The sequence below is a fragment of the Saccharopolyspora hirsuta genome (assembly GCF_008630535.1).
Classification (GTDB): Bacteria; Actinomycetota; Actinomycetes; order Mycobacteriales; family Pseudonocardiaceae; genus Saccharopolyspora; species Saccharopolyspora hirsuta.
The window spans coordinates 399921-515263 of the sequence record NZ_VWPH01000002.1 but is presented as its reverse complement, the minus strand read 5'-3'; the positions used below and the strand labels follow the sequence as shown (position 1 = coordinate 515263).

The 115343-nt window shown below is 70.6% G+C and carries 104 protein-coding genes, 5 tRNA genes and 1 other RNA gene (2 of these 110 cut by a window edge); 36 read left to right on the top strand and 74 right to left on the bottom strand.

The genetic code is table 11. The features are described from left to right. Positions 1 to 415, bottom strand: the 5' portion of a protein-coding gene (locus F1721_RS05490) for a TIGR03086 family metal-binding protein (RefSeq protein WP_150065412.1). Its footprint begins 170 nt before the window's first position; the window shows 415 of its 585 coding nt (coding positions 1–415); it begins with the start codon at positions 413 to 415; its stop codon lies off the left edge, out of view. A 230-nt stretch (positions 416 to 645) separates the two neighbouring features. Here F1721_RS05490 and F1721_RS05485 point away from each other — a divergent pair, with 230 nt between their 5' ends. Both F1721_RS05485 and F1721_RS05480 read left to right on the top strand, forming a co-directional pair. Then, positions 646 to 6228, top strand: coding sequence for a hypothetical protein (locus F1721_RS05485; RefSeq protein WP_150065411.1), 5583 nt, complete (start codon positions 646 to 648; stop codon positions 6226 to 6228). After that, positions 6225 to 7610, top strand: a complete 1386-nt coding sequence (locus F1721_RS05480; RefSeq protein WP_150065410.1) for a hypothetical protein — start codon at positions 6225 to 6227, stop codon at positions 7608 to 7610. The genes F1721_RS05485 and F1721_RS05480 overlap by 4 nt, the downstream gene beginning before the upstream one ends. Before the next feature lie 11 nt (positions 7611 to 7621). On the opposite strand, the gene F1721_RS05475 is transcribed toward F1721_RS05480, so the two are convergent. The 5 genes from F1721_RS05475 to F1721_RS05455 form a co-directional block, all read right to left on the bottom strand. Further along, complete coding sequence (locus F1721_RS05475) at positions 7622 to 8365, bottom strand: succinate dehydrogenase/fumarate reductase iron-sulfur subunit (RefSeq protein WP_150065409.1); 744 nt, start codon at positions 8363 to 8365, stop codon at positions 7622 to 7624. Next, on the bottom strand, positions 8365 to 10263 hold the full coding sequence (locus tag F1721_RS05470; RefSeq protein WP_150065408.1) for a fumarate reductase/succinate dehydrogenase flavoprotein subunit: 1899 nt from the start codon (positions 10261 to 10263) through the stop codon (positions 8365 to 8367). The genes F1721_RS05475 and F1721_RS05470 overlap by 1 nt, the downstream gene beginning before the upstream one ends. A 191-nt stretch (positions 10264 to 10454) precedes the next feature. Continuing rightward, entirely contained in the window at positions 10455 to 11255 is an 801-nt protein-coding gene (locus F1721_RS05465) for a hypothetical protein (RefSeq protein WP_150065407.1), read from the bottom strand. A 118-nt stretch (positions 11256 to 11373) separates the two neighbouring features. After that, positions 11374 to 11658: a hypothetical protein gene (locus tag F1721_RS05460; protein ID WP_150065406.1), complete on the bottom strand. Its 285-nt coding sequence runs from the start codon at positions 11656 to 11658 to the stop codon at positions 11374 to 11376. Positions 11659 to 11812: 154 nt separating this feature from the next. Further along, positions 11813 to 12451, bottom strand: a complete 639-nt coding sequence (locus tag F1721_RS05455; protein ID WP_150065405.1) for a TetR/AcrR family transcriptional regulator — start codon at positions 12449 to 12451, stop codon at positions 11813 to 11815. 81 nt (positions 12452 to 12532) lie between these two features. On the opposite strand from F1721_RS05455, the gene F1721_RS05450 reads away from it, so the two are divergent. From F1721_RS05450 to F1721_RS05435, 4 genes are all read left to right on the top strand, one after another. Then, positions 12533 to 13534, top strand: coding sequence for an LLM class flavin-dependent oxidoreductase (locus F1721_RS05450; RefSeq protein ID WP_150065404.1), 1002 nt, complete (start codon positions 12533 to 12535; stop codon positions 13532 to 13534). 117 nt (positions 13535 to 13651) lie between these two features. Then, positions 13652 to 15913 carry a xanthine dehydrogenase family protein molybdopterin-binding subunit gene (locus tag F1721_RS05445; protein WP_150065403.1) on the top strand — a complete coding sequence of 754 codons (2262 nt, stop codon included), beginning with the start codon at positions 13652 to 13654 and terminating at the stop codon, positions 15911 to 15913. 60 nt (positions 15914 to 15973) lie between these two features. Further along, a complete protein-coding gene (locus F1721_RS05440) occupies positions 15974 to 16447 on the top strand; it encodes a (2Fe-2S)-binding protein (RefSeq protein ID WP_150065402.1) in 474 nt (157 codons plus the stop codon). After that, positions 16444 to 17265: an FAD binding domain-containing protein gene (locus tag F1721_RS05435; protein WP_150065401.1), complete on the top strand. Its 822-nt coding sequence runs from the start codon at positions 16444 to 16446 to the stop codon at positions 17263 to 17265. The genes F1721_RS05440 and F1721_RS05435 overlap by 4 nt, the downstream gene beginning before the upstream one ends. Before the next feature lie 461 nt (positions 17266 to 17726). Here the strand turns inward: F1721_RS05435 and F1721_RS05430 are convergent, their stop codons facing one another. The 10 genes from F1721_RS05430 to F1721_RS05385 all read right to left on the bottom strand — a co-directional run bounded on the left by F1721_RS05430 (position 17727) and on the right by F1721_RS05385 (position 27001). Then, positions 17727 to 18059 carry a hypothetical protein gene (locus F1721_RS05430; RefSeq protein ID WP_211840336.1) on the bottom strand — a complete coding sequence of 111 codons (333 nt, stop codon included), beginning with the start codon at positions 18057 to 18059 and terminating at the stop codon, positions 17727 to 17729. A 203-nt stretch (positions 18060 to 18262) separates the two neighbouring features. Then, positions 18263 to 19096 (bottom strand): inositol monophosphatase family protein, encoded by an 834-nt coding sequence (locus F1721_RS05425; protein WP_246154281.1) that lies wholly within the window; start codon positions 19094 to 19096, stop codon positions 18263 to 18265. Further along, positions 19093 to 20244 (bottom strand): alpha-D-ribose 1-methylphosphonate 5-triphosphate diphosphatase, encoded by a 1152-nt coding sequence (locus tag F1721_RS05420; protein WP_246154279.1) that lies wholly within the window; start codon positions 20242 to 20244, stop codon positions 19093 to 19095. The genes F1721_RS05425 and F1721_RS05420 overlap by 4 nt, the downstream gene beginning before the upstream one ends. 221 nt (positions 20245 to 20465) lie before the next feature. Beyond that, positions 20466 to 21194 carry an ATP-binding cassette domain-containing protein gene (locus F1721_RS05415; protein ID WP_150065400.1) on the bottom strand — a complete coding sequence of 243 codons (729 nt, stop codon included), beginning with the start codon at positions 21192 to 21194 and terminating at the stop codon, positions 20466 to 20468. Positions 21195 to 21201: 7 nt separating this feature from the next. Beyond that, a complete protein-coding gene (locus F1721_RS05410; protein WP_150065399.1) occupies positions 21202 to 22980 on the bottom strand; it encodes an alpha-D-ribose 1-methylphosphonate 5-phosphate C-P-lyase PhnJ in 1779 nt (592 codons plus the stop codon). Next, positions 22977 to 24101, bottom strand: a complete 1125-nt coding sequence (locus F1721_RS05405) for a carbon-phosphorus lyase complex subunit PhnI (RefSeq protein WP_150065398.1) — start codon at positions 24099 to 24101, stop codon at positions 22977 to 22979. The genes F1721_RS05410 and F1721_RS05405 overlap by 4 nt, the downstream gene beginning before the upstream one ends. Then, positions 24101 to 24679 (bottom strand): phosphonate C-P lyase system protein PhnH, encoded by a 579-nt coding sequence (gene phnH / locus F1721_RS05400; RefSeq protein WP_150065397.1) that lies wholly within the window; start codon positions 24677 to 24679, stop codon positions 24101 to 24103. Before phnH ends, F1721_RS05405 begins: the two co-directional genes overlap by 1 nt. Next, positions 24679 to 25095 (bottom strand): phosphonate C-P lyase system protein PhnG, encoded by a 417-nt coding sequence (locus F1721_RS05395; RefSeq protein WP_150065396.1) that lies wholly within the window; start codon positions 25093 to 25095, stop codon positions 24679 to 24681. Before F1721_RS05395 ends, phnH begins: the two co-directional genes overlap by 1 nt. Beyond that, positions 25092 to 25799: a GntR family transcriptional regulator gene (locus F1721_RS05390; protein WP_246154320.1), complete on the bottom strand. Its 708-nt coding sequence runs from the start codon at positions 25797 to 25799 to the stop codon at positions 25092 to 25094. Before F1721_RS05390 ends, F1721_RS05395 begins: the two co-directional genes overlap by 4 nt. A gap of 266 nt (positions 25800 to 26065) precedes the next feature. Beyond that, entirely contained in the window at positions 26066 to 27001 is a 936-nt protein-coding gene (locus F1721_RS05385; protein WP_150065395.1) for a phosphate/phosphite/phosphonate ABC transporter substrate-binding protein, read from the bottom strand. Positions 27002 to 27141: 140 nt separating this feature from the next. Here F1721_RS05385 and F1721_RS05380 point away from each other — a divergent pair, with 140 nt between their 5' ends. Next, a complete protein-coding gene (locus tag F1721_RS05380) occupies positions 27142 to 28299 on the top strand; it encodes a cytochrome P450 family protein (RefSeq protein WP_150065394.1) in 1158 nt (385 codons plus the stop codon). An 80-nt stretch (positions 28300 to 28379) separates the two neighbouring features. Next, positions 28380 to 29261, top strand: coding sequence for a DUF72 domain-containing protein (locus F1721_RS05375; RefSeq protein WP_150065576.1), 882 nt, complete (start codon positions 28380 to 28382; stop codon positions 29259 to 29261). Here the strand turns inward: F1721_RS05375 and F1721_RS05370 are convergent. The 4 genes from F1721_RS05370 to F1721_RS05355 all read right to left on the bottom strand — a co-directional run bounded on the left by F1721_RS05370 (position 29235) and on the right by F1721_RS05355 (position 31994). Next, positions 29235 to 30260, bottom strand: a complete 1026-nt coding sequence (locus tag F1721_RS05370) for a hypothetical protein (RefSeq protein WP_150065393.1) — start codon at positions 30258 to 30260, stop codon at positions 29235 to 29237. The two genes, F1721_RS05375 and F1721_RS05370, sit on opposite strands and share 27 nt — an antisense overlap. 98 nt (positions 30261 to 30358) lie before the next feature. Next, positions 30359 to 31039 (bottom strand): protein phosphatase 2C domain-containing protein, encoded by a 681-nt coding sequence (locus tag F1721_RS05365; RefSeq protein ID WP_246154277.1) that lies wholly within the window; start codon positions 31037 to 31039, stop codon positions 30359 to 30361. 41 nt (positions 31040 to 31080) lie between these two features. Then, positions 31081 to 31527: a MarR family winged helix-turn-helix transcriptional regulator gene (locus F1721_RS05360; RefSeq protein ID WP_150065391.1), complete on the bottom strand. Its 447-nt coding sequence runs from the start codon at positions 31525 to 31527 to the stop codon at positions 31081 to 31083. A gap of 59 nt (positions 31528 to 31586) precedes the next feature. Beyond that, the gene (locus tag F1721_RS05355) at positions 31587 to 31994 is read right to left on the bottom strand and encodes a MerR family transcriptional regulator (RefSeq protein ID WP_150065390.1); all 408 of its coding nucleotides are present in this window, start codon (positions 31992 to 31994) and stop codon (positions 31587 to 31589) included. 55 nt (positions 31995 to 32049) lie between these two features. Here F1721_RS05355 and F1721_RS05350 point away from each other — a divergent pair, with 55 nt between their 5' ends. After that, on the top strand, positions 32050 to 33009 hold the full coding sequence (locus F1721_RS05350) for an SDR family NAD(P)-dependent oxidoreductase (protein WP_150065389.1): 960 nt from the start codon (positions 32050 to 32052) through the stop codon (positions 33007 to 33009). A 9-nt stretch (positions 33010 to 33018) separates the two neighbouring features. Here F1721_RS05350 and F1721_RS05345 read toward each other — a convergent pair whose 3' ends face one another. From F1721_RS05345 to F1721_RS05335, 3 genes are all read right to left on the bottom strand, one after another. After that, positions 33019 to 33393: a hypothetical protein gene (locus tag F1721_RS05345; protein WP_150065388.1), complete on the bottom strand. Its 375-nt coding sequence runs from the start codon at positions 33391 to 33393 to the stop codon at positions 33019 to 33021. A gap of 38 nt (positions 33394 to 33431) precedes the next feature. Further along, positions 33432 to 33860: a hypothetical protein gene (locus F1721_RS05340; RefSeq protein WP_246154275.1), complete on the bottom strand. Its 429-nt coding sequence runs from the start codon at positions 33858 to 33860 to the stop codon at positions 33432 to 33434. A 102-nt stretch (positions 33861 to 33962) separates the two neighbouring features. Continuing rightward, a complete protein-coding gene (locus tag F1721_RS05335) occupies positions 33963 to 34205 on the bottom strand; it encodes a hypothetical protein (RefSeq protein WP_150065387.1) in 243 nt (80 codons plus the stop codon). A gap of 154 nt (positions 34206 to 34359) precedes the next feature. Here F1721_RS05335 and F1721_RS05330 point away from each other — a divergent pair, with 154 nt between their 5' ends. Continuing rightward, positions 34360 to 35277 (top strand): AurF N-oxygenase family protein, encoded by a 918-nt coding sequence (locus F1721_RS05330; protein WP_150065386.1) that lies wholly within the window; start codon positions 34360 to 34362, stop codon positions 35275 to 35277. Positions 35278 to 35501: 224 nt separating this feature from the next. Further along, positions 35502 to 36950 (top strand): FAD-dependent oxidoreductase, encoded by a 1449-nt coding sequence (locus F1721_RS05325; protein ID WP_150065385.1) that lies wholly within the window; start codon positions 35502 to 35504, stop codon positions 36948 to 36950. A 30-nt stretch (positions 36951 to 36980) separates the two neighbouring features. Here F1721_RS05325 and F1721_RS05320 read toward each other — a convergent pair whose 3' ends face one another. Both F1721_RS05320 and F1721_RS05315 read right to left on the bottom strand, forming a co-directional pair. Beyond that, on the bottom strand, positions 36981 to 37313 hold the full coding sequence (locus F1721_RS05320) for a glyoxalase superfamily protein (RefSeq protein WP_150065384.1): 333 nt from the start codon (positions 37311 to 37313) through the stop codon (positions 36981 to 36983). Positions 37314 to 37323: 10 nt separating this feature from the next. Beyond that, positions 37324 to 37902 carry an AAA family ATPase gene (locus F1721_RS05315; RefSeq protein WP_150065383.1) on the bottom strand — a complete coding sequence of 193 codons (579 nt, stop codon included), beginning with the start codon at positions 37900 to 37902 and terminating at the stop codon, positions 37324 to 37326. 204 nt (positions 37903 to 38106) lie between these two features. Here F1721_RS05315 and F1721_RS05310 point away from each other — a divergent pair, with 204 nt between their 5' ends. Further along, the gene (locus tag F1721_RS05310; protein ID WP_150065382.1) at positions 38107 to 38922 is read left to right on the top strand and encodes an SAM-dependent methyltransferase; all 816 of its coding nucleotides are present in this window, start codon (positions 38107 to 38109) and stop codon (positions 38920 to 38922) included. A gap of 598 nt (positions 38923 to 39520) precedes the next feature. After that, positions 39521 to 39937 (top strand): hypothetical protein, encoded by a 417-nt coding sequence (locus tag F1721_RS05305; protein ID WP_150065381.1) that lies wholly within the window; start codon positions 39521 to 39523, stop codon positions 39935 to 39937. Positions 39938 to 40019: 82 nt separating this feature from the next. Here F1721_RS05305 and F1721_RS05300 read toward each other — a convergent pair whose 3' ends face one another. The 5 genes from F1721_RS05300 to F1721_RS05280 all read right to left on the bottom strand — a co-directional run bounded on the left by F1721_RS05300 (position 40020) and on the right by F1721_RS05280 (position 44598). Beyond that, positions 40020 to 41114, bottom strand: coding sequence for a DUF4037 domain-containing protein (locus F1721_RS05300; RefSeq protein WP_170301357.1), 1095 nt, complete (start codon positions 41112 to 41114; stop codon positions 40020 to 40022). A 335-nt stretch (positions 41115 to 41449) separates the two neighbouring features. Beyond that, positions 41450 to 42004, bottom strand: a complete 555-nt coding sequence (locus F1721_RS05295) for a DUF305 domain-containing protein (protein WP_170301356.1) — start codon at positions 42002 to 42004, stop codon at positions 41450 to 41452. Positions 42005 to 42063: 59 nt separating this feature from the next. Further along, on the bottom strand, positions 42064 to 43446 hold the full coding sequence (locus F1721_RS05290; protein ID WP_150065378.1) for an LVIVD repeat-containing protein: 1383 nt from the start codon (positions 43444 to 43446) through the stop codon (positions 42064 to 42066). A 214-nt stretch (positions 43447 to 43660) separates the two neighbouring features. Next, positions 43661 to 44215, bottom strand: coding sequence for a hypothetical protein (locus F1721_RS05285; protein WP_150065377.1), 555 nt, complete (start codon positions 44213 to 44215; stop codon positions 43661 to 43663). Between the two features lie 310 nt (positions 44216 to 44525). Continuing rightward, positions 44526 to 44598, bottom strand: a tRNA-Ala gene (locus tag F1721_RS05280). Positions 44599 to 44748: 150 nt separating this feature from the next. Here F1721_RS05280 and F1721_RS05275 point away from each other — a divergent pair. Then, a complete protein-coding gene (locus F1721_RS05275) occupies positions 44749 to 46089 on the top strand; it encodes a phenylacetate--CoA ligase family protein (protein ID WP_150065376.1) in 1341 nt (446 codons plus the stop codon). A 51-nt stretch (positions 46090 to 46140) separates the two neighbouring features. Here F1721_RS05275 and F1721_RS05270 read toward each other — a convergent pair whose 3' ends face one another. The 4 genes from F1721_RS05270 to F1721_RS05255 all read right to left on the bottom strand — a co-directional run bounded on the left by F1721_RS05270 (position 46141) and on the right by F1721_RS05255 (position 50157). Next, complete coding sequence (locus F1721_RS05270) at positions 46141 to 47481, bottom strand: NAD(P)/FAD-dependent oxidoreductase (RefSeq protein ID WP_150065375.1); 1341 nt, start codon at positions 47479 to 47481, stop codon at positions 46141 to 46143. Then, complete coding sequence (locus F1721_RS05265) at positions 47474 to 47764, bottom strand: DUF6158 family protein (RefSeq protein ID WP_246154273.1); 291 nt, start codon at positions 47762 to 47764, stop codon at positions 47474 to 47476. Before F1721_RS05265 ends, F1721_RS05270 begins: the two co-directional genes overlap by 8 nt. Positions 47765 to 47860: 96 nt before the next feature. Next, positions 47861 to 49117 (bottom strand): MFS transporter, encoded by a 1257-nt coding sequence (locus F1721_RS05260; protein WP_211840335.1) that lies wholly within the window; start codon positions 49115 to 49117, stop codon positions 47861 to 47863. 218 nt (positions 49118 to 49335) lie between these two features. Beyond that, positions 49336 to 50157 carry a GNAT family N-acetyltransferase gene (locus F1721_RS05255; RefSeq protein WP_150065373.1) on the bottom strand — a complete coding sequence of 274 codons (822 nt, stop codon included), beginning with the start codon at positions 50155 to 50157 and terminating at the stop codon, positions 49336 to 49338. Between the two features lie 111 nt (positions 50158 to 50268). On the opposite strand from F1721_RS05255, the gene F1721_RS05250 reads away from it, so the two are divergent. Next, a complete protein-coding gene (locus tag F1721_RS05250) occupies positions 50269 to 51930 on the top strand; it encodes a DUF885 domain-containing protein (RefSeq protein ID WP_150065372.1) in 1662 nt (553 codons plus the stop codon). Between the two features lie 163 nt (positions 51931 to 52093). After that, complete coding sequence (locus F1721_RS05245; protein ID WP_150065371.1) at positions 52094 to 54049, top strand: UvrD-helicase domain-containing protein; 1956 nt, start codon at positions 52094 to 52096, stop codon at positions 54047 to 54049. On the opposite strand, the gene F1721_RS05240 is transcribed toward F1721_RS05245, so the two are convergent. Continuing rightward, positions 54039 to 54692 carry a TetR/AcrR family transcriptional regulator C-terminal domain-containing protein gene (locus F1721_RS05240; protein WP_150065370.1) on the bottom strand — a complete coding sequence of 218 codons (654 nt, stop codon included), beginning with the start codon at positions 54690 to 54692 and terminating at the stop codon, positions 54039 to 54041. The genes F1721_RS05245 and F1721_RS05240 overlap by 11 nt on opposite strands. A 90-nt stretch (positions 54693 to 54782) precedes the next feature. Here F1721_RS05240 and F1721_RS05235 point away from each other — a divergent pair, with 90 nt between their 5' ends. Next, a complete protein-coding gene (locus F1721_RS05235; protein ID WP_150065369.1) occupies positions 54783 to 55226 on the top strand; it encodes a hypothetical protein in 444 nt (147 codons plus the stop codon). On the opposite strand, the gene F1721_RS05230 is transcribed toward F1721_RS05235, so the two are convergent. Further along, entirely contained in the window at positions 55185 to 55616 is a 432-nt protein-coding gene (locus F1721_RS05230) for a MarR family winged helix-turn-helix transcriptional regulator (RefSeq protein ID WP_150065368.1), read from the bottom strand. The genes F1721_RS05235 and F1721_RS05230 overlap by 42 nt on opposite strands. 87 nt (positions 55617 to 55703) lie before the next feature. Here F1721_RS05230 and F1721_RS05225 point away from each other — a divergent pair, with 87 nt between their 5' ends. Both F1721_RS05225 and F1721_RS05220 read left to right on the top strand, forming a co-directional pair. After that, positions 55704 to 56432: an SDR family oxidoreductase gene (locus F1721_RS05225; RefSeq protein WP_246154271.1), complete on the top strand. Its 729-nt coding sequence runs from the start codon at positions 55704 to 55706 to the stop codon at positions 56430 to 56432. A 77-nt stretch (positions 56433 to 56509) separates the two neighbouring features. Next, positions 56510 to 57154 (top strand): hypothetical protein, encoded by a 645-nt coding sequence (locus F1721_RS05220; protein WP_246154269.1) that lies wholly within the window; start codon positions 56510 to 56512, stop codon positions 57152 to 57154. A gap of 3 nt (positions 57155 to 57157) precedes the next feature. Here F1721_RS05220 and F1721_RS05215 read toward each other — a convergent pair whose 3' ends face one another. Continuing rightward, positions 57158 to 57883 (bottom strand): DUF899 family protein, encoded by a 726-nt coding sequence (locus F1721_RS05215; protein ID WP_150065365.1) that lies wholly within the window; start codon positions 57881 to 57883, stop codon positions 57158 to 57160. A 117-nt stretch (positions 57884 to 58000) separates the two neighbouring features. Between F1721_RS05215 and F1721_RS05210 the strand changes: the two genes are divergently transcribed. From F1721_RS05210 to F1721_RS35595, 6 genes are all read left to right on the top strand, one after another. Next, positions 58001 to 58432, top strand: a complete 432-nt coding sequence (locus F1721_RS05210) for an SRPBCC domain-containing protein (protein ID WP_150065364.1) — start codon at positions 58001 to 58003, stop codon at positions 58430 to 58432. Continuing rightward, complete coding sequence (locus F1721_RS05205) at positions 58422 to 58763, top strand: ArsR/SmtB family transcription factor (RefSeq protein WP_150065363.1); 342 nt, start codon at positions 58422 to 58424, stop codon at positions 58761 to 58763. Before F1721_RS05210 ends, F1721_RS05205 begins: the two co-directional genes overlap by 11 nt. Before the next feature lie 92 nt (positions 58764 to 58855). Then, positions 58856 to 59722 carry an AAA family ATPase gene (locus F1721_RS05200; protein WP_211840334.1) on the top strand — a complete coding sequence of 289 codons (867 nt, stop codon included), beginning with the start codon at positions 58856 to 58858 and terminating at the stop codon, positions 59720 to 59722. Continuing rightward, positions 59719 to 61110 carry a vWA domain-containing protein gene (locus F1721_RS05195; RefSeq protein WP_150065361.1) on the top strand — a complete coding sequence of 464 codons (1392 nt, stop codon included), beginning with the start codon at positions 59719 to 59721 and terminating at the stop codon, positions 61108 to 61110. Before F1721_RS05200 ends, F1721_RS05195 begins: the two co-directional genes overlap by 4 nt. A gap of 367 nt (positions 61111 to 61477) precedes the next feature. Then, the gene (locus tag F1721_RS05190) at positions 61478 to 64519 is read left to right on the top strand and encodes a P-loop NTPase family protein (RefSeq protein WP_150065360.1); all 3042 of its coding nucleotides are present in this window, start codon (positions 61478 to 61480) and stop codon (positions 64517 to 64519) included. Continuing rightward, positions 64509 to 64817 carry an AMP-binding protein gene (locus F1721_RS35595; protein ID WP_425474395.1) on the top strand — a complete coding sequence of 103 codons (309 nt, stop codon included), beginning with the start codon at positions 64509 to 64511 and terminating at the stop codon, positions 64815 to 64817. Before F1721_RS05190 ends, F1721_RS35595 begins: the two co-directional genes overlap by 11 nt. A 426-nt stretch (positions 64818 to 65243) precedes the next feature. Here F1721_RS35595 and ssrA read toward each other — a convergent pair. The 7 genes from ssrA to F1721_RS05150 form a co-directional block, all read right to left on the bottom strand. Continuing rightward, positions 65244 to 65614: a transfer-messenger RNA gene (gene ssrA / locus F1721_RS05180) on the bottom strand. 83 nt (positions 65615 to 65697) lie between these two features. Then, positions 65698 to 66600 (bottom strand): amidohydrolase family protein, encoded by a 903-nt coding sequence (locus F1721_RS05175; protein WP_150065359.1) that lies wholly within the window; start codon positions 66598 to 66600, stop codon positions 65698 to 65700. Beyond that, positions 66597 to 67073 (bottom strand): SsrA-binding protein SmpB, encoded by a 477-nt coding sequence (smpB, locus tag F1721_RS05170; RefSeq protein ID WP_150065358.1) that lies wholly within the window; start codon positions 67071 to 67073, stop codon positions 66597 to 66599. The genes F1721_RS05175 and smpB overlap by 4 nt, the downstream gene beginning before the upstream one ends. A gap of 74 nt (positions 67074 to 67147) precedes the next feature. Continuing rightward, positions 67148 to 68050 (bottom strand): permease-like cell division protein FtsX, encoded by a 903-nt coding sequence (ftsX, locus tag F1721_RS05165; RefSeq protein WP_150065357.1) that lies wholly within the window; start codon positions 68048 to 68050, stop codon positions 67148 to 67150. A 61-nt stretch (positions 68051 to 68111) separates the two neighbouring features. Next, positions 68112 to 68801: a cell division ATP-binding protein FtsE gene (gene ftsE, locus F1721_RS05160; protein ID WP_150065356.1), complete on the bottom strand. Its 690-nt coding sequence runs from the start codon at positions 68799 to 68801 to the stop codon at positions 68112 to 68114. A 105-nt stretch (positions 68802 to 68906) separates the two neighbouring features. Next, entirely contained in the window at positions 68907 to 70013 is a 1107-nt protein-coding gene (gene prfB / locus F1721_RS05155; RefSeq protein WP_150065355.1) for a peptide chain release factor 2, read from the bottom strand. 106 nt (positions 70014 to 70119) lie between these two features. Next, on the bottom strand, positions 70120 to 70617 hold the full coding sequence (locus F1721_RS05150; RefSeq protein ID WP_170301355.1) for a PadR family transcriptional regulator: 498 nt from the start codon (positions 70615 to 70617) through the stop codon (positions 70120 to 70122). A 392-nt stretch (positions 70618 to 71009) separates the two neighbouring features. On the opposite strand from F1721_RS05150, the gene F1721_RS05145 reads away from it, so the two are divergent. Further along, positions 71010 to 71180, top strand: coding sequence for a hypothetical protein (locus F1721_RS05145; protein WP_246154267.1), 171 nt, complete (start codon positions 71010 to 71012; stop codon positions 71178 to 71180). Positions 71181 to 71265: 85 nt separating this feature from the next. Here F1721_RS05145 and F1721_RS05140 read toward each other — a convergent pair. The 3 genes from F1721_RS05140 to F1721_RS05130 form a co-directional block, all read right to left on the bottom strand. Continuing rightward, positions 71266 to 71339, bottom strand: a tRNA-Met gene (locus tag F1721_RS05140). Between the two features lie 413 nt (positions 71340 to 71752). Beyond that, positions 71753 to 71829 (bottom strand) — tRNA-Met (locus F1721_RS05135). 153 nt (positions 71830 to 71982) lie between these two features. Beyond that, the gene (locus F1721_RS05130) at positions 71983 to 74883 is read right to left on the bottom strand and encodes a UPF0182 family protein (RefSeq protein WP_150065353.1); all 2901 of its coding nucleotides are present in this window, start codon (positions 74881 to 74883) and stop codon (positions 71983 to 71985) included. A 195-nt stretch (positions 74884 to 75078) separates the two neighbouring features. On the opposite strand from F1721_RS05130, the gene F1721_RS05125 reads away from it, so the two are divergent. Then, positions 75079 to 75606 (top strand): PPA1309 family protein, encoded by a 528-nt coding sequence (locus F1721_RS05125; RefSeq protein ID WP_150065352.1) that lies wholly within the window; start codon positions 75079 to 75081, stop codon positions 75604 to 75606. Between the two features lie 83 nt (positions 75607 to 75689). Here F1721_RS05125 and F1721_RS05120 read toward each other — a convergent pair whose 3' ends face one another. After that, the gene (locus F1721_RS05120) at positions 75690 to 76715 is read right to left on the bottom strand and encodes a YlbL family protein (RefSeq protein WP_150065351.1); all 1026 of its coding nucleotides are present in this window, start codon (positions 76713 to 76715) and stop codon (positions 75690 to 75692) included. A gap of 105 nt (positions 76716 to 76820) precedes the next feature. On the opposite strand from F1721_RS05120, the gene F1721_RS05115 reads away from it, so the two are divergent. Then, complete coding sequence (locus F1721_RS05115; RefSeq protein WP_150065350.1) at positions 76821 to 78233, top strand: zinc-dependent metalloprotease; 1413 nt, start codon at positions 76821 to 76823, stop codon at positions 78231 to 78233. Between the two features lie 288 nt (positions 78234 to 78521). Here the strand turns inward: F1721_RS05115 and F1721_RS05110 are convergent, their stop codons facing one another. Continuing rightward, complete coding sequence (locus F1721_RS05110) at positions 78522 to 79064, bottom strand: M48 metallopeptidase family protein (RefSeq protein WP_150065349.1); 543 nt, start codon at positions 79062 to 79064, stop codon at positions 78522 to 78524. A 227-nt stretch (positions 79065 to 79291) separates the two neighbouring features. On the opposite strand from F1721_RS05110, the gene F1721_RS34315 reads away from it, so the two are divergent. After that, a complete protein-coding gene (locus tag F1721_RS34315; protein ID WP_010693945.1) occupies positions 79292 to 79441 on the top strand; it encodes a DUF5679 domain-containing protein in 150 nt (49 codons plus the stop codon). 406 nt (positions 79442 to 79847) lie between these two features. Next, positions 79848 to 81158: an ABC1 kinase family protein gene (locus F1721_RS05105; protein ID WP_150065348.1), complete on the top strand. Its 1311-nt coding sequence runs from the start codon at positions 79848 to 79850 to the stop codon at positions 81156 to 81158. Between the two features lie 10 nt (positions 81159 to 81168). Here F1721_RS05105 and F1721_RS05100 read toward each other — a convergent pair whose 3' ends face one another. The 4 genes from F1721_RS05100 to F1721_RS05085 form a co-directional block, all read right to left on the bottom strand. Next, positions 81169 to 82038: a class I SAM-dependent methyltransferase gene (locus tag F1721_RS05100; RefSeq protein ID WP_246154316.1), complete on the bottom strand. Its 870-nt coding sequence runs from the start codon at positions 82036 to 82038 to the stop codon at positions 81169 to 81171. Positions 82039 to 82169: 131 nt separating this feature from the next. After that, complete coding sequence (locus F1721_RS05095; protein ID WP_150065346.1) at positions 82170 to 82361, bottom strand: hypothetical protein; 192 nt, start codon at positions 82359 to 82361, stop codon at positions 82170 to 82172. Positions 82362 to 82383: 22 nt separating this feature from the next. Continuing rightward, positions 82384 to 82761 (bottom strand): WhiB family transcriptional regulator, encoded by a 378-nt coding sequence (locus tag F1721_RS05090; protein ID WP_150065345.1) that lies wholly within the window; start codon positions 82759 to 82761, stop codon positions 82384 to 82386. Between the two features lie 485 nt (positions 82762 to 83246). Continuing rightward, positions 83247 to 85334: an ATP-dependent DNA helicase UvrD2 gene (locus F1721_RS05085; protein ID WP_150065344.1), complete on the bottom strand. Its 2088-nt coding sequence runs from the start codon at positions 85332 to 85334 to the stop codon at positions 83247 to 83249. 161 nt (positions 85335 to 85495) lie between these two features. On the opposite strand from F1721_RS05085, the gene F1721_RS05080 reads away from it, so the two are divergent. Continuing rightward, positions 85496 to 85861, top strand: coding sequence for a type II toxin-antitoxin system RelE/ParE family toxin (locus F1721_RS05080; protein WP_342782917.1), 366 nt, complete (start codon positions 85496 to 85498; stop codon positions 85859 to 85861). Further along, a complete protein-coding gene (locus tag F1721_RS05075) occupies positions 85858 to 86208 on the top strand; it encodes a helix-turn-helix domain-containing protein (RefSeq protein WP_150065343.1) in 351 nt (116 codons plus the stop codon). Before F1721_RS05080 ends, F1721_RS05075 begins: the two co-directional genes overlap by 4 nt. A gap of 36 nt (positions 86209 to 86244) precedes the next feature. Here F1721_RS05075 and nudC read toward each other — a convergent pair whose 3' ends face one another. The 8 genes from nudC to F1721_RS05035 form a co-directional block, all read right to left on the bottom strand. Further along, positions 86245 to 87171, bottom strand: coding sequence for an NAD(+) diphosphatase (nudC, locus tag F1721_RS05070; protein WP_150065342.1), 927 nt, complete (start codon positions 87169 to 87171; stop codon positions 86245 to 86247). A 25-nt stretch (positions 87172 to 87196) separates the two neighbouring features. Continuing rightward, positions 87197 to 88564, bottom strand: a complete 1368-nt coding sequence (locus F1721_RS05065) for a M16 family metallopeptidase (RefSeq protein ID WP_150065341.1) — start codon at positions 88562 to 88564, stop codon at positions 87197 to 87199. Beyond that, entirely contained in the window at positions 88561 to 89880 is a 1320-nt protein-coding gene (locus F1721_RS05060) for a M16 family metallopeptidase (protein WP_150065340.1), read from the bottom strand. The genes F1721_RS05065 and F1721_RS05060 overlap by 4 nt, the downstream gene beginning before the upstream one ends. A gap of 80 nt (positions 89881 to 89960) precedes the next feature. Next, complete coding sequence (locus tag F1721_RS05055) at positions 89961 to 90776, bottom strand: ESX secretion-associated protein EspG (protein WP_150065339.1); 816 nt, start codon at positions 90774 to 90776, stop codon at positions 89961 to 89963. 86 nt (positions 90777 to 90862) lie between these two features. After that, the gene (locus F1721_RS05050; RefSeq protein WP_150065338.1) at positions 90863 to 92278 is read right to left on the bottom strand and encodes a PPE domain-containing protein; all 1416 of its coding nucleotides are present in this window, start codon (positions 92276 to 92278) and stop codon (positions 90863 to 90865) included. Positions 92279 to 92291: 13 nt separating this feature from the next. Next, the gene (locus F1721_RS05045; protein WP_246154262.1) at positions 92292 to 92831 is read right to left on the bottom strand and encodes a DUF3558 family protein; all 540 of its coding nucleotides are present in this window, start codon (positions 92829 to 92831) and stop codon (positions 92292 to 92294) included. Further along, positions 92828 to 93241: a hypothetical protein gene (locus F1721_RS05040; RefSeq protein ID WP_150065337.1), complete on the bottom strand. Its 414-nt coding sequence runs from the start codon at positions 93239 to 93241 to the stop codon at positions 92828 to 92830. The genes F1721_RS05045 and F1721_RS05040 overlap by 4 nt, the downstream gene beginning before the upstream one ends. A 164-nt stretch (positions 93242 to 93405) precedes the next feature. Beyond that, the gene (locus F1721_RS05035) at positions 93406 to 95028 is read right to left on the bottom strand and encodes a DUF2207 domain-containing protein (protein ID WP_150065336.1); all 1623 of its coding nucleotides are present in this window, start codon (positions 95026 to 95028) and stop codon (positions 93406 to 93408) included. A 144-nt stretch (positions 95029 to 95172) separates the two neighbouring features. On the opposite strand from F1721_RS05035, the gene F1721_RS05030 reads away from it, so the two are divergent. Further along, positions 95173 to 96360, top strand: a complete 1188-nt coding sequence (locus tag F1721_RS05030) for a neutral zinc metallopeptidase (protein WP_246154261.1) — start codon at positions 95173 to 95175, stop codon at positions 96358 to 96360. Position 96361: 1 nt separating this feature from the next. Here the strand turns inward: F1721_RS05030 and F1721_RS05025 are convergent, their stop codons facing one another. Together F1721_RS05025 and F1721_RS05020 are read right to left on the bottom strand one after the other, a co-directional pair. Further along, positions 96362 to 96790: a hypothetical protein gene (locus F1721_RS05025; protein ID WP_150065335.1), complete on the bottom strand. Its 429-nt coding sequence runs from the start codon at positions 96788 to 96790 to the stop codon at positions 96362 to 96364. A gap of 70 nt (positions 96791 to 96860) precedes the next feature. Next, positions 96861 to 97853 carry a potassium channel family protein gene (locus F1721_RS05020; RefSeq protein ID WP_246154314.1) on the bottom strand — a complete coding sequence of 331 codons (993 nt, stop codon included), beginning with the start codon at positions 97851 to 97853 and terminating at the stop codon, positions 96861 to 96863. Between the two features lie 268 nt (positions 97854 to 98121). Between F1721_RS05020 and F1721_RS05015 the strand changes: the two genes are divergently transcribed. After that, complete coding sequence (locus F1721_RS05015) at positions 98122 to 98649, top strand: hypothetical protein (RefSeq protein ID WP_150065334.1); 528 nt, start codon at positions 98122 to 98124, stop codon at positions 98647 to 98649. A gap of 332 nt (positions 98650 to 98981) precedes the next feature. On the opposite strand, the gene F1721_RS05010 is transcribed toward F1721_RS05015, so the two are convergent. The 3 genes from F1721_RS05010 to F1721_RS05000 form a co-directional block, all read right to left on the bottom strand. Continuing rightward, positions 98982 to 99590: a hypothetical protein gene (locus F1721_RS05010; protein WP_170301354.1), complete on the bottom strand. Its 609-nt coding sequence runs from the start codon at positions 99588 to 99590 to the stop codon at positions 98982 to 98984. Between the two features lie 73 nt (positions 99591 to 99663). Continuing rightward, entirely contained in the window at positions 99664 to 102921 is a 3258-nt protein-coding gene (locus F1721_RS05005; RefSeq protein ID WP_150065332.1) for an ATP-dependent helicase, read from the bottom strand. Between the two features lie 349 nt (positions 102922 to 103270). Beyond that, the gene (locus F1721_RS05000) at positions 103271 to 106441 is read right to left on the bottom strand and encodes an ATP-dependent helicase (RefSeq protein ID WP_246154259.1); all 3171 of its coding nucleotides are present in this window, start codon (positions 106439 to 106441) and stop codon (positions 103271 to 103273) included. A 338-nt stretch (positions 106442 to 106779) separates the two neighbouring features. Here F1721_RS05000 and F1721_RS04995 point away from each other — a divergent pair, with 338 nt between their 5' ends. Further along, a complete protein-coding gene (locus tag F1721_RS04995; RefSeq protein WP_150065330.1) occupies positions 106780 to 107766 on the top strand; it encodes a chitinase in 987 nt (328 codons plus the stop codon). Positions 107767 to 107949: 183 nt separating this feature from the next. Then, a complete protein-coding gene (locus tag F1721_RS04990) occupies positions 107950 to 108243 on the top strand; it encodes an MGMT family protein (protein WP_150065329.1) in 294 nt (97 codons plus the stop codon). Positions 108244 to 108295: 52 nt separating this feature from the next. Here F1721_RS04990 and F1721_RS04985 read toward each other — a convergent pair whose 3' ends face one another. From F1721_RS04985 to F1721_RS04950, 8 genes are all read right to left on the bottom strand, one after another. Then, a complete protein-coding gene (locus tag F1721_RS04985) occupies positions 108296 to 110620 on the bottom strand; it encodes a hypothetical protein (protein ID WP_150065328.1) in 2325 nt (774 codons plus the stop codon). 26 nt (positions 110621 to 110646) lie between these two features. Continuing rightward, a tRNA-Lys gene (locus tag F1721_RS04980) sits at positions 110647 to 110718 on the bottom strand. Between the two features lie 22 nt (positions 110719 to 110740). Beyond that, positions 110741 to 110812: transfer RNA gene (locus F1721_RS04975), tRNA-Pro, on the bottom strand. A gap of 77 nt (positions 110813 to 110889) precedes the next feature. Next, complete coding sequence (locus tag F1721_RS04970) at positions 110890 to 111720, bottom strand: uroporphyrinogen-III synthase (protein ID WP_150065327.1); 831 nt, start codon at positions 111718 to 111720, stop codon at positions 110890 to 110892. A 41-nt stretch (positions 111721 to 111761) separates the two neighbouring features. After that, positions 111762 to 112559, bottom strand: a complete 798-nt coding sequence (locus tag F1721_RS04965; RefSeq protein ID WP_150065326.1) for a TIGR02569 family protein — start codon at positions 112557 to 112559, stop codon at positions 111762 to 111764. Between the two features lie 128 nt (positions 112560 to 112687). Beyond that, positions 112688 to 113860 (bottom strand): adenylyltransferase/sulfurtransferase MoeZ, encoded by a 1173-nt coding sequence (gene moeZ, locus F1721_RS04960; protein WP_150065325.1) that lies wholly within the window; start codon positions 113858 to 113860, stop codon positions 112688 to 112690. A gap of 162 nt (positions 113861 to 114022) precedes the next feature. After that, complete coding sequence (locus F1721_RS04955) at positions 114023 to 115063, bottom strand: DUF3152 domain-containing protein (protein WP_150065324.1); 1041 nt, start codon at positions 115061 to 115063, stop codon at positions 114023 to 114025. Positions 115064 to 115159: 96 nt separating this feature from the next. After that, positions 115160 to 115343, bottom strand: the end of a protein-coding gene (locus tag F1721_RS04950) for an alpha/beta fold hydrolase (RefSeq protein ID WP_246154257.1). The gene runs 836 nt beyond the window's last position; 184 of the gene's 1020 nt are visible here — the last part of the coding sequence; its start codon lies beyond the right edge, outside the window; it ends in the stop codon at positions 115160 to 115162.

The window sequence follows — 115343 nt, the reverse complement described above, 5'->3', positions numbered from 1 at the left end:
TTTGGTTCGTGGCTCGGGCGAGGTCCCAGCCGTGGACCAGTTCTTCGACCGCTCGGAGGTGGACCGCCGCTATGCCGGGGACTTCTCCGGCCGGGACTCGGAAGGACTTCTCCAGGACTCCTGGTCGGCGGAATGCGGCGAGGAGGTCTTCAGCCGCGCTCCGGTAGGACGCCGCCGGGTTGTTGCCGAGGACGTCGCTGTTGGTCGGGTCCAGCGCTCCGGGGGCGAGGGCCACTTCGCCGCGCAGGATGCCGCTGAAGAGCCGGTGTCCGATGACCATGTGGTTGACCAGCTCGCGGACGTTCCAGTCGGTGCACGGCGTCGCGGAGTCCCACTGGTCCGGCCGCACTCCGGCGACCAGCTCGCCGGTGGCGCAGAGGACGAGCGCCAGGTCGTCGACGGGCGAAACGGTCATGGGATCCCTCCGCGCTGGCCGGTGGCTCGCCCGAACAGTACTGGAGTTCCGCCAGCTCAGTCCTTCTTGCGGCGGAAGAGGCGGAGGATCGGGTCGTAGCGGCGGTCCGCCACCCGCTCCTTCAGGGGGGATCAGAGGCAAACCGGTTTACTACTCCACTCGAGCGAACTTCAGATGAACTCGATCAAGTGATTCGAAGCGGGAGTCACCCGCTGGCAAACTCACGATGCGTGACGGGACTGACGCATCAGGTACGAAAGTGGCTGGCTTCGCTCAACGAAAGTGAGTTGGGCATCGTGCTCACCGTGTGCGATCGCCTGCGTGCCGCTGCGAAGCTACCTCAAGTACCCAAACGTGCTTCGGCCACGCCACGAGACCAAGCTGCGTGCCGCATATGGTCGCAGAAGGCGTCCGGGCAGAAGCTCGAGCTGGTCGTCACAAGCGCGTTGCCCGCCATCGCCAACCTGCTCATCGATCACCACGGATGGCCTTCCGAGCAGGTCGAGGAACCAGACCTCGAACAGCTCACGGAGATGCTGACCATGCTGGGGCGCCCCATCGGACAGCTCGCGCTCTACGCCCTGCTTCTGACGGATCAGCCGGCAAGCAGATTGGCCAGGGAACATCACGGGAGGCTGGAGAAAGCTCTGCAGGCAACGGGCTTGAAGAGGGCTCCCGAGCCGAACGAGAAGCACAACGGTCCGCCGCCAGCTGGCCAGACCTCTATCGACGAGACCGATGAGGCAGCTGAAACTTCCGACGAAAAAGCGGATTTCGGATCTGCTCGGCTCGATGCTGCAGCGCTCGACCATATGGCAGAAAGCCTTTCCAGGCTCCAAGAACTCGCTGCCTCCCTCGCGGAACTTCTGCGCACGACCGCTATCGAGGTTGAAGCAGGACGCCGTGTCACCTCGGGACTGAACCCACTGCTGACCAGCTATGACCAACGTCATGAGAGTCTGGTTGCGGAAATGACGGAGTACGACCCTAAATGCGTCACCGCAAGCTTCGAAACCATCGAGAACCAGCTCGCAACATGGCGCACCGACCTCGCTGACAGGGAACGCAAGTGGCGACAAGGGGTGGCTGACCAGATCGCTGATCTCGAGAGGACCATATCCGAGATCGACGCCATGATCGCGAACAATCCTGTTCCCGCATTGTCAGATGCTCGAGCGCAGTACCAGCAGCGGTTGCAAGACCTGCAGAAATCCATCGCTGAAGATGCCACCGCCTCCGCTGCGGTAGGCGCGGACAGCGAGGAGCCGAACGTCCGGAGCAACCACTCCTCAGCAACCAACGAGGAAGATTCGCTGGTTGCTGAGCACGAAGAGGCGCCAGAAAACCCACACGCTGCTGCCACCTCACACGTGCCCGCCGCGGATGCTGTCGCGGCACCTCAGCCGCAGCCCGAACCAGAACCGGCCGCAAACGCTGAGGCCGCCGAAGCGGAGGAGAAGACCGGCTCTGCGGAGGATTCGCCGCTCGACTCCCCGTGGGAAGAAGGGACGCCGCCGGTTGCCGTTGCACTCGTGGAATCCGGCCGCCTCGCGGAGGCGTACTGGGTTACCGCGATGTCAGCCGAGCCGGACCGGCGCAGCGCCGTCTTGAGCTTCGCTGCCAGCGCCTACAGTGCCTACAACAGCGAGGATGCAACTGCTGTGCTGGGTACGCTCACACTTGACGCCCAGGAACTCAGCAGGGACGCCGACGCGGCGGTGCTCGCCACCACTGGCCTTCTGCGCGCAGGCCTCGTTGCGGGCTGGGGGCCTCAGATGCTCCCTCAATTGGAACCAGCACTCAGCGTCCTGCCCGACCCCTGGCAAGACCTGCTCAAGACCGCTATCCGCGCAACACGACTCCAGTACAGGATCGAACCGGCGGTAGGGGTTCGCTCCACGGCCGATACCGACGAGATCCGCGCGGAGTTGGGCAGGCGCGCCGAGAGCCTTGCCGCTGACCTGCCGCTTCGGAAGAACCTCTACCAGCGTGGCACCCGAGTGCTGCAGCGCTTGGCTCGCGAGGGCCAGCCCCTGGACAATGGCCTCCAAGCTGTGATCGCCTGGTCGAACGGGACTGGTAGCAGTGAACAGCTCGCTTCCGCGGTGGAGAAGTTCACTGGACAAAACGCGGCCGACGAGCTGATCGATGAAGCCGATGCTGCGGTCCGCACCCCCAAACAGACACGAGAGCCCATCATTGCCGGAGCGAGACGTGGGCTGCAGCGAGCCGTCGAAGAAGTGGCCACCCTCGTTCGGGAAGCCCACGCTGTCAGCGTCCGGATCAACTCCTCGGGTTCGGCCGACAAGGCCATCGGTGCCGCTCTCGGACGTGCAGTCACAGCTCTTCAGGACCAACCGGCTCCGCCGGGCATGGCTGGCAGCGCGGTGAAGCTGCTGCGGGATTGGATGGCCGAACCCAGCAGCGTCCTGGCTTCGCCGATCCGTCAAATGGCTCCGGCTGGTGAGAACAGCGCCGCGGAGCCGACCACGGACGTCCTGCTTCCGCTCACTGATCTGGCATGGACCGACGACGGTCGTCCTGATCAAGACCACCCCGACACCTCGGCGGTGCTCGCTCGGTTGGTCCAGCCGTTCGACATCACGGCGGCGGTGATGGCCTACTGCGAGCGCGGTGACCTGCGCAAGGCAAGTCGCATCCTCGAACTCCAAGAGCACGGCTGCTGGGAGGCGGAGGCAGACAACGCGCGGTTGCAGCAGACCATAAGCAACGCGAGGCACGATTGGGCTGCGAGGCACCGCAAAGCTGTATCCGAAGCCCGTGACCTCTTCGCCCGGGTTCGCGCCCAGAATCTGCTGAACCAGAGCGATGACAGCGCTGTCAGCGGGCGGATCGAAGCTCTCACCACGGTCAGCGACGACGACTACCACGCAGCTTCTCGGCAGCTGGCCGACCTCATCGGTGAGCTGACGAACCGACAGCGAGCCCGCATCGAGGAGCTCGGCACCCAACTGGACACGCTCCAGATGTCCGACGCAGATCGGCGCCGCATCCGCGGCCTGCTCGATGAGGCCGACACCGTAACTGCAACCGAGTTCCTCTCCTTCGCCATGGAGGGCAAGCCGCTCCCCGAGCACTTCGATCCGGGCACTGAAGACGTCAGTCTGTTCACACAGTTCCTCGAAGAGGGATTCAGGAACAAGCTGGACGCACCGCACACGAGCGCGCATCGTTGGGCCGCTCTGGCCGAACCGGACACACCGCTGACGAACCACGCGAGTAACGGCATCGACGCGTGGGACCTCCTGGCCGACCCGACTGGACGCGGTAGGGACAACCCCGCAGACAACGTCCGGAGAATCCTCTACACGCTCGGTTTGAACTGCTCCGAACGCCCCAACCTTCTCTCCCCTCGCGCTCGGCGGGGTTTCCGAACCTACCGCGCCAAAGCCACCCCGAACGACGGCTCGTACATCTCCGATCTGGGCTCATCAGCGAACGAGTACACGGTCACCGTCGTGCTGGACGAACGCCGAGGCCGTTCGGTTCTCAGCGTCCTCGACCCAGAGGACACCTCGCGCACCAACATCGTGGTGTACCCACACGCGATGGATCTGGCCGCCAGACAGGCATTGGCCGCCCACGCCGTGAACAGCAAGGTGAAAGCCCTCGTCATCGACCCCGCGGCGTTCGGGTGGGTCGCTGCCAAGACGCCGAATTCGTGGCGCGCGACGCAACGCATCACGCTGCCCTGGACGATCTTCGAACCGTACAAGCCATTCGTGGCGGGATTGGTGCCGCCCGAGGTCTTCGTGGGGCGAGCAACGGAGATGTCCCAGGTCACCGACCCCGAGGGAGGTCTTTTCGTTTACGGTGGCCGGCAGCTGGGCAAGTCAGCGCTGTTGCGGCGTGTCCACGCCACGTTCGACAACAGCGACACCAAGCACGCCATCTACCTGGACCTGAAGGCCAAGGGTATCGGCGAAGCAGAGCCGGCCTCACGAATCTGGCGGGCACTGACGATCGAGCTCAAGAACCGAGGCGTTCTCGGGCCGAAGGTGTCCGACGAAGCACCGCCCGACACCGTTATCAACAACGTCAAGGCATGGCTGTCCGAGAACCCGAGCAGACGGGTGCTCATGCTGGCGGACGAAGCGGACGCATTCCTGACGGCGGACTCCCGCGGCGAGTCCACCCCTGGTGGGGTCTCGCACTTCAGGAACGTGCTCGGGCTCAAAGAGCTCATGGAGTCCACCGAACGCCGGTTCAAGGTCGTCTTCGCCGGTCTGCACCAGGTTCAGCGCTTCGGCCACATCTCCAACGTCCCGCTGGTTCACGGTGGCCCCGACATCCTCATCGGTCCGCTCGAACCGCTGGACGCACGCAAGCTCGTGGTGGAGCCGATGGCGGCGCTGGGATACCGGTTCGAACGACCGGAGCTGGTCTGGCGTCTGCTGTCCGCCACGAACTACCAGGCGAGTCTGATCCAGATCTTCTGCGAAGAGCTCGTCCGCATGCTGCACGGCAGGCGTGGACGCAGCCAATCGGTGCCGGTCTTGGTGACCGAGGACGATGTCGAAGCTGTGGCAGCGAGCGACTGGGTGCGCAGCCGGATCGCCGAACGGCTTCGAATCACGATCAACCTCGACGACCGGTACCGAGTGCTCACCCTCGTGATCGCGTTGTTCAGCCTCAATGACTCCTTCGGCACCGATTACGGTCCCGAAGAGCTCCTCGACGAAGCTCGGAACCGCTGGCACTCCGGATTTGCCGAGCTCACGGCCTCACAAGTGAGCATCTACCTCGACGAGATGGTCGGCCTGGGGCTGTTGAGCCGACTTCCGCACAAGAAGCGGTACACAGTGCGGAGTCCCAACGTCATCAACATGTTGGGCACCAAAGCAGACCTTGAACGGGAGTTGGCCGAAACCGACTTCGACCGGCCGTACGAGTACAACCCGCGGGAAGCACGTCGGTTGCTGGCGTGCGATGACGGAGGCCGCGAGTTCCACAGCCCGTTGACCGACGGCCAGCTCCACGACCTCACGTTCAACTCCGGCATCTCGGTGATCACCGGTAGTCCCGCGCTGGGAATCGATCGTGTTCCGAGTGCGATCCAGAACTACGCTGAGATGCGAGGTACCCGGACCGCGACGGTGAGTTCCGACAAGGACCTGAAGAAGGTGGTGACCGAAGCTGTTCGTCGACGGAGCTCCTCGACGATCGTCATCGTTGATGCACTGAGGATGCCCTTGCCAGAGGTCGACTCGGTTACCGGCTGGGTCGAGGACAGGCTCGCGAAGAAGACGTCGCCGCAGAACGTGTCGGCCGTCATTCTTGCCGCACCGGCGGTCGCCTCGGTGGTGGCCGCCAAAGTCGGCATCGAACTGATTCGCCTGGAGCGTTGGACCGCGAGGAGCGTGCGCAGCTGGCCGGAATGCCCGTTCGACGTTCCCGAAGCACGCGAAAAGCTGATCAAGGCAACCGGTGGCTGGCCAGATCTGGTCGAGCGGACGATTTCCTGGGTCATCAACGGCGGTTCGACCTTGACCAGCGCAGTGCACCGGGCGGAGCAGAAGCTCAGTGAACCCCAGACGTGCCGGGCCCACCTCACTGCCTGCGCTCTTGACGAGAGCCTCATCCACCAGATCGAGAACTGGGTGGAGTACTTCGAGCCCGGCGACGTCGTCCCCCCGGAAGACGTGGAAGCGGCCCTCGAGACCGACCGGGAATCCAGCCGGGCACTGCTGCAGCACCTCTCCATGCTCAACGTGCTCGACGAGTACGAGACCGGCGTGGCCCTGGACCTGGTGGTACACCGCTGCCTCCAGTCCCTCCGCGGTGCGTCATGATCAAGCCCTGGAGCCTGTTGACCCTTCCCGGCCCCCGCGAACACCTGGATTCCATCAGCGCTGACCTGGACGAGGGCATGAGCTGCGTCTGGCTGATGCCGGACGAGTTCGTCGACAACGGTTTGGCCGATGAGTTGTTGGATGAACTCGCCAACAACCACGACAGCCTGCACGTTCCTGAGCCGGAGGGACCACCTTGCGGTGGGGAGACAGCGGCTATCGCACCGATCCGAGCCAGGCACCCAACGAATGACCTGCCCCCGTGGGCACGAGACGCGTTCAGCGATCTCGCTGATTTCGACGCTCCGGCCTCTCCCGTCGTCGCCGCTGATGCACGAACGACATCGGTGGCGGAACGGATCGCTCAGCTTCTCGATCTGGAGACGGACGAACACTCCGATGAGGTCCACGCTGTCGTCAGCGAACCACAGCTGCGAGGCAAAGTCCTCGTGGTGTGCGGCTGGCGCGAACGGGACAGGGACTCGCTGGCGAAAGTGCTGACCCGCCTGACCTCGCTGGTGAAGGAAGAAGGTCTGCAACCGGCACACCGTCCGCGACTGCTGCTCGCCAGCCGTGAACGTGACCTTCCTCCGGCCGCATTGGACCGCCTCGACCAGATGACCACTCGCGTTCGGTGGTGGTGGGGGGTTGTGGGCAGGCTGGACACAGCGGTCGTCGTCGCAACCGCCCGCACGAAGTTCGCCAACAGGACTTCCGCAACCCGGGTGAGTGCACTGCGCGAAGTGGTGGCCATCGATGTGATCACCGAGGTCGCCGGCCCGGACCTGCAGCTGGCCGAGCACCTGGCGACCTCGTGGGACGGCATGGTCTCCTCCCTCGGCGACTCCATCGAGGTTTCAGCACGCGATTTCGGAGTCGACGATCTCCGCCACGAAGGCGAACTGCCACGCCACAGCGGTCACCGGCCACCGTACGAGCTTCGCCGTGCGTGGCGTCTGGGGTTGGCCGATCTGTGGGAGCACCAGCTCCGGGTCAGTCCGGCTGCGCATCGTCCGGGGCGGAACGGAATCGGCTTGAATGCAATGATCTGGCGTGGCCAGAACAGGGCCCTCATGCCCATCGTGGACGAGTACCGCGGACGGCTCGAGCAGGTCTTCCGCGACCGGGCGTCACGGGCCGTGCTGGCCGATATGACCCAGCAGGATCGATTACGCAAGGTCGCACCGCAGCCTCGCAGATCGGTGCTGGAACTTGGCTCGATGGCTTGGGCTGTGTCGAGCAAGCGGGTACGGCTTCCGAGGACTGAGAACGAGCTGCTGTTCAGCTTGTTGGACGTGCGCAACTCGCTGGCTCACCTCCAGCCCATCACTGATGACGAGATCGAGCGCCTGGCACATGCACTGCCAGGAGGCCGCCCCTGAGTTCCGCCAGCTCAGTCCTTCTTGCGGCGGAAGAGGCGGAGGATCGGGTCGTAGCGGCGGTCCGCCACCCGCTCCTTCAGGGGGATCAGGGCGTTGTCCGTGATGCGGATGTTCTCCGGGCAGACGTCCGTGCAGCACTTCGTGATGTTGCAGAAGCCCAGGCCGTGGTCTCCCCTGGCCTCCTCCGGGCGGTTCTCCGCCTCGTCGAGGGGGTGCATCTCCAGCTCCGCCACGCGCATCAGGAAGCGGGGGCCGGAGAAGGACTCCTTGTTGTCGTCGTGGTCGCGGATCACGTGGCAGGTGTTCTGGCAGAGGAAGCACTCGATGCACTTGCGGAACTCCTGCGAGCGCTGGACGTCCACCTGCTGCATCCGGTACTCGCCCGGCTCCAGGTCCGCGGGCGGTTTGAACGACGGGACCTCGCGGGCCTTGGTGTAGTTGTAGGACACGTCCGTGACCAGGTCCTTGACCAGCGGGAACGTGCGCATCGGGGTGACCGTGATGGTTTCCGCGCGGTCGAAGGTGGACATCCGGGTCATGCACATCAGGCGGGGACGGCCGTTGATCTCCGCCGAGCACGAGCCGCACTTGCCCGCCTTGCAGTTCCACCGCACCGCCAGGTCCGGGCACTGGGTGGCCTGCAGCCGGTGGATGATGTCGAGCACCACCTCGCCCTCGTTGACCTCCACCGTGTAGTCGCGCAGCCCGCCGTCGCCGGTGCCGCGCCAGACCCGGAAGTGCGCCTGGTACCCCATCAGATCTCCCCAACCCGGACGTCCGCGAGCTCTTCCTCGGTGTAGTACTTGCGCAGCTCTTCCAGCTTGAACAGCTCCAGCAGGTCGCCGCGCATCGGCGGCTGCGGCTGCTCGGTCACCTCGACGTGGTCGGCCACCAGCTCGCACACCAGCAGCTTGCGGCGCCACTTCGCGTCCATCGCCGGGTGGTCGTCGCGGGTGTGGCCGCCGCGGCTCTCGGTGCGCAGCAGCGCCGCGCGGGCCACGCACTCGCTGACCAGCAGCATGTTCCGCAGGTCCAGGGCGAGGTGCCAGCCCGGGTTGAACTGGCGGTTGCCCTCCACCGCCAGGTGCTGCGCGCGGGCCTTGAGGTCGCGGAGCCGCTCCAGCGCCTGCCGCATCTCCGCGCCGCGGCGGATGATCCCGACCAGGTCGTTCATCACCTGCTGGAGCTCGGCGTGCAGCGAGTACGGGTTCTCCCCCACCGGTTCGGCCGACGCGGTGAACGGGTCCTGCGCGCGCCGGGCCGCTTCGTCCACATCGGACTCCGCGATGCTCGGGCGGATGGCCAGCCCGGACACGTACCCGGCCGCGCCGCTGCCCGCGCGGCGGCCGAAGACCAGCAGGTCGGACAGCGAGTTGCCGCCCAGGCGGTTGGATCCGTGCATGCCCCCGGCCACCTCGCCCGCCGCGAACAGGCCCGGCACCCGCGAGGCCGCGGTGTCCGGGTCCACCTCCACGCCGCCCATCACGTAGTGGCAGGTCGGGCCGACCTCCATCGACTCCGCGGTGATGTCCACATCGGCCAGTTCCTTGAACTGGTGGTACATCGACGGCAGCCGCTGGGTGATCTTCTCCGCGGGCAGCCGGGTCGCCACGTCCAGGAACACGCCGCCGTGCTCGGACCCGCGGCCCTCCTTGACCTCGTTGTTGATCGCTCGGGCCACCTCGTCGCGGGGCAGCAGCTCGGGCGGGCGGCGGTTGTTGTCCGGGTCGTCGTACCAGCGGTCCGCCTCGGCCTCGTTGTCGGCGTAGTTGTCCTTGAACACCTCGGGGATGTAGTCGAACATGAACCGCCGACCCTCGGAGTTGCGCAGCACCCCGCCGTCGCCGCGCACCGATTCGGTGACCAGGATGCCCTTCACGCTCGGCGGCCACACCATGCCGGTCGGGTGGAACTGGACGAACTCCATGTTGATCAGCGACGCCCCGGCGCGCATCGCCAGCGCGTGCCCGTCGCCGGTGTACTCCCAGGAGTTGGAGGTGACCTTGAACGACTTGCCGATGCCGCCGGTCGCCACGATCACCGCCGGGGCCTCGAACAGCACGAACCGGCCGGACTCCCGCCAGTAGCCGAACGCGCCGGCGATCCGCCCGTCGTCCTTGAGCAGCTCGGTGACCGTGCACTCCTGGAAGACCTTGAGCCGGGCCTCGTAGTCGCCGGTGTCGGCGTGGTCCTCCTGCTGCAGCGAGACGATCTTCTGCTGCAGGGTGCGGATCAGCTCCAGCCCGGTGCGGTCGCCGACGTGCGCCAGCCGCGGGTACTCGTGGCCGCCGAAGTTGCGCTGGCTGATCCGCCCGTCCGGGGTGCGGTCGAACAGCGCGCCGTAGGTCTCCAGCTCCCACACCCGCTGCGGCGCTTCCTTCGCGTGCAGCTCGGCCATCCGCCAGTTGTTCAGGAACTTCCCGCCGCGCATGGTGTCGCGGAAGTGCACCTGCCAGTTGTCGCGGGAGTTGACGTTGCCCATCGAGGCGGCGATGCCGCCCTCGGCCATCACCGTGTGCGCCTTGCCGAACAACGACTTGCACACCACGGCGGTGCGCAGGCCCTGCGACCGGGTCTCGATCGCCGCGCGCAGACCTGCGCCACCGGCGCCGATCACGACCACGTCGTACTCGTGCCGTTCGATCTCCACCATCGTCCTACCGTTCGTCGTAAGCGGCGGCAGCCGCTTGCAGTGAGGGACTCAGCTTGCACCGCCGCGGGTTCTCAGCGGTCTTCTCGCGAGGACAGCCCCAGCGCCGTGTATTGGGCCGGGGATCCCGGAGTGAGAAGGCCGCTGAGGTTCCGCTACTCGCACCGCTACGCAAACCACCTTCGAAATAGCTCCTAGTTGAACAGCCTGGGGTCTGAGAGCGCGCCGCTGGCGACCAGCATGACGTAGAGGTCGACCAGGGCCACGGAGATCAGCGACGACCAGGCCAGCAGCATGTGCTTGCCGTTGAGCCAGGTGACCTTGGTCCAGAACCAGTAGCGCACCGGGTGCTTCGAGAAGTGGTTGATCCGGCCGCCGACCAGGTGGCGGCAGGAGTGGCAGGACAGCGTGTAGGCCCACAGCAGCAGCACGTTGACCACCATCAGCAGGCTGCCCAGCCCGATGCCGAAGCCGCCGTCGGCGCCGCGGAACGCGATCACCGTGTCGTAGGTGAGCACCGCCGCCACGACCAGCGCCGCGTAGAAGAAGTAGCGGTGCACGTTCTGCATGATCAGCGGGAATCGGGTCTCACCGGTGTAGCGGCGGTGCGGCTCGCCGACGGCGCAGGCCGGGGGCGACGCCCAGAACGACCGGTAGTAGGCCTTCCGGTAGTAGTAGCAGGTCAGCCGGAAGCCGAGCACGAACGGCAGCACGAAGATCGGCGGCGGCACGAGCGGCCCCAGGTCCGGGGCGGGCTGGCCCCAGTGGCTGGCGCCCGGCACGCACGCGACCGACAGGCACGGCGAGTAGAACGGCGCCAGGTAGTGGTAGTCGGGGACCCAGTACCACTGGTTCATGAAGGTGCGGATCACGCCGTAGACCACGAAGGCCAGCAGCGCGAGGAAGGTGACCAGCGGGGGCAGCCACCAGCGGTCGGTGCGCAGGGTGCGCGCGGAGATCCGGGCTCGACCGGTGGCGGTGGGGGGAGCGGACATTCGCAGACCTCGTTGTCGTGGTTTGTCCGGCGGTGCTCACCTGAGATCGCTCATTGTGGATCAGCGGCGCGAGGCCAGGAAGTCCCCGAACCGGTGCAACCGGGCGAGCGGCTGCCGGTCACTGATCGGCCCGACCGCCCAGGCCCTCGTCGTCGGCGTCGCGCCACAGCGAGGGGTCGTAGGGGGTGTCGGGGACCACCACGACCTCCTCGGACTCGGCGCTGCGCCGCTGGGCGGGCAGGGCGCTGGAGAGGTCGGCGACGTCGATGTCCAGGCGTTCCACGTCGTTGTGCAGGCGGCGCACGGCCGGGGCGTCGCCGTAGCGGGCGCGCAGGGTTCCGACGCTGCTGCGCAGCTGCGCCAGGAGACGCTGGAGCTCGGCCAGTTCGGTGGTCGTGGCCATCGGCGAACACCTCTTCCGCCTAGTGGTGGCTAGGTACGGCACCGACTCTGCCCCGAACAGGTAAATGTGACAAGTGCCACACTCATGATCTCCGCGAGGTTCCCCCGCGCGGATGGTCGTGAGCGCGAAAACCGGCTGGAGGCGGCTTTCGCACTCACGACCCCATCTCGGCCAAGCCCGCCAGGAGCGGCCGGAGGCCGAGCTCGAACTGGTCGTCGAAGCTGAGCCCGCGGGTGGCCCGCGCGCCCGCCACGACGTGCGGGAAGTCCTCCTCCGGCAGGGACGCCATCGGCGAGGTGGCGTCGTCCCGCGCGATCAGGTCGATCTGGGCGAAGCCGATCGCGTAGCTGAAGACCAGGCGCGATCCGCCCACCAGCGCAGCGCCGCGCAGCCCCGCGTCGTGCAGCGCGAGCATCACCGCCTCCGGCAGGCGCAGCGACGCCGGGTCGCTGTACTCGCGGAGCGCGACCAGCGGGGTCGCGTTGGGGTGGCGGACGACCAGCGACCGGACGCTGCGCGCCAGCGCGCTGATCCGCTCCTGCCAGGGCAGCTCGGCGTCCGGGACCGGCAGCTCGGCCAGCAGCCGCTCGATGACCAGCCGTTCCAGCTCCGCCCGGTCGGCCACGTGGTGGTAGAGGCTCATCTTCCCGACGCCGAGCCGGTCGGCCACCGCGCGCATGGAGAGCCCCTCGTGGCCGGACTCGTCGAGGACCTCCAGCGCTGCCGCGAGCACCGCTTCGCGGGTCAGCTTCGGCGGGCGGCCGCGGCGGCGCGGGGGGTCTGGCGTGGTCACGCGCCCAACCTAACCCAGCTGCTCGACGGCTCCGGCATCCGCTGCTAATTTTTCGTACAGCAGACGAAAAAGGAGGCGGCCATGTCCACCCGGTACGGGCTCGTCCTGTTCACCGACTCGTTCGGCACCGCTGGCACCCGCGAGACCTTCGACCGCGCGCTGGACTACGCGCGCGAGGCCGAGCGGCACGGCTGGGACGAGCTGTGGACGACCGAGCACCACTTCAACCCCCGAGCGCTGAACTCCGCCGCCCTGGCGATGGCGGGATTCCTGCTCGGCCGCACGAACCTGCACGTCGGCACCGCCGTGTGCGTGCTGCCCAACCACCACCCGCTGGCGCTCGCCGAGCAGACGTCCGTGCTCCAGCACCTCTCCGGCGACCGCTTCACGCTGGGCGTCGGGCGCGGCCAGCCGCTGGTGGACCAGGAGATCTTCGGCGCCGGGATGGCCGGGTTCCGGGACATCGCCGAGCCCGTGGCGCTGCTCGACCAGGCCCTGCGGCAGGGGCGGGCGAAGGGCGGCGGCGAGCGGTACGAGTTCGACGAGGTCGCGATCACGCCGGAACCACCGGCCCGCCGGACGCCGTTCGTGCTGGCGTCGTCGTCACCCGAGTCAGCGCGGTTGGCCGGACGCCACGGGCTGCCCGTGCTGCTCAGCCCGTTCATCGACGTGCCCACCAAGCGCGCGGTGCTCGACGCGCACGCCGCCGCGGTGGCCGAGCACGGGCACCGGGTGGAGCCGCAGGACAACATCGACTCGTCTTACTTCGCCATCGCCGACGACACCCCGACCGCGGAGCAGCTGCTGACCGCCGGGATCGCGGAGACCGAGCGGCAGATCGCGCAGTTCGGCAAACCGCTGGTCGAGCGCCCGGTGCCGACGGCCGAGCAGGCGCTGGCCGGAGCCGCGCGGCTGACCGGCTGCCACATCGCGGGCGATGTCGCCGAGTGCCGCAGGCGGCTGGCCGACCGGGTGGCGACGCTGGGCGTCGGCCGGGTGCTGCTGATGCCCGAGGGCGCGGGTTCGCACGCAGCCGCGCTGCGCACCATCCGCGAGGCGTCGCGGGTCTTCACCCGGCGCTAGCGGACAACCGTCCAAATCGGGCGGTAAAAGTCGTGGCGAGTCTTGTGGATCGGCATTCGCACCTACAGACTCACGAGTCGGTTCCCGAATTCGATCGTCTGCGACTGCGAGGCAGCATTGAGCATTCTCGGCACCCGGGTCGAACGCCGTGAAGACCCGCGCCTTCTCACCGCCGGCGGGACCTACGTCGACGACCTGCGCGAGCCCGAGCTGAACGGGGCGCTGCACGTGACCTTCGTGCGCAGCCCGCTGGCGCACGCCAGGATCACCGAGATCGACACCGAGGAGGCCCGCGCGCTGCCGGGCGTGCTCGGCGTGTTCACCGGCACCGACGTCGACCTCCCGGCCTTCCCGCCGGACGGCGGCATCAGCGGTCCGCCACCGGCGGCGATGGAGCGCCCGCACCTCGCCCGCGACGTGGTGCGCTACGTCGGCGAACCGGTGGTCGCGGTGGTCACCGAGACCCGCGCCCAGGGCGAGGACGCCGCCGAGGCGGTGTCCATCGACTACGACCCGCTGGACGCCGTGGTGGACGTCGACGACGCGCTGCGCGACGAGGTCCTGCTGTTCCCCGACGCCGGCACCAACGTCACCGGCACCAGCGGGGAGCTGGACGACTCGCTGTTCGACGGCTGCGAAGTCGTGGTCCGCAAGCAGATCGAGAACCAGCGGGTGGCCGCCGCGCCGCTGGAGGTGCGCACCGCGGCCTGCGCCTGGAGCGGCGACAAGGTCACCCTGTGGCTGTCCAACCAGAACGCGCAGAGCTGCCGCGACGCGCTGATGGCCAACCTCGGGCTGCCGCAGGAGCAGGTCCGGGTGATCACCCCCGACGTGGGCGGCGGGTTCGGCGCCAAGATCGGCGTCGAGCAGGAGGCCGCGCTGCTGGCGTTCCTGGCCAAGCGCGTCGGCCGCCCGGTCAAGTGGGTGGAGAGCCGCAGCGAGAACCTGGTCGCGATGACCCACGGCCGCGCGCAGCGGCAGGTGGTGACCATCGGCGGTCGCCGCGACGGGACGGTGCTGGCCTACCAGCTCGACATCGTGCAGGACGTCGGCGCCTACCCGCGGATGGGCGCGTTCCTGCCGCTGTTCACCCGGTTCATGGTCAGCGGCGTCTACGACATCCCGCAGGTGCGCTCGCGGGCCCGCGCGGTGGTCACCAACACCACCCCGATCGGCGCCTACCGCGGCGCGGGGCGGCCGGAGGCGACCGCGGCGATCGAGCGGGCGATGGACCTGTTCGCCGCCGAGATCGGCGTCGACCCGGCCGAGGTCCGGCGGCGCAACCTGGTGCGTCCCGAGCAGTTCCCGTACGACACGCCGGGCGGGATGACCTACGACACCGGCGAGTACGTCAAGGGCCTGGACGCGGTGCTGGAAGCCGCCGACTACCAGGCGCTGCGCGAGGAGCAGGCCAAGCGCCGCGCCGAGGGCAGCCCCCGCCAGCTCGGCATCGGGCTGGCCAGCTACGTGGAGATCACCGCGCCGAACAACACCGAGGGCGAGACCGGGCACGTGGAGATCCGCCCGGACGGCAGCGTCCTGGTGCTCACCGGCAGCTCCCCGCACGGGCAGGGCCACTGGACCTCCTACGCGATGCTGGTGTCCGACCAGCTGGGCATCGACCTGGACAAGATCGAGGTGGTGCACGGCGACACCGACCTGATCCCGGAGGGCGTGGGCACGATGGGCTCGCGGTCGCTGCAGCTGGGCGGGTCGGCGGTGCATCGGGCCGCGGTGGACGTCAAGGACAAGGCCCGCAAGCTGGCCGCCGAGCTGATCGAGATCGACGAGGCCGACCTGGAGCTGGCCGAGGGCCGCTGGCAGGTCCGCGGCACGCCGAACGTCTCGCTGTCCTGGGCGGAGCTGGCCGCGAAGGCCGAGGGCGGGCTGGCCGCCGACGTGCGGTTCACCGAGGACCGGCCTACCTTCCCGTTCGGCTCGCACCTCGCGGTGGTCGAAGTGGACACCGAGACGGGCAAGGTGGACTACCTGCGGCACGTGACGGTCGACGACGCGGGGGTGATCATCAACCCGGTCCTCACCGAGGGCCAGCGCCATGGCGGCATCGCCCAGGGCGCCGCGCAGGCGCTGCTGGAGGAGGTCACCTACGACGCCGACGGCAACCCGCAGAACGCCAACCTCGCCGACTACGCCTTCATCACCGCGGCCGAGCTGCCCAGCTTCGAGCTGCTCACGATGGAGACCCCGACGACGCTCAACCCGTTGGGCGTGAAGGGGATCGGCGAGGCGGGCACCATCGGTGCGACCCCCGCGGTGCAGAACGCGGTGGTGGACGCGGTGGCCCACCTCGGCGTCCGGCACATCGACATGCCGACCACACCCGAGAAGGTGTGGCGCGCGATCAACGAAGACCGCTGAGAATGGAAAGACGGTTGTTCCCGACGGCCGCTCATCCGCCACTTGCTTAGGAGTTCGTTCGTGCAAGTTTCGATCAACGTCAACGGCGAGCAGCGCAGCCACGAGGTCGAGGACCGCACCCTGCTCGTGCACTACCTGCGGGACGACTGCGGGCTGACCGGCACCAACATCGGGTGCGACACCACGTCCTGCGGGGCGTGCACGGTGCTGCTCGACGGCGAGTCGGTGAAGTCGTGCACGGTGCTGGCCGCGCAGGCGGACGGCCACCAGGTGACCACCATCGAGGGACTCGCCGACGGCGAGGAGCTGCACCCGATGCAGCGCGCCTTCCAGCAGAAGCACGGCCTGCAGTGCGGGTTCTGCACCCCGGGCATGGTGATGGCCTCGGTGTCGCTGGTCGAGGAGAACCCGAACCCGACCGAAGCCGACGTGCGCGCCGGGCTGGAGGGCAACCTCTGCCGCTGCACCGGCTACCACAACATCGTCGAAGCCGTGCTGACCGCGGCGAAGGAGAAGCAGGGGGCCGCGGAATGATCCCTGCCGCGTTCACCTACAAGAAGGCCGGTTCCGTCGAGGAGGCGCTGAGCCTGCTCGCCGAGCACGGCGACGACGCGAAGCTGCTGGCCGGAGGGCACTCGCTGCTGCCGCTGATGAAGCTGCGGCTGTCGGTGCCGGAGGTGCTGATCGACCTCGGCGGCCTGCGCGAGCTGTCCTACGTCCGCGAGGACGGCGACGAGATCCGCATCGGGGCGCTGACCCGGCACCACGACCTGGAGCACTCGAAGCTGCTGAAGCGGGAGGTCCCGCTGCTGGCGCACGCGGCGGGCACCATCGGCGACCCGCAGGTCCGCCACCGCGGCACCATCGGCGGTTCGCTGGTGCACGGCGACCCGGCCTCGGACCTGCCCGCGGTGGCGCTGGCGCTGGACGCGGTGCTGGTCGCGCAGGGCCCGTCCGGCACCCGAGAGATCCCGGCGACGGAGTTCTTCACGGACTTCTTCGAGACGGCGCTCGGCGAGGACGAGCTGCTGGTGGAGATCCGGGTGGCGAAGAACCCGCAGCAGGGCTGGGACTTCCAGAAGTTCACCAAGCGCGCGATCGACTGGGCGGTGGTCGGCGTGGCCGTCGCTGGCGACCGCGTCGCGCTGGTGAACATGGGCCCGGCCCCGATGCGGGCGCGCGGCGTCGAAGAGGCCCTGGCGAGCGGCGCGAGCCCGGCCGAAGCCGCGGAGCGGGCGGCGGAGGACACCTCGCCGCCGGACCAGGCCAGTGCGAGCGCGGACTACCGCAAGCACCTGGCGAAGGTCCTGGTCCGCAGGGCTTTGGAGGCCGCAGCAGCCCGCAGGGCATGACGAGCTGAGGGCACCCGCGACCTGGTCGCGGGTGCCCTCGTTTCATCCCCCGAGCACCTTTTCCCGCAATTTCAATGGAAATCAGGCCCTCGACTTCCATTGAGGTTTTTCCAACCTCGTTCTGCGTGGCGGTGCAAGTGGCGGAACCTCAGCGCCCGCCTGGACTCCGGGTGCCCTGACTTATGTATGCCAATACACGGCGTCAGGGCCGTCCTCGCCAGGCGAACGCTGAGAACCCGCGGCGGTGCAAGCTGACAGCGTGGGTTATGCGCCTGCGGCGCATGCGACACCTGCCGACCGGTGCCGGTCGCCCTTCGCGGCTGCGGTCCACGGGCAGGATGAAAAAGGCTCATTGAAATCGCATCCACCGCGGCTCGGTGCTCGCAGACTCCCGGGGAACCGGGGCGGCGGCGAAGTCCGCCCTCGCCTTCGCCGCCGTCGTGCTCACGTTCGTGCTGGTGTCAGGCGGGGTTGCTCGTCACGTGGGTGACGAGCAGGGTCACGCCCGCCTCGCCACCGCAGTCGACCAGCACGGGTCCCACCCCGTTGCCGACCGTCTCGCGGAGCTTCGCCCTGGCCTCGAACCGATCCGGGCCGGACTCGACGATCTCGACGTCCTCCAGGACCGGCCGCCCGTCGACACCGCTGACGACGGCCCGCAAGCCGGTACCGCCGCCGCAGTGCCCGGTGATGGTCACCTCCTGACCCCGTTCGGTCGTCGGGTTGGGCGTCACCTGCACCGTGGCCCGGGCGCCCTCGGGCATCGAGGCACTGCTCTCCTGCGTGAAAGCCACGCACTCTCCTTCTCGTGATGAGTTCGGATCGCGTCGGCCGCCGCTCCCGGCCGCCGACGCCGCTCAGTCTTCGCGATCCGGGTGCCGCGGGGCATCAGGGTTTTCCCGGGGGCTCCCCTGATCAGCTACGAGGACTCGGTGGGATCTCGCGGGCGCCATTTCCACTCGTGAGCGTTTTGTGGGGCTATAGCACCGGAAAACACTCACGGGGCTTGACCTGCGGAGACCTGGCCCCGGATCGTGTCGGCGAGTTCTTCGGCCAGTTCAGGGGTTGCCGCCACCACTCCGGACCAGCGGCGGTGGAGGTCCGGGGTGATGTCCAGGGGGCGGCCGTGGACGTCGAGGACCGCGCCGCCCGCGCCGGGCAGGACGACCAGGGCCGCTGCCAGGTCGACGATGCGGTGGGTGTCGGAGTCCGCGTCGGCGAAGGCGTCCGTCGAGCCCTCCGCGACCAGCATCGCTTCCAGGCACGACGTGGACAGGATCCGCACTCGCGCCGCGCGCTTCGCGACCCGCCACCACGCGTCCGCGCTGCGCTCGTGCGGGCGCAGCAGGCTGACCGCCGCGCCGTCGAGCTCCTTGCGGCCGCTGGTGCGGAACTCCGTCGGCTGCCCCTTCGCCGCGTGCCAGCACCGGCCGGTGTCCAGCCAGCAGGTCAGCGCCTCCACCGGTTCCCCGTCGATCGCGATCGCCCCGGCGAAGGCCGAGAGCGGCACGCCCGCGGCCGCGTTGGCCGTGCCGTCCACCGGGTCGGCCACCAGGGTCACCGCGGAACCGTTGTCGACGAACCCGATCTCCTCGCTGAGCAGGTTGATCCGGTGCGCCTCGGCGACTTCCGCGATCGCGGCCTCCACCAGCAGGTCCAGCCGCATCGAGGCGGTGCCGTCCGCACCGGTCGACGACGTCTCGGCGAGCTGCGCCCGGTCGAACCGCGCCCGCGCGTCCCGGAACGCCGCCGACGCCGCCTTGGCCGCAGCGGCCAGCACCGCGTGCGCAGCGGTGGGGATCTCCGGGTCCGGCACCGACCACCCGATCACGCCGCACCTCCCGGCAGGACAGCGCGGACCAGCGGCCACCGGCCGCCCGGGTCGACGAGGGCCAGGTCGGCGCGCAGGCCCGGTTCCAGGCGGCCCCGGTCGGTGAGGCCCGCGACCTCCGCCGGGCCCGAGGTCACCAGGCCGATCGCCGCTGGCAGGCCGAGGTCGTCGACCAGCCGGAACACCGCGGCCAGCAGGCCCGACGGGAGGTAGTCCGAGGCGAGCGCGGTGACCAGGCCGCGGGCCGCGAGCTCGCGGGCCGAGACGTTCCCGGCGTGCGAGTGTCCACGTAGGACGTTCGGGGCGCCCGCCACCACCGGCAGGCCGTGCTCGCGGGCCGCGAGCGCCGCCGCCGTGGTGGTCGGGAACTCCGCCACCGACCCGCCCCGGGTGCACAGGGCGCCGATCTCCTCGGCCGACTCCGGGTCGTGACCGAGCAGCCGGATCCGACCGGATCGGGCGAGCTCTCCCAGCCAGGCCAGGTTCTCCTCGCGCACGTCCAGCAGCTCGCCGCGCTCGGCGATCATGTCCGTGACGTGCTGCTCGGCCTCCTCCGGCGTCAACCCGTCGGCGCCGACCAGGTACCGCTCCATCTGCCGCCGGTCGACGTACTGCCCGATACCGGGCGTGTGGTCCTCGTGCGAGACCAGCGCACCGGCCTCGGCCGAGGCCAACTCCGCGGCCAGCGCCTTCGCGCCCTCCTCCGACCGCACGTCGAGCCGGTGCAGCACGCGGTGGTCCACCGGCCCGGCTCCCCTGGCTCGCACCGCCTCGCACAGCTCGGCCGCGCCGCCGACGGTCCGCTCCGTCCCGCGCGCGGTCTTGTGCTGGAACGCCGCCCCGTGGAACACGGTCGTGACCGCGGCCGCGCTCAGCTTGCCCTCCAGCGACAGCAGCGCGAAGTCCCACGGCAGCACGGCGGAGGGGCGCGGCGCACGCTCCCGCTCCAGCGCATCGCTGTGCACGTCGATCAGCCCGGGGATGCAGAGCAACCCACCACCGTCGACATCGCACGACGCACCGGCCAGGTGGTCCTCGACGGCCTCGATCCGCCCGCCGCGCACCACGATCCGGCTGTCGTCGGTGACCCGATCCGGCAGCACCGCGCGCACGTGCCCGAGCACGTAGTCCTGCGGAGTGCCAGCCAACGACCAGCCTGAACCGCCTCCCCGCGATTCACAGTGGTGGTTGCGTTCCGGATCGATCTCGCGTTGTGCGGTTTCTCGTGGCTGGTTCACGTCGCGGTCCCCTGAGGTGCGATTGGGCAGAACTCGAGTTGACAAGGGGCTGGTCACGCCGCCAGCACTCCGAACTCTCGTGAGTGCGAATCCGGGCTGGAACACTGTTACGCACTCACGACCTCCGACGCTCACGCCGCCAGCACCTCCTCCGCTGTTCCGGAGCGGATGATTCGGCCGTCGGCCATCTCCACGACCCGGGTCGCCAGGCGGCGGATCGCGTCGAGGTCGTGGAACACCGCCAGCACCGCCACCCCCTGCTCGGTGAGCGAGGCGATCAGCTCCAGCGCGCGTTCCCGGTTCGCCGGGTCCAGCGCCGAGACCGGCTCGTCCAGCAGCAGCAACCGGGGCGGGCGGACGGTTCCGGCGGCGAGGTTGACCCGCTGCCGCTCCCCGCCCGACAGGACGCCGCAGTCCACGTCCCACAGCGCCTCGTCCAGCGCCAGGCGGCGCAACGACTCGGCCGCCGCGTCCCGCGCCTCGGCCCGGTCCAGGCCCCGGCGGCGGGCCGCGGCCGCGACCACCTCCAGCGGTCCGGTGCGCGGCGGCGCGGCGAGGAACTGCGAGACGTAGCCGAGCTGCCGCCCGCGCAGCCGGGCCAGGGCCCGGTCCGGCAGGCCGACGAGGTCCACCGGTCCGCCGTCGGTGTGCAGGACCACCGAACCGGCGTCCGGCAGGTAGCTGCGCTGGGTGCAGCGCAGCAGGCTGGACTTGCCCGCGCCGCTCGGTCCGGCGATGGCCACGTGCTCGCCGACGTGCACGTCGAGGTCGACGCCGCGCAGCGAGACCACCGTGCGGCCGTCGATGGTGTGCAGGGTGAAGGTCTTGCGCAGACCGCGCACGGTCAGCACTGGTTCCACTGTGGACTCACCTCCGGGCGGCCGCGACGAGCCGCTGGGTGTAGGGGTGGTGCGGGTCGGCGAAGAGCTGGTCGGTGAGGCCGCGCTCGACGACCCGGCCGAGCTGCATCACCAGGCTGCGATCGGTCAGCGCCTCGATCACCGCGAAGTCGTGGCTGACCACCACCGCCGCGATGTCCCGCTCGGTGAGCAGCCCGCGCAGCAGGTCCAGGACCCCGGCGGCCACCGAGGCGTCCAGCCCGGTGGTGGGCTCGTCGAGCAGCAGGACCGGTGGTTCGGTGGCCAGCGCCTTGGCGATCTGCACGCGCTGGCGCATGCCGCCGGAGAAGGTGGCCACCGGGTCGTCCATCCGGGACAGCGGCACCTCCACCCGGTCGAGCAGCTCCGCGGCCCGCTTGCGGATCGCGCGGTAGCCGCGCCAGCCCGCGGCGGTCAGCCGCTCGGCGACGTTGCCGCCCGCGGTGACGCGCAGGTCCAGCCCTGCGGCGGGGTCCTGGTAGACCACGGCCATGGTGTCCACGCGCAGCTTCCGGCGCTGCGCGGAGTCCAGCTGCAGCAGGTCGGTCTCGCCACCGTCGACGCTGGAGAGGTGGACGCTGCCGCTGGTCGCGGGCTCGTCGCCGATCACGCAGCGCAGCGCGGTCGACTTGCCCGACCCCGACTCGCCGATGATGCCGAGCGCCTCACCGGGCGCGACGTCGAAGGAGACGTCCCAGGCGGCGACCACTGCACCGGTGCTCGGGCTGATCGCGGTGCCGTGCTCCGGCCCGGTTCCGGCCACGGCGTCCGCGCCGCCCGGACCGTAGACGCGGCCGATGCCCTCCACCCGGAGAGTCCACTCCGGACCGTCCACCGGGCGGGGCGCTTCGACCACCTCCACCGGGCGCCGGTCCACGGTCGGCAGCAGCTCGGCGGGCAGCCGGTGCCCGGCCACGTCGGCGTCCCCGGCCTCGACGCGCGAGCACCAGTCCGAGTCGCTGCACACGTACTCGCCCTCGCCGCCCTCCACCAGGAAGCTCGTGGTGGAGCCGCAGTACTTGCAGCTCGCGCCGGGCACCTGCTCGACCTCGAACGGGATGTCGTCGAAGGTCAGCGGCACCACGTCGGTGTGCGGCGGGATCGCGTAGATCCGCTTCTCCCGCCCCGCGCCGTAGAGGTTGAGGTGCTCGCACTGGTGCAACTTCGGCACGTCCCAGCGCGGGACCGGGCTGGTGGCCAGCACGTACCGCCCGTCCACCAGCACCGGGTAGCCGGTCGACTTGGTGATCACGCCGTTGCGGACCATGTCCTCGTACAGGCTCACCCACATCGCCGAGTAGTCGTTCTCGGCGTGCATCCGGGCGCACTCGGCGACGGACTTCTGCACGCCGCGCAGCGGTTCCGGCACCGGCACCTGGTAGACCAGCACGTGCTGGCGGGTCAGCCGCTCCTCCGGGATCCGGTGCCGGGTCTGGATGACCGTGGCCTCCCGGGTGTCGGTGCTGGCCGCGCAGCCGGTGGTCGCGGAGATCATCCGGCGCAGGTTGACCGCGTTGACCCCGCCGTCGTCGCCCTGGTCGATCACCTTCACCACGTCCGGCTCGCCGATCACGGCCAGCGTCACCTGCAGCCCGCCGGAACCCCAGCCGCGGGCCACCGGCATCTCCCGGGAGCCGAACGGCACCTGGTAGCCGGGCACGCACACCGCCACCAGCGCGGCCCGGCGGATCTCGCGCTTGGCGCCCTCGTCGAGGATCCCGGCGGCGCTCTCGTCGTCCGCCAGCAGATCCCGCACCGCCGTGCTCATCGGCACTCCTCCCCGAACGGCTCCGGCACGCGCGGCTCGGTCGAGCTCCGCGCCGCCCGCCGGGCCAGCTTTCGGTCCACCATGGACCGGAACGTCACGTAGTGCGGCAGCTTCAGGTGCTCCAGGAAGCCGCCCGAGTCCAGCCCGTCGGTGGTGAGCAGCAGCAGCTGCTCCAGCGGGCTGTCCGGTTCGGCGCGGCGCCAGGCGATGTCCAGGTTCGCCATCGCGATCGCCTTGCGCTCGTTGTGCCCGAAGCAGAGCCCGTAGCCGACGTCGAAGCGGGTGCGGTCCTCCTCCGCCCCGTCGAGGTCCTCGATGCCCTCCGCCTCGGTCACCCGGATCTCGCCGATCTGCACCGGGTTCCCGGTGTGCGGGTGCACCACCCGCAGCGGGACGCGGCCGTGCCGGGTGTCGCCGAGGGTGATCTCGTGGACGTCGCCGTCCGGGCCGAGGATCGACCGGTACCAGAGCCCGACCAGCGCCCCGGTCTCGGCGCGGGCCATGCTCGACAGCACCGCCGAGCGCGGCGCCGGTGGCCGGGCGGCGCGGCGGGTGATGTCGAACGGTTCCGGGTCCTCGGCGGGTTCGCCGTGCTCGACGACCAGGTCCAGGTCGCGCAGGAGCTGGTAGAAGCGGCGCGGGTGGCGCTGCTCGGGCGTGCGCTCGGCCTGGTGCTGTCGCGCGACATCGGCGTCCTCCACGCCGCGATTTCGCGCGAGATCTCCCTCCCGCTCCAGGAGCCGACCCGTGTAGTCGGTGGTCCGGCCGAGCAGCTGCGGGCCGTCGGGCGTGCGGTTGGCCGGGACGATCCGGCGCAGCACCACCATCTCGTCGGTGTCGACCGGCTCGGTGACCGCCAGCCGCGGCAGCGTCGAGCGGTGCGCCCGCACCAGGTGCGCCGCCTCCAGCACATCGCCCTCGGCTTGGCGGAACGCGTCCGCGGCGATCGGCGGGTGGTAGAGCCCGGCCTCCCCCATGATCCGGTCCACGGCCAGCCGGAACCGCAGGACGATCTGCTCGGTGCTGGCCCACTCGGCGGGGGCGTCGTCGCGCGAGCGGCGCACCAGCCGTTCGGCGGCGAGGATGGCCTCCATCCCGCCGCGGACTCCGGAATAACCCATCAGGCACCTTCCTCGACTCGGGTGGAGCGCGGCAGCCCGACGACCTCGCCGCCCGGCCCCACCAGCAGCAGGTCGAACCCGGCGGGGAAGGCGATCAGGTCCCGCCGCTGCGCGGCGAAGTCCGCGGGCAGCCCGGACACCCGCAGCTCGCGGTGCCCCGGCACGCCGGGCCCGGACAGCCGCAGCAGCGGCCCGTCGTCGAAGCCGCGCACCGCGAGGGTGACCAGCGCGGCCTCCTCCGGGGCTCCCGCGCTGCCCACGCGGAACCCGGCCAGGTCGTCGACCGGATCGAGCAGCGCGGCGAGTCGGGCCTCGGTGCGCTCGACGATCGGCGCGGAGGTCTGGGTGCGCACGAGATCGGCCCAGCCGTCGACGTGCACCGGGGTGTCCAGGTCGGCCAGCGCCAGCACCGGCAGCAGCGCCGCCGGGACCCGGGGTTCCGCGATTTCAATGGAAATCGGAGGTCTGATTTCCATTGAAATCGCGGGGAATCGGTGCACCTCGCCGGGTCGGGACAGCGCGTCCAGCACCGTGCGGAACACCTGTTGCGCCTGCCGGGGCGCCAGGGATGCGGTCATCACAGTTCCTCGAATTCGACGATGGTCGGGGCCAGCTCGGCCCACTCGGCGTGCTCGGCCGCGCGCTGCCGCTCGCGGACCCGCGCGCACAGCTCGTCGACCTCGGGTCCGGCGCGCCCGGCCTCCACCGCGGCGTCCAGGATCGCGGCGGCCAGCGCGGCGGCCCGGTCGTCGCCGAGGCGCATCGACCAGCCCCGCGATCCGTCCAGCTCCACCTCGGCGCGGCAGGCGAGCACGTCGCCGAGCAGGAACCGGTCCCGCACGATCGGCTCCCGCACCTGCACCGACACGCAGCCGACCTCCGGCGCCACCAGCACCGTCGGCGCCGGGCCGGTGGCGAGGCAGGCGTCGGCCAGCTCGATCAGCTCGTCCGGTTCGGCCACCGCGAGCAGCGCGGCCCGCTGTTCCCTGTTCACTCGTCCTCCGGTTGGTACGGCCCGTCCATCTCGACGACGATCCGGGCGGCGTCTGGGCGTGACCACGAGCGGCTGCACAGCACCGGCCGACCGCTGCCCGCGTCCCGGCTGACGCTCTCCACCAGCCACACCGGTCGGCCGGACTCGATCTCCAGCCCGGCCACCACCTCCGGTCCGGGCAGCGCGTAGCTGACCCGGCACCAGGACCGGACCGGCTGCACGCGGCTCATCTGGCGCAGGATCGCGTCGACCGACTCCACCGCGTGCACGGCGATGTCGACGTCGGCCAGCACGTCGGCCGGGATCCACTCGTTGGACCAGCCGTGCAGCAGGTCGTCCACGTAGTACTGGCGGATCAGCAGGCTCGCCGCGCTGCCGACCGGCCGCTCCAGCCGCTCGGCCTCCTCGGCGGGCAGCGGCGCGCGCCGCACGTCCCGCACCACCGAGCGCGGCTCGGCCCCGGCCTCGCGCACCGTCTGGTGCCACGACGGGGCCCGGCGCTGGGAGATCACGTAGTCGATGCGCTTGTTCACGAACGTCCCGGACCCGCGCACCCGGCGCACCAGCAGCCGCTGCTCCAGCTCCTGCACCGCGGCCCGCGCTGCCGCCCGGCCCACTTCGAACCGCGCGGCGATCTCGTGCTCACCGGCGATCCGGGTGCCCGCCGGGAGTTCGGCGAGCTCGGCGGCGAGCACATCGGCCATTTCCACGTACCGGCTCCTGACCACGGCAGGAAGCCTGCGCGCCGAGCTTGTCCGGACAACTTCGGTCACCCCAACGCCGAGGACCGCGCAGGTGAACTCCCCGACCACTTGTCGCAAAGCCTGCAGGAACGGCTCCGCTTCCGCTGGTGAAGGCCCGTGAGCGCTTTCTGGTGCTATGACGCCCCAAACCACTCACGGGACCTGACCAGCGGAAAGCAGCGGGGGCCGCAGTTCCAACTGAAACCGCGGCCCCCGGGTGGGGCGGCTCAGCCCTCGACGCACTGCTTGTCGCGGGTGACCTGGCAGACCTGGCGGACGCTGTCGAAGGTCGCGTCGTCGGCCGGGACGAAGCCCCAGTAGCCGCCGATGTCGCACTTGTCGGTGCAGAACCCGTTGGCCCTCAGGTAGTCGGCGTTGGCCTTGGTCCGGAAGGCCTCGGCGACCTTCTCCCTCAGCGCCGGGTCGAGGTCGTCGGAGATCGCCCCCGGGGAACCGGGGATCAGCTCGGAGCGCCACACCACCCGCAGCTCACCGGGCTTGATGCCGCCCTTCTCCGGCAGCAGCTTGTCCACCATCGCGTCGTAGGCGAACCCGGCCTCGCACTGCCCGCTCTGCACGCCGAGCGCGGACGCGTCGTGCCCACCGGCCAGCACCGGCCGCACGTCGCGCTCGACGTCGATCCCGGCGGTGCTCAGCGCGGCCTTCGGGTAGAGGTAGCCGGAGGTCGAGTTCGGGTCGACGAAGCACACCTGCTTGCCGCGGAAGTCCTCGATGCGCTGGATCGGCGAATCGGCCCGCACCAGCCCGTAGGACCGGTAGCCGGGCGCGGTGCCCGGCGTCTCGACCTGCGCGCCGAGCGGCGTGATGCGCACCCCGCTGTTGCGCGCCACCACGTAGGACAGCGGCCCGTACATGGCGATGTCGATCTTGCCGGTGCGCTGGCCCTCGATGACCGCGGCGTAGTCGGTGGCCTTCTCCACCCGGATCTTCTTGCCGGTCTCCTTCGCCAGCATGTCGACCAGCGGTTTGAACTCCTGCTCCAGGCTGGTGGAGTCCTCCGACGGGATGGAGGCGAACACCAGCTCGTCCGGGTTGCGCGCCCCGCCCCCGTCGCTGGCGGCGCTCGGGCCGCAGGCGGTGAGCCCCAGCGGCAGCACCGCGCAGGCGAGGACGGCCAGCAGCCGCCGGGAAACGTTGAACATGCAGGTCCTCCGATCGCGAAGTTGCGCGCACAGCGTGCGGACGGCAGGTGGAGGAGCCGTCGGCTGCGGGTTACGCGCGGCGGAACGCTGCGGGACGGTCTGGCGCATCTGACCCCACAACTCGGGTAGGTTGCGGGGACGTGATCGAGATCGACTCCACCTTCGTCACCGAACCGCGCGCCACCTACGCCCGCCTCCGCGAGCAGGGCCCGGTGCACCGCGCCACCGCCCCGGACGGCACGTCGATCTGGCTGGTCACGCGCTACGCCGACGTCCGGGCGGCGCTGGCCGACCCGCGGCTGTCGCTGGACAAGGCGAACTCCACCGGCGGCTACCGGGGCTTCTCGCTGCCGCCCGCGCTGGACGCGAACCTGCTGAACATGGACGCCCCGGAGCACACCAGGCTGCGGCGGATCATCGGCAAGGCCTTCGCCCCGCGCCGCATCGAACCGCTGCGCCCCCGCGTCCAGCAGCTCGCCGACGCCCTGCTGGACGGGCTCTCCGGCGAAGCGGACCTGATGCCCGCCTACTGCGGACCGCTGCCGATCGCGGTGATCTGCGAGCTGCTCGGCGTCGGCGAAGCCGACCGCCCGGACTTCCGCGCCTGGACCGACGGCATGCTCGCCCCGGAGTCCCCCGAGCAGGCCCGCGACGCCCTCACCGCCCTGCACCGCTACCTGCTCGACCTGATCGCGGCGAAGCGCGCCGACCCCGGCGCGGACTTCCTGAGCACGCTGGTCGAGCTGCGCGACGAGGAGGACCGGCTCACCGAAGACGAGCTCACCTCGGCGGCGTTCCTGGTGCTGTTCGCGGGCTACGAGAACACGGTGAACCTGCTGGGCAACGGCCTGGTCGCGCTGCTGACCGACCCGGCGGCGCTGGCCCGCGCCCGCCAGGGGATCACACCGACCGCTGTGGACGAACTGCTGCGCTTCGACCCGCCGCCGCAGCTGGCCATCCGCCGGTTCCCGAAGGAGGACGTGGTGATCGGCGGCGTGACCGTCCCGGCGGGAGAAACCGTCCTGCTGTCGCTGGTCTCGGCGCACCACGACACCGACCGCTACCCGGACCCGGAGCACCTGGACCTCGACCGGGCGGACAACCCGCACCTGGCCTTCGGCCACGGCCCGCACTACTGCCTCGGCGCCTCCCTGGCCCGCATGGAGGCCGAGATCGGCCTGAACGCCCTGCTCACCCGCTTCCCGAACGTGGCCCTGGCGGTCCCGGAGCCCGAGCTCCAGTGGCGCAACTCCTTCCGCAACCGAGGCCTCCGCACCCTCCCGGTCACCCTCTCCTGACTGCTCCGGGGGAACCGGAGTTTCAATTGAAACTGCGCCTTCTCGGGTACCGAGCCCACCGCGGGTACCCGGGGGACGTGATGCGAACCCGCTCGGCTTCGCGCCGGATCCGGATCGGCACCTCCGGCTGGGTCTACGGGCCGTGGCACGGCCCGTTCTACCCGCGCGACCTGCGCCGCGGCGGTGAGCTGGAGTACCTGTCCAGCCGCCTCGGATCGGCCGAGATCAACGCGTCGTTCTACTCCCTGCAGCGCCCGGAGCACTACCGCCGCTGGGCCGAGCAGACCCCGGACGACTTCCTGTTCGCGGTCAAGGGCAGCCGGTTCATCACCCACATGAAGAAGCTCCGCGACGCGGAAACCCCGCTGGCCAACTTCTTCGCCAGCGGAGTCCTGGCCCTCGGCCCCAAGCTCGGCCCGCTGCTCTGGCAGCTCCCGCCGTCCCTGCCCTTCGACGCCGACCGCCTCGCGGAGTTTTTCCGCCTCCTCCCGCGCAGCACGGGCGCAGCCGCCGACCTGGCCGCCCGACACGACGAACGCCTGGCCGGGCGGGCCCTCACCGAGACCGACGCCGACCGCCCGATCCGCCACGCCCTGGAGGTCCGCCACCCCAGCTTCGCCGCCCCGGAACCGGTGGAGCTGCTCCGCGATCACGACATCGGCCTGGTGGTGGCGGACGCGGCGGGCGACTGGCCGCACCTGGAGGACGTCACCAGCGACTTCGTCTACCTCCGCTTCCACGGCGCGGAAGAGCTCTACGCCAGCGGCTACACCGGGGAAGACCTGGACCGCTGGGCGAACCTGATCCGCTCCTGGCACGAGGGCGAGTCCCCGAGAACGCCCCACACGGTCGCACCACCGGCCCCGAAGACGAAGGGCCGCGACGTCTACGCCTACTTCGACAACGACGTCAAGGCCCACGCCCCGGAGGACGCCCTAGCCCTCGCCGAGCGCTGCGCCTGATCCGGGCAGCTCCTGCCGGTCGCCGAAGCGGTCGCGCACGACCTGCGCCAGCTCGCGGTGGCCGTGCGCGGCCAGCACCTCGGCCAGCCGGTGGCTGAGCGCCGCCCGCTCGTCACCGCTGGCCAGCCGTTCGATGGCGGCGAAGACGTGCTGCTCGGCCCCGACCTCGAAGTCCTCCACGACGAACGAGTGCACCGGGTGGATCCAGTTCGGCTCGTCGCTGTCGGGGTCCGGCACCCGCCGGTCGTGCGCGGCGGCGGTGAGCTTGCGCAGGTTGCTGATCTGCCGCACGGCCTCGTCCAGATCGCCGTCCTCGCGCCGCGCGAGCCACCAGACCAGCGCGCTGCCGGGTGTTTTCAGCACGTCGTCGGCGTAGTACGCCCGCTTGTTCCGCTCGTGAGCGCGCTTGCGCTCCCAGAGCTCCTCCTCCTTGCGCGCGGCGGCCAGCTGCCGCAACCGCTCCGCGTCCGCATCCGCCAGCACCAGCCGGACGTCGCTCGCCCACGCGACCACGTGCCCGGACTTGTCCGAACGCGGTGCGCCGAGCAGGGCGTTCAGCCGGTGCTGCGCGAGATCACCGTCCTCCGGCGAGGTTTCGGCCACCAGCTGCCCGGCCTGCTCCAGCACCAGGTCCACGGCCAGCCCGGCCGGGTTCGCGTGCGGCAGCCCCGGCGCGTCGGGCTTGCTGTACCAGAAGACCTTGGCGGAGAAGGAGAACCGGTACTCGGGGTGCGCGCTGCGCAGCGGTGTCCCGGGCACCGGGTGCTCGGTCGGCTGCGGCGCAGCGGGCCGCTCGACCGGCGCCTCCTCCGGCGGCGCGGGCTTGCGCCCCACCCGCCCCAGCAGCCACCAGCTGACGGCCCAGGGCCCGGCGATCGTCAGCACGACCAACGCGATCCACAACCACGCGGGCCACCCGTAGCGCAACCCGAGCAGGACCCAGATCAGCGCCCCGAACACCGACAAGACCTTGACGACGGTGCGTTGATCCTGATTCATCGCACTCCCTCCGCACACCGGTCGAACGCCACCCAACTGACTACCGGCTGCCCGGGCCCCTGCGAACGATCCAGCCCGTTTTGCCCTCGAACAGAGCACTAGAACAACAAGAACACCGCGGTCGCGTCGTCGTGCTGCTTGCCCCGGCGGGGTTTCGGGCTCGCGGCTTCCGCCGTTCGGACCTGGGTGAGGAGTTCGGCCGGGCCCGCCTTCTCCAGCAGGTCCAGGAGGTCCGGCCAGTCGCCGAGGCCGAGCTTCTCCACGTAGCGGGACGCTCCGTCGCTGAGCAGCGCCGCGCGGCGGACGTCGCGCAGCGTGCCCCGGACCGCTTCGTAAGCCGCTTCCGGTTTCGTGCTCGCCACCCAGAAACCGCCGGGCTGGTTGCGCAGGTCGCGCACCGCTTCCCAGGTGTAGCTGGGCAGGTGGTCCAGGCGGTCGTCGACGATCGCGCCGTGGTCGAAGGCGATCGGGCTGTCCGCGAGCACCAGGTATTCGATCTCGTCACCCGCTCGCAGGATCGAGACCGTCGACGACGGGCTGGACGGGTTCCGCAGGTCGCAGGTGTCCGCGTGCGCCGCGCAGGTCGCCGCGATGGCTTCGGCCAGCACGTCGGCGAGCGGCTGGCCCGGCACCGCGAGCCGACCGGCGAGCTCGGCCCCGAGGCGGTGCACCAGCCACGCCACGTCGTGCGCGCAACCGCTGTCCACATCGGACGGAGCGGTCGCGCCGTCCAGGACGAAGGCCCAGTCCGGGCCGACGGCGTGGTAGTCCTCGTTCACCCGCCCCGGCGTCGCCAGCGTCGCGCAGGCCGACTGCACGATCAGCGGCCCGGCAGCTGGTGCAGCGCGGTCACCAGCGGCGCCAGCTCGGGCGCCTCGCAGGCTTCGGCGAGCGCCTTCTCCAGCACCTCGTCGTGGGTGGGCCTGGCCTTCTCCAGCAGCTCCCGGCCGGTGTCGGTGAGCTCGGTGTAGATGCCGCGCCGGTCGTCCTTGCACAGGACGCGGGTGAGCAGCTCCCGATCTTCCAACCGGCTGACCAGCCGGGTCGTGGCGCTGCTGCTCAACGCGGTGGCGCGGGCGAGCTGCTGCATCCGCATGTGCCACCCGTCCTGCCTGCTGAGCGCGTCGAGCACGGTGTACTCGACGACGGACAGCCCGCACTCGGCCTGCAGCGCCTTCTCCAGAGCGGTCTCGAGCCGCCCGTGCAGGGCCGCGAGCGTCCGCCAACCACGAGCCCGGATCTCCACGGCGTCGTCAGCGATCCCCATCGCCCACCTCCCTACCAGCATCATACCAGCTCACGCAGCTATGAAGCGCGTACAACTATTCAGTCGGTCGGATCCCAGAGCCCGCCAGCCGACCCCCGGGCGAGGTGCTCGGCGTAGACGCCGACCTTCCACGCGATGAGCGAGCGGCAGCCCTCCAGCGCCTCGATCTGCGCCTCGACGCGCTGCCGGTGGTCGTCGAGCAGCCGCAGGCGCTCCGCCTCGTTGCCGGGCCCGCGCCGCACCAGCTCGGCGAACCGCTTGAGGTCGGCCAGCGGCATCCCGGACTCGCGGAGCTTGACGCAGATCAGCAGCCAGTCGACGTCGGAAGCGGTGTAGCGCCGCCGCCCGCCCGCGGTGCACTGGACCGGCCCGACCAGCAGGCCCTCGCGCTCGTAGAAGCGAAGTGCGTGCACGCTGAGCCCGGTCCGCTCGGCCACGTCACCGATGCTCAACGCCTCAGCAGTCACGCCCGCCAGCTTAGGGCTTGATCTAGACCTCGCTCTAGCTCGTAGCTTCAGCGGCATGACCGATCAGCAGCCCCTCGGCTCGCCCTTCACCGCCACCAGCACCGCCGAGGAGGTCGTGGCCGGGCTCGACCTCACCGGCAGGACGGCCGTCGTGACCGGTGGCTACTCCGGGCTGGGCCTGGAGACCACCCGGAACCTGGCGGCCGCCGGAGCCCGCGTCATCGTTCCGGCACGCCGCCCCGACACCGCCCGCACCGCGCTCGCGGACATCGCGAACTGCGAGGTCATCTCCCTGGACCTGACCGATCTCGGCAGCGTGCGCACCGCCGCCGCGCAGATCCGCGACTCGATCGACCGGCTCGACCTCCTGATGGCGATCGCGGGCGTCATGGCCACCCCAGAACGCCGCGTCGGCCCCGGCTGGGAGGGCCAGCTCACCGCCAACCACGTCGGGCACTTCGCCCTGACCTGCGAGCTCTACCCGCTCCTGGCCACCGGCGGGGCCCGAGTCGTCGTCAACAGCTCCGCCGGGCACACCCTGACCGACATCCGCTGGCACGACCCGCACTTCCGCACCGGCTACGACAAGTGGCTGGCCTACGGCCAGGCCAAGACCGCGAACGCCCTGTTCGCGGTGCACCTGGACGCCCTCGGCCGCAACGACGGCGTCCGAGCGTTCGCCCTCCACCCGGGCAAGATCATCACCGGTCTCCAGCGGGACATGCCTCTCCAAGAGCAGATCGACCGGGGCTGGGTGGACGAGCACGGCACCGTGATCGCCGCCGACTTCAAGACACCCTCTCAAGGAGCCGCAACCGGCCTCTGGGCAGCGACGTCCCCGCTCCTCGACGACCGAGGCGGCCTCTACCTCGAAGACTGCGAAGTAGCCCGCATCTCCACCCCCGACGAGCACATGGACGAAGGCGGAGTCCGCGAGTACGCCACCAACCCCGACGCAGCCGCCCGCCTCTGGGACGCATCCCTCGCGATGACCGGAGCCACCCCCATCCCCTGACGGTGATGCTCAGGAACTTCCGCCGAGGCGGTGGAAGCCGGTGAGGTGCGGGGTGAACTTCACGTTCGGGCCCAGGCCGGAGCGGACGCGGTCGTCCGGGTTTCCGAAGACCTCGAAGTCCTGGACGACGCAGTGCTCCATCACGCCCTGGATGTAGGGGTCGGCGAGCTCCCAGTGGCGGAGGACCGCATCGGAGTCGGCGTAGAGCTGGAAGCTGGTGCACTCCATGCGGTCCTCGTCGATGAAGACCTCCACCATCAGCTGCGGACCGTGCTCGGTGGCGAAGTCCACCGCCTTGCGGATCGCCGACTTGTACCCCTCTAGGTGGCCGTCGGTGATCCGCATGGTGTTCCGGAACAGGATCGGCGCTTTCGCCTCAGTCATGCCCCGATCCTGAAACCTCGACCAAGCTGGAGGTCAAGTCAGTGGTCGTCGTCGCGGAAGAACATCTCCTCGAGGTGGTCGGCCGTCTCGGCGACGAAGTTCAGCGGGTCGGTGAACTCGTTGATGTCGAGGTTCAGCAGGGGGACCGCGTGGCGGAGCAGGACGTGTTCGCCGACGATCACCGCGCCGCAGACCACCGAGACCTGACCCAGCTCCCACAGCAGCTTCTGGAGGTCCACGTCCGCCGCGCGGCCGATCACCGAGACCACCTGGACCCAGTCCTCGCGGCCGTCCAGCTCCTCGCGGCAGATGATGACGATCTGACTTCGGTCGTCCTCGTACTCGACGAGCACCCGGATCTCGTCGTCGCTGTCCTCGATGATGCGGTACTCGGTCTCGGTCTCCAGGTCCTCGGCCACGGCGTACTCGGCGCGGACGAACGCGGCGAGATCCTCCCAGGTCGCCAACGCAACCTCCCCAGTCGCAAAAGCGCGCTCCCGGCGCGATTTCCGACCGCGATCGTGCCACGGCTCCCGGTGATGCGAGGCCGTTTTCCACCCAAGCGGTGATCAGACCCGGGCGAACAGGACGTAAGCCTCCACGCAGCCCTTGTCGTTCGGGGCGACGGAGAAGTGCTCGACCCGCCAGCCGACCGCCTCGATCGCCTCGATCCGCTCCGCCCAGGGGTCGATCGCGTCGTCCTTGCTGCTGCTCAGCGCGATCAACCGCGCCACGAACCTGACCCGTCCGCCGGTGCGCGCCTCGGCCGCCATCTCTACGAGCTCGGCCGTGCTGGTCTTGAAGAGCCCCATGCCGGACATCCAACCAGGCCCCGCGACCGAGCCAATCTTGCCAATGGCCATTGACACGATCGGCGATGTCACCGATCCTGGGATCCGTTACCTCGAGTAACACCTACCCACCGGGTGGGGATTGCCGCCGTCGTCACCCCGCAGGGAGCGTCCCATGACCAGCAGCATCACCAAGGACGACGAGACCCCGCAGCAGGAGGACCGCCACGAGATGGCGGACCGGCTGCTGCGCTCGTCGGAGATCCTGTCCTACGACCCGGTCCAGGAGGTGGACTGGGAGACCCCGCTCGACACCGACTACCACGGCACCAGCCCCGAGTGGAGCACGCTGTACGGGACCTCGTACTGGGCGGAGATGACGCCGGAGCAGCAGCGCGAGCTGACCCGCCAGGAGGCGGCGTCGGTGGCCAGCACCGGCATCTGGTTCGAGATGATCCTGCAGCAGATGGTGCTGCGGGACTTCTACGCCAAGGACCCGACCGACCCGGCCTTCCAGTGGGCGCTGACCGAGATCGCCGACGAGTGCAGGCACTCCATCATGTTCGCCCGCGGCGCCGCCAAGCTGCGCGCCCCCGCCTACCGGCCGTCGCGCCTGGTGGTGGAGCTGGGCCGCATCTTCAAGACGGTCGCCTTCGGCGAGGCGGCCTACGCCGCGATCCTGGTTGCCGAGGAGGTCCTCGACGTCATGCAGCGCGACTGGATGCGCGACGAGCGGGTGGTGCCGTTCGTGCGGACGGTGAACAACATCCACGTCGTGGAGGAGTCGCGGCACATGAAGTTCGCCCGCGAGGAGACCAAGGCCCGCTTGGAGGGGGCGGGCTGGCTGCGGCGGCAGATCCAGGCCGTGGTGGTCGCCGGGGCGTCCTACTTCATCGTCACCAGCATGTGGAACAAGAAGGTGTACGAGAACGCGGGTCTGGACGTCAAGCGCGCCGTCCGCGAGGCCAAGGCCAACGAGCACCACAAGTCCATGCTGCGGTCCAGCTGCGCGGGTCTCATGGAGTTCCTCAACTCGGCAGGCCTGCTCACCAAGGCGTCGCACTGGTTCTACAAGCGCGCCAACCTGATCTGAATGGCTGTCACCGGACTCGCCTTGCGTGGCGGTGCCGGTAGCGGAACCTCAGCGCCCGCCTGGACTCCGGGTGCCCAGCTTTATGTATGCCTGCACGGCAGTGCGGGCAGCGGAAACCTCAGGCGTCGCCCGGCATCCCTCTGGCGGGGTTGCCCCGCCGGGCGACGCCTGGGACCCGCAGAGCGTGCGGTTCGCGCCGCATCCCGAAAGGACCCCCGAACCCCATGCCGTACGCGATCACCCAGACCTGCTGCAACGACGCGACCTGCGTGAAGGTCTGCCCGGTCAACTGCATCCACCCGACGCCGGACGAGCCGGACTTCGGGACCACCGAGATGCTCTACATCGACCCGTCCACCTGCATCGACTGCGGCGCGTGCGCCGACGCGTGCCCGGTGGACGCGATCTTCCCGGTGGAGCGGTTGACCGCGCAGCTGCGGCCGTACGCCGAGGTCAACGCCGCCTACTTCGCGGACCGGGAGCCCCCGCAGTCCGATCCGACGCCGAACTTCCACCGCTGGGGACCGCCGGTGTTCCACCGCAACATCCCCAGCGACTTCGCGCCGCTGGACGTCGCGGTGGTGGGCACCGGTCCGGCGGGCATGTACGCGGTGGAGGACCTGCTGCTGCACACCAACTGCCGCGTCACGCTGATCGACCGGCTGCCGGTCGCCGGTGGCCTGGTGCGCTACGGCGTCGCGCCGGACCACCCGTCCACGAAGAAGATCGGCGAGACCTTCAGCCGCTTCCACACCCACCCGCGGCTGCGGATGCGCCTGGGCGTCGAGGTCGGCAAGGACGTCACCGCCGACGAGCTGGCGGCCAAGCACGACGCGGTGATCTACGCCGTCGGCGCCTCGGCGGCCCGCAGCCTCGGCATCCCCGGCGAGGACCTGCCCGGCAGCGTCCCGGCGACCGAGGTGGTGGCCTGGTACAACGGCCACCCCGACGTCCCGGCCGACGCGATCGACCTCTCCGCGGAGCGGGTCGTCGTGGTCGGCACCGGCAACGTCGCGCTCGACGTGGCCCGGATCCTCACCTCGGACCCGAAAGCCCTGGCGGGCACCACGATCTCCCCCGCCGCCCTGGCCCAGCTGCGGTCCAGCAAGGTCCGCGAGGTGGTGCTGCTGGCCCGCCGCGGACCGGACGCGGCCGCCTACACCTCGCCGGAACTGCTCGCCCTGACCCAGCGCGACGACGTCGACCTGGTCGTGGACGACCACGACCCGCAGATCGCGTCGACCATCGACGCCGCCGGCCCCGGCGAGAAAGCGGCTCTGCTCAAGGGGATCCAGCGCGAAGCGGTCGACTGGTCCGCTCCCCCGCGGCACGGCAAGCGCCGCATCGTGCTCCGCTTCAACTCCGCCCCGCAGGAGGTCCTCGGCGACACGCAGGTCCGCGCGCTGCGGGTCACCGGCGACGTGGAGATCGCCGCGGGGCGGGTGATCCGCGCGGTCGGCTACCGGGGCACAGCGCTCCCCGGCCTGCCCTTCGACGCCGAGACCGGGACCGTCCCGCACGAGGGCGGCCGGGTCCGACCGGGCACCTACGTGGTCGGCTGGATCAAGCGCGGGCCGTCGGGCGGCATCGGCGCCAACCGGACCTGCGCGCAGGAAACCGTCGGCACCCTGCTGGACGACGCGGTCGCCGGGAGGCTGGCGAAGCGACGGTGACGCGGAAGGCGCCGGGGGGTGCTTTCCGCGTCACCTCGCGGGCGTGCCGATCCGCAGCCGGTTCCCGTCGGGGTCGCGGAGCTCGACCTCCCGAGCCCACGGCGCTTCCCCCACCGTCGCGGAGAACTCCGCGGCGACCGCGTCGACGTCGCGAACGCGCAGGTAGACGAGGGTGTCCGGCCGGGCGTCGCCGCTGTGCTCGGACAGGAACAACCGCACCCGGCCGCGCACCACCTCGACGAACGCGGGGAGGCCGGGCTCGAACCGGTGCTCCCACTCCTTGACGAACCCCAGCCGCTGGTACCAGGCCGCGGCCACCTCGGCGTCCGCGACGTGCAAGATCGGGATGACTTCCTCGTCCACTTCGCGCTCCTCACAGACCGGTCGGGGGCCAGGTGACCGCTCCCCAACCGTTGAGCCGCACGTCTGCCCGGCGAGCCGTGCCCTCGGCCTGGTAGACCGCCCGCTCCGCGGCCATCCAGGCGCGCAGGTGGTCGCCCGCGTCTTCGCCGTCGCGCGCCAGGGTCCGCATCAGGCGCAACGCGTCCTGGGCCTCGACCCACACCAGCAGCGTGCTGAGGCCGTCGAACCGCCGCGCGCCCGCACCGCAGCCCTCGACGATCAGGTGCTCGGCCTGCGGAACGTCGTGCCACTCGGCGTATTCGCCCGCGTGCCAGTCGTAGCGCTGGTAGCGGCCGTCCCGCCCGGCGGCCATCGGTTCGAGCACCTGCCGCCCGAGCCGGTCCACCCCGGCGAGCATGCCGTTCCAGCCGTCGTAGAGGTCGTCCATGTGCACGACCTGCGCGGTCAACGCCTCGGCGAGCTGGTCGGCCAACGTCGTCTTGCCGGATCCCGATGGCCCGTCGATGATCACCAGCCGCGTCGCCCCGAGCCGCGGCGCCGCCTGCGCCCTCCGCACGAGCCCTTCGAGCACCTCAGGACCGACGCTCACCGAACGCCCCCACTCCGCACCACCTCCCCCTGCATTCTCCGCGACCGGCGTCCTCGAAAACCGCACGGGACCCGTTGGCGCGGCGAGTTCTCGCCATTCCGCGCGCGACGGCACCGCCGATCGCGCCGCACACCGTCGCTGACCTGCGGCGGAAGCGCTAAGCCACCCCGTGCGCCAGAAATCGATCTCTGCGAAGATCAACACGTGGAGACGAGCGACGGGCGCGGCAGCGTCGACCTGCAGACCGACCGGGCGCACGGCGCGCGGATCTACGACTACATCCTGGGCGGCAAGGACAACTACGCCGCGGACCGGGCGGCCGCGGAGGCCACCCTGCAGGTCTGGCCCGCGCTCCCGGTGCACATGCGCGCCAACCGCGAGTTCATGCACCGCGCCGCCCGCTACCTGGCCACCGAGTGCGGCGTCGACCAGTTCCTGGACATCGGCACCGGCATCCCCACCTCCCCGAACCTGCACGAGGTCGTGCAGGAGGTGCGCCCGGACGCCCGCATCGTCTACACCGACAACGACCCGATCGTCCTGGTGCACGCCCGCGCGCTGATGTCCAGCACCGAGCAGGGCCGCACCGCCTACGTGGACGCCGACCTGCGCGACCCGGACACGATCCTGAACTCCCCGGAGTTCCGCGAAACCCTGGACCTGAACCGCCCGATCGCCCTGATGCTGCTCGCGGTGGTGCACTTCATCGAGGACGACGAGGAAGCCCTGGCGGCGACGAACCGGATCATCGACGTCCTGCCGCCCGGCAGCTACGTGGCGGCGACGATCGCAACGGACGACTTCGCCCCGCAAACCCTCGCCGAGGTCCGCCGAACCTACCGAGAACACGGCGAAACCCTCCGCTTCCGAACCAAACCCCGAGCAACCCGCTTCTTCGAGGGCCTCGACCTCGTCGACCCCGGCCTGGTCCAAATGCACAAGTGGCGCCCAGACGCGGAAACGGAGAAGGCCGCGGACACCGACATCGCCATGTACGCAGCAGTAGCCCGCAAACCCTGAGCGGCCCCACCACCACCGCCGCTCACGGGCGGACGTCAGCTCAACGTGCATTCCCCGGGGTGACCGGCCCGTCGTTGTCCAGCCCAACAGAGCAACAAGTTCTCCTCGAAGTGCCGCGAATGCCGCAGCAGCGAGCACCTCTCGTGATCGAGAGCGCGAACCGCGACTCGAAGAATGCTCGAACGGCCCTGGACGGCACCACAAATCCTCCGTTCCCCGTCACGCTGCGAGTTTCGCCGGAGCAGCGATCAAGCAGCTCCACCGGGCGGATCGACAGGCCGGGAAACCGAGCGCCTCCAGGACGAGCCCAACACGGCAATCCGCTCCCCGACCAGCTGATCCAGCTACATCCCGCGAACCTCAGCTCCAGACGCCCCCGGAAGAAAGCACCCACAGCCCGGCAGACGATCGCGGGGACGCTGAGCCAACCCCAGCGGCCACCGATCGCGCCCTCGCCAGACCTGCTTCAGAAGCAGAGCAGGTCGAAGCGCTGGGCAACCTGCTCGGTCAAGCGCTCGCCGATGTCGAGAAGGACCTCGGGAAGCTCGGCGCCGACACCCGTCGGGCCATGGCGCACCACTTCTGGTGCGAGCTGCTCGTGCAGCTGGTGGTGGTGATCGAGGAGTCGAACCGCGTGCTCGACTCAGTACCCGGCATCGTCGCGAAGCAGATCACGGAGTCGCGCCGCGAGAACGGCTTCACCGAGATCCAGCGAAAGGTGATCACCGCTTGCGCGACGCAGGTCTGGAAGCGGATCACGGACGCCCTCGGGCTGGGCGTGATCAGCGAGGCCAAGGTACTCCTGCCCGCATTGCGCACGCTGGCCGTCCTGATGTGCAAGTCCCCGCCCCGACACCCGGCGGTCGTCGAGCACTGCATCGATCCGCTCAAAGACCTCTTCCTCGAAGAGACGAAGAAGCGCCTCCGCCGAGTCTTCGAAGAGCTCGTCCCCGGGATCACGTCCGAGATCGGCAGTGGTGGGAGCACCGGGCTCATCGGCAGCACTGGCAGCTGAGCACAGCGGGCTTCGGCCGAAATGGCGACAGCCGAATCCGAAACGGGTAGTCACCTGACCTCCGCTGGAGGTGGTCGTCGGCTCAGCCGCCCGCGCTCCCGCAGCCCATGTGAAGGGCTCGGGCAGCGGCGCGGCGGCGCTCGTGGTGGCAGAGGACGTCGGTGTTGTCGAGGAACTGGTCGACGTTGCCCACCAGCGGTAGGCCGCGCACGGCGTCGTCGCTGATGCTCTCCCGGAGCGCGTGCGCGAAGCGCTCGGCGTGCAGCACCTGGAACGGTCGCTCGTGGTACGGGCGTGTGCTCGGGTCGATGGTGTCGGTCAGGCCCAGGTCGTTGTGCATGGCGGCGACCGTCTCGTACGCCGTGGCGAGGTGGCGCTCTCGGTCTCGCCAGTTGGTCGCGGCCAGGGCAGCGGTGAGGACCGGGGTCAGGTCCTTCGAGACCGGCAGTTGCGCGAAAGCGCTGCCGAGCCACTTGCTGTACGGCGGGTAGCAGCGCTGCGCGAGCAGGCACAAGCGCATCAGGTCGCGGACCAACCGGCCCGCCACGACCGCCGAGCCGAGCTCGTCGCCGACCTCGCCGCAGCGTCCGGTAAACGCCTCCTCCTGGCTGATCCGCTGCCACTGGCACGCCAGCAGGTACCGCCACAGATCGTCCGGGTACCAGGCCAAACGCTCGCGCACGAGCTCCAGCCCCAGCTCGTCGTGGTAGACCGCACCACCGGTGACCTCGGCGAACACCTGAGTCGGGGTGGCGAGCCAGTCGAACGCGGTGACCCCGGCGCGCGGGTCGAACCCGAGCTGCCCGCGCAGCCAGTCACCGAGCTCGGCCACGACGACCCCGTGGTGCACCTCCCCGCTGGTCATCCGCATCTGGCGAGTGCCGTCCGCAGCGATCGGCTGGAGATTCGTCGGATATCCCAGGAACGTCCGGGGCAACTGCTCGGCGAGCAGCCCGGTGATGGCGTCCCCGTGCCGCTCCAAGTCCGGCCCGCTCAGGAACAGCTGCAGCCGAGGCCCCCAGTTGTGATCGGTGGACCGCTCGGTGTCGAACCCCAGAACTTCCGAGCCCCCGCCGATCAACGCAGCCGAGTGCGCCACCTGCGGCAGCACCGGCGCAACTGCCTCCCAGTAGAACCGCTCGGCGAGCTCCAGTCCGGGAACGAAGTCATGAGCCACGCCGAGAATGCTTCCAAAGCACTTCGAGAACGGCGATCGAATATCGCCGCCGCGTCTCTCAGCCGATGTGCTCGAGCACGCCCTCGTGGATCTCGGGGGAAACCTGGCTGCCAAGCGCACCGGCGCCGACTGCGGAGGCAGGATCGCGGACGCGAACTGGGTCGACGTGTAGTGCGGCCCGCCACCGCTGATCTGCAGGTGGACGCTGACGTGCACGTTGCGGTCGGCCGGGATCTCGACGGTGAGCAGCCGACGAACTTGCCAGGCTGGTCGCTGCCCACGGCAGCGAAGTGCTCGGGCCACCCGGGCCGCTGGTGGCGGTCCGGGTGGTCGGGTCATGAGGACTGCATGTCGCGCATGATCGCGAGCTGGGCCTTCTGGGTGGACATCATGTCCTGGGCCATCTGGTTCAGGTCCTGGTCGCTGCCGTGGAGGATCACGTCCTGCAGCATGTGGACCGCTCCCTCGTGGTGCGGGATCATCAGGTCCAGGTACATCCGGTCGAAGGCCGGGCCGGACAGCGTCGCGAGCTGGTCCATCTCCTCCCGGGTGGCCATGCCCATGTGCTCGATCATCTCCGGCATGCCGAGCATCTCCTCGTACGCCGTCGGGGCGTCGGTGACCGGCAGGCCGTTGCGCCCCTGCCAGCCCTGCAGCATCTTGATCTCCAGGCCCTGCTCGGTGCGGATGCGGTCCGACAGCGACTTCAGCGCGGGATCCGACGCGCGGTCCGGGGCGAGCTCGGACATCAGGATCGCCTGGTAGTGGTGCGGGATCATCATGGCGGTGAACTCGGCGTCGACGTCGTCGGCCGTCTGCGCGACCGCCGTTCCCGCCCCGAGCAGGCCCGCCAGCAGCACCACCAGCAGTGCGAGTTTGCGTGCGAACATCATCTGCCGTCCCTTCCGAACGGCCGGGCGCCGGGCCCGGAGGCCCGGCGGCAGGCGGATCATTCGGGGTACGCGTACTGCGTCTGCGGGTTGAGGATGTCGAGCTTGACCTTCCCGGCCTCGCCCATGCCGGGGCCGGTCACCTTCATCACGTCCAGGCCGCGCGTGATGTCGCTGGAGTAGACGTAGCCGTTGTAGTAGTACGCCGACCACGAACCGCCCAGGACCAGGTTGTTCTCGTCCACCGGGCCGCGGTCGAAGTAGCCGATCTCGGTCGGCTTGGTGGTGTCGGTGAAGTCGAAGAACGACACCCCGCCCTGGTACCAGGACTGCACGTAGACGTTGCGGCCCGGGACCGGGATCAGGTTCCCGTTGTGGGCCACGCAGTTCTCGGTGTCGGCCTGGTTGCGCGGGATCTTGAAGTAGCTCTGGAACTCGAGCCCTCGGTCGGCGCCCTCACCGGTGATGTTGTAGATCGCGTTCGCGCCGTGCGTCGGCCCGACCTCGTCGTTGCAGGTCGGCGCGCCACCGCCGCCCAGCTCGTCGGTGAACAGCACGCTCTTGCCGTCGTTGGTGAACGTCGCCGAGTGGTAGAACGCGAAGTTCGGGTCCTGGACGGTGGCGACCACCTTCGGGGCGACCCGGTCGGCGATGTCCAGCAGCACCCCGTCGCCCATGCACGCGCCACCGGCCAGGTCGAGGTCCGGGTACACCGTGATGTCGTGGCAGCCCGCGGTGCCCGCCGCGCCGCCGTCGGGGAACAGCACCGGCTCGGCGACCACCTTCGCGTCGGCCGGGTTGCCCGCGGGCACGCCGATGATGGAGATCGAGTCGTGCGGCGGCTGGCAGTTCGGGAACGCCGGGTCCGGGTTGTACGACGACACGTAGATGAACACCTCACCGGGGTTCTTGCCCGGCACCATGGTGTTGGTGTGCGAACCGCAGGAGGTCTTGATCCCCTTGATGTAGCGCGGGTTCGCCATGTCGCTGATGTCGAAGATCCGGACGCCCTCCCAGGAGTTCGGGTCCTCGTAGGAGCCCTGCTGGCTCTGGCAGGTGTCGTCGGTGCGCGCGTAGTCCACCGACATGAACAGCAGCTTGCCGTCCGGGCTCACCGACACGTCGCCCTGCCCGCCCGGGCAGTGGGTCTGCGAAACGGTCTTCGGGTTCCTCGGGTTGGAGATGTCGTAGACGGTGAAACCGTCGTAGGCACCCTGGATCGCGTAGTTCTTGAAGAACGCCAGGTCGGTGTGGTTCGACTCGGCGAGCGGCCCCTGCCGCGGCACGTTGGCCACCGGCCGGACGTTGTCGCTGTGCTGCACGTCGTCCCCCGGTGGCTGGGCCCCGGCGGACGGCACCGCCAGCGCCAGTCCCGCCACAGCCGCAGCCACGCCGAGCACGAGCGGCCTGCTGAACCGCCGCCGCCCACGTAACTCGAGCATTCGGTCAACCTCCCTGAACTCACCGTGCGAACCGGAAAACCTGGGCTCTCCGGCCAAGATCGTGACACGCCCGGAACCGATCCAACAGGGAGCGCGAACCGCATTACGCAGGACGACCACCCGCGACGAGCAACCGCCGCAACGCCCGTTACCCCGCTCGGACCATCGCCGGAGGCGAACAGCGCCAGTTCCCCGCCCCGGCGGCAACCGACGATCAGGCCGAGGTCCCAGGACCCCCGCTGAAGTACCGGTTGGACTGCTTCAGGAGGACCAGCGCGATGAACGAGCCCATCGCGAGCAGCCCCAGAGCGCTCTCCACGTGGTCCAGCACGAAGTACGAAGCAGGAAGCTCGAAGGACGAAGGTGCTGCCACATCGGTGAAGCCCTCGGTATCACCCCGGATCAACCCGACGGCGCTGACCAGCACCCACAGCGAGGCGAGGACGACGAGCGCGATCCGAGCCCAGTTCCGACCATCGCGCATCGCGAACCCGAACACCATCCAGAGCCCGCTGAGGACCAGGTGGATGACAGCGGAGAGGACGAACGCGTAGAACATGACCCCGTTCACCGCGTCGTGGAGCTCGTACATCGCTTCCTGGCTGCTCCCACCCGCCCAGCGGTACCTGCCGTCCACGGCCGCCTTCACAACCGTGAACCCGACGACATCAACCACGGTCACCAGCAGCGGAACGACAACAGCGATCCAGAACCCGATCTCAACGGCCACCGGCCGCGCACCGAACGACACCCCCTGAGCCGAACTCACGCGACGAACAGTACGGACAGCGCTGACCAACTGTCACCGGGATGACGAAGTCCCCCGAAGCCGCTCCCGATCCCCACAAGGCTGGCCCGCAACCAGGCCGGGTACGGCACCGATCACAAGAACCCGACGAAACGCCACCACAGATGTCTCGGAAGGCTGGCCCGTGCCCAGGCCGGGTACGGCACCCGCGCAAGAAGCCGATGCGAAGTCACCCCCGCTCCGTGGGGGTCCGCGGGGGCTCGGCCCCCGCGACAAACACGCGAAACGAGAAAAAGCGAAGAGCCCTGCTCAAGCAGGGCTCCCCATCGAGTGGAGCTGACGGGATTCGAACCCGTGACCCCTTGACTGCCAGTCAAGTGCGCTACCAACTGCGCTACAGCCCCTTGTTCTGTTGTTCCGAGGTGTTCGGTTCGTTTTTCCGTCCCGCTCATCTCGTGTGCCAATACAGTACAACAGGCCTCCGGGGGCGTTTTCAGGGGGGTACCCCTAGTTGGATCTACCCCCGCTGACCTGCAGCTGGTACACCGAGGGTCGTGGCGACAGCACAGGGGGTCGGGACTCCGCTGGTGGCTCCTGAGGTCGAGGGGGCCGCCCCGGAGCAGCGTCGCGGGGTGCAGGAGCAGCGGCTGCGCCGGTTGGTCGACCGGCTGCTGGCCGCTGGCGGGCTGCAGGGCGAGCGGTTGCGGGCGTGCGGGGTGGAGCGGGGCGAGGACGTCTCGCTCGACCAGTTGCACCTGTTGCCGCTGGTCTCGAAGGAGGACTTCTGGGACTCCTACCCGTTCGGGTTGCGTTCGGCGCCTGCTGAGGACGTGGTCTGCGTGCACGGGTCGTCGGGCACGCTGGGGCGGCCGACGCTGGTCGCCTACACCGCGCACGACGTGGACGTCTGGGCGCAGGTGATGGCTCGTGCGCTGGGTGGGGCCGGTGTGACGCGGCGGAGCTTCGTGCACTGCTCCTACGGGTACGGGATGTTCACCGGCGGGCTCGGGGTGCACCACGGCGCCACGCGGCTCGGGGCGACCGTGCTGCCGGTGTCCAGCGGTGCCACCGACCGGCAGCTCCGGTTGCTGCTGGACCTGCGGCCGGACGTGTTGTGCTGCACACCCTCCTACGCCATCTACCTCGGGGAGGCGTTCGCCTCGACCGGGATCACGGCCGAGCAGCTGTCGCTGCGGGTCGGGGTGTTCGGCGCGGAGCCGTGGACCGAGGAGATGCGGCAGGGCGTCGAGCGGCTGCTGGGGCTGCGGGCGCTCAACATCTACGGGCTCACCGAGATCATCGGGCCCGGTGTGGCGTGCGAGTCGCTGGACTCGGGCGGGTTGTTGAACATCGCGGAGGACCACTTCTACCCCGAGGTGGTCGGGCCGGACGGGCAGCCGCTGGCCGACGGGCAGCCCGGCGAGCTGGTGTTCACCACGCTCACCAAGACCGGCACGCCGCTGCTGCGCTACCGGACCGGCGACGTCGCCGCGCTGCACGGCCCGGCCGCCGGGTCGGCGCGGACGTTGCGGCGGATGAGCCGGGTGCTCGGGCGCACCGACGACATGCTGGTCATCCGCGGGGTCAACGTGTTCCCGTCGGAGGTGGAGGCCGTGCTGCTGGCCGACGCCCGGGTCGCGCCGCACTACCTGATCGTCGAGGACCGCCGGGACCGGTCGCGGCCCGAGCTGCGGATCGCCGTCGAACCGCGGGACCCGCAGGACGACTCCGCAGCCCTCGAGCACGACCTCACCGCGGCGCTGCACGCCCGGCTCGGCCTCAGCTGCATCGTGCGGGTGCTGCCGCCCGACCACATCCCGCGCGCCGAGACCGGCAAGGCGAGACGTCTGGTGCGCTGGGACTACGGCGTCGTGCCGCTGCCCGGCTTGGAGTGATCGGCTCCGTTTCCACTGCTCAGACCACCTGCGGAAATGGCGCCGACCTGCTCACCCGGCCGCGCGGCCGTTGGGGCCGGGCAGGCCTCGGGTGTTGGCCGCCTTGACGAACTCGGCGCGGGGGTCGTGCAGCTCGCCGAGGGCCACCACCTGGCGGCGGAACGGCATTTCCAGCAGCCAGTCGCCGAGGATGCGCGCCTTGTGGGAGGTGGTGGGCATCTTCGCCAGGTGGTAGACGCGGTGCAGCAACCAGGCCGGGAAGCCCTTGAGCTTCACCCCGTACACCTCCGCCGCGCCCTGGAACAGCCCCAGCCCGGCGACGGATCCGGCGTAGCGGTGCTTGTAGTTGGTCAGCGGTTCGCCGCGCAGCAGCGCCGCGATGTTGTCCGCGAGGACCTTGGCCTGGCGCACCGCGTGCTGGGCCGACGGGCTGCACAGGGCGTCGGGGTCGCTGCTGGTCAGGTCCGGGACCGCCGCGCAGTCACCGGCCGCGAACACGTTGTGCGTGCCGCGGACCTGCAGCTTCGCCGTGCACTCCACGCGGCCCTTGGCGTCCCGCGGCAGGTCGCTGTCCTCCAGCATCGGGTGCGGTTTGACGCCCGCGGTCCACACCACGGTGTCGGTGTCGAACTCGTCGCCGTCCGAGAGCACCGCGTGCCCGTCCATGAAGGACTTGGCCGTGGTGTTCAGCTTGACCTCGATGCCTCGCTCCTCCAGCCGCTGCTTGGTGTACTCGCTCATCGGCGGGCTGACCTCGGGCATGATCCGGCCCATCGCCTCGACCAGCACCCAGCGCATCTCCTGCGGGGAGATCGGCGGGTAGCTGCGGATCGCGTAGCGGGCCATGCTCTCCAGCTCGGCCATCGCCTCGATGCCCGCGTAACCGCCGCCGACGAACACGAACGTCAGCAGCCGCCGCCGCAGCTGCTCGTCGCGGGTGCTGGCCGCGATGTCCAACCTGGACAGCACGTGGTTGCGCAGGTAGATCGCCTCGCCGATGGTCTTGAACCCGACGCCGTGCTCGGCCAGCCCCGGGATGGGCAGCGCGCGGGAGATCGAGCCGGGCACCACGACCAGCACGTCGTAGCCGACGTGCTCGACCTTGCCGTCGCCCAGCGTCGCGGTCAGCTCCTGATGCGCGTGGTCGATGCTGGTCACCTGCGCGGTCAGCACCTGGCAGCCGCGCAGCGCCTCGCGCAGCGGCACCACCACGTGCCGGGGTTCCAGCGAGCCCGCCGCCGCCTCCGGCAGGAACGGCTGGTAGGTCATGTGCGGCTGGGTGTCGATCACGGTGACCTGCGCTTCACCGGCGCGCAGCTTCCGCTGCAGGCGCAGCGCCAGGGTCAGCCCGACGTGGCCGCCGCCGATGATCACGATGCGTGGCTCAGGCATGCTGCGGTTCCCCCCTCGCTCCGGACCGGGTGCGCCGCGGGTCGACCTCGCGCTCCGGGTGCCGCCGCAGGTACTCCTGCTCGAGTTCGAAGGTGCGCGCCGTGTGCTCCCGCAGCGCGTCGGGCGAGCCGTGCAGGAAGGTCTCGTGGCGGGTCCGGTGCAGGTGGCGCAGCTCCCGCAGCAGCAGGTCTTCGGTCAGCTCGTGGCCGGGGATTCCGGTCGTCGTGCTCATGTCGTCCTCCCGCTTCGGCAGGCAGGCGAACCGGCACGTCGTGGGGGTCACGACGTCAACGCCGGAGTACCCGGCGGCCGGGGGCCGGACACCTGCTCGTTCGGGTGTCCAGACTGCGGCCGGTCGCGCCGGGCGGCGACTCGGGCGTCAGGCGGCTTCCCCGACCGGTTGCGCGGCGGGCTCGACCGCCGGGCGGGTCTCCGGGGCACCTGCCCAGGCCAGCAGGCCGAGCACCGCGGTGAACCCGGTGACGGCGAACGCGGCCTGGTAGGAGATCGCGTCGGCGAGCACCCCGGCGATCAGCGGGCCGAGGATCGCGCCGAAGTCGGCCGACATCTGGAACGACGCCAGCACCGGGCCGCCCTTGCCCTTGGCGCCGATGATGTCGGCGACCGCGGCGTTCTGGGCGGGGTTGAGGATGCCCGCGCCCATGCCCGCGATCAGCGAGGCGGCCAGGAACCACGGGACGGAGCCGGTGAAGCCCAGGGACGCGGTGGCCGCGCCGGAGACCGCCAGCCCGACGAGCACCAGCGGCTTGCGGCCGCGCTGGTCGGCGATCCGGCCGGACACCAGCAGCACGGCGGCGTTGCCGACCGCGAACACCGACAGCGCCACGCCCGCCATCGACTGGCTGGAGCGCAGGACCTCGACCACGAACAGCGGGACCAGCGCGATCCGGACGCCGAAGACGGCCCAGCCGTTGCTGAAGTTGGACAGCAGCGCGGCCCGGTAGGTGCGGTGGCGGAGCGCTTGGCGCACCGTCATCACCTGGGCGGCGTCGGTGTCGGTCTGCGGCGCGGCGAGCGTCGACCTGCGCAGCATCAGCCAGCCGATGAAGGCGGCGGCGAACAGCGCGATGCCGTAGGTGACGAACGGCAGCCGCAGCGAGTAGCCGACCATGAGCCCGCCGATGATCGGCCCGGAGACGTTGCCCAGCAGGAAGCTCGTCGCCCACACCCCGGACGCGCGGCCGCGCAGGTGCGGCGGCGACAGGCGGACCAGCAGCGCCACCGCGGAGACGGTGAACATGGTCGAGCCGGTGCCGCCGAGGGCGCGGAAGACCAGCAGCTGCCAGTAGGAACCGGCGAAGGCGCAGGCCGCGGTGCTCAGCCCGACGATGGTGATGCCCCAGACGTAGATCGAGCGCTCGCCGAAGAACGACACCAGCCGACCGCTGACCGGCGCGAAGGCCAGCCGCATCAGGGCGAACGCGCTGATCACGAAGGAGGCCGCGGTGACTCCGACGTCGAAGCTGGTGGCGAAGGTCGGCAGTGCGGGGGCCACGATCCCCATGCCCACCGCGACGATGAAGCTGCCGATGACCAGGATCCAGATCTCCCGCGGCAGGGAGCCGATGCCGGTGCCCTCGGTGCTCTGCTCCGCCGTTGCCGAGCTGCTCGACACCGCAACCCCTCTCTCTGTTTAGCCGAACTAAGCGAAACCCCCGGCGCACGCCCGGGTCAATCCGCTCACCGGGGTACCCGAACCGGCCCGCCACGGCCTTTATTCCGCCCGCAGCGCGGATGTGACGCGCCGGGCCGTCTTGATCGCACCAATCGTCGGCGTCCGCGAGGTGCCGATCTCGTGCGGGGTTGCCCGTCCTCCGGGTGAACGTCGGATTCTCAGAGCAGGTCGTCGATGCGGCGGGCGTAGGCCGTGACGCCGTAGACCACCTCGAACCCGCAGGCCTCGGCGAACCGCTCCGCCGTGCCGCCCTCCTCGCTGTGCGCCGCGACCAGCAGCGCGCCGCGCTCGCGCAGCTCGTCGACCACGTCGGCGACCAGCTCGCCGCCGATGCCCCGGCGCCGCCGACCGGGCCGCACGACCACCTGCTCGACCAGTCCGACGCCGCGCTCGACGAATCCCTGGGCGAAGCCCGCGATGCGGTCGGCGTCCTGGTCGTCCACGACGCGCAGCACGCTGCGCGGTTCGTCGATCCGGTGCCCCAGGTTGCGCAGCAGCCGCCGCTCGCCCTCGTCGGAGAGCCCGGCGTCGTCGGCGATCAGGTCGACGATCCCGGGCAGGTCGCGGTCCTCGGCCGGTCGCGCCCAGCCTCGCACGTCCTGCCGGGTCCGGTGCAGCAGCGCGACGAGCTCCTCCACCGCGCGCCACCCGGCGTCGTCGGCGATGCCCTCGATCTCGGCGACGGTGGTCGGCGAGGCGAACACCACCGCCTCCGACCGCCCGGCCTCGGCGAAGACCTGCTCCAGCTGCAGCAGGGTCCCGGCGACCTCGGCGAGCGTCCCCCACAGCGCGCAGGCGTGGTTGGCGGCGGGCAGCGGGTTGTCCTGGTTGAGCACGACCGTGGCGGCGCCGACCTCGGTGCGCAGCCCGTAGCGCACGACGGCCGAAGCCAGCCGCGCGGTCTCGACCAGCCCGGCGAGATCGCGGGCCTGCCGCGGGTCGAGCAGTGCCTCGTCGTCCGGGTCGTGCAGCGGATCCACGCGGCCATTGTCCCCGGCCGACCGGCCCGGCCACCCGGGGTCGTCCGGGTGGCGGTTCCGGGAGAAATCGGCGCGGCGCGGGGTCGGCGACCTGCGGCAGGATGGAGCGGTGTGAGCACTCCCACAGAACTCTCCGACGAACTGCTGGCCGTGCTGTTCGAGTCGAACCCGGTCAGCGCCTCGCTCTACGGCGCCCACGACCGTGACGACGAGCTGCCCGACATCTCCGCCGCGGCCGAGCTGGCGTTCCGGGAGCGAGCCGAGGACATCCGGGTGCGCGCGATGGCGGTGGACACCTCGCACGCCGACCTGGAGCAGCGGTTGACCATCGCGGCCGTGGTGCACCACGCGCAGGCGGTGGTCGCCCGGTTCGACGCCCGCTCCCCCGAGTACACCGTCGTCGGCTCCCTGTTCGCGCCGGTGGCGGGACTGCTGTTCCACCTCGGGCAGGTCTCGGTCGCCGATGCCCGGCAGGGCGCGGACTTCGTGACGCGCTTGCGCCGGATCCCGGAGTTCGTCGCGACCGCCGCGCAACGGCACCGGGAAGGCGTCGCGACCGGTCTGGTGCCGGTGCGGGTGCTGGTGGACGACGCGATCCGCCACCTCGACGACCACCTGGCCGCACCGGGCGCCGACCCGCTGCTGGCCCCGGAGCTGCCCGACCCGGCGCTGGAGCAGGAGCGCAAGCAGGTGCTGGCCGAATCGGTGCACCCGGCGCTGCGCGAGTACCGGGAGGTGCTCGCCGCCGAGATCGCCCCGCACGCGCGCCCGGTCCAGCAGCCCGGGCTGTGCTGGCTCCCCGGCGGCCACGAGATCTACCAGCGGCTCGTGCGCGCCAACACCAGCACCGACCGCACTCCGCAGGAGCTGCACGACATCGGCCGGGAGCGGATAGCCGCACTGCGCGAGGAGCTCGCCGAGCTGGGCGCGAAGGTCTGGGGCGAGCGCGAGCCGAACGCGGTGCTGCACCGGCTGCGCACCGACCCCGCGCTGCGCTGGCGGGACGGCGAGGAGCTGCTGGCGTCCGCGCGCGAGGCGATCGCCCGCGCGGAAGCGGTTGCGCCGCAGTGGTTCGCGACGCTGCCCGACCAGCCGTGCGAGGTGCGCGCGATGCCCGGCCCCACCACCGACAGCACGCCGATCGGCCTCTACACCGCCCCGGCGCTGGGCGGCTCGCGGCCGGGCGTCTACTTCGCCAACACCGAGCGCGCCGAGCAGCGCCCGCGCTTCAACTCCGAGGCGATCGCGTTCCACGAGGTCGTGCCCGGCCACCACATGCAGTTCAGCCTGGCCCAGCGGCGCGCCGAGCTGCCGATGCTGCGGCGGCTGATCCCGATCACCGCCTACACCGAGGGCTGGGGCCTCTACACCGAGCGGCTGGCCGACGAGATGGGCCTGTACTCCGACGACGTCGCCCGGCTGGGCATGGTCGCGCAGGACCTGGTGCGCGCCGCGCGGCTGGTGGTCGACACCGGCCTGCACGAGTTCGGCTGGAGCAGGCAGCGCGCGGTGGACTACCTGGCCGAGCACACCACGCTGCCGCAGCTGGAGGTCGAGTCCGAGATCGACCGCTACATCTCGCTGCCCGCGCAGGCGCTCTCGTACCTGGTGGGCAAGCTGGAGATCGACCGGGTCCGGGCCACCGCCCAGCAGCGCCTCGGCGCGGACTTCGACATCCGCCGCTTCCACGACGCGCTCCTCCGCCACGGTGCCCTCCCGGTGTCCACACTGGACAAGCTGGTCGCCGAGGAGCTCCACCTCCCCCGCGGTTGACCGGAGCACGGCGAGATCGGCACCTCCCCGGTGCGGAGAGCGGCGATTTCGCGCGAGAACGCCGCCTGCGACATCCAGGTGATGCGCTGCGAGCGGGGTCGAAAGCGACATCGAACGCATTACTGTCGATATCGAGCTCGCTCCAGCGGCGACAGGAGGCACCGTGACCGGGACTTTCCACCACCGCCAGGAACGACTGCGCCGCGAGGCCGAGGCGGAGCTGCGCGACCGGCTGCTGCCGAGCTGGCACCACCGGGTCCTGCAGCGGTTCGCCGTGGAGCACGACAGCGGCTGGTACCCGCTGCTCAACCAGTTCGCCCCGCACACCCCGGCCAACCGCCCGGACGCGGTGCTGGTCGGCCCGCAGGGCGTGCTGGTCGTCCTGCTCCGCGACGCCGAACCGGACTGGGAGGACGCCCGGGCGGCGTTCGTGTGGACCGCGGAGCTGCTGGCCGGGGCGTCCACCGAGGCGGGCGCGGTGACCGAGGCGGTGGCCCGCGCGGTGGTGGTGCACCCGGCCGACCACCGCGGCCGCAAGGGGCACAGCGGCGAGCACCTGGCCATCACCGAGGCCGAGCTGGACCGCGTCCTGCGGCACGGCGAACGGCTGCTGGAACCGGCCGAGGTGCTGGGCATCGCCCGCCACCTGGCCAGCAGGACCTTCGACCTGTCCCCGATCATGTGGAACCCGCAGCGCATCCCGCAGCAGCGCGGGCCGGGCAGGACCGCCGGATCCGGCCTGTTCGAGGTGCGCGACCTGCGCCGGGAGCGGGTCGAGCGGGCGCTGGAGCGGCCGTTCCGCGACTGGCGGATCTTCCTGGACGACGCGCAGCTCGGCGCGGTGCGGCGGCGCTACTCCGGACCGGCCCGGATCACCGGCCCGGCGGGCACCGGCAAGACCGTGCTGGCCCTGCACCGGCTGGCCTACCTGGCCCGCCGCACCACGGGGAAGCTGCTGTTCACCACGCACCTGCGCAACCTGCCGCTGATCGCCGCCGAGCAGTTCCGCTCGCTGGCCCCGCACCTGGTCCAGCGCATCGAGTTCACCCACCTGCACGCCTGGGCGCGGGACTTCCTGGACCAGCGCGGACGCGCCGCCGACGTGGACGAGCAGCAGGTCGAGCAGGCCTTCGAAGCGGTGTGGCAGCGCGCGGAGCTGACCGCGCCGCTGCGCGCGTTCCGCGCTTCCCGCAGCTACTGGAAGGACGAGATCGACCGGGTGATCAAGGGGCGCGGGATCAGCGCCCTGGACACCTACCGGACCGTCCCGCGCAAGGGCCGCGGCCGTCCGCTGCCGTCGGAGCTGCGCGCTCACGTCTGGCAGTTCTACTGCGAGTACGAGCGGGAGCTGTCCGAGCGCGGCGCCTTCGACCACAACGACGTGCTGATGCGCGCGCTGTCCGAGCTCGACCGCCGCCCGCTGCCCCGGCAGTACGCGGCGGTGGTCGTCGACGAGGTCCAGGACCTGACGCTGATCGGGCTGCGCCTGGTGCACGCGATCAGCGGCGACGGCCCGGACCAGCTGCTGCTCGTCGGCGACGGCCAGCAGCAGGTGTACCCGGGCGGGTGGCGGCTGTCCGAGGCCGGGATCTCGTTGCAGGGCAGGGGTGAAGTCCTGCGCCGCAACTACCGGAACCGGTCGGCGATCGTCCAGCACGCCGGTGAGCTCGACGCGATCAACCGGTTCGACGACCTCGACGGCGGTCCGACCATCGCGCTGCGCTCGGCGCTGCCGGTGCTGCGCGGCGGGCACGTGGTGCGCTGGGAGGGCGAGGACCAGGAGGCCGCGCTGATCGCGGCGCTCCGCGAGCTCGACGACGACACCGACACGGCGGTGCTCACCCGGACCAACGGCGCGGCGCAGCACTGGGACCGGGTGCTCCGCGAAGCCGGTTTCACCGTGCGCTCGCTGGACCGCTGGAACGGCCGCACGTCCGGTCCGATCCACGTCGGCACGGTCCACCGGGCCAAGGGGACGGAGTTCCGCGCGGTCTTCCTCCCCGACGAGCGCCCGCAGTCCCACGGCCACCGCGACGAGCTCGAAGCGGCGGACCGGCACCGCCTGGTGGCCCGGACCCGGGCCCGCGACCACCTCTGGATCGCCACGCTCAGCCGGTGACCCGGGCCTGCTCGAACCCGGCGATCATCGCGTCGAGCGCGAAGTCGAAGCGCGACCGGGCCCCGGCGCGGTCGCTGGCCCGCGCCGCCGCCGCGGTCAGCAGCGGGAACTCCGCGGGGTCCACATCGGACAAATTGCGGACCTGCTCGGCGGCGTCGGCCTGGCCGGGTCCGGTCGCGGTCACCACCTGCCCGAGGACGAAACCGGCCAGCGAGAACAGCACGTCCAGCCCGACCTCCAGCGGGAACCCGGCGGCGTGCAGCGCGCCCAGCTCGCGCTCCATGATCTCCAGGTTGCGCGAGGTCACCGCGGGCCTCGACGCCACCAGCGGGATGGCGTTCGGGTGCGCCAGCAGCGCCTCCCGCAGGGCGTGCGCGTAGTTCCGCAGGTCCGCCTGCCACGAGCCGCTGCTGCTCCGCGGCGCGACGGCCTCGGCCAGCAGCTGCTCGACCAGTCCGTCCAGCAGGGCTTCCTTGTTGGAGACGTGGTGGTAGAGGGTCATCGCCTCCACGCCGAGCTCCGCGCCCAGCCGCCGCATCGACAGCGCCTTCAGGCCCTCGCGGTCGACGAGCGCCAGGGCTGCTGCGAGCACGTCCTGCCGGGTCAGCCCGGCGCGCTGACCGCGGGTGCGACTGGTGGGCATGGCCACTCCTCCACGCGTTTGCGTTTCTTACACCGTAAGCCTACGGTAGGCGCAGAAAACTTACATCGTAAGAATCACGGAGAAGGACCCATGTCAGCTCCCGCAACACCCAAGCCCGACAACGCCATCCGCGTCCTGCACCTCGGGCTGGCGCTCACCGTCGTCGCCGCAGCGGCACCGCTGATCGACGTGGCCACCGCGGACAGCCTCGGCGACCACGTCCGCAGCGCCTACCCGACCTGGCCCGACGACCTGATCAGCGCCGACCGCAACGCGATCGTCGGCTACCTGGCGGCCATCGGCGTGCTCGGCATCGGCGGCTGGCTGTGGACGATCGTCGGGGCCCGCAAGCACGCCCGCTGGGTGCGCCCGGTCAGCGTGATCATGTTCGCCCTGGGCGCCTCGGTCGCCCTGCTCAACCTGTCGCTGTCCGGCGGCGCCTACACCAACGTCATCCCGCCGCTCTTCAGCGCACTCGGAGCACTCCCCGCGCTAGCGGGCCTGGCGGCCGTCGCCCTGCTCCGAAAGCGCTGATTTCGAGGTGGCGAGCCGGGCGACGACGGCGATGTCGGCCGCATCGAGCGGACCCCAGCGCTCGGCGACCGCTTCGACGAACGCGGCGCGGAGCTGTCCGCTCAGGACTTTCCCCTCGGCGGTGAGCGAGAGGCGCGCGACCCGGCGATCGTTGCGGTCGACCGCCCGGGACAGCAGCTCGCGGCGTTCGAGGCGGTCGACCATGCCGGTGATGTTGGTCTTGTCGCAGCCGAGCATCGCCGCGAGCTCACCGAGGGACGGCGACCGGCCGCCGAGCAGGCACAACAGCTCGACCTGCTGGGCGGTCAGCCCGAACCGCCGCGCGGTGGCGGCGTAGATCCCGCGCAGCTCCCGGTGCAGGACCATCAGCGCGCTCGGGAAGTCGTCCACCCCGGGAGGCTACCCCGGTGGTTGACATCCTCGACAAATTCAGTTGATGATCTCAACTGACGATCATCTCAACCACTGGAGCCCGCGTTGACCCGAACAGCCTTGATCACCGGAAGTTCGCGCGGCATCGGCCGCGCCATCGCCGAGCGCCTCGCCGCGGACGGCCTGGACGTGGTGGTCAACTACCGATCGGACCGGGCCGCCGCCGAATCGCTCGTCGCCGGGATCGAAGCGAGCGGCGGCCGCGCCGCCGCAGCGCAGGCCGACGTCACCGACCCGGCGCAGCTGCGCGCCCTGTTCGACTTCGCGGAGCAGCGGCTCGGCGGGCTCGACGTGCTGGTCAGCAACGTCGGAACGGCCCGCTTCGCCCCGCTCGCCGAAGCGACCGACGCCGACTACGACCTGCTGTTCGGCACCAACGCGCGAGCCACCTTCACCGCCCTGCGCGAAGCCGCGAACCGCCTGCGCGACGGCGGCCGGATCGTGGCGATCTCCAGCGGCGTCACCGCGACCCACCGCCCCGGCACCGGCCTCTACGGCGCGGCGAAGGCGGCCGTCGACCAGCTCGTCCGAGTCCTCGCCGGGGAGCTCGGCCCGCGCGGCATCACGGTGAACAGCGTGCGCCCCGGCGCCACCCGCACCGAGGCCCTGCTGGAGCTGCAGTCCGAGGAAACCCTCCAGCGGATGGCCGCCGCCACCCCGCTCGGCCGCATCGGCGAACCCGCCGACATCGCCGACATCGTCGCGTTCCTGGCCTCCGACGACAGCCGCTGGATCACCGGGCAGGTGATCAACGCGGGCGGCGGCACCTTCTGACCTCGGGGACGAATTCGGGGTTCTCTCCGGGAATGCGCTGGAGCCGAAGCGCTCCAGCGCGCAGCACCCTCGTCGTCGTGGCGAGAACGAGTTCGCAGCGCTGGCGGCAGGCCGTCGTGTGGCTGCACGTGATCACATCGGTCGGCTGGCTGACCTGCGCGCTGGTGCTCTTCACCCTGCTGGCGACGAGCTTCGCCAGCACCGACCCGGCGACCCGCGTCGCCGCGACGTCGATGGCGCACGTGGTGGACGTGCGCCTGCTCGGCCCGTTCGCGAACGCCGCGGCGTTCACCGGGCTCCTGCTCGCCGCGGCCACGGCCTGGGGCTTCTTCCGGCACTGGTGGGTGCTGGTGAAGTTCGCGATCACCGTCGTCCAGCTCCACGCCGGGATCTTCCTCCTCTCCGGCGCGCTGCAGGACTCGGTCGCGGCAGCCCGGACCGGCCAGGCACCCGCTCCGGCGCTGCTGATCGGCACCGCCCTGATGGCCTCGGCGATCGCCTTCCAGGCGTGGCTGTCGATCGCCAAGCCCTGGCGCCGCACCCCGTGGACGACGGCCCGGAAACCGCCGTCCGCCTCCAACCGCGTCTTCGCCGCAGCGGTGGCCGCCGTGCTGGTGGACATCGCCACCGGTCTCGTGCTCGGCTTCCCCTCCCCGATCTGCCAACTCGTCGTCCTGGCAGCGCAAATCGTCAACCGCCAGCGAGCCCTCCGGGCGGCGTAGGCGTCAGCCCCCGAGGTCGTCGGACCTCCCGGCGGCGATCCGCGACCACTGGGGAATGGGGCGTCCGTCGGTGCGCAGCCTCGCGCACGTGCCCGTCCAGCCCTGCGGCCAACCGGGCGGCGAGTCCTCCCACGGCTCTTGGCGCCCGTACGCGGTGAGGTCCATGAGCGCGTAGCTGTAGTCCATCGCCTCCACCCCGCGGCGGGTCGTCCAGTACGTCTCGAAGACGCGGTCGCCGTCCCGCAGGTAGCAGACGAGGTGCATCATGCCGACCTCGCGCCCGACGAGCAGCTCATCGAGCGAGCCCTGCGCGGAGTACCACGGCATTTCCCAGCCCATGAAGTCGTGGTAGCGGCGGCCCTCCTCCTCAGGCCCCTGGCAGACCACCGCGTAGGTGATGTCGCGCGAGTGGAGGTAGGACAGCTCCGCGACCGACGTGGCGCACCACGTGCAGCCCTCGCACTGCTCGGCCGCGGGGTGGCCCGGGTGCCACATGAAGTAGTACAGGATCAGCTGCCGACGCCCCTCGAACGCGTCGAGCAGGGTCACCGGCCCGCGCGGCCCGACGAGCTCGATCCCCGCGTCGACCTCGACCATCGGCAGCCGCCGCCGGGCCGCGGCGATGGCGTCGCCCTCCCGGGTGTGCGCCTTCTCCCTGGTCCGCAGCTCGTCCAGCTGGGCCTGGAAGGCCTCCCGATCCACGACCGCGGGCATGCCCGGTGCGCTCATGTCCCCTCCTTCGACCCCGGTATAGCAACCGGATGGTTGCCACAGTATGGCAACCATTCGGTTGCGTCAATCCGCGCCAGCGGACTAGGGTCGAACTCCCGGAGCGAAGGAGAGGGCATGGGATTCCCCGACCGCATCGAGCGAACCGTTGAGCTGGCCCAGCCGCCGGAGACCGTGTGGGCGGCGCTGACCACGGCCGACGGCCTGAGCTCCTGGTTCGGCGACGCGGCGCGCATCGACCTCCGCCCGGGCGGCGCGGCCGAGGTGTCCTGGACCGGGGAGCGCACCGCCGAGCTGCGCGTCGAGCGGGTCGAGGAACCCTCGGTCTTCGGCTTCACCTGGCAGGTCGACGGGATGCCCGAGGACGACCCCCGCCGCACCTACGTGGAGTTCACCCTCGAACCGAACGCGGGCGGAACCCGGCTGACCGTGGTGGAATCCGGCTTCGCCCAGCTGCCCGACGACCAGTACGACGCCACCTACCGGTCGCACCTGGAGGGCTGGCCGCGCGAGCTCGGCGAGCTGATCGCCCACCTCGATGCGGCCTGACGTCGAAGCGACCGCCGAGCAGGTCTTCACCGCCCTGGCCGACCCGACGCGCCGCGCGATCCTGGCCGAGCTCGCCGCCCGCGGACCGGCCACCGCGACGGACCTGGCGGGCCGCCTGCCGATCTCCCGCCAGGCGATCGCCAAGCACCTCGCCCTGCTGGCCGAAGCCGAGCTGGTCACCCCGGAACCGGGCGAACGACGCCGGGTCCGCCACCGCCTGAACTCGGCCCCGATGCGCACGGCCCAGCAGTTCCTCGCCGCCTTGGCCCGCGACTGGGACTCGCCCCTGGCAGCCCTGAAGACCCACCTCGACCAGAACGACGCCGAATAGCGCTGCGCAACGGCTCCGAGGACCCGCGACAAGCATGTCCCGGAGCGGATCGAACCGCTACCGTCCGAGGAGCACGGAAGTGAGGAGTGGGCGTGTTCGACACCTCCGACGACGTCGGCGCACGACTGTCCGCAGTGGACTACCTGGCCGGGAAGGCGACCGCCACGACGGTGTTCCTGGCCGACCGGCTCGGCAAGCCGCTGCTGATCGAGGGGCCCGCAGGGGTGGGCAAGACCGGCCTCGCGCAGGCGGTCGCCGCGGCCACCGGCGCGGAGCTGATCCGGTTGCAGTGCTACGAGGGCCTGGACGAGGCCCGCGCGCTGTACGAGTGGAACTACGCCACGCAGCTGCTGCGGATCCAGGCCGGGCAGGACGCGGACTGGCAGCGCACCCGCGCCGACATCTTCACCCCGGAGTTCCTGCTGGAGCGCCCGCTGCTGGCGGCGATCCGCCGCGAGGGGCCGACGGTGCTGCTGATCGACGAAGTGGACAAGGCCGATCTGGAGTTCGAGGCGCTGCTGCTGGAGGTGCTGTCGGACTTCCAGATCACCGTGCCCGAGCTGGGCACCGTGCGGGCCCGGCACCGCCCGTTCGTGGTGCTGACCTCCAACGCCGCCCGCGAGCTCTCCGAAGCGCTCAAGCGCCGCTGCCTGTACCTGCACATGGACTACCCCACCCCGGAGCGGGAGCGAGACATCGTGCTCACCCACGTCCCCGCGCTGGGAGAGCGGCTGGCTGGCCAGCTCACCGAGGTGGTGGCCGCGCTGCGGAACCTGGAGCTGACCAAGGCGCCGTCGATCGCCGAGACCGTCGACTGGGCCCGAGCGCTGCTGGCCCTGGGCATCGACGACCTCAACGACCCGGCGCTGGAAGCGACGTTCGGAGTGGTGCTCAAACACCCCGGCGACCACGAGCGCGCCCTCGCCGGGCTCGAACTGCGCGGCCCGGAAGCACCATGAGCCTGCTGGACCGGCACACCGACTTCCTCGCCGCGCTGCGCGAGCACGGCATCGCGGTCTCCACCGCCGAGGGCATCGACGCGGCCCGCGCCCTGACCGCAGTCGACCTCCTCGACCGCGAAGCGGTACGGGTCGCCTACGCGGCCACGCTGGTCAAGCGCCACAACGACATCGCGGTCTTCAACGCCCTGTTCGACCTGTGGTTCCCGCCCGCCATCGGCGACGGCCGCACCACCGACGGCACAGCGGTCGACAGCGAAGTCGAGGTCACCGGCGCCCACGGCACCTCCCCCGAGCTCCACGCCATGCGCTCCGAACTCGCCCGAGCGCTGTTCACCGGAGACGACGCAGCGCTGGTCCAGATCGCCCGCCGCGCCCTCGCCCGCTACGGCAGTTCCCCGGGCGCGAACTCCGGCTCGTGGTCACCGCGCGCCGCCCTGGAACAGCTGGACCCGACCACGCTGCTGGCTGGTCTGATGCGCACCGCGGAGGGGCAGGCGCGTCCTCGCAGCACCACCGGCACCGCCACCAAGTCCCGCTTCACCCGCCGCATCGCCCGGTTCGAGCAGCTCGTCACCGCCGAAGCCCACCGCCGCATCGCCGAGCGCAAGGGCGAGCGGTACGTGGCCGACAACCTCACGGCGCCCGCACCGGACCAAGTGCCGTTCCTGGCCGCTTCGCAGGCCGAGCTGACGGCGATCCGCCGGGCGATCCGCCCCCTGGCCCGACAGCTGGCCACCCGCATCCACCGCAAGCGCCGCCACGGCACCCGCAGCACGACGCTGGACTTCCGCCGCACCCTGCGATCCGCGCTGGCCACCGGCGGCGTCCCGATCGCACCCCGCCACCGCCCGCACCGCCCCCACAAGCCGGAACTAGTAGTCCTGTGCGACGTCTCCTCGTCGGTGGCGAACTTCGCCCACTTCGCCCTGCTCCTGGTACACGCCCTGCACGAGGTGTTCTCCCGCACCCGGGTGTTCGCCTTCGTCCGCGAGGTCCACGAGGTGACCGACCACCTCCGCCGAAGCCGCGACGCGGCCGAGGCCCTGGCCGAGGTCCGCCGAGCCACCCTCCAGCTCCCGGGCACCGGCACCGACCACGGCCGCGTGTTCGCGGACTTCGCCGCCAACCACGCCGACGCGCTCACCCCCCGAACGGTCCTCCTCATCCTCGGCGACGCCCGCAACAACAACTACGACCCGGCCCCGGAGATCCTGACCACCCTGACCCGCCGCTGCCGAAGAACCCTCTGGCTGAACCCGGAACCCCGAAACCGCTGGGGCACCGGCGACTCAGCAGCACCCGTCTACGAATCCCTGGTCGAGATGGCGGAGTGCCGAAACCTCGCCCAACTCACCAACCTCGTCCAATCCCTGGACCACCCCTGAACCCACACCGGACGATCAACGGCAGTCACCGTGCTGTCCGAGACTGATCCGGTACATCGCGCCACGACCGTCCCGGTGCGGTCGTGGCGAGGTGTGTGCGGGCCCTATGACCTCCGCGCTCAGCGACCAGCGTGGCGAGGGCCCACCAGCCGCAGTGCCACTACGGATGGTGTTTTATCGCGTACGAATGCGAGATCATGGGTGTATGACGACTAACTCGGCGTCCGGCAGGTTCACAGGGCCGGTGATCCAAGCCGGGACTGTTCAGGGGGGCATACACGTCCATACCGGTGATCTGGCGCGCAGCCACTACCGATCACAAGTCCAGCGCATCGCACCGCCAGAACTGGTCGGGCGAGCGGCAGAGTTGGCCGAGTTGGCTGACTTCTGCACGTCGCCGGCCTTTGCAGGCAGTTATGCCTGGTGGAGAGCTGATGCATGGTCAGGAAAATCGGCGTTGCTGGCCACGTTCGTCTTGGCCCCTCCTCCAGGGGTGCGAGTGGTGTCGTTTTTCATCACTGCTGGGTGGGCGCGCCAAAGTGACAGGCAAGCATTCGCGGACAACATCCTCGAGCAGCTGTGGGAGCTCCTAGGGGAGCCCCCGGAGCAGCATTTGACCGAGGCTACCCGCGAAACGCACATGCTTGGCTTGCTGGAAAAGGCCGCGCAACTCTGCCAGAACCGGGGCGAAATTCTAGTTCTCGTGGTGGACGGGCTGGACGAGGATCGAGGCTGGGACGGCTCGCCTGAGGCACACAGCATCGCTGCCCTGCTCCCCGCCAGCCCGCCTGCGAGTATGCGGGTGATCGTGTCTGGGCGCCCCAATCCGCCGATTCCTGATGATGTGCCTAGCCACCACCCACTGCATGACCCCTCGATCGTTCGGCAACTGGCCCCGTCGGCAGAAGCCCAGGCTGTACGCGGCGCGATGGAGCGCGATCTGAAACGCCTCCTTTACGGTTCTGCAGCCGAACAGGACCTGCTGGGATTTTTGACGGCGGCAGGCGGCGGTCTCACCACCCAGGACTTGGAAGAACTAATTGGCGTTTCGACTTGGCAGGTAGAGGAGTATCTACGTACGGCAGCAGGACGAAGTTTCCGAAGTGTAACCGAGAGGCCCGGTCGATCGCTCGACGTTCATTTGCTGGCGCACGCGCAGCTCCAGGTGGCGGCAGAGCAGATGCTGGGGGCACGAATTGGCAACTACCAAGAGCGTCTGCACAACTGGGCTGACCGCTACGCAGCACGGCATTGGCCTTCGGATACCCCGGAGTACCTGCTCCGTGGCTACTTCAGCAGGCTGACTGCTGCTGGGGACCTAGCCCGCATGGTTGCGTGCGCGACCAGCCCTCACCGCCATCACCTTGCGCGCGCTCGCTCTGGCGGTGATGGTGCGGCTTTGACCGAGATCATCACCACACAAAACACCATTCTGACGCACGATAAACCTGATTTGGTTGCTCTCGCTCGCCTGGCGGTTCACCGAGTGAACCTACAACGAAGCAACAGTCAAATACCACCAGGACTACCCGCAGGGTGGGCTCGACTTGGCCAACTCGATCGAGCTGAGTCAATGATCGAAGCCTTCCGAGATCCAGTCGACCGCATCGATGCCTTACTAGCGGCTGCGAAAGTATGCAGAAAGGAGGGTGAAACACAGCGAGCACAAAGGATGCTCGATCAAGCTGCGGAGTTAGCGAAAACTTTCAACCAGTTCTGGGGCGCGCGCCCGGTTAGGTCGGTCGCCATTGAGTTCGCAAGAATCGGCGATTTCGATCGTGCTCGACACATCACAGAAATCATACGAGACCCCGCTGAGCGCGCACAGGCACTCGCGCAAATAGCGTCCCAATCAGCAGACACAAATGACCATGACCAAGCAGCTGCACTTCTGATTCAGGCCGAAGACCTGATGGCTTCGGAAAGGAATGGCCGGGAAGCCTCCTCGTTAGCTGCCATGGCCGTCGCAAGCGCAAAGACAAGCAGATTGAAGCGCTCCAAGATCCTGCTGGCGGAGGCTGAAGATCTAATACAGTCCGAGACTATGCTTATCCATGCAGGGACTGTGGCCCAAGCTGCTGCAATCGTAGGCGACTACGACCGCGCACTTCGGATCACAACCCTATTCAAAGATCCGAATCGGCGTGAAGATTTGCTGATATCGATCATCTCGATAATATCCAGGAACTCAGCGGACCGCGCCGAATCGATAGCACGACAAACAAGCGAACCCATCCAGCTATGCAGAAGACTGGCAGCGGTTGCAGAAAACACAACTGATCATGACCACGCAAACCGCCTGATAGCCGAATCAGAAGATAGCACGCAAGAAATCACTGACCAATCAGTTCGAAATGATGTGTTAATCGACGTCGCAGTGGCCGCCGCTATTGCCGGATCACTAGATCACGCAATTGCCATGGCCTACGACTACGCCAAAACTGGAACCAATGCAGAGCCGGTCTTCTTCATCGCGGCGGCCGCCCTCCGCGCCAACGATCTTGAACATGGCGCCGAACTTCTTGAACTCGCAGAGAGCATAGCCCGCAAGATCATAAGTGCCGACGACCAGCGCAGATCACTACTGTGGATCAAGACCGTTGCCGACTTCCAAGATTTTGACCGCGCCGAGGCACTAGCCAGATCACTCCAGGACAGTTCCGCACGATCAGCAGCGTGGGCAGTGATCGCGGAAGGTGCACTCGCCGCCGAAGACCTAAACCGGGCCGAGACTGCGCTTGCTGCTGTCGACCAGGCACCCTTGCAGCGGCGAGCGCGACTAGACTTGATTCGTGGCGTCCTGTCGGCCGGAAACATCGGTCGCGCAGTGGCCATCGCCAGAAAAGCGGATGTTCTCACCCATCGCGCAGCCGCATTAACTCTAATCGCCCAGGAGACCCGCGACAATGATCTGCTCGACGAAGTCGAGCAGATCATTGAATCCATTCCCGCAGGTATGGATCGCATGAAGATTCTACTGACGTTAGTGGAGTCTACCGCCAAGCTACACCTTCGCAAACGGACCATGAGACTAATCGGCCACCTCAGGAAGGCCGCCCAGGCCGTTATCGACAGCCCTGATGACAGCCAGAGCGATACGCGGAAAGCCCAAAAAGTAGCGAAACTGTGCAGCACTCGACCCCGCACCTTGACCGAGATAGCCGAAACAGCGAGCTACTTACAAAACGATCACTTCTTCTGGTCCAACCAAGACATACTGGGCAAAATTGTTCCAGCTCAACAGTTCAGCATCAAGGGCATCAATCCTTCCAAGAACAAGAATCTGACATATCAACTGAGCCAAAATGACTGGCACTACGTCGTGGAAGAACTCACCGAAGCCCACCCAGATGCCTACCATGCAATAACCTTCGAGCTGGACCAGCTGGCCAATTTTCGTGAAATATGAAGACAGTTCTTTTCTTTGTGAGAGAATCGCTGTCGTAGTCACCGCAGGCGATCGCGTAGCGGTGATGCTGGACAACCGGCCAGAGTTCCTGCTCGCGAAGCTGGGCGCGGCGATGGTCCCGATGAACATCCGCTACCAGGACTACGACGCCACGCACGTACTCGCCCACTCCCAACCGAAACTCATCGCCCCACCAACTCAGCAACCCACGCCCCGGCCGATGGACGAGCTGAGGCGTCCCTGCTCCGCGACCGACAAGGCGGCGGCGATCGCCATCAGGCCCTCGCAAACGGCCTGATGCGCCTGGACGGCGATGCGCCCCCTCGTCGGTCAGCTCGATCAAGCAGGCCCACCGATCGCGCGGATCGCGCACGCGGACGACCAGCCGATGAAGACTTCTCCAGGTGAGAACGGCAGCCGAAGTCAACCATGCCCACCGGACCATCGATGAGCTGGAGTGGTGTGCGGGGTACCGCGATCACCGACGCCGCGGTCTTCAACCCCCAGCAACAACCCCAAGGTCGCGCTGCCACCAAGTCCCCCCGCCCAACCGAGACTTCCGCGGATTGCCTGGTCCGTGGGCAGGCCGGGGACGGCACCCATCGCAAGGAGCCGATGGGACGTCACCACCGCTCCGTGGGGGTCCGCGGGGGCTCGGCCCTCGCGAAAGATGCGCGGAACGAGAAAAGGCGAGTGCTCAAAGCACGAGCACTCGCCATCCATCTCGTGGAGGTGCCGGGAATCGAACCCGGGTCCTCCGTCGCCTCACCAAGACTTCTCCGTGCGCAGTTCGCTATGCCTCTGCTCGGCTCCACCGGTCTCGCGAACTAGCCGATGTGACGAGCCCAGTCGCTGTTTGATGTCCCACCAGGTCCCGCGACCGGACCTGGCGGTGAGAGCCTCCTAGCTGATGCCGGATCCCGGGTCGGAGGCTGTCCCGGTCCGACAGAGTCGCTCCTCGCTCAGGCGGCGAGGGCGAACTCGCGCTGACTCTTGTCGGCGCTTATTGGTTTGCAGCGACGCTCACGGTGGTCTCCTGCCTGCACCGGCACGCTTCCCTCGGATCAACGTACGGAGTCGAAACCGTTCACCCCCTTGCTCCCGGTTCGGCTTTCGAACCGGTGTACCCCAGCATAACGCGTGGCGTCCCGGCGATCATTCCCATATCCCTGAAACGATCAGGACGAGGCGCCCAGCAGTCGCGCCGGGGTGTCGTGCAGCACCGCTCGCAGGAACTCCGACCCCAGCCGGTCGTCGGCCGCCGCCCATCCCGCGATCGCCGCCAGCTGCTCGGCGTACGGGTACGGGATGTTCGGGAAGTCGGTGCCCAGGACGACCCGGTCCGCGTGGTCGGCCAGCCGCGCCGACCAGTCCGCCGGCAGCGCGGCGAAGTGCTCGCTGAACGCGACTCCGACCATGGTGGTGTCGATGTGCACCCTCGGGTACTTGCCCACCAGGTCCAACGCGATGCCGTGGTCCGGCATTCCGGCGTGCGCCAGGACCGCGACCAGCTCGGGGTGGCGGCGCAGCACCTCCTCGAACACGTCGAGCCCGGTGTGCGCGCCCGGCAGCGGCCCGTGGCCGCAGTGCACGACGACCGGCACCCCGGCCTCGGCGAGCATCCCCCACGCCGGTCGGAGCAGGTCGTCGCGCGGGTCGAAGGCGCCGACCTGGACGTGCACCTTCACGCACCGCGCGCCCGCGTCGAGCGCCTTGGCGAGGTAGGTGGTGACCTCGGGCTCCGGGAAGATCGTCGCCGTCGGCACCGCGCCCGGGGTGCGCTGGCCGAAGTCCACCGCCCAGTCCGTCAGCCACTCGGCCATGCCCGGCTTGTGCGCGTAGACCAGCGGGGCGAACGTCGTCACGCCGAGCTCGCGCAACACCTGCAGGCGCGTCTCCTCGGGGTGCCGGTAGAAGATCGGCCACTCGACGCCGTAGTGCTCGCTGGCGAGGTCGAAGTACGCCCACACCTTGCGCAGCACGCGCTCGGGCAGGAAGTGGGTGTGGATGTCGACCAGGCCGGGCAGCCCCAGCCCGGACAACCAGGCCGGGACCTCGCCGTCGCTGCCCGGCCCCGTCAACGCATGCCCTTGCGGGCGCGGCCGATGGCGCGCTGCATCTCCCGCTGGGCGTCCCGCTTGGCCAGGTCCTGGCGCTTGTCGTGCGCCTTCTTGCCGCGGGCCAGCGCGAGCTCGACCTTCGCCCGGCCGTCGCTGAAGTACAGCGACATCGGGATCAGGCTCAGCCCGCTCTCCTTGATCTTGCCGACCAGCCGGATGATCTCGTGCTTGTGCAGCAGCAGCTTGCGGGAACGACGCGGCTCGTGGTTGGTCCACGTCCCCTCGGTGTACTCGGGGATGTGCACGTTGCGCAGCCAGACCTCGCCGTCGTCGACCGTGGCGAAGCCGTCGACCAGCTGGGCCTTGCCCTGCCGGAGGCTCTTCACCTCGGTGCCGGTCAGCGCGATGCCCGCCTCGTAGGTGTCCAGCACCGCCCAGTCGTGCCGCGCCTTGCGGTTCTGCGCGATGACCTTGCGGCCGCGTTCCTTCACCATGCCATCAACTCTAGCTGCCGTGTCACCCGGGTTTCGTCGGCTGCGGTCCCACCCGGAACCGCAGCCGACGCAGCTCACAGCCGCACGTAGAGGCGGAGCGTGACGTAACCGGTGATCGCCGAGACGGCCGCCGCCACCAGCAGCAGGATCGGCGAGACCACGGCGATGTCGCCCCACTCGACGCTGGGGATGATGCCGGTGCCGAACACCGGGGCCATCACCCGGTCGATGAAGGTCGCCTTGGCGATCAGCAGACCGCCGATGGCCAGCACCGCGCCGATCAGACCGGAGACCACCGCTTCCAGCAGGAACGGCAGCTGGGTGTACCAGCGGGTGGCGCCGACCAGGCGCATGATGCCGGTCTCGGTGCGCCGGGTGAACGCCGAGAGCTGGATGGTGTTGGAGATCAGCAGCAGCGCGGCGAGCGCCTGAACCAGCGCGATGGCGAACGTCGCGTTCCGGAAGCCGTTGAGCACGTCGAACATCCGGTCGAGGTACTCGGCCTGGTTGACCACGTTGTCCACGCCGGGGCGGCCGGTGAACTCCTGCTGGACCGCGCCGAAGCGCTCCGGGTCGCTCAGCTTGACGCGCAGCGAGGCGGGCATCGCCTCGGCGCGGGCGACGTCGCGGAGCTCGGGCTGCGACTCGAAGACCTTGTTGAAGCTCTCGAACGCCTGCTCGCGGTTCTCGTACTTCACCGACTCCACGCCGGGCACGCGCTTGAGGTCGGACATGATGCTCGCGCAGGGCTGCTGGGAGCAGTCGTTGTCGTTGGCGCTGACGTCGTCCGTCATGAACACCACGACCTCGACGCGGTCCTGGTAGGTCTCCTGCATCTTGTCGATCATCCGGACCACGAGGAGACCGCCGCCGAGCAGACCGACCGAAATGGCGGTCGTCAGGATCATCGCGATGGTCATCGTCACGTTGCGCCGAAGGCCGTTGACGACCTCGCTGAATACGAAGCTCGCGCGCATCTTGTGTCAGCTTTCCTAGCCGGTCGGGGGTGGTGTGCTCAGGGCCGCGGGGTTCGGGGGGTCAGCGGCCGACGCCGTAGACGCCGCGGGCGTCGTCGCGGATGACGCGCCCCAGGCTCAGCTCGACCACGCGGCGTCGCATCGAGTCGACGATCGAGTGGTCGTGGGTCGCCATCACCACGGTGGTGCCGGTGCGGTTGATGCGCTCCAGCAGCAGCATGATGTCCTGGCTGGTGTCCGGGTCGAGGTTCCCGGTCGGCTCGTCGCAGAGCAGCACCAGCGGGCGGTTGACGAAGGCCCGGGCGATCGCGACGCGCTGCTGCTCACCACCGGAGAGCTCGTGCGGCATCCGGTCGGCCTTGCCGTCCAGCCCGACCAGCTGCAGCACCTGGGGCACCACGCGGCGGATGTCGTTGCGCGGCTTGCCGATCACTTCCAGCGCGAATGCCACGTTCTCCGCGACGGTCTTGTTGTTCAGCAGCCGGAAGTCCTGGAAGACGCAGCCGATGCGCTGGCGCAGCCGGGGGACGCGGCGGCGGGGCAGCTTGGCGACGTTCCAGTCGGCGACGAAGACCCGACCGCGGCTGGGCACGTCCTCGCGCAGCAGCAAGCGCATGAACGTCGACTTGCCGGACCCGGAGGGCCCGATCAGGAAGACGAACTCGCCCTTCTCGATGCCCACCGAGACATCGTCGAGAGCGGGCCTGGTCGACGTCTTGTACGTCTTGGACACGTGCTCAAGGCGGATCACGGGGAGTGAGTTTACCTGCGTCCATCAGGGGGACGGCGACTCACCCGGACCGGCGGCGGCAGCCCGGATCACCTGCGCATTCCGCCGCCTGCCGGTGCGTGTTCGTCAGGCCACGGTCTGCTGCTGGCGGCGCCAGCGGATGCCCGCTTCCAGGAAGCCGTCGATGTCGCCGTCGAGGACCGCGTCCGGGTTGCCGACCTCGTACTCGGTGCGCAGGTCCTTGACCATCTGGTACGGGTGCAGGACGTAGGAGCGCATCTGGTTGCCCCAGCTGGAGCCGCTGTCCTTGAGGGCGTCCAGCTCGGCGCGCTCCTCCTCCTTCTTGCGGGCCAGCAGCTTGGCCTGCAGCACGCGCATCGCGGCCGCCTTGTTCTGCAGCTGCGACTTCTCGTTCTGGCAGGACACCACGATGCCGGTCGGGATGTGCGTGATGCGCACCGCCGAGTCGGTGGTGTTGACGCTCTGCCCACCGGGGCCGGAGGACCGGAAGACGTCGACCCGGATGTCCTTCTCCGGGACGTCGACGTGGTCGGTCTCCTCCACCACCGGCAGCACCTCGACGCCGACGAAGGAGGTCTGGCGGCGCCCCTGGTTGTCGAACGGCGAGATGCGCACCAGCCGGTGCGTGCCCTGCTCGACCGAGAGGGTGCCGTAGGCGTAGGGGGCGTCGATGCGGAAGGTGGCGGACTTCAGGCCCGCCTCCTCGGCGTAGGAGGTGTCGTAGACCTCGGCCGGGTAGGAGTGCCGCTCGGCCCAGCGCAGGTACATCCGCATCAGCATCTCGGCGAAGTCGGCGGCGTCGACGCCACCGGCCTCGGCGCGGATGGTGACCATCGCCCCGCGCGGGTCGTACTCGCCCGACAGCAGGGTGCGCACCTCGAGCGCTTCGAGGTCCTTCTTGAGGGTCTCCCGCTCCTGGTCGGCCTCCTCCAGCCCGGAGGAGTCGCCCTCGTCCTCGCTGAGCTCGTAGAGCACCTCGAGGTCTTCGAGCCGCTGCCGCAGCTCGGTGATCTTGCGCAGCTCGGCCTGCCGGTGCACGAGCTGGCTGCTGACCCGCTGCGCGTGCTCGACGTCGTCCCAGAGGTCGGGCTTGGCGGCCTCGGCCTCCAGCTCCGCGATATTCGCGCGCAGAGCATCCAGATCCATCACGCTCTCGATGCCCTCGAGGGTGTTGGACAGTTCCTTGAGCGAAGCTGCGACGTCGGGATTCACAGTGCTCAGCGTACTTCACCGGGCACGGGCCGCCCACGAGGACGGCCCGTTGACCATTTCTCCCCGGCCACCCGCACCGCAGCGCGGCGCGAGCAGGCAGTCCGGATCAGTCCGGGATGGCGTCGAGGAGCTTGATGATCGCCCGGTTGTAGGCCACGGTGAAGTCGGCGGCCGCCTTCTCGTACGGGTCGCCCGCGGTCTTGGCGGCGTTCTTCGCCTCGTCCATCTTCACCGCGTACTGGGCGCGGGCCGACTCGACCAGGGTGGCGCGCTGCTTCGGCGTCAGCGAACCGGAGTAGACCAGCCGCAGGATCAGCGGGCTGCGGACGTTGTCCGGCCCCGGCTCGGTGTTCAGCCACGACTTGAAGGCGCGCTTGCCGGCCGCGGTGATCGCGTACTGCTGGCTGGAGCGCGGCCCCTGCTTGCCGAGGCGGAGCAGGCCGGCGTCGGTCAGCGCGGGCAGCTCGCGGTAAACCTGGCTGCGGGTCACGCTGAAGAACCCTCCGAAGCGCTCGGTGGCGGCAGCAACCAGCTGGCCACCGGTCTTCGGACCTTCGTGCAGTAGTCCCAACAGGGCAGCGGATGTCGCATTCAGCTCGGTCACACTGCCACGGTGCCATGCTCGCGCGAAGCTGTCCACAATGGTCTCCGATTCTGTCCACTGTGGTTGCAGTGAACTGGTCCAAGTGGACGAACGGTTGCGCCATCGGCGCAGGGGCCGGACGACTGCCGTCCGGCGGGACCGGACACAGCGCGCAGCCGGATCCCGGCCGCCGCCTGCACGCATTGCGACGAGCACGACCCCGGTTCGCCTGGATGGGGGTTCTTGGCGGCGCAATGAGGTGTTATCACGTTCTGGATCTGCCCAACTACGTCGGGTCACCATCACTGTGACTCCTGGGCCGACCAGCCGGCGGCCGACAGCGACCGAGCAGGAGGTGCGGGAAAGTGCATCGCAGTTGGTTGCGAACCAAGGTCAACGAGAGCAGGACGAAGGTGACCAGCAAGGTCGCGGAGCGGGCGAAGTCGCTGGTGCCCAGGCCACGCGACGGCGAGGCCGACTCCTGCATGGTCTGCGGCCGGTCGATGCGCCCGACCGGCGTGGTCCGGGGCGACGGCAGGGTCTGCTCCCCCGCCTGCGCCCGCCAGTGGGCCCAAGGCCTCTGAGAACCGGAGCACGGCACCGCGCCTCGCGGCGAAACGGAACCAACGAGAAAGACCCCCGACGAAATCGGGGGTCTTTCTCGAGTAGTAGCGGGGACAGGATTCGAACCTGCGACCTCTGGGTTATGAGCCCAGCGAGCTACCGAACTGCTCCACCCCGCGCCAGCAACCTGATTTCCGGCTGCGTTCTTCTGTTGTGCCGCTAACTCTACACCCCCGAAAAAGCCCCCCAACACGGGGGGTCACTTAACCCCAAACAACACCCCTGACCAGCAAGAACACCATCCCGAAGGTCGAGTCCGAAAACTCCCCCAGCACCCCCAACCACCACCAGCAGATCAACAGCCACCAAGAACCAGCCCCCCAGAACCAGCCACGCACCAAACGCACCCCGCTGCACCACGGGAAACAAAACGACGAGCTGGTCAACACCCAGGCCGGGAACGCCACCCCCGCAAGGAGCCGACGAAACGCAACCACCGCACCGTGGGGGTCTACGGGGGCTCGGCCCCCGCAAAGAAATAAGGACAACGGGAAAGGGCCCCCGACGAAGTCGGGGGCCCTGAACATCCGAATGGTAGCGGGGACAGGATTCGAACCTGCGACCTCTGGGTTATGAGCCCAGCGAGCTACCGAACTGCTCCACCCCGCGTCGTGTGTCCTCAACCTTACGGACCGGGGAAGCTTAGTGCAAATCGCGTGGCCGGAAAAGTGACGCAGCACATCCTGCACCCGATCGGGGGCCGGAAAACGCCGCGGGGCGAGAACCGTTCCCGGTCCTCGCCCCGCGGTGCGCGTCGGCTGGTCAGCCGCCGGTGCCCTGCGCCCGCTCGAAGCGCTTGATCGCGTCGTCGAGCTGCTGGTAGGCCGCGCCCAGGTCGCCGAAGTTCCCGGACTGCTGCGCCTTCCGGACGTGCTCCAGGGCGGCCCGGATGTCGGTGACGGCCTTGGTCATCTCCGGGCTGGAGGTGTTGTTCTGCCCGGGCGGCGGCTGCTGGCCCTCGGCCGGCGGGCGCTGGGGCTCCTGCTCGCCGGTCTGGGTCGCCTGGCCCGCGCCGGACCCGAACACCTGGTCCAGCGCGCCCTGCAGCGTCTCGGAGAAGCCGACCTTGCCGCCGAAGGACACCAGGACCCTGGCCAGCTGCGGGTAGGACTCCTGCTCGTTGCGCTGGATGTAGATCGGCTCGACGTAGAGCAGGCCGCCCGCGACCGGCAGCGTCAGCAGGTTGCCGAAGATCGCGTTCACGTTCGGGTTGTTGAACAGCGTGCGGTTCTCGGTGACCTCAGGAGTGGACTCCATCTGGTTCTGCACCTGGTTCGGACCCGGGGTGAGCGTGTTGGTCGGCAACCTGAGCACCCTCAGCTTCCCGTAGTCCTCCGGGTCCGAGGACGCCGACACCCACGCCGACATGTTCTGCCGCCGCAGCGCGGTGAGCGCGCTGGTCAGCTGGAAGGTCGGTTCCTGCTGGTCGCCGACCTGCGCCAGCACGTAGTACGGCGGCTGCTGCCCCTCGTTGCCGGCGACGTTGCCGCGGCTGGTCGGGTCCGACGGCACCTCCCAGAAGGTCTGGGTGGAGAAGAAGTCGCCGGGGTTGTCGACGTGGTACTCGGTGAGCAGCTTGCGCTGGACCTTGAAGATGTCCTCCGGGTACCGGAAGTGGTCGCGCAGCTCGGGGGTGATCTCGCTGGACGGCTTGACCACGCCCGGGAACACGCCCTCCCAGGCCTTGAGCACCGGGTCCTGCTCGTCCACCGCGTAGAGCTCGACGTTGCCGTCGTAGGCGTCGACGGTGGCCTTGACCGAGTTGCGGATGTAGTTGATCTGCTGGTTCGGCTGCCGCTCGACGCCGGTGAGGGTGTCGTTGGTGGCCTCGCCCAGCTCGGTCAGCTGCGAGTACGGGTAGTTGTTCAGCGTGGTGTAGCCGTCGACGATCCACTTGATGCGGCCGTCGACCACCGCCGGGTACGGGTCGCCGTCGAGCTTGAGCCAGGGCGCGACCTTCTGCACGCGGTCCCGCGGGTTGCGCTCGTAGATGATCTTCGACTCGCTGCCGATCACGCCGCTGAACAGGAAGTTCCGCTCACCGTAGTAGGCGGCGAAGACCAGCCGCTGGAACAGGTTCCCGACCGGGACGCCGCCCATGCCGGTGTAGGTGTACTGCTGCTGGTCGGTGTCGTACTCGCGCGGCGGCTCGCCCGGGTTGCCGCCGACGATCACGTAGTCGTTGCGGCCCACCAGCTCGCCGTAGTAGACGCGCGGCTGCTTGACCGGGATGGCGCCCTGGCCGTTGTTGGCCACGTCGCTGATCTGGAAGACCGGGTAGCCGCCCTGGGTGGCGCCTTCCCGGAAGGTCGAGTCGACCCGGTCGGCCGGTGCGGCGACGAAGCCGTTGCCGTGCGTGTAGACGGTGTGCCGGTTGATCCAGTTCTGCTGGTTGACCGCCAGGCCGTCGGTGTTCAGCTCGCGCAGCGCCACCAGGTAGTCGCGGAGGTTGCCCTCGGCGTCCCGGTACCGGTCGACGTCCAGCTTGTCGGTGAAGCCGTAGAAGTTGTACTGCTGGGTCAGCTGGGTGAACGTCGGGGCGAGCACGTTCGGGTCCAGCAGCCGGATGTTCGGGATGGTGCCCTTGTCCTCGGCCACCTCGCTGGGCTGCAGCTGGGTGCGGCCGGGGTAGTCGGTGATCTCGACGTTGTCCGGGCCGATGCCGAACGCCGACTTGGTGGCCGCCAGGTTGCGCTCGATGGACTGCGCCTCGCGCTGGTTGGCGTTCGGGCGCACCGAGAACTGCTCCAGCAGCGCCGGCCAGACCGCGCCGACCACCACGCTGGAGAGCACCAGCAGCACCGCGGCCAGCGCCGGGATCTGCAGGTTCTTCAGGAAGATCACCGCGAAGAACGCCAGGGCGCAGAACACCGCGATGCACATCAGGATCAGCTTGGCGGGCATCACCGCGTTCAGGTCGGTGTAGCTGGCACCGGTGAACAGCGAGTTGCGCTGGGACAGCAGCAGGTCGTAGCGGTCCAGGAAGTAGTCGACCGCCTTGAGCAGCACGAACAGCCCGGCCAGCACCGCGAGCTGGACGCGGGCGGGCATCGACAGCTGGCCGGAGCGACCCGCCAGCCGGATGCCGCCGAAGATGTAGTGCGTGATCAGCGCGCCGATGAACGACACGGTGACCGCGATGAACGCCCACGACAGCAGGAGCCGCCAGAACGGCAGCTCGAAGGTGTAGAAGCTGATGTCGTTGCCGAACTCCGGGTCGACCTGGCCGAACGGCACGCTGTGCAGGTACAGCTGGAGCGTCTGCCAGTCGGCCTGCGCGGCCAGCCCGCCGATCACGCCGACCACGATCGGGATGCCCAGCCCGAACAGCCGCGACCGCTCGGAGGCCACCGTGCGGTACCGCGCCAGCGGGTCGTCCGGGCCGCTGACCGGGACGAACACCGGCCGGTTGCGGTAGGCCAGCCACAGGTTCAGGCCGAGCACGACCCCGAGGAAGACCGCGGCGGCCACCCCGAGCCCGGCCCGGGAGAGCAGCTGGGTGGTGAAGACGCCCCGGTAGCCGACCTCGCCGTACCAGAGCCAGTCCACGTAGGTGCCCAGCATCCGCGATCCGGCGATCAGGGCGACCAGCACGATGCCGCCCAGGATCAGCAGTATTCGGCTTCGCCGGGACAGTTTCGGCATTCCAACCGGGGGCCGCATGGCCACAGCGCACGCTCCTGGTGACGATCAGCAGGCAGGTGGGACGACGCCGGTGTCCACACCACCGACCGCCCTCGTGATGTTCAACTCTACGACCCCGGTGTGAAGTTCCTGGAAGGGCCTTCGCGAATTGGATTTATCCGACATCTTGCCCGGTCGGGAGCGGGGCGGTCCGGCGGTGCGACCATGGGCGGCATGCCGCAGACCCCCGAGCAGGACCTGACCGCAGCGCTGCCGCCGGCCGCCCGCGAGATCGAGGAGTTCGTCGCCGCCGCCGGGTGGGACCAGCCCACCCAGGTGTTCGCCCTGGTGCCCACCCAGCTCCTGCTGGCGGCCGAGCCGGGGCTGGCCGACCAGCTCGACCCGGAATCGGCGCTCACCCCGATCGCCCAGGACTCCCTGCCCGCCGAGGACCTCGCCGAAGCGCTCGGCCGCATCGAGTGGCCCGAGCAGGTGGCCGGGTGCGCGCTGGTGCAGGAGATCGTGGTGCTGCCGCCGGAGGCGGAGGCCGGGCTGCCGAGCGACGCGGAAGCGGCGCGGAAGGCCGCCGCCGAGCACCCGGAGCGCCGGGAGGCGCGACTGGTCGCGGCGGTGCTGCGCGACGGGGGCGAAGCGTGCGTGATGCGCCTGCGCGCCGAAGGCGCGGAGCAGGGCGAGCTGATCGAGGACCGCTCGCTCGCCCCCAACCTGGTCACGGCGCTGCACGCCACCTTCGCGGACTGACCGCCGCGGGCAGCTCCGCCACGTTCGGGTGAATTAGGGCCGGTCGGTCGTCCGACCTGCGATTCTCAGGCGCCCCGGACGGGTCAGCAGCTGGCCGGGGCCTTGCCCGCGCGGAGGTCGTCGAGCGCCTTGGTGGCGTCCTGGAGGGTGCCCACCTTGGCCAGCTGCAGGCCCTCCGGGGCCTGCGCCTTCGCCTCCGCGCAGTTGTCGGCGGGGACCAGGAAGGTCGTCGCGCCCGCCTCGCGCGCCTTGACCATCTTGAACGGGATGCCGCCGATCGGGTTGACCTCGCCCTCCGGGGTGATCTCCCCGGTCCCGGCCACGAACTGGCCGCCGTTGAGCTCGCCCGGGGTGAGCTTGTCGATGATCGCCAGCGTGAACATCAGCCCCGCCGACGGACCGCCCACGTCCGCCAGGCTGATCTTGATGTCGAAGTCGACGTCCGGCCGCTCGGTCGCCGCCACCCCGAGGAAGCCCTGCGGCTGGTCGGCGGGGCCCGCAGCGAGCTGCACGCTGGCGACCTGCTCCGGCTGGTCGGCGCGCTGGAAGCGGATCTCCACCCGATCACCGGGCTTGGTGTCGGTCAGCGCCGACCGCAGCGACTGCGGATCGGTCACCGGCCGGCCGTTGGCCGTCAGCAACCGGTCCCCCGGCTCCAGGACGCCGTCCGCCGGGCTGCCCTTGACGATCTGCCCGACCAGCACCTTCATCGGGTAGCCGAGGTAGCGCAGGGCCGCGGTCTCCGCGGTGGTCTGCGAGTCGTTGAACGCCTCGGTGTTCTCCTGCTCGATCTGCTGCTCGCTCTTGTCCGGCGGAAAGTACAGGTCGCGCGGCGCCAGCGCGTAGCGCCCGCTGGCCCACAGGCCGAGCGCGCCGAACATGGACAGCTGGTCGGTCACCGACACCGTGGTCATGTTCAGGTGACCGCCCGTGGGGAACGTCTGCTGGCCCTCGATGCTGATGACGGGCTGGTCCCCGTCGAGGCCGAGGGTGTCGTAGGTCGGCCCCGGGCCGAGCGCCACGTACGGCACCCGGACGAACGCACCGAGCAAGCCGAAGGCGACAACCAGCACGACGCTCGTCAGCAGCGTCCAGGTACGGCGGTTCACGAGGCGACAGCGTACGTGTTCGCTGTTGGCGATGTGAGCGGTCCTCGCACCCCGCGAGCCCCGGACGGCTTCTGCCCGGCGGCGCAAGCCGCGTACCGTGGAACTATGACCAACTTGCCGTTCGGGTTCGGCTCGCAGGACCCCGACGACCCCGACAAGGGCGACTCGTCGAAAGGCCGCTCTGAGGGTGGCGCCGGAAACCAGGGCGACACGCCCTTCGGTTTCGCCGGCATGCCCGGTCCGGGCGGCATGCCCAACTTCGACATCGGCCAGCTCGGCCAGATGCTGACCCAGCTCGGCCAGGCGCTCAGCCACTCCGGCAGCGGCGGCTCCGGGCCGGTCAACTACGACCTCGCCAAGCAGCTCGCGGTGCAGCAGCTGCACAACAACCAGCGCACCGAACGCCCCAGCCAGGATCAGGTCAAGGCGATCGACGACGCGGTGCGGCTGGCCGAGCTCTGGCTCGACGCCGCCACCTCGCTGCCCGCCGGGGTGCGCTCGGTGCAGACCTGGTCGTCGGTCGACTGGGTGGAGAAGACGCTGCCCACCTGGCAGCGGCTGTGCGACCCGGTGGCGCAGCGGATGTCCAGCGCCTGGCTGGAGGCGCTGCCGGAGGAGGCCAAGCAGGCCGCCGGCCCGCTGCTGTCCATGCTCGGCCAGATGGGCGGCATGACCTTCGGCTCGCAGCTCGGCAGCGGCCTGGCCCAGCTCGGCGGCGAAGTGCTGACCTCCACCGACGTCGGTCTGCCGCTCGGCCCGGCGGGCACCGCCGCGCTGCTGCCGGCCAACATCCAGCGCTTCGTGGAGGGCCTGGACCGGCCGATCAGCGAGGCGACCGTGTTCCTGGCCGCCCGCGAGGCCGCGCACCACCGCCTGTTCAGCCACGTGCCGTGGCTGGCGCAGCGGCTGCTGGCCACCGTCGAGGAGTACGCGCGCGGCATCCACATCGACACCTCGGCGCTGGAGGACCTGGCCGGGAAGATCGACCCGTCCAACCCGAGCTCGATGCAGGAGCTGATGGGCTCCGGGATGCTCGAGCCCAAGACCACCCCGGAGCAGGAAGCCGCCCTGAAGCGGCTGGAGACGCTGCTCGCGCTGGTCGAGGGCTGGGTCGACGTGGTCGTCGCCGACGCGGTCGGCGAGCGGCTGCCGGGTGCCGACGCGCTGGGCGAGATGGTGCGGCGCCGCCGGGCGACCGGTGGGCCCGCCGAGCAGACCTTCGCCACCCTGATCGGCCTGGAGCTGCGCCCGCGCCGGATGCGCGACGCGGCGAACTTGTGGCGGTTGATGACCGAGCGGCACGGCGCCGAGAGCCGGGACCGGGTGTGGGACCACCCGGACCTGCTGCCGGACAGCTCGGATCTGGACGAGCCGCTGGACTTCGCCGACCGCTGGGGTGCCGCCCCGGCCGACCTGGACGACCTGATCGCCGCGATCCGCCGCGCTGAGGCCGACGAGGCCGCGAAGGCCGGTGAAGACACCGACGATGACGACCAGAAGCGGGACGACCAGTCCTGACCGACGTGTTCCGGCACCACCCCGCGCGGCGGTGCCGGTAGCAGCTAAGCGCCTGCCGCAGGTGCCCTGACAGCACGACGTCAGGGTCGTCCGCGGCAGGCGCATTGTTGCTCGTGCCGACTCCCAGCGCCCGCAGTGCCTCGGCGCGAGCCATCGCTGCGGCGTGCAACCAATGTTGAAACGCCCACTCCTGCGCTCGTCGCAGCGCACCAGGCCCGGCCCCAGCAAAGACCGACACCGGGGCGGCGCCTTGCGCCGCTTCACGGACGAACCCTGCAGCGGCGCTTCTCAGTCCGCCTCGTCGTCGTCCAGGCCGATGCCGAGCTGCGCGGCCGCGGACAGCCCCTCCAGGAAGCCGATGGCCCGCTCGGTCTTCGGGTAGCGGCGGACCCACTTCCAGAAGTCGGGGCCGTGGCCCGGCACCAGCAGGTGCGCCAGCTCGTGGACGAGCACGTAATCGAGCACCCATCCGGGTACATCTCGGAGGCGTCGACTCACCCGAATGGTCGCCTCGCTCGGCGTGCAGGAGGCCCACCTGGTGCGCATCGGCGGGACCCACCGGACACCGCTCGGTTCGGCCCGCCCGTCCAGGTACCGCGCGGACAGCTCGCGGCAGCGCTGGACCAGCGCCTCGTCCGACTCGCGCGCGGGCGAGCGCCTACGCGTCTCGCTCCGCTGGAGGCGGCTGAGCATGTCCGCCACCCAGCGCTTTTCCTCCGCGCGGGTCATCCGCGCAGGGAGCAGCACCACGATCTTGTCACCGTCGCGATAGGCGCTCACCGTCTGCCGGCGGCGCTTGCTGCGGCGCACCTCGACCTGGGGTTCAGCCACGAATCTGGACCCTAGCGAGAAGAGCCGACAATCGGTTCCCCCGGTGAGCCGCACCACAGCCCCTACGCACTGTGACCTCTTGAGGGATTACTCAATTAAGTCGAACATGCGATGCTCTTAATGCATGCATGTTGAATAGCCCACATGTACCGTTCCCCCAGCCGCCCGGAGGAGGGCCGCAGACGATCCAGCCGGTGGGCTGGGTCACGACACGAAGGAGGGGAGCCGTGGCCGAGACGTACAACGGCTACTGCGTTAAGTGCCGGGAGAAGCGCGACTTCTCCGGCGAGGTCTCGGAGACCAACGGTCGCCGGATGGCCAAGGGCACATGCCCGGTCTGCGGCACCAAGATGACCCGCATCCTCGGCAAGGCGTGACCGGTCCCGGGTGGGCCGCCGCAGGCCCACCCGCCAGTCCGCCAGCGCGTCGGACATCGCAGCGGCCGCGCGCCGGTGCGCCGGGGGAGCACACGTGCCTTCCCCACCAGCAGTGGTCCGCACCAGGCGAAATGCGCGAACCTCGTCAGCCGCCCCGACCGCGCCCGACCGCTTTCCCCCGCACGTTTCCGCCGACCGCGCACCGGAAAGCGCGATTCGCACCGCTTTCCCGGTTCAGCGGAGTAGTGGAATCCGCCCGGCGACGCAAAGTCCGCGCCAACCTCGCTATCGCCGCCCAAGGCACGCCCGGAAACCTCTAGCATGTGATTGGGTTCCCCGATTTCGAATGCGCCTTCGGGCGCTTCGAACGCCGAGAGGGTTTTCCTGCGCGTACCAAGGAGAATTCGTGGCCGACATCCCGCGCCGGGCAGCGCACCGCACCGCCAAGCTCGCCAGTCTGCCGCTCGGCGTCGCCGGTCGGCTGGCGGCCGGTTGGGGCAAGCGGCTCACCGGTCAGGACGCGGCCGAGATCAGCGCCGAGATGTCGGCCAAGACCGCCGAGCAGCTGTTCTCCGTGCTGGGGCAGCTCAAGGGCGGCGCGATGAAGTTCGGCCAAGCGCTGAGCGTCTTCGAGGCCGCCGTTCCCGACGAGATGGCCGGGCCCTACCGCGAGGCGCTCACCAAGCTGCAGTCCGCCGCTCCGCCGATGGCCGCGAGCAGCGTGCACCGGGTGCTCGACGAGCAGCTGGGCCGGGCTTGGCGCTCGCGGTTCAGCGAGTTCGACGACACCCCCGCTGCCGCGGCCAGCATCGGCCAGGTGCACCGGGCGATCTGGCACGACGGCCGCGAGGTCGCGGTGAAGGTGCAGTACCCCGGCGCGGACGAGGCCCTGCGCTCCGACCTGCGCCAGCTGACCCGGTTCTCCCGGCTGTTCCAGTCGCTGGCACCGGGCGCCGAGGTCAAGCCGCTGCTCACCGAGCTGCAGGACCGGATGGTGGAGGAGCTGGACTACCGCACCGAGGCGGACAACCAGCGGGCCTTCGCCAAGGTCTTCAAGGACGACCCGGACGTCCGGGTGCCCGCGGTGGTGGCCAGCTCCCCCAAGGTGGTCGTGACGGAGTGGGTGTCCGGCACCCCGTACTCGCGGATCATCGCCGACGGCGACCGCGAGCAACGCAACACCGCCGGGCAGCTGCTCGCGGAGTTCCACTACTCCGCCCCCTCCCGGGTCGGCCTGCTGCACGCCGACCCGCACCCCGGCAACTTCATGCTGCTGCCGGACGGTCGGCTCGCCGTGATCGACTTCGGCGCGGTGTCCCGGCTGCCCGACGGGCTGCCCGCCACCTTCGGCCGGATGATCCGCCTGGCGCTGGAGGACAAGTCCACCGAGCTGCTGGAGCTGCTGCGCGCCGAGCGGTTCGTGCAGCCCGACCGCGAGGTCCGGGCCGAGGACGTGCTGGCCTACCTGGCGCCGTTCGTCGACCCGGTCCGCACCTCGAAGTTCCACTTCACCCGGCGCTGGTTGCAGCGGCAGGCGGAGCGGGTCGGCGACCTGCGCAGCCCCGACTTCCGCACCGGCCGCTCGCTGAACCTGCCCCCGGACTACCTGCTGATCCACCGGGTCACGCTGGGCGCCACCGGCATCCTGTGCCAGCTCGACGCGGAGGTCGACGCGCGCAGCGTCATCGCGCGGTGGCAGCCGGGCTTCACCGACTGACCGCCCCCCGTCAGCGGGTTCCGACGTGGACCGTGTTGGCGGTGAGGAAGTAGACGTCGTCGCGGTTCCCGGCGTAGTGCTCGCCGGTCTCGTCCAGCAGCTGGTCGAGCGCCGCCAGGTCGGCCGGGTCCAGGAACTCCTCGGCGTGCCTGCGCAGCAGCCCCAGACGTCGCAGCACCGCGCTGCGGCCGATCTCGTCCAGCGGCGCCGGGCGGTCGACGAGGTAGCTCCACGAGCGCACGTCGGACAACCCCGCCTCCGCCAGCGCCGTGCCCCACCCCACCGGAAGCCGGGTCGTTCCGGTCATCTCCGCGCGCATCTGCCGGAACCACTGCTCGCGCCCGGCGATCAGCCGCCCCTCCAGGCCCGGTTCGCCCAGCCCGACGTCATCGGGCAGCACCCTGGTCTGCAGGCCGAACTCGACGATCGCCAGCCGACCGCCCGGGCGCACCAGCTCCGCGAGCCGCCGCAGCCCGGCCAGCTGGTCCGGCAGGTGGTGCACCACGAACGCGGCGTAGACCAGGTCGGCCTGCGTCGGCGCCCCGGCCTGCGCCACCGCCTCGACCAGCCCGTCCTCCGCGGCGTCCGCCTGGACCGCGTGCACGGTCACCCGGTCCGACACCGCCCCGGCGCGGTCGGCGGCCGCCGCGAGCAGTTCCGGCGCGGTGTCCACCACGACCACCTCACCGCCGGAATCCGCCAGCGCCGCGGCGAACGCCGCCGCCGTTCCGCCCGCCCCGGAACCGATCTCCAGCACGGTGCGGTCGCTCGGGCGCAGCAGCCGGGCGACCCGCTCGGCGGTCTCGGGCGCGGTCAGCTCGTCAGCCTCCCGCAACCGCTGCAGGTGCGCGTCCCAGTCGATGTTGTCGTGCGAATGCATAGCCACGAACGACCAGCTTACGGCGCAACGGGTTTCCGCTCTGGAGTTGTCAAGGTGCGCGGCGGTCCGGTTGCCGCCGGGGAGCGCCCGGCGGCAACCGGAATCCGTTGCGGTGCAACGTGGTTCAGCGCTCAGCAACATCGCGAGGCGGCCGCGGCCCGCCGCGTCGCGTAGGCGGCCAGCCACCGCCACCAGCGACCGGCGGACATCTCGCGGGCCAGCCGTTGTCGATGCGCTTCCTCGCGCAGCTCGTTCATGCGCAGCAGGGTCATCTGCTCCGGGATCATGTCTTCCACCTCGTCGTTCATCAGGTGCCGCAGCACGGTTCGGTGTTCGGTTTCGGCTTTACGCCGCCTGCTCCTGGCGACGGCTCCGGGTGGCCGCGGGCTGGTCTGCGGGCAGCGGGTGCTTGCGCGGGCGGCCGCGCGGACGCTTGCGGGCGACCACCGCTCCGCGCTCGAAGATCTCGCCGCCCCAGACGCCCCAGGGCTCGCCGCGGGACAGCGCTCCGGCCAGGCACTCGGCCCGGATCGGGCAGTCGGCGCACAACGCCTTGGCCTGGTCCAGCTCCCGCGGGTTCTCGGCGAACCACAGGTCCGGGTCCTGGCGGCAGGGCAGCTTGTCGTCCAGGCCCGGTGAGCTGTCGAGAAGCCCGGCGACGGTGTCGGCAGCTGGCTGCAAGTCGGTGCCCGAGTTGGTTATCGGCACACTCGCGGTCAACATGCGACGTCCTCCTGTAGTCGATCGGTAACAGGTCGTGGTTGTGGATGTGGATGTGGAGAATTCGGCAACGCCAAGAAGGCCGCGGACCCAATCGCTGGTCCGCGGCCTGTGACAAGCCTGAGAGGCGCCCCTAGATCAGAGGATCAGGGATTCGCCAACGAACGGACCGACGCGGGGTCACCGCGCTCGTCGGGAGCGCGCGGAACCAACGCGGCTGGAACTTTCGGCCATAACCGGCGTGGACGTCAGCTGGGAATGGCGCAAAAGTGACACGGAACAGCGCGATGGCCCCGGCCATGAGGCGGCTCGGGGTGCGGTTGATCGAAATCGTCGTCACCGTGGCCACCTCCTTCCCAGGACTTCAGATCGTGGTCCTGCCGACCACGACTCGCGCTCTTGCAGGTTATTGGCACTGCCGTGCCGGTCGCAACGTATTTTTCAAAGAATCCGCCCGAAGGCCTGAAAAACCTCCGCCACCAGGCGTTTTACCGCGTGTCGCGGCGCTCGCCCTGGATCAGCGCGAGGACGTCGGAGCCGAACTTCTGCACCTTCGACGCCCCGATCCCGGAGATGCCCACCAGCGCGCTCTCGTCGAGCGGGCGCTGCTCGGCGATCGCGGTCAGCGTGGCGTCGGTGAACACCACGTAAGCGGGCACCTTCAGCTGCCGGGCCCGCTCGCTGCGCCACGCCTTCAACTGGGACAGCAGGTCCTCGTCCACATCGGACGGGCAGTCCGCGCAGCGCCCCAGCTTGATGTCCATCGTGCTCACCAGCGGGGCGTTGCAGATGCGGCAACGCGGCTTGACCGGCTTCGACAGCCGCTGCAGCGGCTCGCGCGGCTTCGCCCGGCCCGGCAGCGCGGCCGGGTGCTCGTCCGGGACCAGGTTGTACAGGAAGCGGCTGCGCCTGCGGAACCGCCGCCCACCGGCGCGCGCCAGCGCCCACGACAGGAACAGGTGCTCGCGGGCCCGGGTGACCCCGACGTAGAGCAGGCGGCGCTCCTCCTCGATCGCCGCATCGGTGTCGGCGTGCTGGATCGGCAGCGTCCCCTCGACCAGCCCGGCGAGGAACACCGCGTCCCACTCCAGGCCCTTCGCCGCGTGCAGCGAGGCCAGGGTCACGCCCTCGACCGTCGGCGGGTGCTGGGACTCGGCGCGCGCGTCCAGCTCTGCGACGTAGCGGGCCAGGTCCGCGTCGGGCACCGAAGCCGCGAGCTCCTCGGCGAGCTCCACGAGCGCGATCAGCGACTCCCAGCGCTCGCGGGCGGCACCACCGGCTGGCGGCTCGTCGGTCAGGCCGACCTCGCGCAGCACGTCGCGGACCGTTCCCGGCAGGTCCTGCGCACCGTCGTCGTGGGCGACGGCCGTCCGCAGCGAGACCATCGCCTGCCGCACCTCGGCCCGCGCGAAGAAGCGCTCCCCGCCGCGCACCTGGTACGGGATCTCGGCGTCGGCCAGCGCCTTCTCGTAGACCTCCGACTGCGCGTTGACCCGGAACAGCACCGCGATCTCCGACAGCGCGACGCCGCGCTTGGCCAGCTGGGCGATCTTGCGCGCGATCGCCTCCGCCTCGTCGGTCTCGTCGTCGTACTCGGCGAAGTCCGGGCGCGGGCCGTCCGGGCGCTGGCCGATCAGCTTCAGCCGGGTGCCCGCCGGGCGCTCCCGGGCCGCGCCGATGACCTGGTTCGCCAGCGCCACCACCTGCGGGGTGCTGCGGTAGTCCCGCTCCAGCCGGACCACCGTGGCGTCCGGGAAGCGGCGCGGGAACGCGATCAGCCACTTCGGCGAGGCCCCGGCGAAGGAGTAGATCGTCTGGTTCGCGTCGCCCACCACCGTGAGGTCGTCGCGGTTGCCCAGCCAGGCGTCCAGCACCCGCTGCTGCAGCGGGTTGACGTCCTGGTACTCGTCCACCACGAAGGACCGGTAGCGGCTGCGGAACTCCTCGGCGATGTCCGACCGGTCCTCCAGGATCGCCGCGATGTGCAGCAGCAGGTCGTCGAAGTCGAGGGCCTGCGCGCGGTTCTTGATCTGCTCGTAGGCGGCGAAGGCCTTGCTGAGCTGCTCAGGGGGCACCGGGACGTCGCGCCCGGCAGCGGCGGCCGCGGCCGGGTACTGCTCCGGGCCGATCAGCGAGGACTTGGCCCACTCGATCTCACCGGCCAGGTCCCGGACGTCCTCCTTCTCGGTGGACAGCCCGATCTTGTTCGCCGCCTGCATCACCAGCCGGAACTTGTTGTCCGTGAGCTGCCACATCTGCGTCTCGTGCACCCGCGGCCAGAAGTAGCGCAGCTGCCGGAACGCCGCGGCGTGAAAGGTCTGCGCCTGCACGCCCGCCGCGCCCAGCCCGCGCAACCGGGTGCGCATCTCCCCCGCCGCGCGGGCGGTGAAGGTCACCGCGAGGACCTGCTGCGGCGCGACGAGACCGCGCTGCACGAGGTAGGCGATGCGGTGGGTGATGGTGCGGGTCTTGCCGGTGCCCGCACCGGCGAGGACGCACACGGGCCCGCGTGGTGCGATGACCGCCTGCCGCTGCTCCGGATCGAGACCTTCCAGGAGTCGCGGTTGTTCGGCCATGCCCGGCATCTTCGCAGACCCGCTCCCCCGATCGGGGCCACACCCCGAAGACCGGCCCGCGTGTCGCCCATCCCGAAGGGGGATTTCGCACACGCGTTCAAGTGATGATCAAGCCGTTTAACAGGTAATATGCCAAATATGCACTAGCTTGGCGCCATGCAATGGCAGATAGTCCCGCATCCCGAGGTGGCCAAGTGGCTCAGCGATCTGAACAACCAAGACCCGAGGAGCTATCAAGACGTACGTGCCGCACTGATCGCGTTGGAACACCGAGGACCCGGACTTGGGCGTCCGCTGGCCGACACGTTAAACGGGAGCACCGTCCGGAACTTGAAGGAGCTCAGGCCAGGCTCCCGGGGCGGTCCGAGATCCGGATCCTCTTCGTCTTCGACCCCCATCGCCAGGCGGTCCTACTTGTCGCAGGCGACAAAGCAGGCGAGTGGAACAAGTGGTACCGACGCAACATCGCTCTTGCCGAAGAGCGCTATCTCGAATACTTGCGCACGGTTGAAGGAGACAAGCTATGAAATGGCGCACCTGGGACGAACTCCGGGAAGAGCTCGATGCCAGGATCGGCCTCACACCGGAGCAGGCCGAGCACGACCTGCGCGAGCTGGAGGCGTACTACAACGGGTACCGGCTCGCCGAGCTGCGGAAGAAGGTCGGTCTCACGCAGACGGAGCTGGCGGAGCGGATGGGTATCGGCCAGCCGCGGGTAAGCGCCATCGAACGGGGAGACATCGAGTCGCACACGGTGGCAACATTGCGCTCCTACGTGGAAGCGCTCGGCGGCACGATCCAGCTCAGCGCTCATTTCGACGGCGAGGACACCGACCTGGACGTCGGACTGCTGTTCCCGAAGAACGCCGCCTGACGGGGCCGGTCGGGCGTGCCCGACCGGCCCCGAGGATCAGGACTGCCAGGTGGCCCAGCCGCGGATCATGCGGTAGGCGATGGAGACGCCTGGGGGCAGGCGGAGGCCGTCGACCGCGTTGCCCTCCGACTCCAGGGCCGCCAGCACCGTGTCGCGGTGCACCCAGCGCGCGTCCTCGATCTCGCCGTCCGCCGGGACGAGCGGGGCCGAGGGGTCGGCGATCGCCGCGAAGCCCAGCATCAGCGACCGCGGGAACGGCCACGGCTGGCTGCCCAGGTAGCGGATGTCGGTGACGGCGACGCCCACCTCCTCCGCCACCTCGCGCGCGACGCAGGCCTCCAGCGATTCGCCGACCTCGACGAACCCGGCCAGCACCGAGTACCGCTCCGGCGGCCAGATCGGCTGGCGGGCCAGCAGCACCTGGTCCGCACCGTCGTGCACCAGGCAGATCACCGCCGGGTCGGTCCGCGGGTACTCCTCGCGGTCGCAACCCGTGCAGCGCCGCGCCCACCCGGCGCGCACGCGCGTGGTGGCCGCTCCGCACACCGCGCAGTAGCGGGCGTTGTCGTGCCAGCCGAGCAGACCGACCGCCGTGGTGAACAGCCCGGCACCCGTGTCGTCGAGCAGTCCACCGCCGCGGCGCAGGTCGAGCCAGCCCTCCCGGGCGCCGTCGTGGTCGCTGCGCAGCGCCCAGTAGCTGACCTCGCCCTCGACGCCGAGCAGCACCGCGCCGGGGGCCGGGCGCTCACCGAAGTCGCCCGCCGGGTGGGTCACCAGGCCTGAGTCGGCGTCGATGCGGGTGCGGCCCTTGGCGTCGACCAGCACCACCTTCCCGGTCGCCCACAGCTCGGCCCCGCCGTCCGGGGCGTCCCGCAGCTGCTCGCGGCGGTCCACGGTGGACCTGGACAGCAGCGGGGCGGAATCCAGCTGGAAACCGGTTCCCGCGAACACGTTGGAGGTCATTCGCCCGCCTCACCGAGTAACGAGATCACGGCAGCACCACACCGCCGAGCAGCCGCATCTGGTCGGCCAGCTGGTCCGCGTCGCCGACGACCACGCCGGTGAACGAGGTCGGGGCGAACCGCTTCGCCGCCTCGGCCACCTGCTCGACGGTCACCTCGCGCAGCCGCTCCGGGTGCTCCACCAGCCAGTCCTGCGACAGCCCGGCCACCGCCAGCGCGACGAGCGTGGAGGCCATCCCGGACTGCGAGGCGGTGGAGGTGAGCAGGCCGCCGATCGCGTACTGCCGGGCGGATTCGACCTCCGACTCGGTCGGCGGCACCAGCGCCAGCCGCGCCAGCTCGTAGCGGGTCTCCAGCAGGGCGGCCGCGGTCACCTCGCTGGCCGTGTCGGCGTCCACCAGGAGCGTGCCGTTGCCGGGCGTGAACTCGAACGAGGAGTGCGCGCCGTAGGTGTAGCCCTTGTCCTCGCGGATGTTCTCCACCAGCCGCGACGAGAAGTACCCGCCGAAGGTCAGGTTCGCGATCTGCAGCGCCGGGTACTGCGGGTCGGTGCGGGGCAGCGCCTGCGCGGAGAACCGAAGCTGCGACTGCACCGCGCCCGGCCGGTGCACCAGCTTCACGTCGCCGCCCTGCACGACCGGCAGCGGCGGCAGCTCGCGGGCGCTGCGCTCGGACTGCCAGCTGCCCAGGATCCGCTCGACCGCCGCCACGGCCTGGTCCGGGTCGATGTCGCCGACGAGCACCAGCACCGAACCGCGCGGCAGGACCGCCTCCGGGTGCAGGGCGCGGACCTCCTCCGCCGTGACGGCGGCGACGTCCTCGGCCTCCGGCACCTCGCGGACGAACGGGTGGTCGCCGTAGCGGTGGCGCTGCAGCTCCTCCCGCGCGATCACCCGCGGCTGCGAGCGCGCGACGGCGATCCGCTCGACCAGCCGGGCGCGCTCCCCGGTGATCTCCTCCTCGCGGTAGGCGGCGCCGGTCAGCGCGTCGGCGAGCACGTCGAGCAGCGTGTCGAGGCCGGTGGCCAGGGCGTTGCCGTAGACGCTGAGCCGCTCCGGGTCGACGACGGCGTTCAGGTCGCCGCCGACCGCGGCCAGGTCGGTGTCCATCTGCACGCGGCTGCGGCGCTCGGTGCCGGTCAGCAGCGTCTCGGCCAGCAGCTCGGCGAGCGCCGGGTGCTTGGGGTCCTCGCCGGCGAACGGGATCCGCAGGCGCAGCTCGACCATCGGCACCACGCCGTGGCGGGCGGCGATCACGCGCAGCCCGTTGCCCAGCACGGTGTCCACGGTGACCGGCGGGCGGCCGGTGCGGGGTTCGCCGAGCGGCGGCAGCGGCCGCGGCCCCAGCTCGGTGCGGCCGATCTCCTCGGCGCTGCGGTGCGTTGCGCGGGTCATGCCGCACCTCCGTTCTCGTCGCCGGCGGGTTCGAGCTCCAGGACCGCGCGGGCGTCGGAGCGCAGCCCCTTCGCCGCCGCCGCGACGTCCTCGGCGCTCACCTCGCCGATCCGCCGCGGCAGCTCGGAGATCAGCTCCGCCCGGCCGTGCAGCAGCTCGGCGCTGCCCAGGTCGAGGGTCCGGGAGATCACCCGGTCGTGCTCCCGGTGCAGGCTGGCCGCCCAGCGGGCGGTGACCCGGGCCAGCTCGTCGGCGGTCGGGCCGTCGGTGGCCAGCTTCTCGAGCTCCTCGTCGATCGCGCCGACCACCCGGTCCAGCCCGACCTCCGGGGTGTGGATCGCGGTGATGGTGAAGGTGTCCGGGTCGCGGGCGTCCAGCGGGGCACCCATCAGGCCGCAACCGGCGTGCACGTCGACCACCAGCGAGTCCTGGTGCAGCAGGCGCTGCTGCAGGCGGGAGGCGTCGCCGTCGCTCAGGACCGCGGCCAGCACCACGTCGGCCAGGTAGGCGTCCAGCTCGCCGACCGGGTCGGGCAGCCGGTAGCCGAGGGCGACCGCGGGCAGCGGGGCGTGCGGGTCCGCGTGCTTGCCGCGCAGCTCACCGGCCGGGAACGGCTCGCCGAACGACGGGCGCGGCGCGACCTCGCGGGCCGGGACGTCGCCGAAGTGCTTGTGCACCAGGTCGACGGTGCGCTCGACGTCGATGTCCCCGGCCACCGTGAGCACCGCGTTGCCGGGCGCGTAGTAGGTGTCGAAGAAGGCGGCGCAGTCGTCGACCGTCGCCTGCTCCAGGTCGGTGAAGTCGCCGTAGCCGTTGTGCGCGTTGGCGAAGGTCGAGTACAGCACCGGGGGCAGCAGGATCCACGGGAACCCGCCGTAGGGCCGGTTGAGGACGTTGAGCCGGATCTCCTCCTTGACCACGTCCACCTGGTTGCGCAGGTTCTCCTCGGTGATCTTCGGCGCCCGCATCCGGTCCGCCTCGAGGAACAGCGCGCGCTCCAGGGCCGCCGACGGCAGCACCTGGTAGTAGTCGGTGTAGTCCTGGTGCGTCGAACCGTTGAAGGTGCCGCCGGAACCCTGCACGTGGCGGAAGTGCGCGAGCTTCTCCAGGCTCTCACTGCCCTGGAACATCAGGTGCTCGAAGAGGTGCGCGAAACCGGTGCGCCCCTCCGGCTCGGAACGGAAGCCCACGTCGTAGTGCACGCTGACACCGACCACAGGAGCCTGCCCTGACGCTTGGCCCGCTGCCGAGTCCGGTGCCAGCACCACGCGCAGCCCGTTGGGCAACGTAACGCGATGCAGCTGGGGTTCGACCATGCCATGCAGCCTACGTGCGGCGCCCGCAGCTGCGCGTGCCCCCTTCGACACTCTTCGGAATCGGGCGTGCGCGGAGCGCGTCAGCGCACCTGGGCGATCAGCCGGTCGATCTCCGCGCCGATCGTGCGCGCCTCGGCGGGCACGATCGCGAACACCTGCTCGCCGGTGCTGCCGCGCTCGATCCGGTTCACGTAGCGGCCGTCGGGCTCGTTGTCGAACCAGGACACCACCTCGGAGCGCTTCCGGCGGCCGTACTGGTCGCGGGCGTTCGCCGCGATCTGGCCGATGCGCTGGTGCGGCGCCTTCCCGATCCGCTCGTACAGCGCCACCTGCTGGTCACCGCTGCTGCCGCGGTCCGGGGTGGCCGACTGCATCAGGCTGCCCTGGTCGAAGTCGTCGGGCTGCCGCGGCGCCAGCGAGCTCTGCGGCACGCGCACCGGGCCCTGCGATCCCGGCTTGGTGGGCGGCAGGGTGGCCAGCAGCACCTGCGGCAGCGGGACGTTCTCGTGCACCTCGACGGTCAGCAGACCGCCGCGCTTCGGGTCCTCGCTCGGCGTCTGCACCCCGAGCACGACCCGGTTGCCCTCGGTGAACACCGCCAGCGCCCGCCAGCAGTGGTCGCTGCCGACCTGCGGGAACCACAGCGAGTCGACCCACAGGTACGGGGTGGCGAGGGTCTTGAGCGCGTCGACCAGCGGCGGCACGACCTCGTCGTCGGCCACCAGGCCCGCGGCCGACATCCGGTCCAGCTCGGCGAGCGCGATCTGCCGGAACTGGTCGGCGGTGCGCCCGAACGACCGGCTGCTCAGCGGCAGCGTCAGACCGTCGATCTTCAGGTACTTGAGCACGATGTCCAGGTGCACCGGCTGAAGCTGCCACCGCCCCAACACGCCCACTGCGCTTCTCCTCTTGTGAGTTCACCCGCCGCGAGAACGGCTGACCGGCGGCGCCGACGCGCGGCACCGCCGGTCAGCACTGCGTTTCACTCGCCGAGGACCGGCGGCGCGGTCTTCGGCATGTCGTTCATCCAGACGTCGTCCTGCTCCTCGAGCCAGGACGGGCGCTCGTGCTCGTCGTCCTCGCCGCCCTGGCCGCGCTGACCGGCGGCGCCCATGCCGCCCATCATGCCGCGGCCAGCGCCAGCGCCCCGGGCTCCGGCCGCGCCACCAGCAGCGCCCGCGCCCGCTCCGGCACCGGCGCCGAGCCCGCCGACACCGGCCCGGCCGCCAGCACCCATCCCGGCTGCTCCGGCACCCAGGCCACCGGCCATGCCGCCGACCATGCCCGCGCCACCGGCACCAGCACCGCCGCCGACGCCGGTACCGCCGCCGGGAAGCCCGCCCGGGCCGCCACCGCCCGGAAGACCGCCGCCGGGCGGGTCGGCCCACTGGCTGCCGGTTCCGGACGGCGGGGTGTAGCCACCAGGTCCTCCGCCACCGGGGATGCCACCGCCGCCGGGGTAACCGCCCCCACCGGGGCCGCCACCACCGGGGTAGCCACCACCCGGGTAGCCGCCACCGCTGCCGCCGGGGATGCCGCCACCGCCCGGGTAGCCACCACCGCTGCCACCCGGGATGCCACCGCCGCCCGGGTAGCCGCCGCCCGGAACACCGCCGCCGGGGCCGCCACCACCGGGGCCACCGCCCCAGTCGGTCGGCGGCGGGGGCGGCACGGGCGGCGGTTGCTTGGTGTTGCCGTCCGGTGCCGTGTAGGTCGGCATCTTGGCGTCGACCTGGGTGAGCGTGGGGCTGTAGACGCGCGCCATCGTCTCCTGCGCGGCCTTCTCCGCCTGCTCCTGCTCCTCCATCTGGCTGAGCGCGTTGATGCCGCCGCCGACCACGCCGAACGGAACGGCGCTGGCCGCGGCCTGCCCCCAGCTGAAGCCCTCCGGCTTCGGGACCATGCTGGCCGCCTGACCAGCGGCCTCACCGGCGGTGTGGAGGTTGTTCCCGGTCATCTCGAACGCGTCGGCGCTGGCCTTCATCCAGTCGGAGGCGGGCTTGCCGACCTCCTTGGCGTTGTCCGCGGCCTCGCCCTGCCAACCGCCCTCGATGATCCTGGCCAGGTCGGTGGCGTACAGCTCGCCGCGTTCCCGCAGGCCCGTGGCCAGGTCCCGCCAGGCCTGCGCGACCTCGCCGACCCGCCCCTGGTCGATCGACTCCTGGTTGGTCTTGTAGATGTCGGCGTGGCTGAACCCGGACCAGTTGATGCACTGCGTGATCGCGGGCGAGTCGTAGCCGTTGACGTTCAGCCCGGCGTTCTGCTGGGCGAGCTGGTTCTGCTGCTGCTGGGCGACCTGGTCGGCCTTCGCCGCCTGCTCCTTGCGCTGCTCTTCTGCAGCGCTCTCCCAGCCGAAGACCCGAGAACCCGCGTTGTCGAGCGTGTCGAGAAGCCCCATCACTCCCCCTCAGTCATTCCGGCAACCGCGAAGCGGTCGCGTTGGCGATCTTCTCCGCTTCCGCGCAGGCGTCCACCGAGTCGGCGAGCCGACCGGAAACCCCGTAGATCACGACGCCGCCACCGGCGTCGACGAGCACGTTGCAGCCACCCGTGGCGCCACCGCCCGGAACGTTCGCCACGACACCGGAGCGCCCGCCCACGGACTGCTTGTCGTAGCGCTCCCAGTTGCCGTTCTTCTCGTAGGAGGCCACGGTTTCCTCGACGTTCTTCTGGAAGGTGAGCGACATCTGCTCGCCCTTCCAGGTGCACCCGGGCTCGAAGCTCACCGGCGTGAACTCCTCCCCCTGCTCCTGGAGCCCGAACGACTTCAGCTCGTCGGGCTTGAAGAACGTGCAGGGGTCGAACTTCTCCAGGGCGACGCCGCCGGTCTGCCCGGTCGGCTCCGGGGAGCCCGTCTCCCCGGTCGATCCGCCACCGCCGCCGCACGCGGACAGTCCGGCGAGCGCGACACCAGCGGTCAGGACAACGGCGGACCGGACAAGCTTCTTCACTGAATACCTCGCCTCAGATCGTCAGCGTTCTGTTCGTCGGTGGCACGGTAGTCCTTGGCCGCGTCGCGAAACGCCTGCGCCTGCTTCTTCAGCTCTTCCTGGAGAAGTCGGATCAGCGGCAGCGCACCCGCTTCCCCGTCGGTCGCCTTGTCCTGGAACCGCTGCGCCAGCTGCTGACCGTCGGGGTAGTCGCCGAGCCCCTTGACGCGTTGCAGCGCGTAGGCCTTCTTGTACAGGTCTTCCAGCTTGTCGATCTCCTCGTCGACCCGCTTGGCGGCGTCCTCCGCGACCTTGGGGTCCAGCGACAGCTTTCCCGCACCGACCTGCTGGTTGATCCACTGCGTCTGCCCGCTTACCGCCTTCAGCCCTTCCCTGGCCGCGGCGAAACCCGCGCTGTCTGCGTCTGCCATCCCAGACCCCTCTGGATTCTGCGATCTCCCCCACGAAGTGTGGTTACTCTAGCTTGACGCACGCCGGGTCGGAACGGTTCCCACCAGCATTGTTGCCGTTCGGCATCACCCGTTCGGCCGCAGATCACGGAGCAATCGCGGACCACCGCGAGGTGCAACGCGGGTCAGGGTTTCAGGGCCGCGTTCAGCTTCCGCACCAGGTTCGGGAACGCGCGGCGGAAGTTCCGCAGGTCCGCCGCTGCTTCGGGGGCCGCGTACCAGTACAGGCCGGGGGTTCCGTCCGCCGCCGGGTCGAGTTCGGCGAATTCCGCCAGCCAGCGGTCGGTTTCGCCCAGCACGACCGCGTACGGGAGGGACCGGGAGAACACCGTCTCGCGGTCGGCCGGGGACAGCGAGTTCGCCGAGACGTCGTGGAGGTAGCTGCGAAGGCCGCGGACCTGCACGACCAGCGCGCTGCCGCGCCGCGTCCGGGCGGGCATCAAGCGGGCGCTGGCCACCATCGCGATGCCGCCGAGCACCACGCCCAGCCCGAGCAGGGCGACGGAGCTCGTCAGCGCCAGCACGGCGGTGAGCGCCGCACCACCGATCGCGACGCCGATCCCGGCCCACCAGAACAGGTTCCGGTCCGCGTCCGGGCGGCGGGCGAACCACTCCTTGTCCACCACGTCCGCGTACAGCGCGTCGCGCACCCGGTCCAGGTTCAGGCCGCGCAGCTGGGACAGGCGGACCTCCGCCGCCTCGCCGACCAGCAGGTCGTACACCGCGCGCTCGAACGGTCGCAGCGCGTCGTCCGCCGGGTTGATCCGGACGAATCGCCAGTCCTGGTCGGGCAGTTCCTCGATCCAGAGGTAGTTGCGGACCGCGAGGTCGACCACGGTGGCCGTGACGTCGACCGGGTCGACCCGCTCGTCGACGACGGTGCCGATCTGGCCCGGCAGCACGCCGTCCGGGGAGGCGAAGGTGACGCCGCCGCGCGGGTCGTTCATCAGCACCTCGACCCGGCCCACGTCCTCGCCGAACGCGCGGACGTCCCGGCCTCGGGCGTACCAGACCAGGCCGAGGCCGCCGATCAGGACCAGCCCGATGGCCGCCAGCCCCGCGCCGGTCCCGGGTGTCAGCGAGAACGCCTTCGCCAGGCTGAAGTGCTCGTCGGTCACCGCCGTCGCCGGGACCGTGCCGGCGGGCAGCTTGAACGTGATGTCCATCCGGTCGCCGGGTTCGAGACCGTAGGTCAGCGCCCGCATCTCCTGCGTGTGGGAGATCTCGAACTGGTCGCAGCGGTGCTCGCTGCCCAGCGGACCGGCCAGGCACATGATCGCCTGCGGGACCTTCGGCGACAGCAGCGACACCTCGACGCGGTCCACCGGAACGTCCCAGCCGCCGGAGACCTGCCAGCGCACTTCCTGCAGGTCGCCGACGTCCGCGACGGCGCCGCGCACCGCGTACTTCAGCGTCGAAACCCCGGGTTTCAGGGTCACGCGCACCTCGTCGGCGTCGACCTGCACGGCACCGCCGCCGTCCACCGAGGCGTCGGCGACCGTGAACACCCGGTCCTCGCCCGGGCCGCTCGACTGGCGCAGCGGCATGGTGCGCGTCACGGGTCGGCCTTGGGGAACGGCGATCTGCTCGGTGACCGACACCAGACCGTCGCGCTCCAGCTTGAGGTGCACCTCGCTGGACACCGCGCCGGGCAGCGCGTCGACCGGTTCCTCCTGCGCAGCGGCCGCGGTCGGCGCGCCCAGCAGCAGCCCGGCCAGCGCGATCAGCAGTCCCCGTTCGGTCAACACGGCCCGAACGATAGCGGCCCGAAGTTATTCTCTGGTCCGCAACCGGCGAGATCGATTCGAGGAAGTTGGGGAGCTGACGGCCCGGTGGCGGACCGCTGAACTCCGCTCGATCGTCCACATTCGACACACCGCGAGGAAGACCGCATGACCCAGCCGCCTCGACCGCCGCACGGACCGCAACCCCCGCAGCAGCCGTGGCCGCAGCAACCTCGCGGGGCCCGTCCGCAACCGCAGCGCCCGCCCGGCCCGCAGCGCCCGCCGTTACCCCCGCCCGGGGTCCGGCCGGTCGCGCCGCCACCGGCCGCTCGCCCGATGCCGCCGCAGGGCGCCGCTCCGGGCGGTCCGCCACCGCCGCCGATGCGGCCGCCGAAGCGGAAGGGCAACGCCGGGGTCGTCGTCGCGCTCGTGCTGGTCGGCGTGACGCTGTTCGGCATCACCATGATCGGCGCGGTCGCCGCCGCGATCACCTCCGACCGGGCCTCGGACTACGACAGCAGCCCCACCAGCAGCGAGACCACCACGACCAGCTCCAGCACCTCCAGCACGAGCTCGGAGACCAGCAGCAGCTCCTCGACGACCACGTCCTCGGAGACCAGCAGCTACGAGGCCGAGGACCAGGTCCGGCCGGTGGCGAGGCTGGGCGACCACCCGATCAACATCCCGAACAACGGCGCCGTGAACACGCCGTGCGACCTGCCCGCCTTCCGCACCGACGTCGCCTCGCAGGACCGCTTCTACCAGGCCGCGCTGCCCTGCCTGATGCAGGCGTGGACCCCGCTGCTGGAGGAGGCGGACCTGCCGGTGCGCACGCCGAACGTGGTCACCAGCGGCAGCGACTTCGAAACCCCCTGCGGCACGCGGAAGTGGAACCAGACCGCGATGTACTGCCCCGGGACGCACACCATCTACATGACCGCGCGGTACTACGCCGAGAAGGAGCAGCTCGTCGAGCCGGGCGCGTACCTCGGCCAGTTCGCGCACGAGTTCGGCCACGCGGTGCAGGGCATGTCCGGGATCAGCACCGCCTTCGGCGACGCCGCCTACGACGCGGGCGGCCGGGACACCCCGGCGGGCCTGGAGCTGACCCGGCGCTCGGAGCTGCAGGCGACCTGCTTCGGCGGGATGACGCTGGCCGCGCTGCAGAACGGCGGGGTCAGCAACGACTACATCTTCCCGGCGCTGTACGACTCCCGCGGTCGCGGCGACGAGCACTCCGACGTCCGCGACCACGGCACCACCAGGAACAACAACGCCTGGGTGGACCAGGGCTTCTACAAGAACGAGATCACCCAGTGCAACACCTGGCTGGCGAACCCCTCCGACGTCAGCTGACTCAGCGGCGGCCGAGCATCAGGGCGTAGCCGCCGCCCGCGACGCCGGCGAGGGTGAGCAGGATCCAGTTGGCCCGCTCGGCCAGGTCGTCGAGCTGCGAGTAGTTCGCGGTGGCCGGGCGCACCACGAGCTGCCCGGCCGGGTCGGCCGGGACCAGCACCGGCAGCTGCTGGCCGCGGCTGTGCCCGCACCCGTCGAACGGCGCGCGGCGGAGCTCACCGGCGATCTCGACCTCGACCAGGTCGCCCGCGCCCCGGGTGCCGCACGGGCGCGACTCGACGACGGTCGCCGTCGCCGGGCGCAGCTCCGCGCGCTCCCGATCGGCTGCCGCCACCAGCGGCCACACCGCCGCCCCGACCAGGACGACGCCGAGAAGGCTCAGGACAAGCAGGATCGGCGCGACCGACGCCGAACCACGTTGCCTACCCACGCCACCGATATTGCCAGGGTTCCGGCGGGTGACCGCGGGCCGTCGCGGGATCACCGTCCGTCACGCGGAATCACGGTTCGGCGGGGGTCACCTTCTTCACGTACAGCAGCCGGTCGCCGGACTCGATCGCGTCCGCTTCCGGCGCGTCCACCCGGTACAGGTGCCCCTCGCGGACCACGCCGAGCACGATGTCGGACAGGTGCCGCGGCGAGCCGCCGACCTCCTGCTCCTCGACCTCGCGCTCGGCGATCGCCAGCCCGGCGTCCGGGGTGAGCAGGTCCTCGAACATCTCCACCACGGACGGCGTGGAGGTCGCCATGCCGAGCAGCCGCCCGGCTGTTTCGCTGGACACCACCACGGAATCCGCCCCGGACTGCCGCAGCAGGTGGACGTTCTCGGCCTCCCGCACCGCCGCGACGATCTGCGCCTTGGGCGCCAGCTCCCGCGCGGTCAGGGTGACCAGCACCGCGGTGTCGTCGCGGGCCGGGGCGACCACGATGGCCCGCGCCCGCGTCACGCCCGCCACCCGCAGCACGTCGGAGCGGGTGCCGGAACCGTTGACCGTGACCAGCCCTTGCGCGGAGGCCGCTTCCAGCGCGGTGTGGTTGGTGTCGACCACCACGATGCGGCCGGGCTCGGCGCCTTCGCCGAGCAGTGCGGTGACCGCCGACCGGCCCTTGGTTCCGTATCCGATGACGACCACGTGGTCGCGCACCTTGGACCTCCAGCGTTGGATCTTGAACGCCTGTCGCGAGCGCTCGGTGAGCACTTCCAGTGTGGTACCGACCAGCACGATCAGGAACAGCACCCGCAGCGGGGTGATGACCAGCACGTTCACCAGCCGCGCGAGGTCGCTGACCGGGGTGATGTCGCCGTAGCCGGTGGTGGACAGCGAGACCGTCGCGTAGTAGACGACGTCGAGCAGGCTGAGCTCGCCGCCCGCGCTGTCCCGGTAGCCGTCGCGGCCGATGTAGACCAGCAGCACCGTGGCCGCGAGCGCGAGGGTGGCGCCGATGATGCGGCGGATGATCGACCGGACCGGGCTGATCGTGGTGCCGGGCATCCGGATCACGCCGACCAGGGCGTGGTCCGGCCGGTTGGTCAGCTCCTCCTTGTCGGCGCGCCCGCCGATCAAGGGGCGCGCCAGCGACTTGGGACCGTGCCGCATCATGAACCGTGCTCCCCGACTTCGCGACCACTCACGGCGCAGAACAGTAACCCCGCGCGCGGTCGCGAGGTGGCCCGGCACCCCGGGGCCGGTCGACGACTTCTCCTGCAGGACGGAAGAGACCTGTCCCCGGAACGGGGGGTCGGCGTTCTACCATGCAGAAGTGCAGCAGCTTCAGCACGCGGCCCGCGCCCTGGGGTGGAACGGCCAGCTGATCCCGGACGTGGAGGTCCTCGGCGCGAAGTTCGCCGCGGTGGTGCGCATCCGCCAGGACGTCCACCAGTGGCGCAGCCACCACGGTTGGGCGCCCGAGCTCAACCCCGCCTGGTTCCGCTCCTGGTCCGAGCCCACCGCGCACGACCACGTGCCGGTGCCCGCGGTGGACCTGCTCGGCGCCCTGGTCCCGGTGGCCCACCCGCGCTTCGCCCTGCGCGCCTGCGGAACGCTGCTGACGCTGGCGCCGTGCGCGGTGGTCATCCCGGCGAACCAGCCGTACCGCCCGCTGCGCATGCTCGAACTCGACTACTACGGGGTGGGCGCGGTCAGCGCACCGGCCGAGGGCCCGGCGGAGCTGGTGATCGCGCCCGAGGACCGCACGGCGGAGTTCGGCTCGTCCCTCTTCGGCCGCTGGCTCCTGGAAGTCCTCTACTCCCGCCTCCTGGAACTCCCCCAGCTCACCGAGAACGCCTGAGGCGACCCGGGAAGACCGCCACAGCACCCCTGCGGTGCCGAACCTCCGCAACCCCATCGACGGCCGAGAAGTGGTGCCGTACCCCGCGATACCACGGCCGTCCGAGGGGTGGTGACGACTGCAATCTCGATTGAAATTGCCACGTCGCCGCTGGAGGCTCCGTCGAGAACGACGCAATTTCGATTGAAATTGCATCACCCCAAGCCGACCACCCACCGCTTTGCCCCCAAAGGCAACCCCGCACCCAACGGCACCTCTCCCCACCAACCCACCCCGGTATCACCACCGATCCCCCAGCGGCGATCCCGGACCTCCCGGTAGGTCCCGCGAAATCAGGCCAGCACGTACTCGTGCCAGTTGAGGCCCTCCGGGTTCCAGCGCATGCCGTGGCCCTCCTTGAGCATCCGGAGGGCTTGCATGGTGTGCGGCCAGCGGCGGATCACGTTGGCCAGGGCGACCGGGGTCATCAGGTCCGCGGTGCGGCGGTGGTCGCCCGGTCCGAGGAGGGCGATCCCGCCGGGCGTGGAGATGATGTCGACCAGCGCGGTCTGGCCGGACAGCGCGGTCTGCTCGACGCTGATGATGGTGTGCGGCTGCAGCTCCTCGGGCCAGCTGCGGCGGTCGATGTCCGAGGCCACCGGCTGCTCGCAGGAGCCGCACTGGCACTCGAACTCGCTGGCCCAGCCGTGCTGCTTCCACGACCACACGGCGGCGGCACCGGTGTCCAGGTCGGACAGCGCGGCGACGTGCGGCCAGGCGCCGACGACGGCGCTGAGCAGGGTCTTCTTCGACGGGCGCGGGGTTTCGCCGGGGCCGTCGAAGGACCAGGTACCGGCTTCGTCGCGGTGCACCCGCACCAGCGGGGCGCGCATCGCGAGCACGTCGGCGTCCACGTGCACTTCGGATTCCGGTGGGGCGCTGAGCTTCCAGTGCGTGTTCATCGCGGGCATACTGTTCCGCCGCGCCGCGCCATCTCAAGCTCCGCCACCCGAACGTGTTACGGCGTCCGGAACCTCAGTCCGCTCTGGGGATCGCGGTGATGAGGTTGCGGATCCCGTCGGCGTCGAGGAGGTCGGCCGGGCGCAGGGTGTGGTCGTGGCGGACGTAGTGGAAGGCCGCGCGGACCTTCTCCAGCGGGGTGCGGGACAGCTCCGCCCACGCCAGCCGGTAGGCCGCCAGCTGCACCGACAGCGCGGGCACCTGGTCGCCTCCGGGCACGGCGCCGGTCTTCCAGTCCACCACGGTCCAGCCGCCGTCGGGATCGCGGAACACCGCGTCCATCCGGCCGCGCAGGACGATCCCCTCGACCTGGGTCTCGAACGGCACCTCGACGCGGTGCGGGGTGCGTTCGGCCCAGGCCCCGGCGAGGAAGGCCTGCTGCAGCTCGGCGAGGTCCTCCTGCATCGGCGCGGAATCGTCGGCCGCGCCGGGGAGTTCGTCGTAGTCCAGCAGCGCCGACGAGGTGAACCGGTGCTCCAGCCAGGCGTGGAAGGCGGTGCCGCGCCGGGTCATCGGGTTCGGCGGGAACGGCAGCGGACGGCGGAGCCGCCGGGCCAGACCGTCGGTGTCCCCGGCCAGTTCGACGAGCTGGCTCACCGACAGGTGCTCCGGCAGCCGGACCTGCTCACGGCGCTGCGCTGCGGCGGCGCGCTCGGCGAGCAGCACGTCGACGTCGCGGGCCCAGCCGTCCTCGTCCTCCTCGTCCGGCTCGATCGAGTCCACATCGGACATCGCGGCGCGGACCAGCTCCGCGCCCTCGGCGACCGCTGCGCGGCGCGGCCCCAGCGGGTCGACCGGCCACTCCGCGCTGCGCACCGCCTCGGCCAGCGGGTTCGAGTCGTCCTCGGCCGGTTCCGGCGCCACGCGGTCGAGCACGCCGACCCCGGAGTCGTTCAGCACCGCCGCCAGCTCCTGGAGGAACACCGACGGCCCCTTCGGCCGGTCGCCGTTCTCGCCCCACCAGTGCCCGGAGAGCAGCAGCGTCCGCTCCGAGCGCGTGACCGCGACGTAGAGCAGTCGGCGTTCCTCGGCGATGCGCCGCTCCTCGAACTCCTCGTCGTGGACGCCCAGCGCTTCGGTGATCTCCTTGCGGTCCATCCCGGACAACCGGCCGAGGTCGAGCTGCGGCAGGTCCTCGGCGTCGCCGCGCAGCTCGGCGGGCAGCTCGGTGACCGAGCGCAGCCAGGACGACGACTTGCGCTTCCCCGGGAAGACCTCGTTCACCAGGTGCGGAACGGCCACCACCTGCCACTCCAGGCCCTTCGCCGCGTGCACGGTCAGCACCTGCACGCGGTCCTCGGCGACCTCGACCTCACCCGGCTCCAGCCCGTCCTCGGCGCGCTCGGCGGCGGACAGGTAGTCCAGCAGCGACGGCAGGGTGGCCGAGGGGCTGGTCAGGGCGAAGCTCGTCACCACGTCGGCGAAGGCGTCCAGGTGGATCCGGCCCGGGCCCACCGCCCGCGCGATGCTCTCGATGTCCAGCAGCAGGGTCCGCTCGACGTCGGCGACCAGCTCCGGCAGCGGCTGGTCGAGGCGGCGGCGCAGGTTGGCCAGCTCGGTGCCGAGCTTGCGGATCCGCTGGTAGCCCGCCGCGGAGTAGCGCGCTGGGTCGCCGGGGTCGTCGAGGGCGTCGACCAGCCCGGCCTGCTCGGCGTTCTCCCCCGGCAGCGCCGCGGTGACGACTGCGGACGGATCGTCGGACTCCGGTTCCTGGAAGGCCTGCGCGCCGAGTTCGCGCGCCCGGTCCCACAGCGCGGCGATGTCGGCGGCGCCGATGCGCCAGCGCGAGCCGGTGAGCAGCCGCATCGCGGCCGTTCCGGCGAGCGGGTCGACCAGCACGCGCAGGGCGCTGACCAGGTCGCGCACCTCGGCCTCGTCGAGCAGCCCGCCGAGGCCGACGACCTCCACGGGCAGCCCGCGTTCGCGCAGCACCGCTGCGATGTCGGCCATGTCCGCGCGGCGCCGCACCAGCACCGCGGTGGTCGGCGGCGCGTCGCCCAGGTCCGCCGCGGCGTGCCAGCGCGCGGCGATCTGGTCGGCGACCCAGTCGAGCTCCTCGCGCACGTCCCCGGCCAGGGCCAGGCGGATGTCACCGGGTTCCGCGCCGTCCCTGGCGCGCAGCTCGTCCACCTCGAGCCCGGTGCGGCGCAGCGGTTCGGACACCGCGTTGGCGACCCGCAGGATCTCCTCCGGGTTCCGGAAGCTGGTCAGCAGCCCGTAGCGGCGCGCCGGGACCTTCCGACCGTTCTCGACGCGGGGGAAGTCGGTGGTGAAGCGGGGCAGGTTCGCCGCGCTCGCGCCGCGCCAGCCGTAGATCGCCTGCGCCGGGTCGCCCACCGACGTGACCGGCAGCGGGTCGCCCTGCCCGAACAGCGACCGCAGCAGCACCCGCTGCGCGTGCCCGGTGTCCTGGTACTCGTCCAGCAGCACCGCGCCGTAGCGGGCCCGTTCGCCCTCGACCACCTCGGGGTGCTCGGCGGCCAGCAGCGCGGCGAGCGACATCTGGTCGGCGAAGTCCATCGCGCCTTCCCGCCGCTTGCTCTGCGCGTACTCCTCGACCAGCGGCAGCAGCGCGACCCGCAGCTGCTGCGCGGCGACGACCTTCACCAGGTCCTGCGGCAGGTTCGCGCGCTGCCCCTTGGCGCGCGGCGCGTTCTCGATGACCTGGCAGAGCTTCTCGGCGTGCTCGCGCAGGTCGTCCGGGCGCACCAGGTGCTCGGCGAGCTCCCCGGCCAGCGACAGCACGTACCCGGTCACCGTGGCGGGCACCTTGTCGGTGTCCAGGTCTTCGGTCCAGGTCGCGACGACGCGGTGCGCGAGCTGCCACGACGCCGTCTCGGACAGCAGTCGCGCGCCCGGTTCGACCGGCACGCGCAGCCCGTGCTCGCCGACGATCCGCCCGGCGTAGGCGTGGTAGGTGAGCACCGTCGGCTCCTCGGTGAGCACCGTGGAGCGCAGCTGTCCGCTCGGGTCGACCTCGTCGAGCAGGCCCGATCCGGCGAGCCGCCGCAGCCGCGCGCGCACCCGGTCGGCGAGCTGCCGCGCGGCCTTGCGGGTGAAGGTCAGGCCGAGGATGCGCTCCGGGGTGACCAGCTGGTTGGCCACCAGCCAGACGACCCGGGCGGCCATCGTCTCGGTCTTGCCCGCCCCGGCGCCCGCGACGACCAGCGCCGGTTCGGCGGGCGCGGCGATGACCGCGGCCTGCTCCGGCGTCGGCGGGTGCAGCCCCAGCGCCTGGGCGATCCGATGTGGGCTGACGGTCGGCTCGCTCACCAGCACCCCTCCTTCCGCCGTCGCGCCGTCCCCCGCGCGAGTTCCGTTGAAATCGAACCGCAGATTTCAATGGAACTCGCGATCCCCCGGCATTCCAGCGCACGACACACCAGAGGCCGTGGACGGCGTGGAGTTCCCACCGCACTCTCGCCACCCGAGCCACCGCAGGTCGACCTGGGCCAGTCCGACCGCAGTTTCAGCTGAAACCGCGCTCTTCCCCCACGGCGGATCGCAGTTTCAGTTGAAACTGCGGATTTCCCCGCCCGAGATGCGCTCCGTCCGCCGTCGCGACGTCGGACGGCGTGGGCGCAGCTCAGCGGGCTCACCGGACGACCCGACTGCTGCTCGGTCACCGGGGGACCTGTCTTCCGGCGGGGTGGACCGGGCAGCTGGTGCGCGCCGGGCAGCGGGCGCAGTCGGAGTTCTCCGTGGCCACGTAGGCCGGGCCGAGGCTGTCGGCGGCGGCCTTGTGCACCACGTCGAGCCACACCTTGATCCGCTCCTCGTCCAGCGCCTGCTGGGCGCGCTCGGTGGCCGCGCCCTTGCGGTCGGACTTCGCCACGTAGAGCAGCCGGGCCCCGCCCGGACCGTCGTGCTCGCCGAACGCGCCCAGCGCGGCGGCGAGCTGGTAGACCGCGAGCTGCGGGTGCTCCTCGGCGTCGCCCTTGCTGACCGGGTTCTTCCCGGTCTTGACGTCGACCACGACGGGTCGGCCCTCGGCGTCGACCTCCAGGCGGTCGACCCGTCCGCGCAGCCGCAGCCACGGGCCGCCCTCGCGCGCGGGCACCGTGACGTCGAGGTCCTTCTCCACGCCGACCTGGGTCAGCTCGGCCCGCGACTGCACCAGCCAGTTCACGAAGGCGTCGAGCATGCTCTCCACGCGCTTGCGCTCCTTGCGGGAGAACCACGGCGCACCGGCGTCCACCGATTCCCAAGCGTCGTCGAGCGCCTTGTGCAGCTGCGCGGTGTTCGCGCCTTCGGCGGCGGCCTGGACGAGCGCGTGCACCAGGGTTCCGGTGATCGAGGCGAGTTCTGCGGTGTCCTGTCCGCCGTGCCGCTCCGCCAGCCAGCGCAGCGGGCACTTGGTCAGGATGTCCACAGTGGATGGCGAGACGCGCACCGGCTCGTCACCGGTCACCAGCGGCCGATCCGTGGAGCTCTCCGGCAGCCCGTACCAGCTGTCCGGGCTGGCGCCCGGAACGCCCGCCGCGGCCAGCCGCGCCAGCTGCTTCGCAGCGCGCTCGCGCCGCTTCGGCACCGCCTCCGCGTCGCACACCACCCGGCGCAGCTCGCCGACCAGGTCGGCCAGCGCCAGTCCGCGCTCCGGCCGCGCGATCGGCCGCTCCACCACGTCGGCGTCGCTGTCCACGCCCTCCAGCTCGTCCAGGAACCGCGACGGCTGGTCGTCCTCCCCGCGCACCGCGCTGACCAGCAGGTTCCGCCGCGCCCGGCTGGCCGCGACGCGCAGCAGCCGACGTTCTTCGGCCAGCAGCGGGGCGGTCGCCGAGACCCGCTCGGAGTCCATCCCGGACAGCACGTCCACCAGCCGCTCGACGCCGAGCAGCGACCCGCGCAACCGGAGGTCCGGCCAGATGCCCTCCTGGACGCCGGGGATCGCCACGACCTCCCACTCCTGCCCGCTCGCGGCGTGCGCGGTGAGCACCTGGACCGCGTTGTCGCGGGGCGCGGTCGGCGCGAGCGAGCTGCCCGCGATCTGCTGGCTGGTCAGGTAGTCGGCGAAACCGGCGGCATCGGCGCCGGGCAGCCGGTCGACGTACTGGGCGGCGGCGTCGAACAGCGACACGATGGCGTCCAGGTCGCGGTCGGCCTGCGCGCCGACGACGCCGTGGCGTTCGGTCTGCGCCACCCAGCGCTTCTCCAGACCGCTGGCCTTCCAGACCCGCCACAGGGTTTCCTCCACGCTGTGCCCGGCGGCGACCGAGTCGGCGGCCTTGCGCAGCAATCCCGCCACGCGGCGGGCGGGTTCGGCGGCGGAGTCCTCCAGCGCGGCCAGGCGGTCGTCGTCCTGCAGCACCTCGACCAGCAGCTCACCGCTGCCGCGGCCGCCGCCCGCGGCGAGCTCCAGGCGGCGGAGTCCGCGGCGCAGCCGCCGCAGCGCCAGCGGGTCCGCGCCGCCGAGCGGCGAGGCCAGCAGCTCGGCGGCGGCGTCCGGGTCGAGCGCCTGCGGGCGCGCGGCGCAGCGCAGGAGTGTCAACAGTGGACGGACCGCGTTCCGCTGCGCGAGCGGGATGTCGTCGACCGGGAGCGCGATCGGCACCCCGGCGGCGAGCAGGGCGCGGCGCAGCACCGGCAGCGAAAGGCCGGTCGAGCGCACCACGACCGCCATCTCCGACCACGGGATCTCGTCGAGCAGGTGCGCCCGGCGCAGCTGGTCGGCGACCCACGCCGCCTCCTGCGCCTCGGTGGCCAGCAACCGCACCTGCACCGATCCCTCGCGGTCGGCTTCGGGCTCGACCAGCTTGCGCTGCGGCCCCGCCCCGGGCAGGTACTTCGCCAGCCGCTGCACCGCCTCGCGCACCGCTTTGGACATCCGGTGGTCGACGGTCAGCACCTCGGTGCTGTCGCCGTCCGGATCGGAGTCCTGCAAGCAGCGCGGGTCGGCGCCGCGGAACGAGTACACCGCCTGGTCCGGATCACCGGCCAGCACGAACTCGGTGGCGGTGTCGCCGAGCCGCCTGATCAACCAGTACTGCTGCGGGTCGAGGTGCTGCGCGTCGTCGACGAACACGTAGCGCACCCGGTCCTGCTCGGCGGCGAGCAGCCCCGGGTCGGTGTCGAAGGCCAGCAGCGCCGAGCCGACGAGCTCGGCGGCGTCCAGCGCGGGAGCCTGCGAACCACCGGCACCGCGCAGCAGCGTGACCTGCTCGTACTGCCGCGCGAACTTGGCGGCGGCCACCCACTCGGGACGGCCGTGCTGGCGGCCGAGCGCCGCCAGCCGCTCCGGGCCGACACCGCGCTCCGCGGCGCGCAGCAGCAGGTCCCGCAGCTCCTCGGCGAAGCCCGGGACGGTCAGCGCGGGGCGCAGCGGCTCCGGCCAGTAACCGGCCCCGACCTCCACGTCACCGGCCAGCAGGTCGCGCACCAGCGCGTCCTGGTCGGGGCCGTTCAGCAGCTGCGGCGGCGGCAGCTCGTCGCGCACCGCCTGCAGCCGCAGCACCGCGAAGGCGTAGGAGTGCACGGTCCGCACCAGCGGTTCGGGCGCGGTGCGCAGGTCGGACGTCGAGCCGGTGAGCAGCCGGGTGATCTCGGTGCGCATCCAGGCCGCCGCGCGGCGGCTCGCGGTGAGCACCAGGACGTTCTCCGGCGACACCCCGCGGTTGCGGATCCGGTCGGCGGCCAGCTCGGCGATGAGGGTGCTCTTGCCGGTCCCGGGGCCGCCCAGCACGCGCAAGAAGCCGAAGGTGTGCGCCAGCGCCCGCTGCCCGGCCTCGTCCCACGTGGTGCGCCGCCGCGCGGGTTCGGCGCGGCGCACGAGCACGGGCGCGGTCGGGGAAGGCACCCATCGATGGAACCACGCGTCAACGACAAGGTCGCGAAGGGCTCGCGGTGCGGCCGACATGATCTCCCCGCAGGTGAGGGCCTTGTCGTCCCCGATTCCGGGACGGCCCTGAACCGCCGGGCACCCGCCCCGCGTGTGTTCCCGGGAAGGCCTTCCACCACCTGTTTCCACCGAATCGTCACGCGCGATTAGCGCCAACTCAATGTGAATTCAAGACCGCCTTTTGGTGGTACAAACCAATTTTTTTCTCTGGCAAGGTTCCGGATCACCACGGGCTCCCCCGCCCGTGACCTGCGAAATCACTCCCCCGAGACGCACGGACCCCGAAGGAGGAAACCGTGAGCAAGGTCCGCAAGAGCCTGCTTACCTGTGCCGCGGCGACGGCAGCGCTGGCCCTCGGCGCCGTCCCCGCGCTCAGCGCCGAAGCGGCCGACGCCCCGGCTGACGCCGCCGCTCCGGTCGCCGCTTCGCCCTACCTCTACAACGGCTGGGGCAACCCGCCCGCGGTGGGCGAGGTGATGAGCGCCACCGGCATCAAGGACTTCACGCTGGCGTTCATCCTCTCCGACGGCACCTGCAACCCCGCCTGGGACGGCACCCGCCCGCTGGACGGGCCGGACAAGGCGGTGATCGAGGACGTCCGCGCCAACGGCGGTGACGTCGTCCCGTCCATCGGCGGCTGGGCGGGCAACAAGCTCGGCGAGGCCTGCCAGGACGCGCAGTCGCTGGCCGCCGCCTACCAGAAGCTGATCGACGCCTACGGGCTGAAGGCCATCGACATCGACATCGAGGCCACCGAGTTCGAGACACCCGCGGTCCAGGACCGGGTCCTGGAGGCGCTGAAGATCGTCAAGGAGGCCAACCCCGGCCTGCAGACCGTGGTCACCTTCCCGACCCTGATCAGCGGCCCGAACGAGCACGGCCAGCGGCTGATCGACAAGGCCGCGGAGATCGGCGCGAACGTCGACGTGTGGACGCAGATGCCGTTCAACTTCGGCGGGCAGGACATGGCGGCCGACACCATCACCTCCACCGAAGCGCTGAAGGAGAAGCTCAAGAGCGCCTTCGGCTACACCGACGAGGAGGCCTACGCGCACGCCGGGATCTCCTCGATGAACGGCAACACCGACACCGGTGAGGTCGTCACCCCGGCCGACTTCCAGAAGATGGCCGACTACGCCAAGGAGAAGAGCCTCGGCCGGTTCACCTTCTGGTCGCTCAACCGGGACCGCCCGTGCGAGGGTGGCGGCGGCGGTGACTCCTGCAGCGGCATCGACCAGCAGCCGTGGGAGTTCACCAAGATCGTCGCCGGGTTCCAGGGCTGAGCACGTCGCGGGGCGAACAGTCCTTCCAGCGCGCAGGACGGACCGCTCGCCCCGCGATCTTCCGGTCCCGCGCTGCCCGTCAAGAGCAGCTGAACTCCCGGCTCGGTGGGACCGTTCGCCCCGTGCACCCCGCCAGGGTCGCTGGGAGCCGAGGCCTTCGTCCGGGTGCGGTAGCTTCGGTGCGTGGACGACGAGACCGTGGAGCAGGTGCGGGCGATCGTGGCGTCGATCCCGCCCGGATCGGTGCTCTCCTACGGGGACGTGGCCGAGATCGCGGGCCTGCGCTCGGCGCGCATCGTGGGGCGCATCATGGCCGAGGACAGCGCTGATCTGCCGTGGCACCGGGTCCTGCGCTCCAACGGCACGGTCGCCGACCACCTCCGGCACCGCCAGCTGGAACTGCTGCGCGCCGAAGGCGTGCTCGCCGACGGAGCCCGCATCAACATGCGCCGCTACCGCTGGGGCGCCGGGGAGTAGCTCTCCCGGCAGCCGACGTGGCGCCGGACCCGCTGGCAGCGGATCCGGCGGCCTAGTCCTCGAAGTACCAGTGCTTGCCCCTGGCCCAGCCGAGGAAGCGCCGACCACCGCCCGGTGCCGTGCCGGACGCGTCGAACCTCCCACCGCCGAGCACGTGCGCCAAGCCCTCGACTGCGGGCTCGAAGCGGGTCAAACCGGCCCCGCGCACCGCCTCCGCCAGCCCGCGCACCTGCGCCTGCTGCTCCTCCGGGGTGCAGAAGCTCAGCAGGAAGACCGCCTGGCGCCAGGCGTAGGCGGCGTTCTTCACCTGGATCAGCGCGGCGTGGTACCCGAAGTCCGGTCGCTGGCCGAGGCGTCCGACGATCCAGTCGAACGTCCGCCGGACCAGGTCCGGCGCGTGCTCGCGCACCTGGTCCGCCAGCCCCAGCTCGTGCACCAGGACGGCGAGGTTGTGCGTGGTCAGGATCTGGGACTGCTCCAGCACCGCACCGTTGCGCGCCACGAAGTTCCCGCCGCTGCCCGCCTCCGCGGACCGCTGGCCGCACCGCTCGGCGAAGTCGTCGGCGGTCCTCCGCCCCCACTTGAACCTGGAGCGCCGCTCCTCGGTCCACCCCGACTCCGGTGGCAGGTCGTAGTAAGCCGCGTAGACCGTGCCCGCCAGCTCCCGGCTGGCCACCGCCGCGGCTTCCCGCCACTTCGCGGTGAAGGTGCCCGTGAAGATGTCCGCCGCCACCTCCTCCACCAGCGGCAGCCGGGTCCCGGCCAGCGAGGACATCGCACCGAGCTCGCGGACCAGCGGGTTGGGCAGCAGGGCGTGCGGGAACGAGGTGATCGCGAGCAGCGCGGCCTGCTCCAGCGAACGGCGCGCGGCCACCGCGCGATCCGCGCTCGACGACCGGCAGACCGCGAGCGCGCGGACCCACGGGAGCTCGTCGAACCGGACCTGCTGCTCCAGGTCGAGCAGCAGCAGGCTGCGGCGCCGCCGGAACGCGGTGTAGGTCTGCTCGTACACCCCCGCCAGCACCGGGTCGTCCAGCCCCGCCGCCGCGAACCTGGCGGTGAGCTGCGGCAACACCTGAGCGAGCACCTCGCCCGAGGTGATCACACCCCGGTGCACCAGCTCGTCCACCGGGGCTTCCCACGCACGGGCGACCTTGTCCGCCAGGTGCTCCGGGATCGCGGTGCCGACCGGAACCCCGGTCGCAGCGTCCTCTTCGGACACCGCAGCCGTGATCGGTTCCAGCGACGGCACACCACCATCGGCCGGGTAGCGGTCCAGCCTCGCGGCGACCAGTCCCGCGACAGCGGCGTGGGTCGGAGCAGCGATCGAGCGGGCCTGCATCGCGCGGAGCGAAGCACGCGGCTCCGCCCCCGGAGCACCGTGCCTGGACACGGTGTTGGCGAGCGCCCGGCGGATCCAGCCGACCTCCCTCGGCGAGAGCGCGGTGCTGTCCACCGGACAGGCCAGCAGCGCGGCGCGCAGCCTGGCGAAGTTGCTCCGCGGGTGCGCGTGCCGCCCGGACGGGGTGCGTTCCCGGCAGGCCTGCGCGTAGTCGTCGAGCCACCGGGTGCGCGCGTGCGCCCAGTCGTCCGGCCACCGCCGGCACGGCCACCCGCCGCTCAGCTCCCCCTGCTCGTCCAGGTGCGGCAGGTCACCGTCCACAGTGCTGCACCACAGCGCGACGAGCCGGTCGTAGAGCGGGTTCCACACCTCCAGCGTCTCGCGCATCGCGGCCAGCTGCTCCGGCACGCGGACCCGGCGCAGCGAGGCTGCCACCTCGCCCACCGGCTCCAGCCGCACTGCCACCCCTGTCGGCCGCGGCACGGGCTCGAACCGCGGGGTGAAGCGCAGCCGGTGCATCAGCGGCCGCACCTCGGCCACCAGGTCCAGCGCCTGCTCGGTGAAGCCGCGCTCCAGCAGCAGCGCCGCGACGGCCAGCGCCGCCTCCTCCGGCACGTCGATGCGGTAGTTCCCGCCGCGCAGGGCCGCGAGCAGCTCCGCCCGGCCCGCGTCCGCGAGGTACCAGAGGTTCAGCCGCTCCCGGTCGGTCTCGCCCGGCACGTCGTCCGGCAGCTCGGCCAGCCGGGCCCGCTCGTCGGCGGACAGCGGCGCTTCGGCCAGGTACTGCCCGGTGGCGAAGCCGCCGTGGGCCACTTCGAGCGTCACCCACGGCGGGGTGTCGGCGACCGGCGTCCGGGAGCCGATCCGCAGCCGCCCGTCCGCCACCCCGGCCAGCACGTCCTCCCAGCGCCGGACCTTCTCCAGCGCCTTCGCCGCACCGTCGGCGTCCGCGGCCGACCGCACCGCCGCCACGGCCGCCGCCCACTGGGCCACCGCGTACGGCGGCGCGCCGCTCTGCTCCCTATGCCCCGACATGACTCGCCCCCAGGTTGAAGAGTGAGACCTGGAGGCGAGGATCGAACCCGCGCCCTCCCGGTGAAAAGCCGGACGCTCTACCGCTGAGCTACCCCAGGTTGCGGCACGACGGCCGCTTCGACATGGAGGCGGGAATCGAACCCGCGCCCTCCCGGTCCCGAGCCAGGCGATCTACCACTGATCTACTCCATGGTGCGAGAACCACAGTAATGACCGAACCACCGCACGACCAAACGATTTTTCGACCGGCGGAAAGGTCCGACATCCACTCAGGACGAACAGCGCCGTCCGGGGAGCTCGTCGGCGACGAGACGCACCAACGCCGCGGTCCGCGAGCGGTCCGGTGTCGAGTACGGCAGTCCCGCTGCCGCGATCGGGGCCGCCGTGACCGGACCGACGCAGGCGAGGAAAACCCTGTCCCGCAGCACTTCTCGCAGCTGGTCGCCCCGCCCGGTGCGGTCCGCGCGGGCGAGGAAGTTCGTGGCCGCGGGCGCGCTGGTGAACGGCAGCGCATCCACCTCGCCGCGCAGCACCGCGTCGATCAGGGCGTCCAACGCGTCCAGGTCCACCGGGTCCGTCCAGCGGTAGACGGTCACCGGCACCACCTCGGCGCCCGCTTCGCGCAACGCACTGCGGAACGAGAGCATCGGGTCGCCGTGCACCTGCAGCACGACCCGCTTCCCCGCCAGGTCCCGTTCGAGCAGGTGCGCCAGCACCTCGGCGGACTCCTCCGACGGTGAGGTGAAGGACTCCACGAGCCCGGCACCCCGGACCGCACCGCGGGCTTTCGCCCCGCGCGCCGCCACTTCGGCCGAGCGGAGGTGCTCCCGCAAGCGGTCGGCGACACCGGCGTGCTCGGCCGCCTCGAACCAGCCGCGGAACCCGACCCCGGTGATCGCCACGACGTGGTCGACCGGCGCCGCCAGCACCTCCTCGGTCGCGGCGGCGAGCTCGCCGTCCTCGGGCAGCGGCACCGTGTGCATCGCCGCGCCGAACACCACCCGGGCTCCGCGCCGCGCGAACAGCGCCCCGATCTCCTCGGCCTTTCGCTCGGCCGTCACGCCCACCGTGAAACCGCGCAGCGGCTGGTCCTCGTCCACGGTCCCATCCTCACACCCGACCGCACCAGCGGTGAAGGCGGTCAGAGCACTTCGAGCACCATCTGGGAAGCGCGCTCGAGACCGGTCAGCGTCTGCGCGGACGAGCGCGGGTGCAGGGCGTGCACCGCGAGGCGGAACAGCAGGGCGCGCAGCAGCGCCTGCGGCCAGTCCGACAGGTGCGACCAGCGCTCCACGATCGCCGCGTCCGCACCGCCCCAGGCCAGCGCGTCGATCACCACGACCGCCGCCGCCCACTCCGCAGGCCGCCAGTACGGGTTGAAGTCGATGATCCCGGGCGGCGCTTCGTCGGTGAACAGCACGTTCCCGAACAGGTCGCCGTGCACCACCTGCGGGGTCAGCTGCACCTCGCGCCGCGAGCCGGCGAGCACGTCGTAGAGCCGCCCGCCCTTCTCCTCCGGCAGCGAGTACTCCTCCTCGCCCCAGGCCATCCGGTCGGCGAGCGCGTAGATGTCCTGGCGCGCCTGCAGGAACCGCGGCCGGGCCAGGAACCGGCTGGCCGAGTGCAGGCGCAGCGACATCGCCACCACGTCGTCGTGCCGCGGCTCGGCCCGGCCCGCGATGTTCCGGCTGGCCGACCACCCGGACACCACCCAGCGGCCGTCGGTGGACCGGACCGGGCGGGACACCCGCACCTCGTCCGGTTCGAGCAGGTCGAGGGTCTGCGCGACCCAAGCGGCCTCGGCGGTGTTCGCGGCGGGCTTCAGCACGATGTCCCCGCACCGCCAGGCAACCGCGCCCTCCAGCGGTTCGGGGTCTTCGACGCGCGCACCGAATGCCGCGCGCACGTGCGGCGGTGGCGGCTCCGGCGTAGGACTCACGCGCCAGACGCTACATCGATGATCGCCAAATCCGCAGCAGGCACTCCGAAGCCCGGGAACACATCACGTCAAATGACGGCGGGCCGACGAGCGCCGGAAGCACCCGTCGGCCCGCTGCGCCGCCGAGATCAGTACGTCGGCAGGCTCTTGTCCACCTCGTTGGCCCAGCCGAGGACGCCGCCACCGACGTGCACCGCGTCCGCGAAGCCCGCCTTGTGCAGGGCCGCCAGGGCCTCCGCCGAGCGCGCACCGGACTTGCAGTGCAGGACGATCTTGCGGTCCTGCGGCAGCTCCGCCAGCGCCTCGCCGGAGAGGATGCGGTCCTTCGGGATCAGCTTCGAGCCCTCGATCTTGACGATCTCGTACTCGTGCGGCTCCCGGACGTCGATCAGCTCGAACTTCTCGCCCCGGTCGAACATCTCCTTGAGCTCGACCGGCGTGATCGTGCTGCTCGCCGCGGCCTGCTGGGCGTCGGCGGAGACCACGCCGCAGAACGCCTCGTAGTCGATCAGCTCGGTGATCGGGGTGGCGTTCGGGTCCTTGCGGATCTTGACGGTGCGGTAGCTCATCTCCAGCGCGTCGTAGATCATCAGGCGGCCGAGCAGCGTCTCACCGATGCCGGTGATCAGCTTGATCGCCTCGTTGACCATGATCGAACCGATGGAGGCGCACAGCACGCCGAGGACGCCGCCCTCGGCGCAGGAGGGCACCATGCCGGGCGGCGGCGGCTCCGGGTACAGGTCGCGGTAGTTCGGGCCGTACTGGTCCCAGAACACGCTGGCCTGGCCCTCGAAGCGGAAGATCGAGCCCCACACGTACGGCTTGCCGAGCAGCACCGCCGCGTCGTTGACCAGGTACCGGGTGGCGAAGTTGTCGGTGCCGTCCAGGATCAGGTCGTAGTCGCGGAAGATGTCGAGCGCGTTGTCCGAGCTCAGGTGCGTCTGGTGCAGGACCACCTTGACGAACGGGTTGACCTCGGCGATCGAGTCGCGGGCCGACTCGGCCTTGGGCCGCCCGAGGTCGGACTGCCCGTGGATGACCTGGCGGTGCAGGTTGGACTCGTCGACCTCGTCGAACTCCACGATGCCGAGCGTGCCCACCCCGGCCGCGGCCAGGTACAGCAGCGCCGGGCTGCCCAGGCCGCCGGCGCCGACCACCAGCACCTTGGCGTTCTTCAGCCGCTTCTGCCCGTCCATCCCGACGTCCGGGATGATCAGGTGGCGGCTGTAGCGCGCGACCTCTTCCTTGGTCAGCTCGTCCGCCGGTTCGACCAGCGGCGGGAGCGACGTTGCGCCGGACATTCCCAGCTCCTCCTCAATGGTCAGCACCACCAGCGCGCGAGCACGACAGCGGCACCTCAAGCGTCCCCGGCGAGCGCCCGAACCGGGTGCTCACGGAATCTGCAACGCAAGACTCCCCGATGGTCTTCCGCAACCCAACCCGCTCCCACACTCCGGGACGGACTACGGGATCGGGAACGGCCACGCGTTCGGCTTGCAGACGAAGCCGTCCGCCGGGATCTGGGTGCCCTGATCGGCGATCTTGTTCAGCTCGTGCAGCTCGTTGTTCGAGACGCTGAAGGTCTGCTGCATCATCACCGGCGCGAGCCCGCCCTGCGTCGGGCAGCCCACGTGCTTGTTGCCGAAGACGTGCCCGACCTCGTGGTTGATCGCGTAGCGCCGGTAGCTGCCCAGGTCGCCCTCGAACGACACCGCGCCCCGCACCCACCGGGCCGCGTTCAGGTAGACCATCTCGCCCTTGCGGCAGGAGCTGTCGTAGGGCACGCCGTTGCTGTAGTCGCAGGCCTCGCGCGCGGTCTGCTGGCTGACCAGGATCACCCGGAAGTCCGGGCTCGGGCCGTTGGCGTCCACCCGCTGCAGCGAGATCGGCCCGGCGCTGGTGGCGCCCTGCGGGTTGGTCCAGCTGCGCGGGTCGGACAGGGTGGACTGCACCAGGTTGCCGAACTCGGCGTTGGGGTCGGCGATCTCGACCCCGACCTCGATCTCGACGGTGTAGCGGTACAGCCGCCCGGTGCCGACCACCGGCGAGGTGCCGGGCAGCACCCGGAAGGTGCGCGCGCCGGTCTCCGGGATCTCGCCGCCCTCGGGCGGCAGGTCCGCCGAGAACAGCTCCGGGCTGAACTTCTGCCCCGGGGCGGCTTCGGTGACCACCGGTTGTGCCGGGGTGTCCGACCCGGCAGCCTGCTGGTCGGTGGTGGCGCCCCCGTCGGTGGGGCGGACGGTCTGGAACACGGCGAGCGCGCTGATCACGACCAGCAGCGGGACGGCGTAGATCCGCCAGCCGTACCGGGACACCACTCCGGCGCGGTGGCGGCGCGGGCGCGGCTCGTCCTCGAAGTCCTCCGCCCCGTCCACGACCTCGGGCTCGACGGTGGGGTTCCAGGACGCCGCGAGCGGCTCCCCAGCACCTGCGCGCGCCTTCGTACGACCTGCCGGTCGGCGGTCGTTCGCGGTGTTACGAGGTCGCTGCGGCGGGCGGGTCACGCACACTAGCGTGCCACAGCCAATCCGGCACCCCAGGTCACACCGGCAACTCCGGGTGACCGCCCCGGCGGAGCGGCACCGGACCGGCGCAGCAGATCAACACCGGGCTGCGGAATCCACCAGGCCGAGCAGCGCCCGCGCGACTATCCGTGGCCGCTCCATCTGCGCGACATGCCCCGTTCGTGGCAATACGAGCAGCTTTCCGCGCGGTACCAGCAGCGCGGTGCGCGGTGCTTTGCGCACCGAGACCACCCGGTCCTCGGCGCCCCACACCACGAGC

What these genes read in the sequence shown, in the direction of transcription:
- F1721_RS05460 (WP_150065406.1), bottom strand. Translation starts at nt 11,658, where the DNA reads ATGGCCACGACCACCGAACTGGCCGAGCTCCAGCGTCTCCTGGCGCAG.
- F1721_RS05235 (WP_150065369.1), top strand. Translation starts at nt 54,783, where the DNA reads ATGTCAGCTCCCGCAACACCCAAGCCCGACAACGCCATCCGCGTCCTG.
- F1721_RS05085 (WP_150065344.1), bottom strand. Translation starts at nt 85,334, where the DNA reads ATGGCCGAACAACCGCGACTCCTGGAAGGTCTCGATCCGGAGCAGCGG.
- phnH (WP_150065397.1), bottom strand. Translation starts at nt 24,679, where the DNA reads ATGACCGCATCCCTGGCGCCCCGGCAGGCGCAACAGGTGTTCCGCACG.
- F1721_RS05065 (WP_150065341.1), bottom strand. Translation starts at nt 88,564, where the DNA reads ATGACCCGCGCAACGCACCGCAGCGCCGAGGAGATCGGCCGCACCGAG.
- F1721_RS05330 (WP_150065386.1), top strand. Translation starts at nt 34,360, where the DNA reads ATGACCAGCAGCATCACCAAGGACGACGAGACCCCGCAGCAGGAGGAC.
- F1721_RS05040 (WP_150065337.1), bottom strand. Translation starts at nt 93,241, where the DNA reads ATGGCAGACGCAGACAGCGCGGGTTTCGCCGCGGCCAGGGAAGGGCTG.
- F1721_RS05130 (WP_150065353.1), bottom strand. Translation starts at nt 74,883, where the DNA reads ATGCGGCCCCCGGTTGGAATGCCGAAACTGTCCCGGCGAAGCCGAATA.
- F1721_RS05375 (WP_150065576.1), top strand. Translation starts at nt 28,380, where the DNA reads ATGCGAACCCGCTCGGCTTCGCGCCGGATCCGGATCGGCACCTCCGGC.
- nudC (WP_150065342.1), bottom strand. Translation starts at nt 87,171, where the DNA reads ATGACCTCCAACGTGTTCGCGGGAACCGGTTTCCAGCTGGATTCCGCC.
- F1721_RS05325 (WP_150065385.1), top strand. Translation starts at nt 35,502, where the DNA reads ATGCCGTACGCGATCACCCAGACCTGCTGCAACGACGCGACCTGCGTG.
- smpB (WP_150065358.1), bottom strand. Translation starts at nt 67,073, where the DNA reads ATGGTGAAGGAACGCGGCCGCAAGGTCATCGCGCAGAACCGCAAGGCG.
- F1721_RS05335 (WP_150065387.1), bottom strand. Translation starts at nt 34,205, where the DNA reads ATGGGGCTCTTCAAGACCAGCACGGCCGAGCTCGTAGAGATGGCGGCC.
- F1721_RS05480 (WP_150065410.1), top strand. Translation starts at nt 6,225, where the DNA reads ATGATCAAGCCCTGGAGCCTGTTGACCCTTCCCGGCCCCCGCGAACAC.
- F1721_RS05080 (WP_342782917.1), top strand. Translation starts at nt 85,496, where the DNA reads ATGGCAGATAGTCCCGCATCCCGAGGTGGCCAAGTGGCTCAGCGATCT.
- F1721_RS05205 (WP_150065363.1), top strand. Translation starts at nt 58,422, where the DNA reads ATGCGGCCTGACGTCGAAGCGACCGCCGAGCAGGTCTTCACCGCCCTG.
- moeZ (WP_150065325.1), bottom strand. Translation starts at nt 113,860, where the DNA reads ATGTCCGGCGCAACGTCGCTCCCGCCGCTGGTCGAACCGGCGGACGAG.
- F1721_RS05405 (WP_150065398.1), bottom strand. Translation starts at nt 24,101, where the DNA reads ATGGGTTATTCCGGAGTCCGCGGCGGGATGGAGGCCATCCTCGCCGCC.
- F1721_RS04985 (WP_150065328.1), bottom strand. Translation starts at nt 110,620, where the DNA reads ATGTCGGGGCATAGGGAGCAGAGCGGCGCGCCGCCGTACGCGGTGGCC.
- F1721_RS05385 (WP_150065395.1), bottom strand. Translation starts at nt 27,001, where the DNA reads ATGTTCAACGTTTCCCGGCGGCTGCTGGCCGTCCTCGCCTGCGCGGTG.
- F1721_RS05345 (WP_150065388.1), bottom strand. Translation starts at nt 33,393, where the DNA reads ATGACTGAGGCGAAAGCGCCGATCCTGTTCCGGAACACCATGCGGATC.
- F1721_RS05435 (WP_150065401.1), top strand. Translation starts at nt 16,444, where the DNA reads ATGATCCCTGCCGCGTTCACCTACAAGAAGGCCGGTTCCGTCGAGGAG.
- F1721_RS05390 (WP_246154320.1), bottom strand. Translation starts at nt 25,799, where the DNA reads ATGGCCGATGTGCTCGCCGCCGAGCTCGCCGAACTCCCGGCGGGCACC.
- F1721_RS05410 (WP_150065399.1), bottom strand. Translation starts at nt 22,980, where the DNA reads ATGAGCACGGCGGTGCGGGATCTGCTGGCGGACGACGAGAGCGCCGCC.
- F1721_RS05270 (WP_150065375.1), bottom strand. Translation starts at nt 47,481, where the DNA reads ATGCCTGAGCCACGCATCGTGATCATCGGCGGCGGCCACGTCGGGCTG.
- F1721_RS05465 (WP_150065407.1), bottom strand. Translation starts at nt 11,255, where the DNA reads ATGTCCGCTCCCCCCACCGCCACCGGTCGAGCCCGGATCTCCGCGCGC.
- F1721_RS05090 (WP_150065345.1), bottom strand. Translation starts at nt 82,761, where the DNA reads ATGTTGACCGCGAGTGTGCCGATAACCAACTCGGGCACCGACTTGCAG.
- F1721_RS05060 (WP_150065340.1), bottom strand. Translation starts at nt 89,880, where the DNA reads ATGGTCGAACCCCAGCTGCATCGCGTTACGTTGCCCAACGGGCTGCGC.
- F1721_RS05125 (WP_150065352.1), top strand. Translation starts at nt 75,079, where the DNA reads ATGCCGCAGACCCCCGAGCAGGACCTGACCGCAGCGCTGCCGCCGGCC.
- F1721_RS05050 (WP_150065338.1), bottom strand. Translation starts at nt 92,278, where the DNA reads ATGGGGCTTCTCGACACGCTCGACAACGCGGGTTCTCGGGTCTTCGGC.
- F1721_RS05100 (WP_246154316.1), bottom strand. Translation starts at nt 82,038, where the DNA reads ATGCATTCGCACGACAACATCGACTGGGACGCGCACCTGCAGCGGTTG.
- F1721_RS05115 (WP_150065350.1), top strand. Translation starts at nt 76,821, where the DNA reads ATGACCAACTTGCCGTTCGGGTTCGGCTCGCAGGACCCCGACGACCCC.
- F1721_RS05240 (WP_150065370.1), bottom strand. Translation starts at nt 54,692, where the DNA reads ATGCCCACCAGTCGCACCCGCGGTCAGCGCGCCGGGCTGACCCGGCAG.
- F1721_RS05475 (WP_150065409.1), bottom strand. Translation starts at nt 8,365, where the DNA reads ATGGGGTACCAGGCGCACTTCCGGGTCTGGCGCGGCACCGGCGACGGC.
- ftsX (WP_150065357.1), bottom strand. Translation starts at nt 68,050, where the DNA reads ATGCGCGCGAGCTTCGTATTCAGCGAGGTCGTCAACGGCCTTCGGCGC.
- F1721_RS05350 (WP_150065389.1), top strand. Translation starts at nt 32,050, where the DNA reads ATGACCGATCAGCAGCCCCTCGGCTCGCCCTTCACCGCCACCAGCACC.
- F1721_RS05290 (WP_150065378.1), bottom strand. Translation starts at nt 43,446, where the DNA reads ATGCTCGAGTTACGTGGGCGGCGGCGGTTCAGCAGGCCGCTCGTGCTC.
- F1721_RS05195 (WP_150065361.1), top strand. Translation starts at nt 59,719, where the DNA reads ATGAGCCTGCTGGACCGGCACACCGACTTCCTCGCCGCGCTGCGCGAG.
- F1721_RS05010 (WP_170301354.1), bottom strand. Translation starts at nt 99,590, where the DNA reads ATGAACACGCACTGGAAGCTCAGCGCCCCACCGGAATCCGAAGTGCAC.
- F1721_RS05210 (WP_150065364.1), top strand. Translation starts at nt 58,001, where the DNA reads ATGGGATTCCCCGACCGCATCGAGCGAACCGTTGAGCTGGCCCAGCCG.
- F1721_RS05030 (WP_246154261.1), top strand. Translation starts at nt 95,173, where the DNA reads ATGACCCAGCCGCCTCGACCGCCGCACGGACCGCAACCCCCGCAGCAG.
- F1721_RS05470 (WP_150065408.1), bottom strand. Translation starts at nt 10,263, where the DNA reads ATGGTGGAGATCGAACGGCACGAGTACGACGTGGTCGTGATCGGCGCC.
- F1721_RS05295 (WP_170301356.1), bottom strand. Translation starts at nt 42,004, where the DNA reads ATGTTCGCACGCAAACTCGCACTGCTGGTGGTGCTGCTGGCGGGCCTG.
- F1721_RS05215 (WP_150065365.1), bottom strand. Translation starts at nt 57,883, where the DNA reads ATGAGCGCACCGGGCATGCCCGCGGTCGTGGATCGGGAGGCCTTCCAG.
- F1721_RS05450 (WP_150065404.1), top strand. Translation starts at nt 12,533, where the DNA reads ATGTCCACCCGGTACGGGCTCGTCCTGTTCACCGACTCGTTCGGCACC.
- F1721_RS05360 (WP_150065391.1), bottom strand. Translation starts at nt 31,527, where the DNA reads ATGGGGATCGCTGACGACGCCGTGGAGATCCGGGCTCGTGGTTGGCGG.
- F1721_RS05075 (WP_150065343.1), top strand. Translation starts at nt 85,858, where the DNA reads ATGAAATGGCGCACCTGGGACGAACTCCGGGAAGAGCTCGATGCCAGG.
- F1721_RS05370 (WP_150065393.1), bottom strand. Translation starts at nt 30,260, where the DNA reads ATGAATCAGGATCAACGCACCGTCGTCAAGGTCTTGTCGGTGTTCGGG.
- F1721_RS05020 (WP_246154314.1), bottom strand. Translation starts at nt 97,853, where the DNA reads ATGCCCGGCACCACGATCAGCCCGGTCCGGTCGATCATCCGCCGCATC.